The organism is Runella sp. SP2 (assembly GCF_003711225.1).
GTDB lineage: Bacteria > Bacteroidota > Bacteroidia > Cytophagales > Spirosomataceae > Runella.
Map to the genome: position 1 here is coordinate 2,129,639 of NZ_CP031030.1, position 115,343 is coordinate 2,244,981.

102 protein-coding genes and 5 tRNA genes (2 of these 107 running past the window's edge) are annotated in these 115,343 nt (G+C 43.0%); 50 read left to right on the forward strand and 57 right to left on the reverse strand.

Annotated elements, in window-relative coordinates:
* The 5 genes in view from miaB to secG are tightly spaced (at most 51 nt apart) and all read left to right on the forward strand, a layout consistent with a single transcriptional unit that may run on beyond the window.
* Positions 1 to 725 carry the 3' portion of a tRNA (N6-isopentenyl adenosine(37)-C2)-methylthiotransferase MiaB gene (gene miaB / locus DTQ70_RS08925; protein WP_122930495.1) on the forward strand. The gene continues 715 nt to the left of window position 1, outside the view, so 725 of the gene's 1,440 nt are visible here — the last part of the coding sequence; the start codon falls outside the window, past its left edge; its stop codon occupies positions 723 to 725.
* Between the two features lie 6 nt (positions 726 to 731).
* Positions 732 to 2,078 carry a sigma-54-dependent Fis family transcriptional regulator gene (locus tag DTQ70_RS08930; protein WP_122930496.1) on the forward strand — a complete coding sequence of 449 codons (1,347 nt, stop codon included), beginning with the start codon at positions 732 to 734 and terminating at the stop codon, positions 2,076 to 2,078.
* Positions 2,065 to 2,709 (forward strand): LptE family protein, encoded by a 645-nt coding sequence (locus tag DTQ70_RS08935; protein ID WP_310588028.1) that lies wholly within the window; start codon positions 2,065 to 2,067, stop codon positions 2,707 to 2,709. The genes DTQ70_RS08930 and DTQ70_RS08935 overlap by 14 nt, the downstream gene beginning before the upstream one ends.
* A gap of 24 nt (positions 2,710 to 2,733) precedes the next feature.
* Complete coding sequence (locus DTQ70_RS08940; RefSeq protein WP_122930497.1) at positions 2,734 to 3,552, forward strand: hypothetical protein; 819 nt, start codon at positions 2,734 to 2,736, stop codon at positions 3,550 to 3,552.
* A 51-nt stretch (positions 3,553 to 3,603) separates the two neighbouring features.
* A complete protein-coding gene (gene secG, locus DTQ70_RS08945; protein WP_122930498.1) occupies positions 3,604 to 3,966 on the forward strand; it encodes a preprotein translocase subunit SecG in 363 nt (120 codons plus the stop codon).
* A gap of 74 nt (positions 3,967 to 4,040) precedes the next feature.
* Here the strand turns inward: secG and DTQ70_RS08950 are convergent, their stop codons facing one another.
* Both DTQ70_RS08950 and DTQ70_RS08955 read right to left on the reverse strand, forming a co-directional pair.
* Entirely contained in the window at positions 4,041 to 4,463 is a 423-nt protein-coding gene (locus DTQ70_RS08950; protein WP_122930499.1) for a hypothetical protein, read from the reverse strand.
* A 4-nt stretch (positions 4,464 to 4,467) separates the two neighbouring features.
* Positions 4,468 to 4,878: a LytTR family DNA-binding domain-containing protein gene (locus DTQ70_RS08955; RefSeq protein ID WP_122930500.1), complete on the reverse strand. Its 411-nt coding sequence runs from the start codon at positions 4,876 to 4,878 to the stop codon at positions 4,468 to 4,470.
* Positions 4,879 to 5,044: 166 nt separating this feature from the next.
* Here DTQ70_RS08955 and DTQ70_RS08960 point away from each other — a divergent pair, with 166 nt between their 5' ends.
* The 3 genes from DTQ70_RS08960 (at position 5,045) to DTQ70_RS08970 (ending at position 10,128) form a co-directional block, all read left to right on the forward strand.
* Positions 5,045 to 8,098, forward strand: a complete 3,054-nt coding sequence (locus tag DTQ70_RS08960; RefSeq protein ID WP_164489939.1) for a two-component regulator propeller domain-containing protein — start codon at positions 5,045 to 5,047, stop codon at positions 8,096 to 8,098.
* Positions 8,092 to 8,853: a LytTR family DNA-binding domain-containing protein gene (locus DTQ70_RS08965; RefSeq protein WP_122930502.1), complete on the forward strand. Its 762-nt coding sequence runs from the start codon at positions 8,092 to 8,094 to the stop codon at positions 8,851 to 8,853. The genes DTQ70_RS08960 and DTQ70_RS08965 overlap by 7 nt, the downstream gene beginning before the upstream one ends.
* Positions 8,854 to 8,919: 66 nt before the next feature.
* On the forward strand, positions 8,920 to 10,128 hold the full coding sequence (locus DTQ70_RS08970; RefSeq protein ID WP_122930503.1) for a mechanosensitive ion channel family protein: 1,209 nt from the start codon (positions 8,920 to 8,922) through the stop codon (positions 10,126 to 10,128).
* Here DTQ70_RS08970 and DTQ70_RS08975 read toward each other — a convergent pair.
* Genes DTQ70_RS08975 through DTQ70_RS08985 form a run of 3 tightly spaced genes read right to left on the reverse strand, consistent with a single transcriptional unit; the run spans position 10,058 to position 12,511 of the window.
* Positions 10,058 to 10,996 (reverse strand): CPBP family intramembrane glutamic endopeptidase, encoded by a 939-nt coding sequence (locus DTQ70_RS08975; protein WP_122930504.1) that lies wholly within the window; start codon positions 10,994 to 10,996, stop codon positions 10,058 to 10,060. The two genes, DTQ70_RS08970 and DTQ70_RS08975, sit on opposite strands and share 71 nt — an antisense overlap.
* Positions 10,993 to 11,808 (reverse strand): N-acetylmuramic acid 6-phosphate etherase, encoded by an 816-nt coding sequence (murQ, locus tag DTQ70_RS08980; protein ID WP_122930505.1) that lies wholly within the window; start codon positions 11,806 to 11,808, stop codon positions 10,993 to 10,995. Before murQ ends, DTQ70_RS08975 begins: the two co-directional genes overlap by 4 nt.
* Positions 11,809 to 11,851: 43 nt before the next feature.
* Positions 11,852 to 12,511, reverse strand: a complete 660-nt coding sequence (locus DTQ70_RS08985; protein WP_122930506.1) for a phosphatidylserine decarboxylase family protein — start codon at positions 12,509 to 12,511, stop codon at positions 11,852 to 11,854.
* An 88-nt stretch (positions 12,512 to 12,599) separates the two neighbouring features.
* On the opposite strand from DTQ70_RS08985, the gene DTQ70_RS08990 reads away from it, so the two are divergent.
* Positions 12,600 to 13,217: a Uma2 family endonuclease gene (locus tag DTQ70_RS08990; RefSeq protein WP_122930507.1), complete on the forward strand. Its 618-nt coding sequence runs from the start codon at positions 12,600 to 12,602 to the stop codon at positions 13,215 to 13,217.
* Between the two features lie 47 nt (positions 13,218 to 13,264).
* Here the strand turns inward: DTQ70_RS08990 and DTQ70_RS08995 are convergent, their stop codons facing one another.
* A complete protein-coding gene (locus tag DTQ70_RS08995) occupies positions 13,265 to 14,539 on the reverse strand; it encodes a Glu/Leu/Phe/Val dehydrogenase (RefSeq protein WP_122930508.1) in 1,275 nt (424 codons plus the stop codon).
* Positions 14,540 to 14,914: 375 nt separating this feature from the next.
* On the opposite strand from DTQ70_RS08995, the gene DTQ70_RS09000 reads away from it, so the two are divergent.
* Positions 14,915 to 15,298: a TraR/DksA C4-type zinc finger protein gene (locus tag DTQ70_RS09000; RefSeq protein ID WP_028525477.1), complete on the forward strand. Its 384-nt coding sequence runs from the start codon at positions 14,915 to 14,917 to the stop codon at positions 15,296 to 15,298.
* An 87-nt stretch (positions 15,299 to 15,385) separates the two neighbouring features.
* On the opposite strand, the gene DTQ70_RS09005 is transcribed toward DTQ70_RS09000, so the two are convergent.
* Positions 15,386 to 16,195 (reverse strand): crotonase/enoyl-CoA hydratase family protein, encoded by an 810-nt coding sequence (locus DTQ70_RS09005; protein WP_122930509.1) that lies wholly within the window; start codon positions 16,193 to 16,195, stop codon positions 15,386 to 15,388.
* Positions 16,196 to 16,327: 132 nt separating this feature from the next.
* On the opposite strand from DTQ70_RS09005, the gene DTQ70_RS09010 reads away from it, so the two are divergent.
* Positions 16,328 to 17,446 carry a PLP-dependent aspartate aminotransferase family protein gene (locus tag DTQ70_RS09010; RefSeq protein WP_122930510.1) on the forward strand — a complete coding sequence of 373 codons (1,119 nt, stop codon included), beginning with the start codon at positions 16,328 to 16,330 and terminating at the stop codon, positions 17,444 to 17,446.
* 143 nt (positions 17,447 to 17,589) lie between these two features.
* A tRNA-Ser gene (locus DTQ70_RS09015) sits at positions 17,590 to 17,674 on the forward strand.
* Positions 17,675 to 17,714: 40 nt separating this feature from the next.
* Here DTQ70_RS09015 and DTQ70_RS09020 read toward each other — a convergent pair.
* Positions 17,715 to 18,512, reverse strand: a complete 798-nt coding sequence (locus tag DTQ70_RS09020; RefSeq protein WP_122930511.1) for a Fic family protein — start codon at positions 18,510 to 18,512, stop codon at positions 17,715 to 17,717.
* Positions 18,513 to 18,703: 191 nt separating this feature from the next.
* Here DTQ70_RS09020 and DTQ70_RS09025 point away from each other — a divergent pair.
* A tRNA-Ser gene (locus DTQ70_RS09025) sits at positions 18,704 to 18,788 on the forward strand.
* Positions 18,789 to 18,855: 67 nt separating this feature from the next.
* Here the strand turns inward: DTQ70_RS09025 and DTQ70_RS09030 are convergent.
* The 7 genes from DTQ70_RS09030 to DTQ70_RS09065 form a co-directional block, all read right to left on the reverse strand.
* The gene (locus tag DTQ70_RS09030; RefSeq protein WP_122930512.1) at positions 18,856 to 19,737 is read right to left on the reverse strand and encodes a CHC2 zinc finger domain-containing protein; all 882 of its coding nucleotides are present in this window, start codon (positions 19,735 to 19,737) and stop codon (positions 18,856 to 18,858) included.
* Between the two features lie 351 nt (positions 19,738 to 20,088).
* Positions 20,089 to 21,444 (reverse strand): primase-helicase family protein, encoded by a 1,356-nt coding sequence (locus tag DTQ70_RS09040; RefSeq protein ID WP_122930514.1) that lies wholly within the window; start codon positions 21,442 to 21,444, stop codon positions 20,089 to 20,091.
* A gap of 104 nt (positions 21,445 to 21,548) precedes the next feature.
* The gene (locus tag DTQ70_RS09045) at positions 21,549 to 21,758 is read right to left on the reverse strand and encodes a hypothetical protein (protein WP_122930515.1); all 210 of its coding nucleotides are present in this window, start codon (positions 21,756 to 21,758) and stop codon (positions 21,549 to 21,551) included.
* A 20-nt stretch (positions 21,759 to 21,778) separates the two neighbouring features.
* Positions 21,779 to 23,053 (reverse strand): site-specific integrase, encoded by a 1,275-nt coding sequence (locus tag DTQ70_RS09050; RefSeq protein WP_122930516.1) that lies wholly within the window; start codon positions 23,051 to 23,053, stop codon positions 21,779 to 21,781.
* 19 nt (positions 23,054 to 23,072) lie between these two features.
* On the reverse strand, positions 23,073 to 24,341 hold the full coding sequence (locus DTQ70_RS09055; RefSeq protein ID WP_122930517.1) for a site-specific integrase: 1,269 nt from the start codon (positions 24,339 to 24,341) through the stop codon (positions 23,073 to 23,075).
* Between the two features lie 63 nt (positions 24,342 to 24,404).
* A complete protein-coding gene (locus DTQ70_RS09060) occupies positions 24,405 to 24,920 on the reverse strand; it encodes an antA/AntB antirepressor family protein (protein ID WP_122930518.1) in 516 nt (171 codons plus the stop codon).
* A 72-nt stretch (positions 24,921 to 24,992) separates the two neighbouring features.
* Positions 24,993 to 25,193 carry a hypothetical protein gene (locus tag DTQ70_RS09065; protein ID WP_122930519.1) on the reverse strand — a complete coding sequence of 67 codons (201 nt, stop codon included), beginning with the start codon at positions 25,191 to 25,193 and terminating at the stop codon, positions 24,993 to 24,995.
* Positions 25,194 to 25,296: 103 nt separating this feature from the next.
* Here DTQ70_RS09065 and DTQ70_RS09070 point away from each other — a divergent pair, with 103 nt between their 5' ends.
* Entirely contained in the window at positions 25,297 to 25,968 is a 672-nt protein-coding gene (locus tag DTQ70_RS09070) for a helix-turn-helix domain-containing protein (protein ID WP_122930520.1), read from the forward strand.
* 96 nt (positions 25,969 to 26,064) lie between these two features.
* On the opposite strand, the gene DTQ70_RS09075 is transcribed toward DTQ70_RS09070, so the two are convergent.
* The 8 genes from DTQ70_RS09075 to DTQ70_RS09110 form a co-directional block, all read right to left on the reverse strand.
* On the reverse strand, positions 26,065 to 26,226 hold the full coding sequence (locus DTQ70_RS09075) for a hypothetical protein (protein WP_164489940.1): 162 nt from the start codon (positions 26,224 to 26,226) through the stop codon (positions 26,065 to 26,067).
* A gap of 524 nt (positions 26,227 to 26,750) precedes the next feature.
* Entirely contained in the window at positions 26,751 to 26,888 is a 138-nt protein-coding gene (locus tag DTQ70_RS30645; RefSeq protein ID WP_164489941.1) for a hypothetical protein, read from the reverse strand.
* A gap of 8 nt (positions 26,889 to 26,896) precedes the next feature.
* A complete protein-coding gene (locus tag DTQ70_RS09085; protein WP_206019663.1) occupies positions 26,897 to 27,628 on the reverse strand; it encodes a hypothetical protein in 732 nt (243 codons plus the stop codon).
* Entirely contained in the window at positions 27,585 to 28,214 is a 630-nt protein-coding gene (locus DTQ70_RS09090) for a hypothetical protein (protein WP_122930524.1), read from the reverse strand. The genes DTQ70_RS09085 and DTQ70_RS09090 overlap by 44 nt, the downstream gene beginning before the upstream one ends.
* 4 nt (positions 28,215 to 28,218) lie before the next feature.
* Positions 28,219 to 28,773, reverse strand: coding sequence for a hypothetical protein (locus DTQ70_RS09095; protein ID WP_122930525.1), 555 nt, complete (start codon positions 28,771 to 28,773; stop codon positions 28,219 to 28,221).
* 102 nt (positions 28,774 to 28,875) lie between these two features.
* Entirely contained in the window at positions 28,876 to 29,076 is a 201-nt protein-coding gene (locus DTQ70_RS09100; protein ID WP_122930526.1) for a hypothetical protein, read from the reverse strand.
* A complete protein-coding gene (locus tag DTQ70_RS09105; RefSeq protein WP_122930527.1) occupies positions 29,073 to 29,585 on the reverse strand; it encodes a hypothetical protein in 513 nt (170 codons plus the stop codon). The genes DTQ70_RS09100 and DTQ70_RS09105 overlap by 4 nt, the downstream gene beginning before the upstream one ends.
* A gap of 740 nt (positions 29,586 to 30,325) precedes the next feature.
* Entirely contained in the window at positions 30,326 to 32,035 is a 1,710-nt protein-coding gene (locus DTQ70_RS09110) for a right-handed parallel beta-helix repeat-containing protein (protein ID WP_122930528.1), read from the reverse strand.
* A 185-nt stretch (positions 32,036 to 32,220) separates the two neighbouring features.
* On the opposite strand from DTQ70_RS09110, the gene DTQ70_RS09115 reads away from it, so the two are divergent.
* Both DTQ70_RS09115 and DTQ70_RS09120 read left to right on the forward strand, forming a co-directional pair.
* The gene (locus DTQ70_RS09115) at positions 32,221 to 33,150 is read left to right on the forward strand and encodes a bile acid:sodium symporter family protein (protein ID WP_122934323.1); all 930 of its coding nucleotides are present in this window, start codon (positions 32,221 to 32,223) and stop codon (positions 33,148 to 33,150) included.
* 11 nt (positions 33,151 to 33,161) lie between these two features.
* Positions 33,162 to 34,139 carry a 3-hydroxyacyl-CoA dehydrogenase family protein gene (locus DTQ70_RS09120; RefSeq protein WP_122930529.1) on the forward strand — a complete coding sequence of 326 codons (978 nt, stop codon included), beginning with the start codon at positions 33,162 to 33,164 and terminating at the stop codon, positions 34,137 to 34,139.
* Positions 34,140 to 34,182: 43 nt separating this feature from the next.
* Here the strand turns inward: DTQ70_RS09120 and DTQ70_RS09125 are convergent, their stop codons facing one another.
* The 5 genes from DTQ70_RS09125 to dnaK all read right to left on the reverse strand — a co-directional run bounded on the left by DTQ70_RS09125 (position 34,183) and on the right by dnaK (position 40,997).
* Positions 34,183 to 35,895, reverse strand: coding sequence for a GMC oxidoreductase (locus tag DTQ70_RS09125; protein ID WP_122930530.1), 1,713 nt, complete (start codon positions 35,893 to 35,895; stop codon positions 34,183 to 34,185).
* 62 nt (positions 35,896 to 35,957) lie between these two features.
* Positions 35,958 to 36,488 carry a gluconate 2-dehydrogenase subunit 3 family protein gene (locus DTQ70_RS09130; RefSeq protein WP_122930531.1) on the reverse strand — a complete coding sequence of 177 codons (531 nt, stop codon included), beginning with the start codon at positions 36,486 to 36,488 and terminating at the stop codon, positions 35,958 to 35,960.
* An 83-nt stretch (positions 36,489 to 36,571) separates the two neighbouring features.
* Positions 36,572 to 37,471 carry a class A beta-lactamase, subclass A2 gene (gene bla / locus DTQ70_RS09135; protein ID WP_122934324.1) on the reverse strand — a complete coding sequence of 300 codons (900 nt, stop codon included), beginning with the start codon at positions 37,469 to 37,471 and terminating at the stop codon, positions 36,572 to 36,574.
* Positions 37,472 to 37,943: 472 nt separating this feature from the next.
* Complete coding sequence (locus tag DTQ70_RS09140; RefSeq protein WP_122930532.1) at positions 37,944 to 38,870, reverse strand: DUF4034 domain-containing protein; 927 nt, start codon at positions 38,868 to 38,870, stop codon at positions 37,944 to 37,946.
* 216 nt (positions 38,871 to 39,086) lie between these two features.
* Positions 39,087 to 40,997, reverse strand: a complete 1,911-nt coding sequence (gene dnaK / locus DTQ70_RS09145) for a molecular chaperone DnaK (protein WP_122930533.1) — start codon at positions 40,995 to 40,997, stop codon at positions 39,087 to 39,089.
* A 313-nt stretch (positions 40,998 to 41,310) separates the two neighbouring features.
* Between dnaK and DTQ70_RS09150 the strand changes: the two genes are divergently transcribed.
* The 3 genes from DTQ70_RS09150 to DTQ70_RS09160 all read left to right on the forward strand — a co-directional run bounded on the left by DTQ70_RS09150 (position 41,311) and on the right by DTQ70_RS09160 (position 45,460).
* Complete coding sequence (locus DTQ70_RS09150) at positions 41,311 to 42,558, forward strand: tetratricopeptide repeat protein (RefSeq protein ID WP_164489943.1); 1,248 nt, start codon at positions 41,311 to 41,313, stop codon at positions 42,556 to 42,558.
* Positions 42,559 to 42,689: 131 nt separating this feature from the next.
* A complete protein-coding gene (thrS, locus tag DTQ70_RS09155) occupies positions 42,690 to 44,645 on the forward strand; it encodes a threonine--tRNA ligase (protein WP_122930535.1) in 1,956 nt (651 codons plus the stop codon).
* 209 nt (positions 44,646 to 44,854) lie between these two features.
* Positions 44,855 to 45,460: a hypothetical protein gene (locus DTQ70_RS09160; protein WP_164489944.1), complete on the forward strand. Its 606-nt coding sequence runs from the start codon at positions 44,855 to 44,857 to the stop codon at positions 45,458 to 45,460.
* Here DTQ70_RS09160 and DTQ70_RS09165 read toward each other — a convergent pair.
* The 4 genes from DTQ70_RS09165 to DTQ70_RS09180 are packed head-to-tail and all read right to left on the reverse strand — an operon-like array spanning position 45,408 to position 48,598.
* Positions 45,408 to 46,361, reverse strand: a complete 954-nt coding sequence (locus DTQ70_RS09165; RefSeq protein WP_122930537.1) for a ribonuclease Z — start codon at positions 46,359 to 46,361, stop codon at positions 45,408 to 45,410. The genes DTQ70_RS09160 and DTQ70_RS09165 overlap by 53 nt on opposite strands.
* The gene (locus DTQ70_RS09170) at positions 46,361 to 46,789 is read right to left on the reverse strand and encodes an anti-anti-sigma factor (RefSeq protein ID WP_122930538.1); all 429 of its coding nucleotides are present in this window, start codon (positions 46,787 to 46,789) and stop codon (positions 46,361 to 46,363) included. Before DTQ70_RS09170 ends, DTQ70_RS09165 begins: the two co-directional genes overlap by 1 nt.
* Before the next feature lie 51 nt (positions 46,790 to 46,840).
* On the reverse strand, positions 46,841 to 47,782 hold the full coding sequence (locus DTQ70_RS09175; RefSeq protein WP_122930539.1) for a phosphoribosylaminoimidazolesuccinocarboxamide synthase: 942 nt from the start codon (positions 47,780 to 47,782) through the stop codon (positions 46,841 to 46,843).
* A gap of 48 nt (positions 47,783 to 47,830) precedes the next feature.
* Positions 47,831 to 48,598: a tetratricopeptide repeat protein gene (locus DTQ70_RS09180; RefSeq protein WP_122930540.1), complete on the reverse strand. Its 768-nt coding sequence runs from the start codon at positions 48,596 to 48,598 to the stop codon at positions 47,831 to 47,833.
* A gap of 39 nt (positions 48,599 to 48,637) precedes the next feature.
* Between DTQ70_RS09180 and DTQ70_RS09185 the strand changes: the two genes are divergently transcribed.
* A complete protein-coding gene (locus tag DTQ70_RS09185) occupies positions 48,638 to 50,761 on the forward strand; it encodes a tetratricopeptide repeat protein (RefSeq protein ID WP_122930541.1) in 2,124 nt (707 codons plus the stop codon).
* A gap of 177 nt (positions 50,762 to 50,938) precedes the next feature.
* Positions 50,939 to 53,338, forward strand: a complete 2,400-nt coding sequence (locus DTQ70_RS09190) for an outer membrane beta-barrel protein (protein WP_122930542.1) — start codon at positions 50,939 to 50,941, stop codon at positions 53,336 to 53,338.
* A 167-nt stretch (positions 53,339 to 53,505) separates the two neighbouring features.
* Here DTQ70_RS09190 and DTQ70_RS09195 read toward each other — a convergent pair whose 3' ends face one another.
* The 3 genes from DTQ70_RS09195 to rpsT form a co-directional block, all read right to left on the reverse strand.
* Positions 53,506 to 54,321: a purine-nucleoside phosphorylase gene (locus DTQ70_RS09195; protein ID WP_122934325.1), complete on the reverse strand. Its 816-nt coding sequence runs from the start codon at positions 54,319 to 54,321 to the stop codon at positions 53,506 to 53,508.
* Positions 54,322 to 54,427: 106 nt separating this feature from the next.
* Positions 54,428 to 55,690, reverse strand: coding sequence for a WD40 repeat domain-containing protein (locus DTQ70_RS09200; RefSeq protein WP_122930543.1), 1,263 nt, complete (start codon positions 55,688 to 55,690; stop codon positions 54,428 to 54,430).
* Positions 55,691 to 55,812: 122 nt separating this feature from the next.
* Positions 55,813 to 56,079, reverse strand: a complete 267-nt coding sequence (gene rpsT, locus DTQ70_RS09205) for a 30S ribosomal protein S20 (protein WP_122930544.1) — start codon at positions 56,077 to 56,079, stop codon at positions 55,813 to 55,815.
* 279 nt (positions 56,080 to 56,358) lie between these two features.
* Between rpsT and DTQ70_RS09210 the strand changes: the two genes are divergently transcribed.
* The 6 genes from DTQ70_RS09210 to trmB all read left to right on the forward strand — a co-directional run bounded on the left by DTQ70_RS09210 (position 56,359) and on the right by trmB (position 65,545).
* Positions 56,359 to 59,376, forward strand: a complete 3,018-nt coding sequence (locus DTQ70_RS09210) for a tetratricopeptide repeat protein (protein ID WP_122930545.1) — start codon at positions 56,359 to 56,361, stop codon at positions 59,374 to 59,376.
* An 18-nt stretch (positions 59,377 to 59,394) separates the two neighbouring features.
* Positions 59,395 to 61,062, forward strand: a complete 1,668-nt coding sequence (locus DTQ70_RS09215; RefSeq protein WP_229600099.1) for a TonB-dependent receptor — start codon at positions 59,395 to 59,397, stop codon at positions 61,060 to 61,062.
* 153 nt (positions 61,063 to 61,215) lie between these two features.
* Positions 61,216 to 62,343 (forward strand): SPOR domain-containing protein, encoded by a 1,128-nt coding sequence (locus DTQ70_RS09220; protein ID WP_122930546.1) that lies wholly within the window; start codon positions 61,216 to 61,218, stop codon positions 62,341 to 62,343.
* Positions 62,344 to 62,447: 104 nt separating this feature from the next.
* Positions 62,448 to 63,380, forward strand: a complete 933-nt coding sequence (locus DTQ70_RS09225) for an energy transducer TonB (RefSeq protein WP_229600100.1) — start codon at positions 62,448 to 62,450, stop codon at positions 63,378 to 63,380.
* Positions 63,381 to 63,449: 69 nt separating this feature from the next.
* Complete coding sequence (locus tag DTQ70_RS09230) at positions 63,450 to 64,730, forward strand: folylpolyglutamate synthase/dihydrofolate synthase family protein (protein ID WP_122930547.1); 1,281 nt, start codon at positions 63,450 to 63,452, stop codon at positions 64,728 to 64,730.
* Between the two features lie 152 nt (positions 64,731 to 64,882).
* Positions 64,883 to 65,545 carry a tRNA (guanosine(46)-N7)-methyltransferase TrmB gene (gene trmB / locus DTQ70_RS09235; RefSeq protein ID WP_122930548.1) on the forward strand — a complete coding sequence of 221 codons (663 nt, stop codon included), beginning with the start codon at positions 64,883 to 64,885 and terminating at the stop codon, positions 65,543 to 65,545.
* Positions 65,546 to 65,814: 269 nt separating this feature from the next.
* Here the strand turns inward: trmB and gap are convergent, their stop codons facing one another.
* A complete protein-coding gene (gene gap, locus DTQ70_RS09240; RefSeq protein WP_122930549.1) occupies positions 65,815 to 66,828 on the reverse strand; it encodes a type I glyceraldehyde-3-phosphate dehydrogenase in 1,014 nt (337 codons plus the stop codon).
* Positions 66,829 to 67,452: 624 nt separating this feature from the next.
* On the opposite strand from gap, the gene DTQ70_RS09245 reads away from it, so the two are divergent.
* The gene (locus tag DTQ70_RS09245; RefSeq protein ID WP_122930550.1) at positions 67,453 to 68,265 is read left to right on the forward strand and encodes a 2,3,4,5-tetrahydropyridine-2,6-dicarboxylate N-succinyltransferase; all 813 of its coding nucleotides are present in this window, start codon (positions 67,453 to 67,455) and stop codon (positions 68,263 to 68,265) included.
* Positions 68,266 to 68,721: 456 nt separating this feature from the next.
* Positions 68,722 to 69,246 (forward strand): helix-turn-helix transcriptional regulator, encoded by a 525-nt coding sequence (locus tag DTQ70_RS09250; protein ID WP_122930551.1) that lies wholly within the window; start codon positions 68,722 to 68,724, stop codon positions 69,244 to 69,246.
* Positions 69,247 to 69,723: 477 nt separating this feature from the next.
* Here the strand turns inward: DTQ70_RS09250 and DTQ70_RS09255 are convergent, their stop codons facing one another.
* A complete protein-coding gene (locus DTQ70_RS09255) occupies positions 69,724 to 70,356 on the reverse strand; it encodes a hypothetical protein (RefSeq protein WP_122930552.1) in 633 nt (210 codons plus the stop codon).
* A gap of 291 nt (positions 70,357 to 70,647) precedes the next feature.
* On the opposite strand from DTQ70_RS09255, the gene DTQ70_RS09260 reads away from it, so the two are divergent.
* Entirely contained in the window at positions 70,648 to 71,007 is a 360-nt protein-coding gene (locus DTQ70_RS09260; RefSeq protein WP_122930553.1) for a hypothetical protein, read from the forward strand.
* Positions 71,008 to 71,083: 76 nt separating this feature from the next.
* Here DTQ70_RS09260 and DTQ70_RS09265 read toward each other — a convergent pair whose 3' ends face one another.
* From DTQ70_RS09265 to DTQ70_RS09295, 6 genes are all read right to left on the reverse strand, one after another.
* The gene (locus tag DTQ70_RS09265; protein WP_122930554.1) at positions 71,084 to 72,523 is read right to left on the reverse strand and encodes a tetratricopeptide repeat protein; all 1,440 of its coding nucleotides are present in this window, start codon (positions 72,521 to 72,523) and stop codon (positions 71,084 to 71,086) included.
* Positions 72,524 to 72,593: 70 nt separating this feature from the next.
* A complete protein-coding gene (gene gyrA / locus DTQ70_RS09270) occupies positions 72,594 to 75,113 on the reverse strand; it encodes a DNA gyrase subunit A (RefSeq protein WP_122930555.1) in 2,520 nt (839 codons plus the stop codon).
* Between the two features lie 772 nt (positions 75,114 to 75,885).
* Positions 75,886 to 75,958, reverse strand: a tRNA-Thr gene (locus tag DTQ70_RS09280).
* Positions 75,959 to 76,007: 49 nt separating this feature from the next.
* Positions 76,008 to 76,080 (reverse strand) — tRNA-Thr (locus tag DTQ70_RS09285).
* Between the two features lie 60 nt (positions 76,081 to 76,140).
* Positions 76,141 to 76,213: transfer RNA gene (locus DTQ70_RS09290), tRNA-Thr, on the reverse strand.
* Positions 76,214 to 76,281: 68 nt separating this feature from the next.
* A complete protein-coding gene (locus DTQ70_RS09295) occupies positions 76,282 to 78,138 on the reverse strand; it encodes a DUF349 domain-containing protein (protein WP_229600101.1) in 1,857 nt (618 codons plus the stop codon).
* Between the two features lie 102 nt (positions 78,139 to 78,240).
* Between DTQ70_RS09295 and pdxH the strand changes: the two genes are divergently transcribed.
* Positions 78,241 to 78,885, forward strand: coding sequence for a pyridoxamine 5'-phosphate oxidase (gene pdxH, locus DTQ70_RS09300; RefSeq protein WP_122930558.1), 645 nt, complete (start codon positions 78,241 to 78,243; stop codon positions 78,883 to 78,885).
* 42 nt (positions 78,886 to 78,927) lie between these two features.
* Positions 78,928 to 79,938, forward strand: coding sequence for an NYN domain-containing protein (locus DTQ70_RS09305; protein ID WP_122930559.1), 1,011 nt, complete (start codon positions 78,928 to 78,930; stop codon positions 79,936 to 79,938).
* A 51-nt stretch (positions 79,939 to 79,989) separates the two neighbouring features.
* Here the strand turns inward: DTQ70_RS09305 and DTQ70_RS09310 are convergent, their stop codons facing one another.
* Positions 79,990 to 81,165 carry an AGE family epimerase/isomerase gene (locus DTQ70_RS09310; RefSeq protein WP_122930560.1) on the reverse strand — a complete coding sequence of 392 codons (1,176 nt, stop codon included), beginning with the start codon at positions 81,163 to 81,165 and terminating at the stop codon, positions 79,990 to 79,992.
* A gap of 95 nt (positions 81,166 to 81,260) precedes the next feature.
* Here DTQ70_RS09310 and tilS point away from each other — a divergent pair, with 95 nt between their 5' ends.
* The 3 genes from tilS to DTQ70_RS09325 all read left to right on the forward strand — a co-directional run bounded on the left by tilS (position 81,261) and on the right by DTQ70_RS09325 (position 85,782).
* Positions 81,261 to 82,595, forward strand: coding sequence for a tRNA lysidine(34) synthetase TilS (tilS, locus tag DTQ70_RS09315; protein ID WP_122930561.1), 1,335 nt, complete (start codon positions 81,261 to 81,263; stop codon positions 82,593 to 82,595).
* Between the two features lie 144 nt (positions 82,596 to 82,739).
* Complete coding sequence (locus DTQ70_RS09320) at positions 82,740 to 85,064, forward strand: OmpA family protein (protein WP_122930562.1); 2,325 nt, start codon at positions 82,740 to 82,742, stop codon at positions 85,062 to 85,064.
* Between the two features lie 223 nt (positions 85,065 to 85,287).
* Positions 85,288 to 85,782 carry a dihydrofolate reductase gene (locus DTQ70_RS09325; RefSeq protein WP_122930563.1) on the forward strand — a complete coding sequence of 165 codons (495 nt, stop codon included), beginning with the start codon at positions 85,288 to 85,290 and terminating at the stop codon, positions 85,780 to 85,782.
* On the opposite strand, the gene DTQ70_RS09330 is transcribed toward DTQ70_RS09325, so the two are convergent.
* Positions 85,779 to 87,440 (reverse strand): glycosyltransferase family 39 protein, encoded by a 1,662-nt coding sequence (locus tag DTQ70_RS09330; RefSeq protein ID WP_122930564.1) that lies wholly within the window; start codon positions 87,438 to 87,440, stop codon positions 85,779 to 85,781. The genes DTQ70_RS09325 and DTQ70_RS09330 overlap by 4 nt on opposite strands.
* Positions 87,441 to 87,546: 106 nt before the next feature.
* On the reverse strand, positions 87,547 to 88,734 hold the full coding sequence (locus DTQ70_RS09335; protein ID WP_122930565.1) for an acyl-CoA dehydrogenase family protein: 1,188 nt from the start codon (positions 88,732 to 88,734) through the stop codon (positions 87,547 to 87,549).
* Between the two features lie 244 nt (positions 88,735 to 88,978).
* Here DTQ70_RS09335 and DTQ70_RS09340 point away from each other — a divergent pair, with 244 nt between their 5' ends.
* Together DTQ70_RS09340 and DTQ70_RS09345 are read left to right on the forward strand one after the other, a co-directional pair.
* On the forward strand, positions 88,979 to 89,527 hold the full coding sequence (locus DTQ70_RS09340) for a hypothetical protein (protein WP_122930566.1): 549 nt from the start codon (positions 88,979 to 88,981) through the stop codon (positions 89,525 to 89,527).
* Positions 89,528 to 89,547: 20 nt separating this feature from the next.
* Complete coding sequence (locus DTQ70_RS09345; RefSeq protein WP_122930567.1) at positions 89,548 to 89,928, forward strand: co-chaperone GroES family protein; 381 nt, start codon at positions 89,548 to 89,550, stop codon at positions 89,926 to 89,928.
* Positions 89,929 to 89,972: 44 nt separating this feature from the next.
* Here DTQ70_RS09345 and DTQ70_RS09350 read toward each other — a convergent pair whose 3' ends face one another.
* The 3 genes from DTQ70_RS09350 to DTQ70_RS09360 all read right to left on the reverse strand — a co-directional run bounded on the left by DTQ70_RS09350 (position 89,973) and on the right by DTQ70_RS09360 (position 92,549).
* Entirely contained in the window at positions 89,973 to 90,806 is an 834-nt protein-coding gene (locus tag DTQ70_RS09350; RefSeq protein ID WP_122930568.1) for a 1-acyl-sn-glycerol-3-phosphate acyltransferase, read from the reverse strand.
* A 74-nt stretch (positions 90,807 to 90,880) separates the two neighbouring features.
* The gene (locus DTQ70_RS09355) at positions 90,881 to 91,654 is read right to left on the reverse strand and encodes an alpha/beta fold hydrolase (RefSeq protein ID WP_122930569.1); all 774 of its coding nucleotides are present in this window, start codon (positions 91,652 to 91,654) and stop codon (positions 90,881 to 90,883) included.
* 337 nt (positions 91,655 to 91,991) lie between these two features.
* A complete protein-coding gene (locus tag DTQ70_RS09360) occupies positions 91,992 to 92,549 on the reverse strand; it encodes a YcxB family protein (RefSeq protein WP_206019665.1) in 558 nt (185 codons plus the stop codon).
* A gap of 54 nt (positions 92,550 to 92,603) precedes the next feature.
* On the opposite strand from DTQ70_RS09360, the gene DTQ70_RS09365 reads away from it, so the two are divergent.
* Positions 92,604 to 93,497: a phosphodiester glycosidase family protein gene (locus tag DTQ70_RS09365; RefSeq protein ID WP_122930570.1), complete on the forward strand. Its 894-nt coding sequence runs from the start codon at positions 92,604 to 92,606 to the stop codon at positions 93,495 to 93,497.
* On the opposite strand, the gene DTQ70_RS09370 is transcribed toward DTQ70_RS09365, so the two are convergent.
* Complete coding sequence (locus DTQ70_RS09370; protein ID WP_229600102.1) at positions 93,474 to 93,971, reverse strand: DUF6265 family protein; 498 nt, start codon at positions 93,969 to 93,971, stop codon at positions 93,474 to 93,476. The genes DTQ70_RS09365 and DTQ70_RS09370 overlap by 24 nt on opposite strands.
* A gap of 80 nt (positions 93,972 to 94,051) precedes the next feature.
* On the opposite strand from DTQ70_RS09370, the gene DTQ70_RS09375 reads away from it, so the two are divergent.
* Positions 94,052 to 94,843, forward strand: coding sequence for a hypothetical protein (locus DTQ70_RS09375; protein ID WP_122930571.1), 792 nt, complete (start codon positions 94,052 to 94,054; stop codon positions 94,841 to 94,843).
* 90 nt (positions 94,844 to 94,933) lie between these two features.
* On the opposite strand, the gene DTQ70_RS09380 is transcribed toward DTQ70_RS09375, so the two are convergent.
* From DTQ70_RS09380 to DTQ70_RS09400, 5 genes are all read right to left on the reverse strand, one after another.
* Entirely contained in the window at positions 94,934 to 96,172 is a 1,239-nt protein-coding gene (locus DTQ70_RS09380) for an S-adenosylmethionine:tRNA ribosyltransferase-isomerase (RefSeq protein WP_122930572.1), read from the reverse strand.
* Positions 96,172 to 96,678: a hypothetical protein gene (locus DTQ70_RS09385; RefSeq protein WP_164489946.1), complete on the reverse strand. Its 507-nt coding sequence runs from the start codon at positions 96,676 to 96,678 to the stop codon at positions 96,172 to 96,174. The genes DTQ70_RS09380 and DTQ70_RS09385 overlap by 1 nt, the downstream gene beginning before the upstream one ends.
* 109 nt (positions 96,679 to 96,787) lie before the next feature.
* Positions 96,788 to 98,347: an Rne/Rng family ribonuclease gene (locus DTQ70_RS09390; RefSeq protein WP_028525546.1), complete on the reverse strand. Its 1,560-nt coding sequence runs from the start codon at positions 98,345 to 98,347 to the stop codon at positions 96,788 to 96,790.
* A 316-nt stretch (positions 98,348 to 98,663) separates the two neighbouring features.
* A complete protein-coding gene (locus DTQ70_RS09395; protein WP_122930574.1) occupies positions 98,664 to 99,509 on the reverse strand; it encodes a tetratricopeptide repeat protein in 846 nt (281 codons plus the stop codon).
* Between the two features lie 44 nt (positions 99,510 to 99,553).
* Complete coding sequence (locus DTQ70_RS09400; protein WP_028525548.1) at positions 99,554 to 99,838, reverse strand: HU family DNA-binding protein; 285 nt, start codon at positions 99,836 to 99,838, stop codon at positions 99,554 to 99,556.
* Positions 99,839 to 100,015: 177 nt separating this feature from the next.
* Here DTQ70_RS09400 and mutY point away from each other — a divergent pair, with 177 nt between their 5' ends.
* Positions 100,016 to 101,080, forward strand: coding sequence for an A/G-specific adenine glycosylase (gene mutY / locus DTQ70_RS09405; RefSeq protein WP_122934329.1), 1,065 nt, complete (start codon positions 100,016 to 100,018; stop codon positions 101,078 to 101,080).
* Positions 101,081 to 101,146: 66 nt separating this feature from the next.
* Entirely contained in the window at positions 101,147 to 101,620 is a 474-nt protein-coding gene (locus tag DTQ70_RS09410) for a single-stranded DNA-binding protein (protein ID WP_122930575.1), read from the forward strand.
* An 86-nt stretch (positions 101,621 to 101,706) separates the two neighbouring features.
* Here the strand turns inward: DTQ70_RS09410 and DTQ70_RS09415 are convergent, their stop codons facing one another.
* Entirely contained in the window at positions 101,707 to 102,123 is a 417-nt protein-coding gene (locus DTQ70_RS09415; RefSeq protein ID WP_164489947.1) for a hypothetical protein, read from the reverse strand.
* Positions 102,124 to 102,212: 89 nt separating this feature from the next.
* Here DTQ70_RS09415 and DTQ70_RS09420 point away from each other — a divergent pair, with 89 nt between their 5' ends.
* On the forward strand, positions 102,213 to 102,584 hold the full coding sequence (locus tag DTQ70_RS09420) for a VOC family protein (protein WP_122930577.1): 372 nt from the start codon (positions 102,213 to 102,215) through the stop codon (positions 102,582 to 102,584).
* A gap of 1 nt (position 102,585) precedes the next feature.
* Here the strand turns inward: DTQ70_RS09420 and msrB are convergent, their stop codons facing one another.
* A complete protein-coding gene (msrB, locus tag DTQ70_RS09425; RefSeq protein ID WP_122930578.1) occupies positions 102,586 to 103,062 on the reverse strand; it encodes a peptide-methionine (R)-S-oxide reductase MsrB in 477 nt (158 codons plus the stop codon).
* A 77-nt stretch (positions 103,063 to 103,139) separates the two neighbouring features.
* On the opposite strand from msrB, the gene DTQ70_RS09430 reads away from it, so the two are divergent.
* The 8 genes from DTQ70_RS09430 to DTQ70_RS09465 form a co-directional block, all read left to right on the forward strand.
* Positions 103,140 to 103,904, forward strand: coding sequence for an SDR family oxidoreductase (locus DTQ70_RS09430; RefSeq protein ID WP_122930579.1), 765 nt, complete (start codon positions 103,140 to 103,142; stop codon positions 103,902 to 103,904).
* A gap of 120 nt (positions 103,905 to 104,024) precedes the next feature.
* Entirely contained in the window at positions 104,025 to 105,245 is a 1,221-nt protein-coding gene (locus DTQ70_RS09435; protein ID WP_122930580.1) for a sugar MFS transporter, read from the forward strand.
* Positions 105,246 to 105,268: 23 nt separating this feature from the next.
* Positions 105,269 to 106,348: a galactokinase family protein gene (locus DTQ70_RS09440; protein ID WP_122930581.1), complete on the forward strand. Its 1,080-nt coding sequence runs from the start codon at positions 105,269 to 105,271 to the stop codon at positions 106,346 to 106,348.
* Between the two features lie 83 nt (positions 106,349 to 106,431).
* Complete coding sequence (locus DTQ70_RS09445; protein WP_122930582.1) at positions 106,432 to 109,278, forward strand: PVC-type heme-binding CxxCH protein; 2,847 nt, start codon at positions 106,432 to 106,434, stop codon at positions 109,276 to 109,278.
* A gap of 224 nt (positions 109,279 to 109,502) precedes the next feature.
* Positions 109,503 to 110,858, forward strand: a complete 1,356-nt coding sequence (locus DTQ70_RS09450; protein ID WP_122930583.1) for an SWIM zinc finger family protein — start codon at positions 109,503 to 109,505, stop codon at positions 110,856 to 110,858.
* Positions 110,859 to 110,888: 30 nt separating this feature from the next.
* The gene (locus DTQ70_RS09455; RefSeq protein WP_122930584.1) at positions 110,889 to 112,460 is read left to right on the forward strand and encodes a DUF5691 domain-containing protein; all 1,572 of its coding nucleotides are present in this window, start codon (positions 110,889 to 110,891) and stop codon (positions 112,458 to 112,460) included.
* On the forward strand, positions 112,457 to 113,536 hold the full coding sequence (locus tag DTQ70_RS09460; RefSeq protein WP_122930585.1) for an AAA family ATPase: 1,080 nt from the start codon (positions 112,457 to 112,459) through the stop codon (positions 113,534 to 113,536). The genes DTQ70_RS09455 and DTQ70_RS09460 overlap by 4 nt, the downstream gene beginning before the upstream one ends.
* A gap of 11 nt (positions 113,537 to 113,547) precedes the next feature.
* Positions 113,548 to 115,343 carry the 5' portion of a DUF5682 family protein gene (locus DTQ70_RS09465; protein WP_122930586.1) on the forward strand. 466 nt of this gene lie beyond the right edge of the window, so 1,796 of the gene's 2,262 nt are visible here — the first part of the coding sequence; its start codon is at positions 113,548 to 113,550; its stop codon lies off the right edge, out of view.

A 115,343-nucleotide genomic window follows, 5' to 3' on the forward strand; every position in this document is an offset into this window, starting at 1 on the left:
CCCCAACCCCCGATGGGGGAGAAGGGCAAAAGGTGAATTTTGCACAGTTGTTGGAAATGGTAGCGACCATTAGCCCAGATTTGCGCGTACGTTTTAGTACTTCACACCCTAAAGACATCACCGATGACGTACTTTGGACAATGAAAAAGTACGAAAACATCTGCAAATACATCCACTTGCCAGCGCAAAGCGGAAACAGTCGCGTGCTGAAAATTATGAACCGTACCTATGACCGCGAATGGTACATCCAAAAAATTGACCGTATTCGTGAGATTTTAGGGGTGGATTGTGGTATTTCAACGGATATGATTACGGGCTTTTGTTCGGAAACGGAAGAAGAACATCAAGATACGTTGACGCTGATGGAGTACGTAAAATACGATTATGCGTACATGTTTGCTTACTCAGAACGCCCAGGAACACCAGCTGCCAAAAAACTCAAAGATGACATTGCGGAGGACGTAAAAAAACGCCGTTTGCAAGAAGTAATTGCGATTCAATTGCAGCACTCTGGCGAGCGTAATCAGTTGGCAGTGGGTAAAATCCATAAAGTGTTGGTAGAAGGACCATCAAAGCGTTCGGACGACTTCTTGTGTGGCCGCAATGACCAAAATAAAGTGGTGGTATTCCCGAAAGAAAATTTCAAAAAAGGAGACTACGTACAAGTATTAGTAACAGAATGTTCGTCGGCTACTTTGATTGGCCATGTGGTAGAAACAGCTTAGGATACAATGACAAACCCTGAAATTCAATCCATTAAAAACCGTTTTGGCATTATCGGGAATGCACCTGCCCTCAACTACGCCCTTAACGTAGCGATGCAAGTAGCCGCCACCGATTTGACAGTGCTCATAACGGGAGAAAGTGGAAGTGGGAAAGAGTCGTTTTCTAAGATTATTCACAATCTTAGTTCACGTAAACATGGCCCATTTATTGCCATCAACTGCGGCGCAATTCCCGAGGGAACCATTGACTCTGAGTTGTTTGGCCACGTGAAAGGTTCGTTTACGGGAGCTATCGAAGACCGTAAAGGATATTTTGAAATTACCAACGGTGGTACAATTTTCTTGGACGAGATCGCAGAAATGCCTGTTGGTACTCAAGCACGTTTGTTGCGGGTATTGGAAAACAAGGAATTTATCCGTGTGGGATCATCGGCAGTACAAAAAACCGATGTTCGTGTGGTAGCGGCAACAAACGTAAATTTGATTGACGCAGTGCAGCGTGGTAAATTTCGCGAGGATTTGTATTATCGTCTCAATACAGTGCCGATTGCCGTGCCACCCCTTCGTGAACGGGGAAGCGACATAGATTTATTGTTTCGAAAATTTACTTCTGACTTTGCAGAAAGGTACCGAATCGCACCCGTAACGCTTACGAACGAAGGGAAAGAAATGCTAATTAGTTATAATTTCCCAGGAAATATTCGTCAGTTAAAAAACATTGCCGAGCAAATCCAAATCTTAGAAGCGGAAAATAAAGTGCCAATTACGCCGCAAGTGTTGGTAAAATACTTACCCAATTACGCATCAACGACGCGTTCGATGACGTTTTTAGGAGCAGGAGGAAACAATGCTGGTGCGGGGGAGTCATTTAATGAGCGAGAATTGTTGTACAAAATTTTGTTTGACATGCGGCGCGACATGAATGACCTCAAAAAGCTGGTTTTGAAGCTGTTGAGTGGCGATGCCCACCACGGAGAGATTTTGCGCGAACATGGTAGTCTATTTAGTAGTATAGAAGCCGACACGCAGCCTTTATCAGAAACCACGAAACTGTTGCCAAGTGGAACAGCCCTCAGTGCATCCGCAACGCAGCATTCATCTGGGGCAATGTCGAATAATACGCCTAATATTATTCAGATTTCCCCTTACGATAGCATGGATAATGAGGTAGTGGATATTTCTCACGAATCAGCGGAGGATGAGTCGCTCTCCTTGGAACATAAAGAGAAAGAGATGATTGTGAAGGCTTTACAACGCAGCGCTGGTAAACGCAAATACGCAGCGCAAGCCCTCGGAATTTCAGAACGAACATTGTACCGTAAGATAAAACAGTATGATATTGAAGAAGATTAGTTTTCGGTTTCCTGTTTCGGGTTTCCTGTTTCGGGTTTTGAGTTTGGGGTTTCCTGTTTTTGGATTTCGGGCTTTAACTCTAAACCCTAAACTTCAAACCGTAAACCCTAACCCCCCAACTTCAAACCGTAAACTCCAAACCGTAAACCTGGTATTCCTAACGACTCTTTGTGTTTGGTTGTCAGGCTGTTATTCTTTTAGAGGAACAACCCTTTCGCCCGATATAAAAAGTGTGACGATTACAAACTTTACGATGGGAACCGCAGGGGGGCCAGCCAACATGGCATTGCAGTTCAATGAAAAAATGAAGGAGTATTACCAGCGTAATACCAGTTTGGCGTTATTGCCGCTAAACGGCGATTTGCAGTTGGAGGGTTCTATTACTGCCTATGAAGTTACTCCTGCGGCACCTACGGCCAATGACCAAGCAGCACTCAACCGACTTACAATAACGATTCAAGTAAAGTTTACCAACAACAAAGACGAAGAAAAGAACTTCGATCAAAGTTTTTCATTCTTCAAAGATTTTCCTCAAAGTCAGACACTAAGCCAAGTAGAGAGCCGACTTGTACCCCAAATTTTGGATCAAATTGTCCAAGATATTTTTAATAAGTCGGCAGGAGATTGGTAGGTTTTGTATAAAACGACCCCATATATGAGTAATCGTTACGTAAAAGAATCATTTTCGTACTGGACGTCGCATCCAGACGATATTACGGAGGCGGACATTCCCTACCTCCAAGAAGCATCCGATTTGTACCCATATTGTCAAACACTACGGGTATTGGTTGCTAAAGCGACTGCCCTTCATCAGCCAGACGTGGCCGAAGTTCCCATTCAAAAAGCCGCAGCGTATTCAATTAGTCGAAATACCTTGCGAAAACTAATCCAAAACGAATTTCAATGGTCGCCCAATCTCAAGAGTAAAAAATTTGAAAATGTATTGTGGCCAGCTGATTATCAAAAGAAGGACGTAGAGTCATTGGCAAAACCCCGATGGAACTTGCCTGAATTACCAAAAATTAGTCTTTTTGACGAACCATTAGAATCATCACAGCAGAAAACATTAATGCCAGAATTGCCACCTATTGACGACACGACATTGCGCGAGAACGTATTGCAGAATGATTTAGAACAGATTGAGAGTTCAACAGCCGAAGAAAATGTAAAGTTGCACCGAGAACTAGAACGCCAAATTCAGATGGACATCATTGATAGCTTCATCGAAAATGAAGCTCGAATTGGACCCATCCGCGCTAACCTGAACGACGTAGTTAATGTTGAACCAGAAGACCTCGCCAAAAAACGAAATTCTACCGTCAGAGGAGAGGTGGTAAGTGAAGGGATGGCGAGAATCATGGTGCGTCAAGGAAAAATTGAACGGGCCATTGAAATATACGAGCAACTGATGTTGAAAAAACCAGAAAAAAAGGCGTACTTTGCCGAAAAGATAAAAGACTTAACCACGGAGTAGCAAGTGAAAGGTTAATCTTGAACTAGAAAACTCATAACTGAAAACAAAAAAATGTTTACCGTATTTATCGTTGTAATTGCTATTATCGCTGTATTGTTGGTTTTAATCGTACTGGTTCAAAACTCTAAAGGAGGCGGTTTAGCAGGAGAATTTGGAGGAAGCGGTGCGAGCCAAATGTTTGGTGTAAAACGTACTACTGACCTTTTGGAACAAATCACTTGGGGATTAGCAGGTGTGATGGCGATTTTGGCGTTGGTTTCGCATTTGTTCATCGGTGAGCCTCAAGCAGCAGGTGGAATCAATAGCGTAAACGTAGAGAAAGCGAACCAACGTTCGTTGCCTGCGGCTCCAGCGCCTACAACACCTGCACCAGCAACTACACCAGCTCCTGCACAACAACCAGCGCAGAAATAAGTCAGTGTTGCTGCTTCCAATTGGAAGCCTAAAAGCCACGAAGAAATCAATTCTTCGTGGCTTTTTTTATGGATTTAAGAATAAGCGCTGGTGTAGCTTTGGAGTGTACCGAGGTATTTTTGGGGGAGACAAATCTGAATGCCGTCGATGGTACAGCAAATAAAGGTTTGTAGGAAAAAACGCTTACTTTCCCAATGACGAATTTTTGTCCAAGGAAAAAGAAGTGGCGGATGCCCGAACTGGAAAAATGGCATAATGTGCAGATACATCCCTTCTTGGGTAAAGGCGAGCCGAAGCAAGCCGTTATAATTGGAGAGACCAACCCGCCCCGTCACGTTGGCATAAAAACCCTCTTTTAAGGGTTGGGTAGCGAATTTTTTAGCTAGGTTTTGCCAACCACTGACGTGTGAAAAACCATAGACAATTACCGACCACAGAATGGAAAATACGACCATAAAAGCGAAGGCGATGCCTGCAATATACAATGCCATTTCCATGAGTTTAGCTGGTTATTCGGTGGGCGAGTTGAAAAAAGTGATAGACTTGCTGAAATACCTTGCGTTTACGGCGCGCAATAGGTAGGCACACCCCATTTTGAAGATGCACTTCGTATTCAGGAAAATCACAGGAAGTAATCGAATCAAGATTGACTAAAAACGATTTATGAATGCGGGCGAAAGGATAGGTTTTTAGTTCTTGGTTGTATTCTTTTAAAGTTTTTGCCACCAGAAAACGCTGCCCGTCTTTTAGATAGATATTACTGTAGTTGACATCACTTTGGATATAAAGTATTTGATTGATTGGGATACTGACAAAGCGATTCATGTAGGGTAATGTGAGTTTGGGAATGGAAACTTTCCGCTGAGGGACTTTTACAAGCTGGGGCAAAAGCGGGTGAGTGAGCGCGTTCATAACTTCAAGGGGTTTTGTTATTTTGATGATTCAAAAATAAATTGGACAAAATCCCCGAAAAACTACCGATGAATAACTGGCGGCATCTGTAAAAAGGTGGTGGACTTGGATGTATTTTTGGTAATTTGCTATTTTGGGGATTGTTCAAAACATTGATTGGAAAAACATGCGGCTTAAAGGCGGGCTTTTGTTGTACTTGCTAGGGTGGGGTATTCCATCGCTGTTTGCGCAGGTGTTTCAAAATGCTTGGGTAGAAAATTTTGACAACCGAAACGGCCTTTCCCAAAACACAGTTTGGAGCATCAGTCAAGATAGTCGGGGTTTTCTTTGGGTAGGTACCGACGATGGGTTGCTACGGTACGACGGGTATCAGTTCAAACCCTATCGGGCGCAGATTGGCAAAGCAGCGGGGGGGCTTCCAAGCAATAGTATTCGGCAGTTATTCCACAATGGCGACGAGCACCTTTGGGTAGGGACACGGAATGGCATTGCCCAACTCAATATATTGACGGATTCTATACGTACGTATTTGCCAAACGTTAGAATACGAAAAATCCTGCCAGGCGCAAAAGGGAAGCTTTGGGTTGGTACGAACAAAGGTCTTTATTTTCTAGATACTAAAAGCAAACGTACCTACTGCAAAATTCCTAAGCTTAATATACTAAATGCCGCACAGCTTGATACCGACAGGCTATTGATTTCTACCAGCGACAACTATTGGTTGTTGGACGTCAAAAAAAATAAGTACAAGGTAGTGTCTTTTGGGCTGGCTCCCGACAATGACATTCGTCCGATGCAAGTATATAACAACTTGATTTGGATCGGGGTTGAAAATGAAGGCGTTTGGGTTTTTGATAGTCATTCCCTGAAATTGGTAAAAAAGTATTCTTTACGAGCCTTTTTTCCTGAGCTTATTACATTCCCAATTCGGTCGATGACAATTGGCAAAAATGGGAGATGTTGGTTGAGCCTACAGTCGGGGTTGGTTTGTTTGGATACCAAAACCGAAAAAATGGATTTTCTGCCGTCCGATTTGACGTACCAGCGCCTCAACAGCCTCAAAGGATCGCCGCTGAACGACATTTTTGAAGATAATTCGGGTTTAGTGTGGGTGGGAAGTAATAACAGTGGGCTGAACAAAATAAATCTTCGATTGGGTAAATTTCGGACCATAAATCAAGATAATGGGCTGAATTACAACTTTGTTTTGTCTTTTGCTGAGTCGGGCGAGAATCTGTTGGTGGGAACAGATGGTGAAGGAATCAACGTGTGGAATAAGAAGACTGGAAAAGTGAGGGTGAGCAAGCCAGAAACAGAAGGGCGAAGCCAGGTCTTTGCAATGATTGAGGTCGAACCAAGCCTTTTTTGGGGGGCAACGAGCAATGGCTTGGTGCAGTTTGATGCTAAAAAAGGAAATTTTACCGCACCTTCGCTTGCGTGTAAGGCAGCCTTCGATACGCTCCAATCAACCGCAATTCGGACGATTTATATGGATAGCCGAAAGCGGGTTTGGATGGGGACGGCCAAAGGGTTATTTACGTTTGATTATCCGACAAAAGCATATCGTTTTTGGGGCAATGCAAGCGGGTACGACGATTTGATAAACTCATTTAAAGAAGATTCAAAAGGGACAGTTTGGATTGGGAGAGGAGTAGGACTGCAAAAGTATTCGCCTATCAATGAGACGATTGAGCCTGTGCCACTGGTGATACCTTCCACCAACACTGAGGTGGGGGATGTGAGTAGTGTCAACCTAAGTAGTGATTCAGTTCTTTGGATTAGTAGTTATCGGGTAGGTTTTGGGAAATACAATCCGCTTTCTAAGCAATTTAAACTATATACCACCGACGACGGCCTGCCCAACAGCATCGTGTATGGTTCGCTGGTGGATGACAATGGTCAAGTGTGGATGAGTACCAACATGGGGTTGGCACGGTTTAATCCTAAAAATGAGACTTTTACGGCTTTTGATGTACACGATGGTATTCAAAATAATGAGTTTAATGGAGGTGCTTACATTAAGTTAGCTTCTGGCGAGATGGCGTTTGGGGGTGTCAATGGCTTTACTATTTTTCAACCTACAGGGTTACAACGTCGCGGTAGTCCTTCGCCTGTTGCCATTACAGAGGTCAAAGTGATGAACCATTCGGTGAATGTTTTTGGAAAGGGTATAATCGAAACGAGCTATACCGAAAACTTCTTGTCGTTTGAATTTGCCGCGCTAGATTTTATCTCACCCCAAAAGAATCAGTACGCTTATCAATTGGTGGGGGTTGATAAAAATTGGGTATCCAGTGGAAACCGTCATTTTGTGAGCTATTCGCAAATTCCTCCTGGCGAATATACCTTTAAAGTAAAAGCGAGCAATTCGGACGGCGTTTGGAACGAAAAACCCACAATTCTTAAAGTACGAGTGACGGCTCCTTTTTGGACTAAAGATTGGTTTCGACTTTTGGTGATTATGGCAGGTGTTGGGGCGTTGGTCGTGTTTTTTACGGGAAGAATACGCCGTATTCAGGAGAGAGAAAAAGAAAAAGCGATGCTCAATCGCCAGATTGCAGCGTTGGAAATGAAGGCGTTACGAGCGCAAATGAACCCGCATTTTATTTTTAATTGTCTCAATTCCATCAATAATTTTATTTTACACGACCAAAACCACCAAGCGTCGAAGTACCTCACCAAGTTTTCTAAATTGATTCGGCAAATTTTGGACAATACCGATACGCCACTTCAGCCTATTGAGCGAATTATGACTTTTATGAATCTATACGTTGAGTTAGAACAAATGCGTTTTGGGAAAAATAAGTTTGATTTTGAAATTAAAGTAGATCCTCGATTGGAAGCTCACGAAACCGTTTTCCCTACCATGATGATACAACCGCACGTTGAAAATGCCATTTGGCACGGACTGATGCACCGTACGGAACAAGGCAAAATTATACTCTCGTTTCAAAGAGAAACTACAACGCTGGTGTCGTGTACCATTGAAGACAACGGAGTCGGGCGTGCAAAATCGAAAGAGATAAGTAAACAATTGTCGCCCAGCCGAAAATCTAAAGGGACTCAAAACGTACTCGAAAGCATCGAAACCTTTAACCGTCAGTACAATACCGAAGGAGCCAAAATCATTATCGACGATTTGTACGACCAAACGGGTGAGCCTTTAGGAACAAAAGTAAAAATAGTTTTGCCAGACATTGCCCAATTCAAGTTATGTTAAAAGCGCTCATCGTTGACGACGAACTCATGGGGTGCCAAGCCCTTAAAAAACTTCTTGAACTGTATGCCCAAGATATTTACGTTATGCAGTTTTGCCATTCGGCCGACGAAGGTGCCCGCGCTATTCAAGTGCTGAATCCTGATTTGGTTTTTTTGGACATTCAGATGCCTGGCAAAAGCGGATTCGATATGCTCGATGGCCTCGAACGGATTGATTTTGAGGTGATTTTTACCACGGGTTTTGATCATTATGCCGTAAAAGCCTTTAAAATTGGGGCGGTCGATTATTTATTAAAACCTATTGATGGCGATGAACTTGAGGCCGCGATTCAACGGGCGACGGAACGGATTCAAACCAAAAAATCATCGGCTCAAAATGTAGAAATACTGTTGCAAAACCTTCGAGGTGGACAGTCGGAGAGTATGCAAATGGCGCTTCCGACGCAAGAAGGGATTTTTTACGTACCGATTCGAGAAATTGTTCGCTGTGAATCAGATGCGAATTATACTATTTTTCATTTCATAGGTCGAAAAAAAATAATGGTGTCCAAAAACTTAAAAGAATACGAAGAATTGCTAAGTCCTTATGGCTTTGTACGGGTTCATAATCAGTACCTTATCAATTTGCGACAAGTGAAAAAATACATCAAAGGGGAGGGAGGAACGGTGGTGATGAATGACGACGCTCAGATTGAAGTTGCCCGCCGTCGAAAAGAGGTATTTTTGGCTGAGTTGTCGAAATTGACCATTCGATAACCCGCTTTTTGTTGTGAAAACGCCAAATACGTCGTTGTTTTGTAGCTGAATCAACTAGCTAAAGACATGGACCAAGTTTCGTATTGGCTTCATTACACCATTTTAGAAAACAAACTCCGCGATTTACTTTGGTTTGTGGGCATATTGGGTTTAGGAATCATCCTTCGGCGTGGCCTTTCTTTTACGGTGAGTCGCACCATTTACCGTTTTATCAAAAGTGAGGCTGGTAACATTCCTGTGGCCGAATTTGTACGCCTCACTCGCCGCCCTTTTGAGTTTCTCATTACGCTAATAATTTTATTTTCAGCTTTTCATCACCTCAAAGTACCTTCCGAATGGAATTGGGCTTCGCCTGAAAAATTTGGCTGGCTGATGCTGTTGGAGCGAGCCTATCAAACAATGTTGTCGGTGGCTATTGGCTGGTTAGGAATTCGGCTTATAAAGTTTATCTCTTTGATATTCAAGCAGCAAGCTGCCGAAACTCCTACTGCTCTGGACGACCAACTTGTCCCATTTTTTAAAGACATTGCCATCGTTTTTTGGACCCTGACTTGTTTTTTTGTCATGCTCCACAAAGTGTATGAGGTAAACGTTTGGGCATTGATTACCAGTTTAGGGATTGGGGGAGTGGTGATAGCGTTGGCGGCCCGTGAAACGCTCGAAAACCTCCTTGCTTCGATAACCATCATGCTCGAACGCCCTTTTTTGGTGGGGCAGTCGGTAGTATTGGATAAGATTTCGGGTGAAGTTGAGCAAATTGGGTTTAGAAGCACGCGCGTTCGTTCGGACGATGGCAGTTTGATAACCGTACCCAACCGCCTGATGGTGACGCAAGCCCTCGAAAATGTTTCACAACGTACCCACCGCCGCGCCAAGTATTACGTTCGGTTGGCTTACGATACACCTGCTGAAACCATTGAAAAAATCATCGAAGAAATTCGCGAGTACTTACTTTCTCAGTACATTACAGGATCGAAGGAACCCACGGTGCGGTTAGAGCTTTTAAGTGAAAGCTCGTTGGATATTGTCGTAATTTACCACGTGGGCACCTCTGTTTGGAAAGAATTTATGCGTGTGCGGGAAGAAGTGAATTTCAAAATTTTGGAAATCGTCCGAACCCAAGGTGCCACTTTTGCCTTGCCAAGTCGAGCGCTTTTTGTGCGAGGGGTTGAAAATTTAACGCCAGCGAGTGAGGAGGAAAGTATTAGAAAATCGCAGCTTTCTGAAGCCACGCCGCTAAGTCCATCAGCCAAGCTACACCCACATGAACAATAATACCGCCCCAGATACTTCTTGTTTGTAGGGCTAACACACCAAGAATATAGCCTCCGAAAATAGAGCCGATGGTTTCGCCCAATGGTTTTCCAAAATGGAGAGAGGCATAACAAACGACCATTGGAATGATGACTCCTCTACCTAAAAATCGAGCCATTCCAATGGTCAAAAATCCTCGAAAAAGCCACTCAGTAATGCAGAAATCAAAACCATAACACACCTCATAAAATAAGGTAGTTGCCCAAGGTGCTACTCCAAAAAATTCGTCGGCATTAGAACCTTTGTAGGAAGGGTACGAGCGCAAAAAATCAGGTTGAAACGAGGCCCAACTAATAAGGGGAACCATCAAAACAACCAAAAGCAAGTAGGGCTTTACAACAAACCATTGGGGACGTAGTCCGTAAAAGTAAGAAGGTTGCTTTTCAATGAAATAATAAAAGAGTAAAAAAGGAAGTACGACGGTTAAAACCGAAAATAGGTTTGACAAACAATGGAAAGCAAAAATATAAATTTGTCCATCAAATAGCTCTCTACTCCATTGGTTGTACGCATAAAAGCCGCCGTCTAATCCCAGCACTCCCAAGATAAATAGACTATACAGCCAGAAAGTGGGCGTACGTAGTGCAGAGGTTTCTTTTTTACAAAGGGTATAAATAAAAACGCCTCCGTAATAAGCGAAGGCGTATAGTAAAAAATACCAGAAAATGCGAATCGAGTTGCCACGATAACTATCAATGATTCCCCGTTCTAAATTTATACGGTAATTGATGGCAATGATTACCACCAGAAAAACAGCCGTGAACCCATACGTTTTAGCATCAAAATCGGCTTTTACGTGCTCTTTAAGGCTGTTCCAGATTTTTTTCATGACAAATTGCGACCAGCTTCAACAGCATTGCGAACGCTTCCGTGGGCATCCAACAGCGCTTGCGCTTCTTCGGGGGTTATGTGCGGCAATTCCTCTCGTACCATTCGGATGGCGCGTTGAACGAGTTTAAAATTGGTCATTTGCATATCCACCATTTTGTTGCCTTGCACGCGTCCAAGTTGAATCATGACCGAAGTGGAAATCATATTGAGGGCTAGTTTTTGGGCCGTTCCTGATTTCATGCGGGTACTACCAGTGACAAACTCGGGACCTACGACGATTTCGACGGGATATTCGGCCGCAGCGGCTACTTTAGACCCTACATTGCATACAATACACCCCGTCAGAATGCCTGCATTGCGGGCTTGATTGAGCCCACCAATCACATACGGTGTACGACCTGAAGCAGCAATACCAATCAGTGAATCTAGTTCGTCAATGTCATAGGCTTGGAGGTCAATCCAGGCCTGATTTGGGTCATCTTCGGCATTTTCGACGGCTTTGCGAATGGCACTGTCGCCGCCCGCCATGATACCAATAACCAAATCAAAAGGTACGCCGTAGGTTGGGGGGCATTCTGAGGCATCTACCACACCTAAGCGACCACTTGTTCCTGCACCAATGTAAAAAAGGCGACCACCTTGTTTCATTCTAACGACGATTTGCTCAACCAATGCCTCTATTTGAGGAATGGCTTTTTCGACGGCGTAAGGAACTGTTTTGTCTTCGTTGTTGATGTTAGTGAGCAACTCCCGAACACTCATCTGGTCGAGGTTGTCATAATGTGAAGTAGATTCTGTCGTAGATAGCATGATTTTTAATGTCGAATGTCAAGTGCAAAGTGTCGAATAACACTTATTTTAAATGTGCTAACACTGTGATTCCGCCCGTTGTTTTTTCTTCTAGGTTCACTTTGATATCTGCATCAAGTGGTAAGTAAATATCGACGCGTGAGCCAAATTTTATAAATCCCATTTCGGATCCTTGGCTTACCTGTTGACCTTCTTTTACGTACCAAACAATGCGTTTTGCTAATGCACCCGCAATTTGACGAAAAAGTACTTCAACTCCGTTGGGTGCTTTTATGACCGTGGTTGTTCGTTCGTTTTCTGTACTAGATTTGGGATGCCACGCCACCAAGTATTTGCCTGGGTGGTATTTGAAATAGTTGACCACACCAGCAATGGGGTTCCAGTTGATATGGACATTGATGGGTGACATGAAAATAGAAACCTGCCGACGTGGGCCTTTAAAGTATTCTGTTTCAACTACTTCTTCAATGACGACCACTTTACCATCGCAAGGGGCAATTACGTGGTTGGGGTGAATGGGCGTAATCCGCGTTGGTTTACGGAAAAATTGAACAATAATAAAAAAGAAGACGAGTGATACCACAAGCCAAGTGGTTGTTAGCCATTCGATTTCGCCCATAAAGTAGCGCAAGAGCCAATTAGTAAGTAATACAAATGCGCCTGCTAAACCAATACTAGCGAAACCTTCTTTATGAATTGTCATACGTACGGGGTTTTTAGATAAACGTTGCAAAAGTAGGCAAACCGCTTCAATTTTTCTATCTTTACTTTATCATCAAAGCGACAATTGTATGACTTCCTCGGTTGATATGCCTCAAAAACGGAAGCGGAAAGTGCCCGATTATTTGATTTACGAAACCCTCAACGGAAAACCTCTTTATTACAAAGGTTACAAGGATGTGATTCGTAAAAAGAAAAAACCAGAAGAAATTATGGGAAGTAGTTCGTTGCAAGCAGCTATTGTTTCACTAATTCATGTGTATCTGTCGGTTCATCTTTCGGACGACTACCTAGTCGTTACCAACGAAGCTGGTTTGCATATTGATGTAGGAGATAACCTTGCAAACGACATTGCTGTCTATTGGCAAGATGATGTAGGCACGCTGAGTGACAACTATTTTTCAACTTCCCCTCATGTGGTTATTGAAGTAGATATCAAAGCTGACATGGCCGACTATGCCACTGATGAGGAGTATATTATTGAGAAAATACAAAAAATGTTGGATTTTGGAACACAAAAAGTTATTTGGGTATTGACCAAAAACCAAAAAATTGTGGTGGCCGAAAAGTTAAATCCAACTTGGTTAATAACAAATTGGCAGCAAGACATCGTCATTGATGAAAACTGTATCCTGAACTTGAATGAATTGGTTAAGAAAAAACGATTGACAGCATTTTTGAGCAAATAGATAAAAAAGGGCAAGTGACGATTGCCAACTTGCCCTATCTTAATTCTCTAATAACCCCCACGGTACTTATAGGTACTTGCTACTTTGTCGATAGCAACAATATAAGCTGCAAGTCGCATGTTTACTTGGTATTTCTGCGAAGTAGCATACACATTTTCAAAGGCATCTTTCATGATGCGATCCGAACGGCGGTTGATGCGTTCGAGGTTCCATTTGTAACCAATACGGTTTTGAACCCACTCAAAATAAGAAACCGTCACACCGCCCGCATTGGCTAAAATATCGGGAACGACCATAATCCCCTTTTCATTGATGATGTCATCGGCACTGGCAGAAGTAGGCCCATTGGCACCCTCCACAATCATTTTAGCTTGAATATACGCGGCATTGTCGTGGGTAATAACATCTTCTTTGGCCGCTGGTACCAATACATCTACTTGAAGCGAAAGGAGCTCTTCGTTAGTGATTTTGTCAGCCTCTTTATAACCCTCCATAATGCCACCATTGGCAGCGCGGTACTTCATCGCATCTTCAATGTCAATGCCTCGGGCATTGAAATACCCACCCGAAATATCACTGATGGCTTGGACTGTGACGCCGCGTTCGTGCATGAGCGAGGCTGCATACATCCCTACGTTTCCAAACCCTTGAACGGCGGCCGTTGCTCGGTAGGGATTGATGCGCATTTTTTCCATGGCAGCAAGCGCCGAAACCGTTACACCACGGCCTGTCGCTTCGGTACGGCCAAGTGAACCACCCAATACGAGCGGTTTGCCCGTTACCACACCGTGAACGGTCATACCCATGGCTTTGGAGTATTCATCCATCAGCCATGCCATTTCGCGGGGGCCTGTCCCCATGTCGGGGGCGGGAATGTCTTTGTCGGGTCCAAAAATGTCGAGCATGGACAAGGTGTAAGCGCGCATGAGGCGTTCGATTTCACCTGCGGACATCGTACGAGGGTTGCAAGCAATCCCTCCTTTTGCCCCACCGTACGGAATATCTACTACGGCACATTTCCAGGTCATCCAAGCTGCAAGGGCTCGTACTTCGTCAATGTTGACGGCCATGTCAAACCGAATACCTCCTTTGGCGGGGCCAAGGATAGTAGAGTGAATGACACGGTAACCTTCAAAGACTTTGATTTGGCCATTGTCCATCGTAACGGGAAGACCAACTACGACCTGTTTGCGGGGGACTTTGAGAATGTGGTACATTTCATCGCTAATACCAAGGAGTTCGGCCGCTTTGTCAAAACGCGACATCATCGACTCCAATGGATTCTCCTTATCTTTGATAGGAGCGGGCTCAATGTAAGTCATAATTTTAAAGAAATCTGATTATTTGGAATGTTCGTTTGATGATAAAATCTCTGGACACAAAAAGTGCCTGAGCTTCTTGGCGCAAACTTACTATTATTATAACAAAAAATACAAAAGGATAGTTTTTTCTTGATATAGTGCAATTTGTGGGTATAAAATGAAATAGAACTCTTTGCCAAAAGGTTAGAATAGTCTATAGGTTCTTGGGGTTTTATCCAAATATTACTTGGTATTTATTGGAAAACATAAAATCGTCAAAAAATAAGTTTTTATTAAACGGTCGTAAAAATGGTTTGACAGAACCGAATAAAACGTATTTTTGCGGCTTAATTGACTTCCGCCATTAAGTTGTACCCCAAACCAAGGAGTTTTATTATGTCAGCACAGGAAGAAAAAAAACGTTACTCTGAAGAGGAGTTGAAGGAGTTCGAGGAAATCATCAACACAAAACTTGAAGTTGCGCGTAAAGAATTGGCGTACATTAAGGACACATTAAGTCGCAAAAATGACAGTGGTACCGACAATACAGGTGCTGCGACCAAATTGATGGAAGATGTGGACACAAGCGAGCGGGAGCAAATGAGCCAATCGGCTGGGCGTTTGCAAAAATTTATTACGCAGCTTGAAAACGCGCTTATTCGCATCAAAAACGGTACGTACGGTATTTGTATTGATACTGGAAAGTTGATTCCAAAGGAGCGACTTCGCGCAGTGCCACATACGCAGCAAACGATTGAAGCAAAACTTCGTCGCGTATAATCGACGCACGAAACGTGTGAATACGCTAAGGCGACAAAGCCATTTTTCTTGCCAAAAAGCAAGAACGTGGTTTTGTCGCCCCTTTTTTTACTTATATACTGCTGGGCGCTTCTGCATTTTTGCCTGAAAAGCCTCCATTAAATCGTCCGAAAGTAGCATAGCAGCATTCCAGGTTGCCATGTAGTCGAGTCCATCGGTAACAGAATGGTCGCGGCTGTAATTCATAATAGCTTTTGTACCTCTAATAGATAAGGGTGACTTGCCTGCAATTTGTTGAGCTATTTTCATCACCTCCGTGTACATTTCTTCGGCACTGGCAAAAGTACGATTGACTAACCCGATGCGCTCTGCTTCCAAACCCGTTACATTTCGACCCGTGTAGGCCAATTCCCGCGCAATGCCCTGTGGAATTATTTTGGGTAAACGCTGTAATGTTCCTAAATCTGCCACCATTCCCATGTCAATTTCTTTGATGGTGAAGTAGGCGTCATCGATACAATAGCGCATATCACAGGCACTTATAATGTCAATCCCTCCGCCAATGCAGCCTCCTTTGATGGCTGCAATGACAGGTTTACTGCACTGCTCAATGGCGTTGATGGGAGCTTGTAGAGCTAGAATTTTTTTACGAAGCTGTTCTCTTTTTCTTCCTTCACAAGGTTGTGAAAATTGGGCTACATTCATCAAAAGCTCCAGGTCGATTCCTGCGCAAAAATGCTTACCGTGTCCACTTAATATAATCACCCGAACGTCGTTGTTTTCATCCAATTCTTCAAAAAGCGCCTTCATTTCATCCCAAGCCTTTTGATTTAGGGCATTGGCACGTTCTGGGCGGTTAAAATACACCCAGGCAATTGAATCCTCAATACGAAGGTCGAAAGTTTCTAAGGTTGTCATGAGTCCGAAAGGGTTTATTAAAATAAAGTCAATGGTATGCTTGCATACTATAATGCAAACCTACGCAACTAATTTTTGATTCAAAAAGATTTGGAGTAAAATTGTAGCGTTTTAACTCACTTACTACGTCTGATGAATTTTGAAACCTTAGTCATTAATAGTACGCAGTACCACGACGCCAATGCCAGTGCGGTGGTTCCTCCTATTTATTTGTCAACGACCTTTGAGCGTGAGCCCGATAGCAGTATTCCTCACGGACATATCTATACCCGAGCCAGTAACCCCAACCGAAATTCATTGGAAAAAGCCTATGCGATATTGGAAGGTGGAGAAGTTGGGATGGCTTTTGCGTCGGGGCAGGCGGCTACAGCGACTATTTTTCAGTGCCTTTCTCCCAACGACCACGTCATTGTTCCTGACGATGCTTACTACGGAACCCCCGCTTTGTTGCAAGAAATCATGTCCGTTTGGGGTTTAAAATACACAAAGGTGGATATGAGCGATTTAGCAGCGATTGAGGCGGCTTTTTTGCCGAATACCAAATTAGTATGGATAGAAAGCCCGTCGAACCCCCAACTTAAAATTACTGACATTGCGGAGGTGGCTACTTTGGCTCGTCAAAAAGGCGCCTATACAGTTTGTGACAATACGTGGGCAACCCCTGTTTTACAACGCCCACTTGATTTGGGGTGTGATGTGTCGATGCACTCTGCCACCAAGTACTTTGGGGGGCATAGCGATTTGTTAAGTGGGGCGTTAATATTTAAAGAAAATGGTCCGTTGGCTGAAAAAGCACGAATGATACAAGCATTAGGAGGGGCTGTACCTTCGCCATTTGATTGTTGGTTGGTTTTGCGGGGGCTTAAAACGTTGCCTTTGCGGGTGCGTCAACAAACCTCGAATGCGGCACAATTGGCAGAATTTCTGAGTACACATCCTGCATTAGAAGCCGTTCATTATCCTTTTTTACCGAGCCATAGTGGGGTAGAGGTAGCCAAAAAACAAATGAGTGCGGGGGGAGCGATGATGTCGATTCAAGTGAAAGGGGGAGAGGCGGCGGCTTTGGCCTTGAAAAGCAAAGTAAAAGTGTTTATCAGAGCCACGAGTTTGGGAGGAGTAGAAAGTTTGATTGAACACCGCGCGACGGCGGAGGGAGTTCATTCGGTGAGCCCTAAAAACCTGCTTAGAATTTCGGTAGGGCTAGAGCATATTGATGATTTAATTGCGGATTTAAAGCAGGCATTAGAATAATTTTAACAAATTGATAATCAGCAAAAAGGGCGTTTTTAGGCGCTATTGAGCTTATTTTTTAGATTTTTTTCTTAGAAAAAGCTTGACAAAGCTGCGTAATAATTCTACTTTTGCAATCCCAAACGACGAGTAAGGGAAAACAAAGAGAGATGGCAGAGTGGTCGAATGCGGCGGTCTTGAAAACCGTTGACTGTAACAGGTCCGGGGGTTCGAATCCCTCTCTCTCTGCTGAAAGGCTGCAAATCACTGATTTGCAGCCTTTTTTGCTTTAATGCGCTTTTACTCTTAGTGCCCAAGGTAACATCAACAAAAACGGCAATGAATTGCCATAATTTAATTGGTCATAGTCAGGGCCTAAGTGAATGTTTTTGTAGTAAGAAGTAAGCCGTTTTTGATAGTTATGCTCTGACTGAATATACCAAGCGATATCACCAATCATTGTTGATAAAAACCATTTTTCCAACAATCGAGCGGTTCTTCCGTTCCCATCTGCAAAAGGGTGGATTTGTGCCAAACGAAGGTGAATTTGAGCTGCGAAATAAAAAATTTCGTTGTGATTCAAGTCTTGGTCAATCAAAAAAGCAATGTCAACAAACAATTTTTCTATCTCAGTTTTGAGAATAGTTTCGGTTGCGGCTCTATATACAACTTTTCCTGTTTGTAAATTATAAACACTAGCGGGTTTGTCGCGGTATTGGCCTTGATATTGTGGATTGTTATTGAGAATTGTATTGGATAAAATCTTGTGGATTCTCAACATATTTTTTTCAGTCAAGTTGAGCTTTTGTGCCATTTTGTAGGCATTGATGAGATCCTCGACTTCACGGATGGGCTTGGTTTTTCGGAGTCCCATTTCTTGGTGGCGATAGTAGTCGTGGATACTAATGGGATTTCCTTCAATTCGGCTAGAAAAAATGGAGCTTGACACCAAATAGGAAAATGAATCCAAAGATGGTTCTACTTTTCGGAGTGTTGCAATGTGCTTATGGATGGTGAGGGGTTGCCTTTCGCGGTAATAGGGCAAGTATTCAGATTTGAGGATTTGTAATGTATTGAACTGGCTCATGTTCCAAAAGGGTGAATTGTGGCCTAAAAATAAGTCTTTTATGGGTAGATTGCCAATTAAACATCCGCTGATATTGATAACCGATTGGTAAACAAAAAATGCTTTCTCTTAAAATTTCTTAAACAAAAGCTTGACAAAGCTGAATAATAGTTCTACTTTTGCAATCCCAAACGACGAGTAAGGGAAAACAAAGAGAGATGGCAGAGTGGTCGAATGCGGCGGTCTTGAAAACCGTTGACTGTAACAGGTCCGGGGGTTCGAATCCCTCTCTCTCTGCATAAGCCTGTAAATCATGTATTTACAGGCTTTTTTTATGTCCACAAGCTACATTTTACGATTAAAATCATTGTTTCTTAGGGGTATTTATAAGGAACTCATTGAAATCGTTAAAACCTTCATAAATTCCAGAACAATCGTTGACGGGAAGCCCGTCGCGGTCGCGTAAAAGGTTGAAACATTCCATCCCTGACTTGTCGCGGTCAAAAAAACAATTCACTTCTTTGAACCCACGAAGGTATGCAACGGCTTTTTTTCGGTTGTTGGTCGTATTCAGGATAACAGTTGGAATTCGTGGAGCTTCGCGGCCAAACCAAACTAGGGCTGAAAGAAAATCGAAAAATCCCTCAAAAACGGCTACCGTATTTCGGGACTCAAAATCAAAAGTCGTTATATCTTGTTCTCCTAAACATCCTTTGAAGTATTTGTTACGTAATGCAAATCCCTTTGAATCATTGACGAAACCGACGGTAAAGTAAACCCTATCGCTGGTCGTAGTCATTACTTCGTACAGGTACTTTTTAGCCAATGAATACGGGATTCCGCGTGATTGCACATAGTTGATAAGGACGGGGTTTTGTACAGGAAACACAATTTTAGGGTCATTGGCCTTTGGCTTTGGTATTTCGGTCGCTGAAAGAAAAAGATTGGCGTAGCTTCCAAGTTCTTGGCCTTTGAATTCCAGTAATTTGGCAACCGCAACAGGGAAGTTACATTGCTCCAGCAACTGCACAAGCCGTAATACACTACCTCGGTGTTCATCGACGCCAAAGTCTTTAAAGCTATTTTTGGCAGGATTCACATAAAATGAGGGTGTAGGGTCATCCCTCAGCGGGGAATGATAAACGAGTTCTTTGCCGATGGCTTTGACTGGCTCTATGCCTTTGGCCGCGAGAAAGTCAACAATTGAAACGGCATTTGCTTTTTCGATGAATTCAGGTTTAATCATGGTTGTTAATGGTTAGGACTTTCGACGATTTCTTTTTCTTTCAGCGACAAATTGAAGTTACGTAGAAATTGTACTGCGTTTTTCGATGATTGACAAAAACCCGTGTTTCTACGGATTTAAGAAAAAAATGGAACAAAAAAGTCGAAATTGGAAAAACCACTAAAAAGTGGAACATTTGGAACATACTTGGAACAATTTTGGAACATTTCAATTCAATGAAAATCAATTCAATAAATACCTTTGTTCCATTTGTTCCAAAATTCATCTTCTATTTGAAAGTGCGACTTTTGCACTCGTTTTTTGTTCCAAATTTTGTTCCGTTTTGGTCCATTTGTTCCAAAATTGACAAAATCAAAAAGTATCATTTGTACTTTTCCAAGTTTCTGAATCAAATCTTGTGAACTTATAATGGACTTTATTTTCAGTGTTTTTAGTGGGATAGTATTGGGGGTTTTTCTCTGCTAAACGACGGCTATAAAGCGTATAATGAGTTCGATCCTGAGGCTTGAATCCTAGTTCTTTTTCAATGCTTTCTCGAACTTTCTCCCGTTCTACGTTTCGGAGTTCATTTTTCAATTCCTCAATAATATCAACAATGCCAAACTTGAGCACCTCTACATTTGGGAATAACTCAAAAGTATCTACAACTAATTTTTTTATGTATTGGGCTGTTTTACTTATGCTATTGTTGTAGTAAAGCTGTAATTGTGCTGTCTGGTACACGATGGGAGCAAAGAACATACGGCTTTCTCGTTTGTATTTGAGGCTTCTTTGAGTTAAGAAGTGTAGAAAGGCAGGGATTTCGGCCTCTAACTTTTCATCAATCAGCGGGTCGTCTTTGATTCCCCTTTCGGCAAAAGTCGGCACCTTAAAAACTGCCCATCTTGGGTCGTTTCGCTCAATAAATAGGGCTTTTCCCTCTTCATTTGAAATGAAAATAAACTTTCCGAAGAAATCAACTTCCGATTGGGCTTTGTTCTTCTCGTTGACCGTAACTTTTCCAGTTTCGGTACTGAACCTTTTAAGCATTTGAGTAATGCCCTTTTTCTCCAATGAAGTTTCATCGACAATAATTGCCAATCTTTTGACCCATACTGAATTAAAGTCGCTTTGTAGGTCATTGTTTCCTATTTTGATGGCATTATCCTGAAAAATCTTATAAACGATATTGGCAAAGGTCGATTTACCCGTGTTTTTTTCTTGTGATTCCAGTAACAGAATGGGCAACCGTTGATAGGGGTTTGTGTAGAGCAGCTGTAAGTAGTCAATGGCAAAATCAAAGTAATGTTCACCAAAAACGTGTTTTACTACTGACAAAATAGTGTCACAATTGCCCTCTTTGGGTTTGTGGGTCAGCTCCGAATATTCATTATAGAAACCGTTGATAACCTGTTTGTAGTTTGTATGGGAGGCGACCATGCAAAAGTCATCAAATTTGGAAATGTATTTGATGATTCCATGGGTATGGTCATCAATCAACGTCCCTTTGTTCAGTTTTAAATAGTCTTTGAACGGTTTTCCCTCTTTGTCTGGACGAAAGACAATTTTAAAATAATTGTCACCTACTCGAATGTAGTTTTTGGCAACTTTTTGAAGCCGTTTTCTTGTTCGCTCATCCTCTTGAGTGATGTCATTTGATGGCGTTGCTTCAGCAATGGCGCTAAACTCTTTTAGGATAAGGGCTTGACTGATTGGGTTATTCTCCATTAATTTGTTGCTGTTTGTTGTAAATAGTTGCACTTTCACAATTTGAAAGGGTCAAAAAACAAGCGGTGTTCGAGCACCGCTTATTTTTTATCCTTACCTCAAGGCTAGTTACTACGGTTCTTAAACCAGAGTAAATTTGTGGCCTGTTGTTGGAGTTGGTTATTTTGAGATTCAAGATCATCAATACGCTCATTTAGCCTGTAAAGCAATAGGTCTTTAATGCCAAGAATTTCGGCTTGATTTTTCAGCATTTGTTCGAGCATTAAAATATGCTCATGTAGCTCTCTTACGGAAAAACTTTTATTGGGATCCATCTTGATGAGTGCTTTTGAGGTTAGAAACGGTATTCAGCGGCAATGCTTTCTTCTGTGATTTTGGCGTATCTTTTAACAAACTTGGTATTTTGATGACCAAGGATGGCGGCAACGGTTTCTTCGCGCATACGCAGCGTATTCAACGCGAAATTGCTAAAGGTTTTGCGGCCTACTTTGGTTGTCAAACGTATCTTGATGCCACAGTGTACGGCAATGTGTTTTAGATGGTAGTTTCGTTTCGTATTGGCTTTTATGGGTAAATTGTTGATACCTCCGTATTTGTTAACGATACCTAAAGCAATGGGATGAAGTGGCATTGAATAAGCCATACCCGTTTTTCGCCTTTTGCCTTTTAGCCATATACGCCCATCGGTGGGGTGCTGAAAAAGTTCATAATTACCCTCCTTTAGGTCACAATGATGCTGAGCGGTAAAACATGAAAAAACGAAAATATCAGCTTCTTGTCTTAAAATTTCCGCTGTCTTTACATGGGTAGTGACGCTAGAAAAATCAAAGTTAACCAGTGCCTGAACTTCGTTAATTGATAGGTGGGTAGTGTCGTAGAAATTATTGTCAAAGAGTTTGTATCCCTTCAATGGATTTTTGTCAATCAGATGGGTATTTTCAGCCATTTGGAGTACACTTTTTAAAAGCTGGATATTATTGTTTGCGTAATCATTGGTGAACTTGGCTTTGTCAATGAGCCAATCAAGATACCGTTCGGCCCAGTCGTGGGTAATTTGGTCAGCGTACAGTTTTTTTAAGTGCAAACCCTTGATGTACTTATCCAAATTGCTTTTGTATCTCCAATAGCTTTGTCGGGTACGCTCGGTGATAGGCTTTCTCTTTTGAGTAGATTTTTTGTGGTAAAACTCTCGAAAACAGTCGTGAAAGGTTGGCCGCTTGATAACGACGGGTTTGGGTTCAATTTTTACAACGCCCTGGGCTTCGAGATAGGCGTTTTTAATGGAAGCTGCGGTAATGGGACGGCCGTCTAGTCTCAGCCTCATTTCGGCTTTTTTAATCTCACTTTTGATGAAGGCCAGGCGTTGGTTAAGCAGTGCCGATTCTTCGGAGTCGTCAAGCATTTTTTGTAGCTTTTGCGCCCAATTGACGGTACGGATGTTACGCTCGACTACAAACTCGGTGGCGTATTTACCATTGACCCCAATTTTACATTGGATGGAGCTTTCAGCGCGGTTAGGGTTCACCAACTGAAAACGTATGGAAATAATCGCCGAACGTAAACTGGTACGTTCGGCGGTTACAGATGCGTTGGTTGTATCTTGATTCATGTTGCTAAGTGATAAACGATTAGAGTAAACCGACTGATTTCATGTGCGCTTTAATTGTTGATGTCATCAAATGGGCGTAGTGAGATTCCGTGACTTTGATTGATTTGTGGCCAAGGATTTTGCTTACCGTGTGGAGCGGTATCCCTCTATTGAGTAAAAACGTTCCTGCCGTTCTCCGTGCGGTATGAGTGCCAATTCTTTGGGCTACCTCAATTTCAGCGATTTGGGCGGCTTCTTTGATGTATTCGTTCATCTTTTGATTAGTCATGACGGGCATTTGGTAGGAATATTTCACAAGCAATAGTTTCGTTTTTTCAACGACTGGAATTTGGGCAATACTCCCCGTTTTAGCCCGGTTGATAATTATCCATTCTGTGCCGTCCTTTTCCCTTTTTAGGTGCTTTTTAGCATCAAAGTTCAATAAATCGACGTAGGCCATTCCCGTATAAATCTGCATCAAAAAGCAATCAACGGTCTTTTGTAAGCGTTGGCTAAAATGTTGGTATTCTTCGAGTTTTTGAATGTCGGATTCTTCCAAAAAGAAGATGGGTTTTACTTTCGAGCGAGGAAACTTTATGGACTTCAAGGGATTACTTTCTAAAGCATTATTGACTACTGCAAAATCAAGAACTCTGGAAACCAAGGCGACGCATCGACGCGCGCGATCTAAACCCACTTTACGGACAGTTGTTAAATGCTTATGGTAGTTCATTAACCACCCAGGGTTAACGGTTGTGAGGTTAGCGGTTAACTGGTTGGTTTGAGTCAAGTAATCTTCCAAAACTTGGACTTGGGATTTTAATCCTTTGGCCGTACCCCAATCAATAGAGGATATGTGATATTCAAAGAATTTACGGGTATAGGTCAATAACCTTGCAGCTTCTGAGTCGTGAAAGCGGATGTTGGCGTACAAGTCACGGAGCATTTGGGCGGTTGGCTTGACCCCTTTACGTATCAAATCGGTATGCAGGTTCAATAAATCGGTTTCAATCTGACGGAGAAAGGTATTTTGTGCTTCAACTTTGTCGGAGTCGCCATCAATTTTCATAAATGTTGAGTTCCATTGAGTGGCCTCAATTCTAATGCCCGTCGAAAAATCTGTGCAGGTCGTGCCGTTAACCCGAAGCCGTACGTAAATGGTTTTAATCGGATTTGATTTGTATAAAGCATAACGCAGCTTGAAGCGTATGACAAGTTTGCTCTTTTGGTGGGTCAGCAATGATTTACGCTCCCGAATCGAGTAGTGTGAATTGATAAAATCTGCTAAATTTGTGGCAGTGTTTTGCATGTTTTTAAGTGGTTTACTGTGAAACAATTGCGCCCTTGCAGCCTCGGAACTGCTTGGGCTTTTTTATTGGCCTAAAACTTGGGATGTGTTATTTTCAAAAAGCCCCAACTGATTAAATGTGTCATTTTGAAGGGCTTTAAGCCGTTTTTTAATGGCAGCCATGCGTTTAAAAACATCGGCATTTTCCTGTTTGAGCCGTTCAAGTTCTTGAAGTAGGGTGTAGCCCTCTTTTTGATTGGTGAGGGCATTTTGTTGAGCGTTAGTAATTGACCAGGCTAATTGTTTGTACCCCTTTTCAGCCTCAATAAAATGGTTTCGTACTTGCTTACCTACGGTTGTGCGTTGGAGCATGGCAATTTCTTTGGCCGTGTCAATTGTGAGTAGATAATCAATTTTGTTATGGGCTTTTCGCTCCCCAATTTTGAGGAGCGAATAATCTTGTTCTTTGGTGAATCCGTATTCAAACATACGTTTACACCAGTCAGAAAAATCGGTCTGAACTCCTAAAGCTGTGTGAAGCTCACGGGCTGATACGGTGTTAACTCCTTGGTGAAGTTGGATTTGTGGAAGCGTGTCCATAAATTTGATTTGTTTTTGAGGTTGATTTACGATTTGAAGCCCTACACCGTTGGCGCGGTAGTCGGGCTTTTTTTATTGAAAAAAATTGGTTACGGGAATACCAAAATACTTTGATAGCTTCCCAACTTCGGAGGCTGTTGGCTCTAACTTGCCTGAGTAGATAAGTCCCCAACGTTTGCGGTTGATGTTAGTTGCCGCATAGAAATCGGGTGTAGGCCGAAAGACGAGTTTAGAGCCTTGCTCTATTACTGCTGCTACTTTTGATTTGTCCATATGATTGAAATATATTAAAATTGATATGCAAATATAAAGTAATTGATATATAATATCCAATATATAATATCTAATTTTTTATATTGATTGCCTTATTTTGTATATGAATATATCAAAGCGTATTGCTTCAATTAGAGAAGTCAAAGGGTTTACACAAAAACAGATTGCTGACCTTTTAGATATGGAGCAATCAAATTACTCCCGATTAGAAGGTCGTGGCAGTAAACTGACTATTGAACAACTGGAAAAAATAGCTAGCGCGTTGGGTGTAAGTGTGGTTGAGCTTCTTACAGGTGAGGGTGAGAATGAAGAAATAGAAGAGCTTAAAAGAAAACTAGGCGAATATCGAGATCACATATTCAAAATAACGATTGAAAAAGAAACAGAAAATTCGTCATTGATGTTCTGGGGGTTCTACACATTCAATGGTTATATGACACAATTCGGCTTAAAAAATAATCTTTTCACTGAGGCGCAATACTCTCAATTGATAAATGATGTGCAGGCTATTCCTCTCAATGATGATGATTTTGATACTGATTTGTTTGACATCATTCAAAAAAAAACCGATTTACATTGTGTTACTCATTTGATGAACGAAGAACAAATTGTGTCTGCAATTGATGAGCTAGATTATGTATCAAAAGAACTTTTGCATTTGTTCTTTAACAAGAATATGTTGTTAGATAAAAAACTTCATAAAACATATCATAAGTATTTAGCATTGGATACTTTAAAAAAAATAGCTAAACAAGTAAAAGATTCATCTAAATGACCCATGGCCAACAACGCCAAATAGTAGGTTGTAGTGGCGAGCTCGGGCGGCATGGAATTTGTTAAAGGCTAATAATAATGGCGTTGTTGGCCAAGGCTAAATTTTGCCAAGTGATTTGTTGATTAAGTATTCCTCGTACTCTTTCTGGACTTTCTTCACATCCCTTTTTTTAAAGAGTTTGGGAGACGCGTCACCACCAAGCAACATTTCGTTTTGGGGTAGGAGCGCTTTGGTCGGGGTAAATTCTTTGCGTTTCATAAGATAGTTTTGGCGTAGCTTCAGTAGCGTTATTTTGGGTGATATGGTACCGAAAATTCGAGCTGCGGGCAACGCCTTTTTTATGGAGCTGAAAAAGGCGGATTTTTAGCAAAACCCCGTTTCCAGCCGATTTAGGGGGTATTTTACGGGAACCGACGTATAGATAAACCAATTATAGGTCGAGATATTGGGGCTTTGCCCATTGCTCAAATTCGTAATTCAGTACGATGATTGGACAAAGAAACTCGTATTCGTCGTAGTTGAATGAAAGTCGTTTATCAAAGAGCCGGGCCATGACGGAGTTATCGTCACCATAATGAAAATTCTTATTAAATGCCTCACCAATCCTTTTCTTTGTTCTGATCCTTAATGACCGATACATTGAAATTAATTCATTGATAGGAACTGAATATTGTACGGCATTCTCCATTGAACTACGGGACGGCTTGCTACACGTAAAGATAGCTCAAAAAACAAAACGACCGTAGAACAGTCGTTTTGGAAAATACAACATGAATAGGATTTTATAAAAAGAAATTGGTGTCCGATGGGTTTTCGTTACTCCAGGCACCACCTTTGACTTTTTTCTTTTTGAGGCTCACCCAAATTGCCAAGGCGATGGTTGACGCCAAAAATGCACGTTTCAGACTGAATATTTTCATAGCGATATTTAGGCTAGTGTCTCTAACATTCCGTATTTTCCAGTACCTTTCAGAATATAATTTTTCGCTTCTATTGAAGTCGTGTTATCTATCAACTCACTTGTATTTAGTGATGGTACGCGGTAATTGATACCACGGTTGTACTTCAAAATCACTTTGTCCATTCTAACTAAATTATCTTCAGTAAACTCGTCAATAAGCTGAGAAATGTAAATGGCGCCAATACTGATATTTATTTCGGGGCTGATAAGTTGGTTTTGAGTTATCAATAGCCCTTCGTTTGAAGAGTACCATTTTTGTTGCTTTCCATTTGCATCAAGTTTTGGAGCAATACTTCGATATTTTGAAGCGTCAATACCAAATCGAGTCAAAATAGCATTTTCTTCTTTGGTGAGTTTGTTAGCCCTTTTTTCTCGAAAAACGGTGTCAGTTGCTGTATTGGGAGTGATTTGCAACAGTCCAGTAGCAAGGGTGTTTTTGTTGATGTAATTGGGGTCTAATTGCCCATTTTCGACTAAAATGATAGCTTGTAAAACAATTAAAGGGATATTTGAACTTTCAACCGCTTGTTCTACAAAACGCCCAAATCGACGCATTAATTCGGCTCTTTTAGCTCTAAACTTTGGCGGTTCTGTTGCTTCATAAAATGCCAAGTCCGTATATCTACGCTTGATTATTAGCTCTGACATGCTAGTTTTATCGTTTTGGCTTATTGGATTTTTCGTTCCTTTTGATGGCAAATTGACTAATTCCCCAAGTGAATAAGGCTAAAAAAGCTATCCCACCTACAGCAATACCGCCAATCAACCAATAATTAGGTTTTGGTAGGGTTTCATCTATGACAAAATCATCATAATATGAGGATGTTGGCTTTTGTTGTGGTGTTTCGATTGTTTTGTCATTGGTGGGGATATTGATACGAGCTGTTTCGGTTGTTGTTGGCTGTTTTGTATTCGTCGTAGGATAAGAGTAGCTTGGGTTAGCAACAACTTTGTACCATTCATTATCAAGTACATACATTGACCAGGCTTCATCGTATGGGTTGATCATTTCTACATATACGATTGAGTTGTCGGGACGTAGAACCTTCATGTAATAGATGTAGTCCTCTTTCGAATCAGTCAAATTCATCTGCACAATTTGGCCTATGAGTTCATCTTTATTAAACACAACATCAAAATCTCCATCCAATTTTGATTGATATGTTACGTAACCATTTGAGTAAACTAAGTCTCCAACTTCAGGATAGTTTGGGTTTGATTTAACTCCTTTTGGCTGAGAGGTCGGAGCAAACAATGATGGAACAAGAAAAAGGTATTCAAACATTACTTTAGAGGTTAAATTGATTTTCTAAAATTTCGTACGGGATAACCTTTGAATCAATAAAAGCAGCCTCGAAACAAGGTACTTTCATATTTTCCCACTTTTTACGTGCTTTATCAGTGAGGTCAAAGGTGATTAATTCTTGATTGACTCCAACTTTGGTCAGTCGACCTTGACCGTAGTCAATCAATTTTTGTAAGTTATGATACAACTGGAGCGTTTGGGGAACTATGTAACGGTAATTACAATAGCTTTCAACCTTCATTTTAAGCATTAAGGCCATGGAAACAAATTCTTTCAACTCATCTAGTTGCCATGTTGATTTTTGGCAACTCTCCGTAAATTCAGTAATCAATTCATTGAAACGGTTAGTAAATCGTTTTTGAAACTCAATGTCATGGCTCAAAGAGTCATTGATGATGACCAAATCAAGTCGTCTCCGTTCGTTTTCAGCCTCAATTTTACGAATGGCCAATTCTTCCATTTTACGTAAATGCTCCAACTTTATAGCGATTAATAAAAGCTGAGGGTCAAAGATTTGAAAGCCTAAAATTTTGCTCATTTTAATAATTGATTTTGGTTGGTAATGCCAAATATGACAAAAGAAAAACGGGCGGTTTCCCGTCCGTTCGTAGTAAGTCCAGTTAATTCCACATTTGTCTTTTTAATCCTCGAAAAGACTGAATGGAATCCCCAATTTTTCTACAATTTGAGCCACTTGCTTTGGGGTAAAAACGTTATCAGATGGCCACTCAAGACCATAGTACAGCATTTTCCGTTTGAGGGTTTTCATGTGCCAACCGTACAAAGCTGCAAGCTCAGACTTACCGTAGGATTTTATGACAAATTTTTCATCGGTAATCATGCCTCAGCTTCGTTTATTTCAGCGGGTTCGTTTAAGTCGGAGCTCACTAACTTTTCGTCAGTAAGCGGAACGCCTTTTTGAGTTTGAACATTCTCAATTTTCTCTTTTTGAAGAAATTCGGGTGCCAACAATAATTCGGCTTCCAATTTTTTTATCAAACGTTCTTCATTGTCGATCGAGGCGGGAATTTCTTCAAGCCTTTTCAAAATTTTGGGGTATTCAAATCCCTTTTTCTTACGCTTGTCATCGGTGACCCAAATACCAATGGCAGATACTACGACAACCAAAAGAATGACAATTGAAAGATTTGTCAAGCTGGCCTTGTCTGAATTATCGTCACTCGACCGTTTGCTTTGTGATTTTAAAATCGAAAATCCAATCACCGAAGTTAAACCGCCCCAAATTAATACGGGTTTCAAATATCTTTCCGTGTCGGTGAGGGTGTTTTCGTTTACGGTGGACTCCTTTTCATCAAGAAGCCTTTTTTCTTCTTTGCGTAACTGGACCAAGTTAGACTTCGCGTTTGCGATGGCGGCTTCCAGTTCGGTGTACTTTGGGTTTCTAACCTCAATGAGGGTTACTTTGGTTTCGGTTAATTGGGCTTGAGTTGGAGCCTGGTTATGGGCTAATCACCTCAGCCTTTTTTCGTTTACGGCATGATGCCACTCGGCAAGAAGACTGACAATATAGCGCCCTATGGTCTTTGGGCTGAAACAACTTGCCGCAATTTGCACAATTGCGTTTGGTTAAATTCTTCATTTAGTGAGCTGTTAATAGGTCGATTTTTTTACCAAAATTAACGAAAAAAGCCTCCGTTACACAGCTGTTACGTGAACGTTAACCAAATCGGTTTCTGTAACGCTCAAAGTGGCCTCTAAAGGCTTGAAAAGTGGCACTAAATAGAGGAGAAACCCTCGAAATTGGGCTAAAAATAAACTTTAGGGTGGGGGTGTGTCTTGCTTGATTGCGCTGTGTACGCTGTGTTAACACTGTGTAAACAAGTCAGTAATAAAAATGGCAAGAATTTTTTCAAGGAAGCTCCCATTTTCACCGCGTTTTCGTCGTGGTTGAAATGGATTTTTGTTACAATCTCCATTCAAAATGAGGAAAAAAACGAGGAAAATTCACTTTGTTCACTGTAAAGTATTGATACTCAAAGGTGTTGTAAGTTCCTCTCTCTCTGCTGAAAGGCTGCAAATCACTGATTTGTAGCCTTTTTTGCTTTTATTACCTTAGCTTTTCCCCCTTTTCAATTACTGCAACCCGTATTTTTTGTCTCTATTTTGGCCGTAGAAGGTAAAATAGTTCCATTTTGGAAAAGGACAGACTTCTTGGCGCTGAAAACCACTTTTACCGTTGGACTTACGGGTTTATTGACTATTATTTTACCGTTTGTTTCAAAAAGATACGTTTTGTAAGTCAGTGGAATATTGATGACAATGTCACTGGTAGGGCATTGGTATTCATAGGCACCTGCGTCGGGACGAAAATTTTTAACCCGCGTTTTTCCCGCCAAATCTTTGCTGCCTGCGGAGTCAGTGGCAACGGAAGAAAGATCGCTGAAGTCGTACGCAGGAGATGATTCTGAATTAAGTCGAAAATTAGCACCAGCTACATCCTGAAAAAGGGGATTAGAAGAGCGAGAATTTTGGTCTTTGGATTCGTTGGTTTTAAAGTTTTGTAGCCCATAACTATCACGCTTTTCAAACATAAATTGGGGCATATTGGTAAAAGTAGAGTACCAAATGTTGTAGTCAGAACTCAGCCCAATGACAAATTGAGCGGCGGGTTGCCAGCTATTCAAGAGTTTAGAGCGACCGCTGACCGACGAGTAGAAAATATTGTTTCGGATGGTGCAGTTTTCTGAGTAGTCCAAATTAAGTTCGCCATAATCTTGAGGCGATGTTTCAGAAGGCTCTAGTACTGAACTGTTATAGTTGTTGACGCAGGTATTATTGATTATCCAGCAGTCTTTGATGCGTCCATTTTTACACCATGAAGTTTCTTTACAACCGCCCAAACCAATTCCTCCTCGGGAATTGTTGTAAGCTAAGTTGTTGCGAATGATTACCTTTTCAGCGGCAGCGTTGACGACACTAAATTGATTTTCGCAATTGATTTGAAATCCCCGTTGACCGTTTCGGCAGGTATTTTGTTCAACCACAATGTTCTTTCCGCCATCGACATAAATGCCTGCGGCCAAGGCGATTGGGCTTTTGCAGTTTTCTACCAAATTGCCCCGAATGATTCCGTTGCGCGCTTGGGAGTTGGAGGCGGAATTGTTACACCAGTTATAATATCCTGCGGCTACAATTCCAATATTTCCAGTGTTATTGATATGGTTATTACTGGCAAGGAAACTATCGACATTACCGACAAAGGTTAATGCTTCACTTACTCCAGTACGGCAATCAAAAATCGAACAACTATCGACGACAATGGCATTGATTGGCGTGGTTGGGTGGCTTCCGCAAACTACGAGGGGGTTGAAGCCTGCGTTGGGCGAGGCGTAGAATTGACTGAATTTACACTTTTTTAGTTCGAGGTGGTGGGACGTGCCTTCTATTTTGATTCCCCAAGCATTACCCGTTAGGTTTTTAAAATGAAATCCCTTGATTCTGAGGTAGTTTTTGCTACTAATAAGCACAAAATAAGCTGCCGCGGCATTGCCGTTAAAAACTGGTTCTTCGTTGGCATAGTTAAGAAATTCGATGTACTGATTAGCGTTGCCTGAATTGGGGAAGTTGATGTAGGTTTCGTTATAAGTACCTCCTCTAAAATAGACTTTGTCGCCAGCGGTGGCAGTACTACACGCTTTTGCAAACGTTCGCCAAGGTGTATTGATATTAGTGGGGTTAGCGGAGGCATCGTTCCCGCTTGGGGAAACGTAAAAAATACGCTGCGCTTGAAGGCGGCTTACCAATATAAGTGCTAAAAAAATGAAAAGGAAGCGTTTCATTGGCTATTCGATGAGTAGATTTTAGTTGTAAATTGAAAATTTTATTAGTTGGAATCAACATTAGAGGAATGTTTTTGCCCAACAATTTATCAAGCGTCAATTTTTGATAGAGAGGTATCTGGTTTTAGGTTGAATCCTGTATCTTGCTTTTTTTTCAAACCAACCAATTACTTTACCTCTTTTTCATGAAAGAATCACTGGCGGCGCTGGATTACATTCGCCTCAATTTTTCTGCCGAAAGTTCGGCGGTGGTTAACATTGCCCTTGGCCTCATGATGTTTGGGGTGGCGCTTGACATTAAGCCGCATCATTTTCAAACGCTTCTCCAAAACCCACGTCAGTTACTGGCTGGTGTTCTTAGTCAGGCGGTGGTAATGCCTGCTGCAACATTTTTGTTGGTCATGGCTTTAGGAGATAATATTACGGTAGGGGTAGCGCTTGGGATGATTTTGGTGGCGGCTTGCCCAGGGGGAAATATTTCAAATTTTATTACCTCCCTTGCCAAAGGAAATGTGGCCTTGGCTGTGAGCCTGACGGCCATAAGTACGATGTTGGCGGTCGTTATGACGCCTTTCAATTTTACTTTTTGGGGAAACTTGTACGCTCAAAGTAGCTCGTTGGTACGGCCGTTGTCGCTCGATTGGCGAGAGTTGCTCAAGTCGGTATCTATGATTCTTGGCTTGCCGATGGTGCTAGGGATGTTGTGTTCGTATTATTTACCCAAAGTTGCTTCGTTTTTGCTTAAACCTTTTCAGGTTTTGTCTTTGTTATTTTTTGTGGCGTTGGTGGTCATTGCCTTTACGCAAAACTTAGATATTTTCTTGAACCATATTGGCTTTGTGTTTGTGGTGGTTTTGCTTCAAAATACGCTTGCCATGGTTACAGGCTACGGAATGGGTGCCGTCTTTGGGCTTTCAAAACAAAACCGCAGGACGCTGAGCATCGAAACGGGTATTCATAATTCGGGACTTGGACTGGCCCTTTTGTTCAATCCCGCCGTATTTCCTGTGGATTTGCCTTTGGGTGGAATGGCCATTATCGCAGGTTGGTGGAGTATTTGGCATATCTTGGCTGGAACGTCGATTGCATTTTATTGGAGTAAAAACAACGCATAATATACCTAAACATGACCACATCAGCTATTTCAGTAGGGGTAGTTGGACTAGGGCTTATGGGGTGCAGCATTACTACTTGTTTGCTAATGGCAGGACATCAAGTAGTAGCAGTAGCTCCCTTGCCTTTGGATGTCCCAACTGCCCAACCGCGTATTCATGAACACCTTCAAAAATCGCAAGCGGAAGGATTGACTACCTTTGCACCCGAGCACTTTTTTGCTCAATTAACGATTACGGAAGACTACCACTTGCTGGCTGATTGTGCGTTGGTCATTGAATGTACGCTCGAAAGTTTGCCCATAAAAAAATCGGTTTATGAGAAAATTGAGGCTGTAGTCTCAACAGATGCGATTATCACTAGCAATACTTCCGCGATTCCCATCAGTATTTTGCAAAAAGAAGTAGCTCATCCTGAGCGCTTTTTAGGGCTTCACTGGGCAGAACCTTCGCACACAACCCGTTTTTTAGAAGTAATTTGCGGGGAATTGAGCGATGTGTCAAAAGGGGAGTGGTTGTACGAAGTTTCCCAAAATTGGGGCAAAGAGCCTACCTTGGTTCGCAAGGACATTCGTGGGTTTATTACCAATCGCTTGATGTATGCGCTTTACCGTGAAGCGTTTCATTTGGTGGAAAATGGCTACGCGACTGTAGAAGATGTGGACAGAGCTTGCCGAAATAATGCAGGTTATTGGATGACGCTGGTAGGGCCGTTTCGGTGGATGGATTTGACGGGTGTACCCGCGTACCATACCGTGATGAAAGATTTATTTCCAACCCTCAGCACGACCACCGAGGTGCCGAAATTGATTGATGATATTGTAAAGGAAGGCGGGAAAGGAGTGGCCAATGCACACGGTTTTTATCCCTATTCAGAAGAGGAGGCGCTTTTGTGGAAGAAAACCTTTGAGGAGTTTAGCTACGAAATTCGAGCGTTAGCTTTGCGTTATCCAGCCGACGTTGTCAAAAAGAAAATGGATCAAAATGGATAAAAAAATACCCCGATTCATACTTGAGTCGGGGTATTTTTATTTTTTAGATATTTCCTTTTTTGCGTTCCTTCACGGCGAAGTCAACGGCGCGGGCCGTCAGTGCCATATAAGTAAGCGATGGGTTGACGCACGAAGCAGACACCATACAGGCACCGTCGGTTACAAATACGTTTTTGCAAGCGTGTACTTGGTTGTTGCCATTCAATACCGATGTTTTAGGGTCGCGACCCATACGAGCAGTACCCATTTCGTGAATCGCCATTCCTAACCAAGAACCACGGTCGTACGACTTCACGTTTTTCACACCCGCTTTTTCAAGCATTTCGGCGGCGTCATTGGCCATATCGACGCGCATTTTCTTCTCGTTTTCTTTGAGTTCAGCGTCAAATACCACCAATGGCATTCCCCACTTGTCTTTTTCTTTGGGGTCGAGGTACATGCGGTTTTCGTGGTAAGGCAAGGTTTCTCCGAAACCACCCAATCCCATGCTCCAAGGCCCTGGTTTGGTCAATTCCTCTTTGAAGTCAGCGCCAAAGCTCAATTCGGCGACGTTGCGTTGCCAACTTGCACGGCTTCCGCCACCTTGGTAGCCAAATCCGCGTAAGTAATCGCGTTTGTCGTTGCCGATGTTGCGGTAACGTGGCACGTAGATACCGTTGGCGCGGCGACCGAAATAATATTTATCGGCATCACCCTCCCACGTTCCACTCGCTCCCGTGCGGAAGTGGTGATCCATCAAGTTGTGTCCTAGTTCACCGCTGTCGTTTCCAAAACCTGTAGGGAAACGATTTGAAGTTGAGTTTAACAATACGGCCGTTGTGCCAAGTGCCGAACCGCAAACAAAAATCAAGTTGGCGTTGAAGATACGTTCTTCAAGTGTTACGGCGTCAACCACGCGTACGCCTGTTGCTTTTTTCTTGTTTTCGTCGTAAATCAAGTTGGTCACCACGGAGTCGGGACGAAGGGTCAACTTACCCGTTTTTGCGGCCAAAGGCAACGTACACGATTGGGTACTGAAATAAGCGCCAAACGGACAACCCAAAGCGCATTTGTTACGGTATTGACAAGCAGCACGTCCGTTGTCAACCATAAACTGCGAAGGCTTGGTTAAGTTGGCTACGCGCCCGATGGTCATTGTGCGGCCTGGGAATTCTTTTTCGATGCGTTTACGTACCTCTTTTTCAACGCAGTACATTTCCATTGGGGGTAAAAACTCGCTGTCAGGAAGCTGAGGAAGCCCTAATTTTTCTCCCGAAATACCCGCGATTTTTTCTACGTAACTATACCAAGGAGCAATATCTTTGTAGCGAATGGGCCAGTCAACGGCAATACCGTCTTTGAGGTTGGCCTCAAAATCAATATCACTCAAACGGTACGATTGACGCCCCCACATGATGGATTTTCCACCGACGATATTGGGACGATACCAGTCAAAGCGCTTCACTTCTTTGTATAAAGAATCAGAGTCGTTCATCCAATACTTTTCCGACATCTCGTTGTACGGATAATCGCGGCTCAATTTTGGGTGTGTTTCTTTTTGCTCTACCGTAAGGCGCCCGTTGTATTTGGTTTGCCAAGGGTCTTTCATGGCATTTTCGTAGCCCGTTACGTGGTCTAATTTGTGCCCTTTTTCAAGCATCAAAACGCGTAATCCTTTCTCGGTGAGTTCTTTGGCCGCCCAGCCACCGCTCACTCCTGAGCCCACAACGATTGCGTCGTAGGTCATTTCTTTTTGTGCATCTATGTTTAAGTACATTGGAATCTAAATTTGAAACTACTGGATAGATAAATGAGAGTATCAATTCGGGATTGTTCGAATTAAAGTGCCCAGGCTTTTTGTCCTGGTTTCAGCGGAACACATCCTTCAAAACGTCCAGGAATTGGTAAATACTCAAGTGCTTTTGTAGCGCCTATCTCTGACGTGAAATACCCTGTTACGGTCAACTCTTTCATGCGCAAGAAAAAGGCTTTGTCGCTGGTAGTGAGTGATTTAACAGCCTGAATTTTTTGGGCTGCGTCGAGTTCAACAAAACTTTTTCCAAATGAAGAACGGGTATCGGTGTTCAATTTGGTAAGTCCTGCATAGAATTTCTCTTGGTCTTCTTTTGGGAAACAATCGCGCATCACACGCACAATAAACTTCTCGACACCAGCAGCTTTGGCACCTGGCGTAGAGGTAGTTGGGATAATGACATCGGCTAATTCAGAAAGAAAAGCTTCTTGTTCTGCGCTCACGGCAACGCTTTCTCCGAAATTCGTTTTTTCTCCGAGCACTCCAGCCATTGCGGGTGCGGAGATCATGCCCCCTAAAAGGAGAGCAACCTGCTGTATAGCATCTCTACGGTTCATGTTTGTATCGGGTGGTTTTGTATTTATAAAGTATAAGGTAGGAATATCTTACTATTGGTCTGTGCCAAAACAATCAGCATGGGTTATTTTTTTGTGAAATAATCCCACGTCACTTTTCCAATATCGGCAATGATTTTTTCATTGGTAGCTTCACTTTCGGTGGAGTTGGTGACAAATATACTGATGAAGACAGGACTACCCGAGGGAAGGAAAAGTACCCCAATGTCATTGACAGCGGCGGTCAGCCCTTCGGCATTGGTGCCCGACGAACCTGTTTTGTGAGCGAGAACTGTTTCGGCGGGAAGCTGACTTCTTAGTCGATTTTTGCCCGTTTTTGTTCCTTTCATCACCGACCACAAAAAATCGTGGCTTTTGGATGAAAGCAATTTTCGTGAATTAAAATAGTAGGCCGCCAATAGGTCATTGGCTGCTTTGGGGGTAGTCCAGTTTTGGTATTGTAACTCCCAGTTTTTTTGCATCACTTGTTCGTTGATTTTGATGGATACGTTCTTAAAACCACGACTAAGCAGGTATTGTTCGACGGCTTGTGGACCACCGAGTAATTTTAGAAGCAATTCGCAGCCGACATTGTCGCTTTCAGCTACCGTGTATTCAATAATTTTGGAAAGTTCGATGTCGCCGCCGTTGGGATGAGCATCGCGGAGGGGGCTGTACAAATCAGGGATAAGGTCAGCTTTTTCGACTTTGATGGGTTGGTTTAATTTGAACTTACCCTTATCCACTTCCGACAACATCGCCAGTCCAATGTGCAATTTAAAAACGCTTTGCATCGGAAAACGGCCGTTACCGTAAAAGGACAACGTATCAGCGGGAGTAGGCCCCAAGATAGCGACGCCGACTTTTACTTTTTTGCCTGCGACGATTTGGCTGATTTTTTTCTTCAAATCGGGAAGCTGGGCCGAGGTAGTGAACGAAAAAGTGACAAAAAGAAGAAATAGGGGGCGTAAAAAGGAGGTCTGCATAGTTTGTAAGTGGGTCAACTTGAACAACGCCACGAAACTAGGCAGGAAAAATGAGATTCAAAATTAAAGGAAATTTAGTAGTTGTGTTAGTAACATTTTGTCATCTCTTGTCACTTCATAGAAGTCTAAAGCCGCCTACTGGGAAGCTACTATTTGTCAGTTGAAAGTTTGTGCTTCACAATTTAGCCTCGGTAGAGGCACAACATTTGTAGAGGCAGGAGGAGATTTTTTAATTTTTTTTCGGACGGGGCCGCATGTGCGGCCCCGTCCGAAAAAAAAGGATTCGAATTTTATGGGCGGATTTCTCCATTCTACAAACGTTACGCTTCGCCGAAGCGAAATACAGTAAAATTAGGCGCAACTACCTAAAAACTCGTTGAGGAAGGGCTGTTTGACATTTATCACCATTAAGAGACGTGTGTGGTCAGACGATAGTCAGACTGTGTTTACAAAGCGATGATTAATTTATAGATTACATTTTTAACAACTGGGAGTAATTTGTTATTCCAACGCGACTCCATGGGTGTGGGTACATTTTCCCCCGAAATGTTTCAACAACTAATTTGAATTCTTGCCGAAACCCAGCTTTGAAAAGTACTAAAGCGAGATAGTTGCTCAGGATAGGGGCTAGAAGGGAAACGTGGTTTTGTGTAAGATACCGTTCGTATAGATGTCTTACTACTTCTTTTGTTTCTTCGAGTTTAAAAAATGCCTTGTATTGCTCAATATTTTCTTCTAAATGGTAGTTTTCCCACTGGTTAATAAGAGATATAAGAGGTAAAATTAATAATTCAGGAGTGTCATACTGATATTTTTCTGAAAAATGTATCATTTCTTCTAGGCTGCCACCCCACTTTGGAGTGAGGCGACTTAATATTGCTAGATGTCCTCCCATGTGAGCTGGTTCTATTATTTTTAGTTGCTCAAACAACGAAATGGATTCTTCTATAGGTATTTCAAGCCCCATATGTACAGTTATCAGTGCAGATATGGTATTTGCATCATTTGAATCTAGTAATACAGCTTTTTGGAGATCAAAATGAGCTAATTGTAAATGCTCGAAAAAGGCATCTGCTTGGTCATCAGTTACATATTTAGCTAATTGTGACGTTCTGTAATCCCATGCAATCTTTGTATTGAGTACTCCAATACATAAATTGGCTAGTGAAGAATCTGGATTTTTTTTTAGCCATTCTTGGAGAAGACTTGGGGAAAGGGTAGAATTTTGAAATCCCGCTAAAAGAAGGCTTTTCCCATCCCATTGCTCTCCTGTATAAAGTTTTTCTACTAGGTCAAATTGCTTTTTTTCTAATAACTTAAAGAATTTTCGAGTGTTTTCATAACCTAGTGTTATATCTGGGTCATTGGTGTTGTTAAACAGGTTTTTAAAGAATGACATGGTTCTGAAAGTGAAGAATGTTAGAGGGTATAGTAATAAAGTTGCAATTTTATAAAAAAAACACCGACGAACTAAATATAATTTAACAAAAAACAGCCCCACCTCGCGGCAGGGCTGTTTTGCATTTATAATCTTTGATAGCTGTGGGCGGTCAGACGATAGTCAGACCACTCCCCAATGACACGGTCTGACTATCGTCTGACCGTTGTCTAAAAACTACTTCACTTCTTCAAAGTTGACAAACTCACCTTCTTGGTTGTTGCCAGCGTTGGCTTGTTGGCCAGCGCCTGCCGATGGGTCTTGTGGCGCACCTGCGTCAGCACCTGCGGCGTAGATTTCTTGCGAAGCGGCGTTCCAAGCTTCGGTGATTTTGGTCATAGCGGCGTCGATAGCGGCAGCGTTGCGGCTGCTGTGTGCGGTACGGAGTTCTTCCAAAGCCCCTTCGATGGCCGATTTGTTTCCTGCCGAAAGCTTATCGCCGTATTCTTTCAACTGCTTCTCCGTGCTGAAAATCATTGAGTCAGCTTGGTTCACTTTCTCGATTTCTTCGCGGGCAGCTTTATCAGCGGCTTCGTTGGCTTTGGCTTCTTCGCGCATCCGTTGGATTTCAGCGTCTGAAAGACCGCTTGATGCCTCGATGCGGATTTTTTGCTCTTTACCCGTTCCTTTATCTTTTGCCGTTACGTTCAAGATACCGTTGGCGTCCACGTCAAACGTTACTTCGATTTGTGGCACACCGCGTGGGGCTGGTGGAATACCGTCGAGGTGGAAACGACCAAGCGTACGGTTTTGAGAGGCCATTGGACGCTCACCTTGCAACACGTGCAATTCTACCGAAGGCTGGTTGTCAGACGCCGTCGAGAACGTTTCTGATTTTTTGCTTGGGATGGTTGTGTTCGCTTCAATCAATTTGGTGAAAACACCACCCAAAGTTTCGATACCCAATGACAACGGAATTACGTCAAGCAAGAGTACGTCTTTTACTTCACCCGTCAAAACCCCACCTTGTACGGCAGCTCCGATAGCTACTGCTTCGTCAGGGTTTACGTTTTTAGAAGGTTTTTTGCCAAAGAATTTCTCTACTTCTTCCTGAACGCGTGGAATACGGGTTGAACCACCCACAAGAATCACTTCATCGATGTCCGAAATACGAAGACCCGAGTTGTTCATGGCACGCTTGCAAGGTTCCATCATGCGTTGGAACAAGCTGTCGGCCAACTGCTCAAACTTCGCTTTTGTCAATGAACGTACCAAGTGTTTTGGAATTCCGTTTACTGGGAATATATAAGGTAGGTTGATTTCTGACTGCGTTGAGCTTGACAACTCAATTTTAGCTTTTTCAGCCGCTTCTTTCAAACGTTGAAGCGCCATTGCATCTTGACGGAGGTCGATGCCTTCGTCTTTCTTAAATTCGTCGGCCAACCAGTCGATGATTACTTGGTCAAAGTCATCACCCCCAAGGTGCGTATCACCGTCGGTCGATTTTACCTCAAATACACCATCGCCTAATTCAAGGATAGATACGTCGAAAGTACCACCACCTAAGTCAAAAACGGCGATTTTGATGTCTTTTCCTTGTTTGTCCAATCCGTAGGCCAAAGCCGCTGCGGTAGGTTCGTTAATGATACGTTTCACGTCCAAACCAGCGATGATACCTGCTTCTTTGGTCGCTTGGCGTTCTGCGTCGTTAAAATACGCAGGTACGGTAATCACGGCTTCGGTTACTGTTTGTCCGAGGTAATCTTCGGCAGTTTGCTTCATTTTTGTCAAAATATGCGCCGAAATTTGCTGTGGAGTAAACAAATGCTCGCCGATACGCACGCGTGGTGTGTTATTTGCGCCTTGTTCTACAGTATAGGCTACAGTTTTAATTTCGCTTCCAACTTCGCTAAAGCGCTTACCCATGAAACGCTTGATAGAAGAGATGGTATTGTGAGGATTGGTAATGGCTTGACGTTTTGCAGGAGCACCTACTTTGCGTTCGCCGTTTCCGTTGTCCATAAACGCTACCACCGAAGGGGTGGTGCGAGCACCTTCGCTGTTGGCAATTACGACGGGTTCGTTCCCTTCCATTACGGCCACACACGAGTTAGTAGTGCCTAAGTCAATTCCAATTATTTTTCCCATTAGTAGTAAATTTTAAGTGAGCTTTTTAAGCTCGTTTAACAGATTTAAAGAGGAAGGGCTTTTGGCTGTTGCACCCCTCTTACGGGGCTAATATGTACAACGAGTGTGCCAGTGAAAATTTTAAAAGCTAAAAATGACAATTTGGCAGAAAATGCGTCGCTTTGCGTCAAATCGCGGAAAAAGGCATAACGTAAGGATTAGGCTGCCCGTCACATCGTCTTGTTTTGTCAAGCTACGTCGGGAAAAATAGGCAGTTTTGACAGCCGTTATTCGGGCAAGGATGGTGGATTTACCCAAAACTTTCTCGAAATTTGTGCCACAATTATCCGAACCGAAGATTTTGAAAGGGATTCTGTCATTTTTTTGCTTGTGTGTAGCGTTTTTGAGCGTAGTTGGGTGTTCTAGCGATACCCGCCAAAGTACCCGTATCCCACCATTGCCGACGGATGATGCCACGCATCGCATCAAAGTTGGAATTGAGTACTTAACCACCGTCATCCGAAGAAGCCCCCGTTCGGCCGCTAATTATCACAAACGTGCCGAGCTTTACGTGGCGCTGCGCGATTATGACCGTGCACTCGAAGACATTGAAGAAGCTCTTGACATTAGTCCTAGTAATGGACTATTTCTGCTGACCCGAGCTAGGGTATTGCGCCAATTAAAAAAATATGATGAAGCTTTGGCCTCTGCCCGACGGGCGGAAGTTTTGCAACAAGACACGCCTGAATTATACGTGTTGTTGGGGGATTTGACCCAGCAAAAACGCCAGTTTCGACAAGCAAAATTGTATTTAGCAAAGGCACTTCAAATGGCCCCCTACGACGGAGAAGCGTATTTTTATACAGGATTATTGGATGCTCGACAAGGAGATACGTTGTCTGGAATTGCATTAATGCAAAGGGCCTTGGAGTTGAAGCCGCGCTTCTTGCCAGCTTATGTCGAGCTTACAACTATTCACACCCGCTTGAAAGAATACGACCAGGCGAAGGAAATTAACAGAATAGGGTTAAAGTACTTCCCCAAAGAATCACAGTTGCATTATGCCCGAGGTGAGATGTATTTTACCCAAAAACGGCTGGACAGCGCACTAATTAGTTATCGAAAGGCCATTGTGTTTGATTCTACCAACTACATGGCTGATTTTTATGCAGGGATTATCTATTTAAAATGGAACAGTATTCCGCAAGCCATCAAGAGTTTTCAAAAAGTGCAACGTTTCAATCCAAAATATCCGCAAATACATTTTTTACTAGGAACGGCATATGATCGAATCGGTAACTTGGATGGCTCTATCGAACAATATAGCCTTGCCGCTGAACAAGACCCAACCGACTGGCGCTCCAAGGGGCGGTTATACCGCGCCCAACAACGTAAAATGTACTTAGAAACCTACGGGACGTTGCCGCCTGCAGCTCCTGAAGCCGTGGCAGAGGCCGAGGATGAAACAACTGCTCCCGAAAAGGCATTGGATCCGTCGCGGGTACAAATTGAGGTGCTAACCCCGAACCTTCAATTGAAAACAAAGACCGATACCAGTCGAAACTTCAAAATCAAACCGTAGAGAGGTTGGCAAAATTCAGAAAAAAGCCCAATTTTGCGCCCAAGCAATCCGTGTAGTACAAGTAGTAGATGGTTGTCGTTTAATCGTTCGCCACTGAGGACGTGGATTGTATCTCCAAACAATTTAACAAAATGTCTGAACAAATTAACATTACCTTGCCTGACGGTAGCATTCGTAAGTATGCCGCAGGTGTGTCCAGTATGGACATTGCGCTGAGTATCAGCGAAGGGCTTGCACGAAATGTGTTAGCTGCCAAAGTAAATGGACAAGTTTGGGACGCAACGCGCCCCATTACGTCGGATGCCAACGTCCAATTGTTGACCTGGAACGATACCGAAGGGAAAGCTACTTTCTGGCACTCGTCGGCGCACTTGTTGGCCGAAGCCATCGAGGCGTTGTATCCTGGAACTAAGTTTGGAATTGGGCCAGCCATTGAAACGGGTTTCTACTATGACATCGATTTGGGAGGAAAAACGTTTTCTCAAGATGATTTCAAAAAAGTGGAAGACAAAATGCTGGAGTTGGCGCGGCAAAAAAATGACTATAAGCGCAGTGAAGTCAGCAAGGCCGACGCCATTACGTATTTTACCGAAAAGAACGACGAATATAAGCTGGAATTGATCGACGGATTGGAGGATGGTCAAATCACGTTCTACGAACAAGGCAACTTTACTGACTTGTGCCGTGGGCCGCACATCCCTAATACGGGCTTTATCAAAGCCGCCAAAATCATGAACGTGGCAGGTGCCTACTGGCGCGGCGATGAAAAACGTCCGATGCTGACGCGGGTATATGCCGTGACGTTCCCCAAACAAAAAGAACTGGACGAGTACATCCACTTATTGGAAGAAGCCAAAAAACGCGACCACCGTAAGTTGGGGAAAGAATTAGAACTCTTTACGTTCTCCGAAAAAGTAGGGCAAGGGTTGCCATTGTGGTTGCCGAAGGGGGCGTTGTTGCGCGAGCGTTTGGAAAGTTTCTTGCGTCGGGCGCAAGTACGGGCAGGGTATTCGCCCGTTGTTACGCCGCACATTGGGGGTAAACAATTGTACATTACGTCGGGACACTGGGAAAAATACGGCAAGGATTCGTTCCAACCGATTCATACGCCCGAAGAAGGTGAGGAGTTTATGCTGAAACCCATGAACTGCCCGCACCACTGCGAAATTTATAAATCTCGCCCGCGCTCGTACCGCGAATTGCCGTTGCGTTTGGCGGAATTTGGAACGGTTTATCGTTACGAACAAAGCGGTGAGTTGCATGGACTTACGCGCGTACGTGGCTTTACCCAAGACGATGCCCACATTTTCTGCCGGGCCGACCAAGTGAAGGACGAATTTAAGCGGGTGATTGATTTGGTTCAATACGTTTTCCGTTCGTTAGGTTTTGAAAATTACAGCGCACAAATTTCGTTGCGTGATCCCGAGAAACCAGAAAAGTATTTTGGTAGCGACGATGATTGGAACAAAGCCGAAAGCGCCATCATCGAAGCCGCCGCCGAAAAAGGGTTGAATACCGTGACCGAATTGGGCGAGGCTGCCTTCTACGGCCCTAAGCTCGACTTTATGGTAAAAGATGCGTTGGGACGTAAATGGCAGTTGGGGACTATCCAAGTAGATTATCAGTTGCCACAGCGTTTTGAGCTCGAATACATGGGTTCTGACGGTGGCAAGCACCGCCCCGTGATGATTCACCGTGCGCCGTTTGGTTCGTTGGAGCGTTTTATCGCGATTTTGATTGAAAACACCGCGGGTAACTTCCCACTTTGGCTGTCTCCTGATCAAATTGCGGTATTGCCAATTTCGGAAAAATACCAAGATTTTGCCAACGATGTGTTCTTGCAATTGCAGGAAGCTGACATTCGCGGGTACGTGGATCACCGCGATGAAAAAATTGGCCGCAAAATCCGCGACGCGGAAGTGAACAAATTGCCGTACATGTTGATTGTCGGGGAAAAAGAACAAGAAGAACGCAAAGTGTCGGTACGTCGCAAAGGCCAGGGTGACTTAGGTCAAATGCCTTTGGAAGAATTTATCGCTCACTTTAAGTCAGAGGTACAAGGAACAATCGCTACGTTTGGTTCGTAAAATTACAATTTGTAAAAATATCTTTTAAAAAGAGCCTCTTGCCCTTCTGGGTTTAGAGGCTCTTTTTTTGTGGAGAGGTTGAGGCTCACGAAAAACTAATTAAATTCTAATGATATTTGTTTCGTAAGATGAGTACCTTAGTACTGAAATGAAGGACTCTTGCGTTACTTATAAAATGTTCTAAATCGTTCCTCAATACTGAATTAGCCATGCGAAAATCAATCTACCTAATTTTACTTTTCATCGCTAGTATGGGTTATGCATTTGCCCAGCCGCAACAAACCCTTGATGCGAATGAGTTGTTTCTCAAACAAAATCCCCAATACCGTTCTACATTTACCAAAGATGGGGGGCGGTACTTGGTGTTGGATGTGTTTAAGTTTGGGAAAATTCGCCGTCATCGTTTTTTTGTGGGAGATGAACTGACATTTTCAACCAAAAATAAACGGAAAAGAAGCAAACAAACCATCGTGGCGGTTTCGGATAGTTCATTTACCTATTCCACTTACAATGAGATCTTGGGAGAGTATGAACACACGGAAGTTATGATTTCTGATGTTCATAAAATAAGACTTAGCCGAAACATTCCTTTTGTTACCCAAGGCGCGGTCATGTTGCCCCTAGCAGGGGGCGTTTTGTTATTGACTGATACTTTTATTACGAGGGGTGGGGTCGATTTTTTGGTTCAGTTTGACCCCAAAACGGCCCTAATCGCGGGAGGAATCGCCTCGCTAGGAATTTTATGTGCCAAAGCCAGTTTTCCTAAGTATCGGGTAGGAGGGAAGCATCAGCTGAAGGTACTGAAAGTATATTAAAAGTCGTGCCTTCTTCGGCAATGTGCGAATTGGGAAAAACGGCTTGTGCTTCGGTCAAAAATGAATCAACTTCCTTGTAGCGCGACGAAAAATGCCCAATCAGTAATTTGCCGACGTTGGCTTTTTTTGCGATGGTCGCGGCTTCGCTCGCGGTTGCGTGAAAACGTGCTGAGGCTTGGTGTGCCAAATCATTTTGAAAAGTAGCTTCGTGGTATAAAAGCGAAGCCCCACGAATGATGGGAATAATTGCCTCGTCGTAGCGAGTGTCCGAACAATAGGCATAGCTGCGGGGTGGTGGAGCTGGCAAGGTATATTCGGCTACACTGTAGAGGAGGTTACCACCTTCGTCGTAAATGTCTTCCCCGTTTTTGAGTTGACGTAAATAGTCAAACGGAATACCGTCCGTAATTTTCTCTTTAATCAGTTTTCGCTTCTGAGGTTTTTCTTGAAACAAAAATCCAGCACAAGGAATGCGGTGACTCAAAGGAATGGTAAAGACGGTGAAACAGGGATGTTCGTAAAGTAGCGTAGAGGTAGTTGTGTTGGTCTGGGTAAAAATAATCCGAAACTGCAACGGCGTCTGAGAGTACTTAAACTGGAGCGTGAGTACTTCGTCTAGCCCTTGGGGACCAAACAACAACAAATCGTCGGTACGCCCACCGAGGTTGAGACTCGACAATAAGCCAATCAGCCCGAAGTAATGGTCGCCGTGCAAATGACTAATAAAAATTCCTTTGAGTCGGCCAGGGCGAACTTTGTAGTCGAGCAGGCGAAATTGCGTACCTTCTCCGCAGTCAATCAGAAAGTGGTCACTTTCGTAGGTGAGTAACTGCGAAGAAGGGTGGCGGTTGAGGGTGGGGGTAGCTGAGCCAGCCCCCAAGATAAGTACAGAGAATGGCATTACGGTTTTTCGCTCTGGGTATAACCGTCTTCGTCCATGTCGTCGTCGTTGAAATCATCACTTTCGGCGCTGAACTCATTTTCCAAGTCATTCATAAATACGGCGTCGATGCCTTCTTCTACGCTTGGGAGAATGGTGACGTCGCGTATTTTGCCGTCGATGAGCAAATCCACAAAGTCGTCGTTGTCAGATACCAAGACCATCAACCCAAGTTCACGTGAACAAAGCATGTTGATTTTTTTGAGAATGCTGATTCCCGCCGAGGTTATACTCGTTGCAGTGGCAAAATTGAGAATCAAGTTATGGAACCCTTCACGAAACAGTCCACGAGCGACGGTTTCTAACTCAGCCGCCATGGCATCATCAAATGCCGACTCGTGAATATTAACTAGGGCGTATTGTTCGTGTTTTTGAATGGTATGTGTCATAAGTCTATAACGAAAAAAAACTAAAAATAGGTAAGCTCGTTGAGTGAACGATTAAGACAAAGTTAGCGAACGTGTAACATTTTCTTCAATCCGTGCCAAAATATCTTGTGATTCTGACTTTACAAAAGGTTTCCCCGTTACTTTTTCGTAAAGTTCAATGTAACGCGCCGAAATTTGAAGAATCCATTCGTCGGACATTTCGGGTACTACTTGGCCTTCTTTACCCTGAAAGCCGTTGGCAATCAGCCATTCGCGAACAAACTCTTTGGAAAGTTGCTTCTGTTGAATCCCTTTTTGTTGGTTTTCTTCATATACATCAGCGTAGAAATATCGAGACGAATCGGGCGTATGTACCTCGTCGATGAGGTAAATGGTGCCGTTGTTAGATCCAAACTCGTATTTGGTATCCACCAGAATCAACCCTTGTTGCGCGGCCATTTCGGTGCCACGAGCAAACAGCGCTAAGGCGTATTTTTCGAGCTGCGTATATTCAGCTTCCGACACAATGCCTTTGGCAAGAATATCCTCGCGCGAAATATCTTCGTCGTGGCCTTCGTGGGCTTTGGTGGTGGGCGTAATGATGGGCGTTGGAAGTTTATCGTTTTCTTTCAAGCCTTCAGGAAGCGTTACTCCGCACAGCGTACGTTTGCCTGCTTTGTACTCCCGCGCGGCATGACCCGCCAAATAACCGCGAACGACCATTTCTACTGGATAGGTTTCGCATTTTTTTCCGAGACTGGCATTTGGGTCTGGAACTTCAAGAAGCCAATTAGGGACGATGTCGGCCGTTGCCCGCAGAAAATGCTCCGCAATTTGGTTCAACACTTGCCCTTTGAACGGAATTGCGCGGGGTAAAATGACGTCAAAAGCCGAAATTCGGTCGCTGGCAATCATGACCACGCAGTTTTCAAAACTATATACATCACGGACTTTGCCGCGGTAAAATCCCGTTTGGTTGGGAAACTGAAAATTGGTTTGAGTGAGAGTTTGCACGCTATGCGTAGTTTTTGGTGGATTTTTCTACCTTATATATTATATATACTACCACTTCCCTTTGGTGTCGTCGTTGGCGGTCGTTCGGTGGCGTTGTTGTTGTAAGTACTGAATTTCGGATGCTTTCAGAGATTCCAGAATAATCATGGCTTGTTCTTCACTCATTTTTAAATTTTTGAGCTGGTTCAATAAATTTTTCTTTTCCTCCGTTTGTTTGGCCACTTGCTCTGTTTGCGGTTGGGGGGCATTGTTTTTCGGTGCTAGGTTGGGAGGCGGCTGCGTAAGCGCTTTGGCTTCTTTTTCTTTGCCATGATAGCGTTTTTTCAGTAGTTCATAGTTGTACTGCGCTTTATCATTGTCGGGATTAAGCCTTAAACTTTGCCGAAAATAAAACAGTGCCTGCGCCGTATCCTTCTGCATGGTTTCAATGACCCCCAGTTGGTTTAAGGCCCTTGATGCCAAAAATGGATTGGACACCAAGGAGAGCTTGGCGTAGTATTTTTGGGCGTTGCGAAGCTGTTTCAACTGAAAATACGTATGTGCTAAATTGAGCCGTGATTCTGGTTCGGCAAAAAGCGAAGCCGTCGAAACATTCTGATAGGCTTCCAGCGCATGTTGATAGTCTTTCTCGTTGTAGGCTTGTTGTCCCTCAATTTTTGCGCGGTTACTCCGTGAAATCGTGTCAAACGAACGATTGTCCCAAATCCAAAGCAGTAATGAAAAAAGCAACGACTCAATCATCGGTGGTTGGTCTAGTAAGGCGGTGCAAAGATAACGTTTTTTAATTTTTGGCACAGTTTTGGAGATATTGGACATATCGCCTTACATTTGATTAGTTTTCCAATTTGAGCGGTTATGTCAAAATCTAAAAAAGGAGTACCTCAACCCATAAAAACACCTCAGAAACAGCAAGTTGAATCAGATTCTTCTTCCGTTTTATCGACTGAAAGCTTCACTGGAGTAGAAGCAAAAACGCCCGTAAATCTTCCAATTAAGGACGAACTTTTTCGTAAAATTTTTTGGGGATTGGCCTTAGTTTTACTCATTGGTATGCCAATTCTCAGTACGCAGTACGGAATAACGGCCGATGAATGGGGAAACAAAGCCTATGGCGAACTGTGTTTGGACTATTTTACCAGTTTTGGTGATAAAAAAGAAGCACTTTCTTACGCGCCTCGCGGCGGGGAGGTCATGTATTGTTATGGCCCTACGCTTGACTTAATTTCGGCGGCCATTTACCGTACTACTGGTGCCGATCCCTACCTGATTCGTCACATGTTACTCTCGCTCATGGGCGTCCTTATTTTTGTGGCAACGGGCCTAACGGGGCGGTTACTCGGTGGAAATTGGCGCGCGGGTCTGTTGGCCTTGATTTTTGCGCTTTTCTCTCCGCGTTTGTTTGGCGATTCGATGAACAACCCCAAGGACATCACCTTTGCGGCTGGATATATCCTGACCATTTGTGCGTTGATTAAATTCATTCAAGAACTTCCCCAACCCTCATGGAAAACAACCCTGTTGACCATCGCGGGTATTGGTATCGGTTTGGGAAGTCGTGCGCCAGGTTTGGCGTTGGTGGCCTACGTTCCGTTTTTTGTCGGCGTCGAAGTCCTTTTCCGCAAGCAGGTTCGTCAAGCTGTGTTTGGGGACAGGGCAGTGTTAAAAAATGTGGCTCTCAAAACGGGAGTAGCTACGTTGGGGGGCTATTTACTCGGTATTTTGTTCTGGCCGTTTGCCTTGGCTAATCCCTTAAAAAATCCCTTGACGGCTTTAGAAACCTTGACCAATTTCCCAATTAGTATAAAAACCTTATTTGAAGGGACAAAAATATACTCAACGTCGCTTCCTTGGTACTACGTCCCCAAATACATGATGGTATCAACTCCTCTATATTTTTTATTGGGGGTATTGGTATTTTTGATTGCTTTTCCGCTATCGCGTCGTCACTTCAACCAACGGTATCTGTTTTTGGTGTTGTTTGTCGCCCTTTTTCCGTGGTTGTATGGGGTATCAAAACATTCGGCCTTTTACAACGGCTGGCGCCATACCACCTTTATTTACCCACCTTTGTTGGCCTTAACTGCAGTAGGCTTTGAGTATTTCTTCCGACGTTTTGGAAATGTAGGTCAAAAAGTGCTCGCGGGGGTATTGGCCGTGTTGGTGGCGTTGCCTTTGTGGTTTATGATTAAAAACCATCCCTACCAATATACCTATTACAACGAATTGACGGGTGGTACCAAAGGGGCATTTGCCAATTACGAAACGGATTATTTTGGGGTAAGTACCCGAGAAATCGCCGATTGGATGAAGACTAATATTCCAAACATCCAAAAAGATACGGTGGTCATTGCCAGCGATTATTTTGTGCCTTTGAAAGATTATTTTACCGATTACCCCAAGTTGAAAATGGCTTATCGACGTTATTATCAGCGTTCTGAATTTGATTGGGATTATGGCGTGTTTTTAACGGGACACCTTAATCCAAGCCATTTTCGAAATGCTGGGGTATTTCCACCCGCAGGGACTATTCATAAAATTGAGGTCAACGGTGCTACGATTGGTTTGGTAATAAAACGCATCAGCAAAGATGACTTTAAGGGTATCCAGTTGATTAAAGAAGGGAAAATTGCGGAGTCAATTCCATATTTGGAAAAAGCCCGTCAACTTGACCCCAACAATGAGGTGGTTCGCTTGTACTTGGCCAATGCGTACGTGAACGTAGGCAAGTTCAATGAATCATTGCAAGAATGCCAAAAAGCACTTGAGATTTTTCCTGAATATTTGGGGGCGATGACCACCATGGCGATTGCGTACATCAACCTCAATCAAAATGACAATGCGGTATTTATGTTGAACGAAGTGCTAAGTCAAGATCCTACCAACCGTGATGCGGCGCAGTACTTGGCCATCGCTTACGAACGACAAGGAAATACCGCCGCGGCCAACCAAATCAGGGCGCAGTTGCAACAACAACAGTGATAGAATCACCGTTATTTTAGAAAATATAGAAATCCCCGCCCTTGAAGGAGTGGGGATTTTTAATTAGAAATTAAGTATTGAAAATAGGCTTTGTTGCCTCGAAAGGAGTAACTATGTAGGGTCAATTTTAATCAATATACACCAATAACTCACTAACAGCCAAATCGTCAGTCATTTATGAATCGTAAACTTTTTTGTTCTCTCTTTTTTTGTATGCCCTTTTGCGGCCTAGTTGCACAAAATCTTCAAATCCGCCTGCAAGATGGCTCAAAGGCCGCGGTCATCGGGGCAACGCTCCGCCTGGCCGACCGTGCTGATTCGACAAAAAAAATGTACGCAGTGGCAGATACAGCTGGTGCGGCTCAATTTAAGGTGACTTTTGGGAAACAGTATTTGTTAGAAGCAACCTCCATTGGTTTTAAGCCCCTTAGGAAAGTACTTTCTCCTACGGAGAACCAATCTTCTTTTACATTTTTGATGGAGGCCGACAAAACTACCCTCAATGAAGTGGTGGTCACGGCGCCTAAACCGTTGATTCAACAAGAAGATGACAAAACAATCGTTGATCCCGAGCCTTTGGCCAATAGCAGCACCAGTGCAATGGAAGTCATGGAAAAAATCCCTGGCGTTTTTATTGACCCCGACGGGAATATTTATTTGAGCAGTACAACGCCCGCTACGGTCTATATCAATGGCCGTGAGCAAAAACTGAGTACGGCCGATATTGCCTCCTTGCTTAAAAACCTCCCGCCAAACAGCATTGCCAAAATCGAAATTTTACGGACTCCCTCGGCAAGGTTTGACGCCAGTGGCAGCGGAGGGGTGGTCAACGTGATTTTGAAAAAAGGGGTAAAAATTGGGGTGACGGGTAGTATGAACGCAGGGATGAACCAAGGCCGCTTTGGAAATCAGCTACTGGGCGTAACGGTGAATAATAACGACGGCAAAAAAACATCGTACGTGGTGGTGAACTACAACCGCCGTAATTCTTACGACCAAGTTGAGACCGACCGTCCTTTTACCTTAGATTCGCTTTTGAGTCAGCGTTCTTACACCACCACCCCGAGCCAGACCTTTTATACAGGTTTTGGAATGGGCTTTACACCTTCCAAAAAATGGGAGTTTAATTTTGACGACCGCATCTCGTGGAACCAATACCGTTCGTCTGCTGAAAACCACAATGAAATTACGCGACTAAGTGTCGATAAATTGGTGGTAGAAAACGTCAATCAGTTAGCAAGCAAAACCAAAGCGTTTTTATTTAACCAAGATGTATCGGCTAAGTACAAAATAGATACGCTCGGGTCGGAAGTGACTGCCGAGGCATCGTATAGTTTTTCAACGAATCAAAGTACCCAACTTTTTTCTACTGATTATTTGTTGCCCGCACGTTTTAGTACGAGTGGCGATGGAGACATTGGCAACAATCGCCACGCTTTTAGTGCCCGTACGGACTTTAAATATCTTTTTCCGCAAAAACTGGTGGTGGAAGCTGGGTTGAAAACTGCTTTTCAGTGGTTTGAGAATGATACCAAGTATTTTAATGTGATTTCGGATATTCGTCGTGCGGATGTGGTTCGTACCCGTCAGTTCGATTATCACGAAAACATCAACGCAGCGTATGTCCAAGGCTCAAAAACGTTTAGTGCTTTTACGTTGAAAGCAGGCGTACGGTTGGAAACCACTTCCATGGACGGACGCCAACGGATTCCTACCGATACTTCTTTTCGATTGAAAAGGGCGGATGTGTTTCCTTATGTGTATTTAAGTCGGCGATTGGCCAAAATTGCGGGCTATGAAATGCGCGGTTACTTGGTTTATCGGCGCTCGATTACGCGCCCTGTCTATGAATACCTCAATCCTTCGCAGCGGTATTTGGATCAGTATTTGTTTGAAACGGGTAATCCGACCCTACGCCCACAGTTTACCCAAAACATTGAAGCCAACATTAGTGTCGAAGAGCGGCCTATTTTTGCCATTGGGAAAAATTATACCAGCGATATTTTTACCAACGTGGTTTACCAAGACCCCAAAAATCCAAGTGTTGCGTTTCGTACCTACGATAATTTAGGGAAAAACGAAGAAACCTATTTTCGGTTGATGGGGGCCATTCCGCCAGGGGGTAAGTACTTTTTTGTCGTAGGAACCCAGTACAATCACAACAAATATGAGGGCTTATACGAAGGTAAACCCTTAACTTTCCAACGCGGTTCGTGGTCAATTTTTACCTTTCACCAACTCAAACTAGACAATCGTTCAACGCTAAGTCTCAACGGTTTTGTTCGACTCAATGGACAATTGCAGTTTTATGAGTTGAGTAATTTTGGCGGGTTGAATATGAACATCAACCGACGGTTTTTTAACCGAAAAATGACCGTAACGATGTCGATGAATGATATTTTTTACACCTTACGAAATGAATTTACGTTGAAGCAGGGAAGTGTAACAGCTTCGGGAATGCGTCAGGGAGATACGCGTCGTTTTGGGCTGAACCTGGTTTATAATTTTGGCATTCGTAAAAAAGAAGAGCGCACGAATATGATGAACTTCGAGTCTTTGGAAAAAAGCGTGAATTAGTTTTAAATGCGTTAGCTGTTGTACGAAACTTTGCAGGTGACTAGGGAAATGTAAACACATAGAAAACATTAGAATAAGCACATAGTAAACATAGACAGTCTTTCGTGGGCTATGTGTTTATTCTATGTGGACTATGTGTTTTAAAAAATGTTACCACACCCAAGCACTTACTTCAACAATTCTTTAATAATCAATGTCATAAGCGGCTCTGCTTGGTAAGCGGCCGCTAAAATTTTGCTCAATTCTGCCTTCTCAAGGGTTTCGGGAATGCACATATCAGTAATGACCGAAATCCCAAAAACGGGGAGATTCATGTGGCGGGCTACTATCACCTCGGGAACGGTACTCATGCCCACGGCATCTGCACCAAGTTGGCGAAGTAATCGGTACTCCGAACGGGTTTCTAGTTGTGGACCTGTGACGCTTACATAAACACCTTTGTGCGCACGAATTTGGTGTATTTTGGCAATTTTAGCCGCTTTTTCGAGCATAGAGGTGTCATAAACTTCACTCATGTCGGGGAAGCGGTCGCCTAATTCGTGGAGGTTGGTACCACGGAGCGGGTTTTCGGGCAAAAACAAACTGATGTGGTCTTGAATCAACATCAAATCGCTGGTTTGGTAGGCAGGGTTCAGACCTCCCGCGGCATTGGAAACAATCAGTTGCTCAATTCCCAACAGTTTCATCACCCGAACAGGAAACGACACCTGTTGCATCGAGTATCCTTCATAATAATGAAAACGACCTTGCATACACACGACTTTTTTGCCCGAAAGGGTTCCAAATAATAGTTTTCCCTTGTGAGACTCAACGGTAGATACAGGGAAGTGAGGGATGTTCTCGTACGAAATACTTGCTTGAATTGTAATGTCATCGACGAGGCTACCAAGGCCCGTTCCTAAAATAATACCCACTTGAGGTTGAAAATCCTGCGTTTGTTTTTTAAGAAAGTCAACAGCCTCTTGAATGTGTGAAAATTCCATGCGTAAAATGAAAAATAAGTGATGGATGAAGGTCGATAAAATTTCTGTGATTACAAAAAAAGCCGATACCTTCTCAGGCATCGGCTTTTTTGTCAAATGATTATTGTTAAGGAATCAATTTCACGGTATGACAACCTTTAGGGGCGCTAATTTTTGCCATTTGTTTGGTCAACGAAGGCGTACCACCTTTGTTAACTTTAAAAAATTCGACACCACCGTCACGGCGACCGTAGTCGAAGTATTCAAAGATAGATACGGCCACGTTATCGCCTGATTTGTCGAAGATAATGCTTTCAGGAGCAATCCCTTCAATTTCATAATCAGCTACTTTGGTTGCTTTGCCATCTTTTGCCAAAGACAAAAGTGAGACACCCGCTTTGCCTACGCTACTTTCCCAAGGTTGGGCGGAATTGGCTTTGTTAGCCGTTACAATCATAGTACCGTCTGGGCTAATGGCAAAACTCTCAACGCCAGCTGCTACGGGGGTTTGAGCTACTACTTTATGTTCAGCTGTTTTAGGATCAGCGGCAGTTGTATTAAACTGGATAGCTACGAGTTCACCCGCTGCACCGTCTTTTAAGTCCGAAACAATAAACAAACTACCATCGGGGGTAAACGAACCAGGGCCAGGTTTGCCCGTCAATTTTGCTGGCGTTCCAAAAGCCTCGAACGTAGCGATTTTTCCTTGTGGGTTGCGTTTTGCTTTATAGAGCCAAATTTCTTTGGTTTCTTCCACCGTAATGGCGATAAATTCGCCTTCTGGATGCCAAGTGACGTCAGTAGCACGGGCGTTCTGGAGGTTAAGCGCAATCGGAACGTTACGCGTTGGCAATCCGCCAGCACCAATCTCGAACATGCGCAATTCTTTGGCGGTTTCTTCCGACGTAATGAGCATATTGCTTCCTAACATATCGACGGCCAAAGGGTTTTTACCCACGGAAACCCTGCGCGTTGAAGGCTTGGCCATGTTGGAAATGTCAACAATGTACAAGTTGCTTCCCGCTGGGAAATCCGTAGCTACATTTTTAACCGTTTTTACACTGTCGGTAGTTTGGGCACGAGTCTCAATGACAAAGGCGTAACGTCCGTCAGACATTACAGCAGCAGTTCGCGACCAGCCAATGGCTGAGTTGGAAAGGGCTGTACTACCAATTTCTTGTCCCAATTTCAAAGGAAGCGGATACACGCTCAAAGCATCTTTCACTCCAACTTCTTTCATCAGCTTTCCGTCAACTACCGCCGAAGCCGCCATGTCGCCGTCTGAAAGTGCCAAGATTCCGCGGCCACTAAATTCAATGGTGGGTTTTTGGGCAATGGCAGCGCTCGCACTTAACAACGCCATTCCCAATGTCAAACGCATTCTTTTCATGAGATTTTTGTAATGGTTAACAGGTTACACAATATATTACTACTAAGTATGAAAGCGCATAATACGAAAAAAACCTTTAAAGCACGGAGCTTTAAAGGTTTTTCTTTGCAAAAAAATGCAATTTATGCAGTTGCTACCGCAAGACGGTTAACGTGTTTCGCTAATTTAGACTTGAGGTTACTCGCTTTGTTTTTGTGAATGACATTTTTCTTTGCCAATCTGTCAAGCATAGAAGATACAGTTTTGTACAATTCTGATGCAACAATTTGGTCTTTGGTGTCACGCAACTTACGTACCATGGTACGCGTAGTTTTGTGTTGGTAGCGATTTCTAAGGCGTTTTGTTTCGTTGGCCCGGATTCTCTTTAATGCTGACTTATGATTTGCCATTGGTTTTATAAAAAAAATAATGTATTTCTGTTCTACAAAAGGAGTGCAAAAATAGTCGTTATTTACTAGAGATGCAATTTTTTTAAAGGAAAATTACAGCAAATATTTGATAACGTTAGAAACGACATTAATTCGTATTTTGTAAGAAGGAAGAACAATTTACGGGCAATGAACCAAGGAATTTATACGTTTTAAAGTTTGTTTTTCGTTCTTTCGCAAAAATAAATCTTGTACGGAAATTTTATCGTACTTTTCGATTTTTACATCCTTAATTACCACATGTTTCTCAAACGCAGCCTTCTATCCCTGTCCCTTTGTGCCCTTTCGTGGGAGGCGATTCACGCCCAAAACACCCTCGGTTATACTGAGGCCGATGTTCACTACCGAAATGGGGTCGAACTTTTTGAAAAATCAAACTATTCGGCGGCCAAACAGGAGTTCCGCTATTATTTGGAAAAACGTCCAGCGTTGCTCAACACCAACGACTACACCGCAGTGAATGCCGAGTACTACACCACCCTGTGTGCGTTGTATGCCGATGCGCCCGAAGCAGAGCTGGCCGTCGATCGGTTTGTTCGCAATCACCCCGAACACCCCAAAGCAGCGCTTATCTACAGCGATTTGGGAAAGTATTATTTTGATCGGGGAGATTATGCCAACGCCATTACGTACCTCACCAAAGCGTTGGACCGCAGTTCAAACTACTACGCTGCTACCGAAACCCGCTACAAATTAGGGTTGTCGTATTACAGCACGAGGCAGTTTGCGCCCGCACTCCGTTATTTTTCGGAAGTACAACAAGATGCCACCAGCGATTATTTTGCGCCAGCAGCTTACTACGCGGGGGTCATCAATTATCAAAACGGCAAATACGACGATGCTTACCGTAATTTCAAAAACATCGAATCGCATCCACAGTACAAAATGGACGCCCCCAACTGGATTGTTTCGTCTTTGTACCAAGCCGAGCGCTACGATGATTTGATTGCCTACGCCGAGCCGTTGTTGCGACGTTCGCAAGGTGGAGGAGTCAAGCTGAATGATGTTGCCCTATACGCTGCTGAAGTATTGTATAATCGAGGCAATTACGCCGATGCGGCCAAATATTACGCCCAGTATGTTCAATTGAAGGGGCGTGAAACCCCCATGCCTGCGCCCATTCAGTTTCGTTATGGACATTCATTGTTCAAAACGGGCAATTATCCAGGAGCGGTCGATCAATTAAAAGGTGTGGCAACCCGCAAGGACACGACGGGCCAGTTTGGTTCGTATATTTTGGCCATTAGCCACCTTCAAACCAAGAATCCCCAAGCGGCCTTGACGGGATTTGACAATGCTTCTAAATTGAAATTTAACAAAGTGATTCAAGAAGAAGCGTCTTTTAATCACGCCAAAGTGCAGCTTGAACTCAACAACCAATCGGCGGCTTTTACAGAGTTTCAGGAGTTTATCAAAAACTTCCCGAACAGTGAGTACGAAGAGGAGGCCACCAAGCTATCGATATTAGCGTTGACCAAATCCAACAACAGTGCAGCTGCGGTGGCCTACATCGAAAAACTGAAGAAAATTGACGAGGCAACCAAAGCGGCGTATCAGCGACAAACGATGAACTTGGGAATTGCTGATTTTAACGCCGAACGCTACGCCCAAGCCATCGTAAATTTTGATAAGTCGCTCAAATATACCCCCGATTCGGAAATTGCGTTGGCGGCTACCTTCCAAAAAGGAGAAGCGTTCTCGGCCTTAAACCGCTACGGAGAAGCCATCCCGATGTATCAGCAGTTGATTCGGAGCAATCCTACCACTCCCTACGGTATTCGTAGTTTGTATGCATTGGGGTATGCTTATTACAACACCAAAGACTACAAATCTGCTGTTGCGAATTTTCAACAATACATTGCAAAAGGTAAAGGCGTGGGAGAGCCACAAACGATTGAGGATGCTACCATCCGCATCGCAGATTGTTATTTGACCGATAAAAACTACGCCCAAGCCACCGCCATGTACGACAAAGCCATCAACGATGGCCGTTTGGACCGTGACTATGCCTTGTATCAAAAAGGGTTGATTCTAACATACCAAGAGAAAGACACGGAGGCAAAAGCGCAGTTTGATAAGGTGATTGCCCAATTCCCTACTTCGCGCTATGCCGATGACGCCTTGTTTCAGTCGGCCAATATTGATTTAGAAAAAGGAAATTACCAAGCGGCCATTCGCGCTTATACGCGTTTGGTCAAAGACAAACCACGCAGTTATTTGATTCCACCTGCATTATTGAAACGCGCTTTGGCTTATAACAACATTCAGGTATATGAAGAAGCCATTCGCGACTATAAGCAGATTTTGTCGGAGTATTCAGATGCCCCAGCGGCCAAAGAGGCTTTGTTAGGTTTACAAGCGACGTTGGAAAACGCAGGCCGCACCGAAGAAATGTCGAATGTATTGGCCGATTATAAGAAGAAAAACCCGCAAAGTACCGAAACCGAAAAATTGGAATTTGAAACAGCCAAAGGGTTGTACGGCGATGGCAAGTATCCACAAGCCATCAAGGCACTCCAAAGCTTTATCCGCGATTATCCTAACAGCAAATTGGCGACGGAAGCACGTTATTTGGGAGGCGAAAGCTACTACCGAAGCAACGATTATGCCAATGCCCTCAAACTCTTTAGCTTGGTTATTTCGGAAGGCGATCAGCGGTTTTCACCCAAAGCAGCTTTGCGGGCGGGAGACATCGAAGTGCAGAACCAAAACTACCCGCAAGCGGTTCGCAACTTTAACTTGCTCTATGCCCAGTCAGATAGCAAAACTGATCGCGTGACGGGCTTGATGCGTTTGATGGATACGTATTTTTCGATGAAAAAATACGATTCAACGGCCTATTACGCGCGTGAAGTGATGAATGCAGGTGATGTTATTCCTGGTTCGACCAAGAAAGCGCAGATGCAAATGGCCAAGGTCTATATTGAAAAAGCAGATTACAAAACGGCGGATGCAGAATTGAAAAAAATAGTGGCTGCCAACAAAGACGAATTTGGGGCTGAGGCAAAATACTGGGCGTCAGAATCGTTGTTCCGTCAAGGCAAATTGAAAGAAGCACAGGCGTCGGTGATGGAACTCAACAAACAATACGCCGATTATGAGCGTTGGCGGGTTCGCGCCTTTATTTTATTGGCCGATGTGTATGTAGGGCTAAAAGACCCCGACCAAGCCAAAGCCACTTTGCAATCGGTCATTGAGAACGCCGAGGACCAAGACGCCATTGAGTTGGCCAAATCAAAACTAGCCGCTTTACAATAACCTTAGCACTTAAAAAGAATGAAGAAAGTCCCATCGATAAAACCGCTCCGCTTGCTGGTGGTAGCAAGTTGTTTTTCGCTGCCAGTTTTGGCACAAAAACAATCGGGAGAAATTGACAGCCAGACCTTTGAGATTGAGAAAAAGAAAAAAATTGAGCTTCCCCCCGCCAACCGTCTTTATAACAAACTGCAACCTTTTACCAGTGAGGAAGACAACCGAAAGCTAAATTATGAGTTTCGTACGCCCAAATTAACGCTCGGAACGCCCAAAATCACGCCTACGGTATTGCCAGTCAACGGTGAAAATAAAGAAGATGAAGGTGGCAACCTCAACAATTACGTCAAAGTAGGGGGTGGTAATTACGGTAAAATTTACGGTGAAACATTTATTGGTAACAATACCGAAGATTTAGCCTACGACATTCATTTCAAACATTTGTCTAACCAAACTGGACCCGTTGACACCCAAAACTCGGCCAACAGTGAAAACCGCCTAAAACTCAACGGACAGTACATCGGCAATTCGTTTAAATTGGGCGGAACGGCCTTTTACGACCGCGACAACTATTATTTTTACGCCAATCGTTCAACGCCAAACGCCGAAATTCTGAAAGGGAATATCCGCCAAACCATCAACACTTTTGGCGTACAAGTGGGGTTGGACAACATTGATAACAACAAGTTTATTGATTACTCCATCAAGACATCCTTGTACCGACTCAGCGACCGTTACAGTGCGGCTGAGACCGATTGGGGTACCAATTTTTCGGGTTCTGTTCCCATTACTGAAAACATTTTTGCGTTGTTGAATGCCGATGCCTACGTTTCTCAACGTACCGACGCTGAAACGTTCAAACGGAATTTGTTTAGTGTTAAACCAGCCTTCAAGTTTTCGTACGATGCCTTTACGGTAACGGCAGCTTTCAAAGCTGTCAACGAAACTGACGATCGCCTCAAAATCAACCGTACGGTCGGCTTCCCGCAAGTAGAAGTGGATGCCGTTCCATTGGCGGGAGTACACGTATTTGCGGGCTACGGTGGCGACCTCAACCGTAATACATTGCGCTCGTTATTGGGCGAAAATCGTTGGTTAGGCCCCAATGTTACCATCGCCAATACCGAACGTAGCCGTGACATTTACGGAGGTTTTAAAGGCGAATTAGGTCCTAGTTTTCAGTTTGAAGGAAAAGTGTCATACGCAACTTTCAAAAACTTTTACGGCTTCAACAATGATTGGTTGGATAGTACCAAATTTGCGGTGGTGTATGATGCCGACTACATCAAAGTATTGACCGTGTCGGCCCAAGTGGGGTACCAATACCAAAACATTGTTCGCTCGACGCTTCGGGGAGATTTTTATGATTACAACGTCAAACGCCTAGAAGCACCTTGGGGCCGTCCACGTTCGACGGTGACTTGGAATAACTCCTTTGTCTTTAGTAAAAAAATGTTTGCAACCATCGATGCCTATTACATTGGTGGGTTAAAAAACAAAAACTTTCAAACAGGCACAACGCACAACCTCAAGTCCATCGTCGATTTAAACCTAAAAATAGATTATTTGTTGACGCGTAATTTTTCGGCATTCGCTTCCATCAATAACCTATTAGGTAAGAACTACGAACGCTACTTGTATTATCCGCAACAGGGTCTCAACTTCTTAGCGGGATTGTCGTTTCAGTTTTAGATTATTTTTTTGGACGCCATACCGTTCTAATCTAAGCAATTAACGCACTTTATTCGACCTAATTCAAAGCAATAGCCGCCTCGGCTATTGCTTTTTTTTTATCTTCTCTGTACCTTAGTACCCAAATCCCCATAAACAGGTTACATAACAAACATGATTTCTGTCCTAGATTACACCCGTAAACTATTGTATGAACATGACTGCGTCGTGCTCCCCGATTTGGGTGGTTTTTTGGCGTATTTTAGTCATGCGTTTTACAGCGAGCAAAACGCCCTTTACCATGCACCGCAGAAGCGTGTGGCCTTCAACGAGGCGTTGAAACTAGACGACGGATTGCTGACTCACTACATGACCATCAACGAACAAATTACGCGGGAGGAAGCCCAAACGCGCATTCGTCAGTTTGTGGAGGAGATCAAAAATACCATCAAAGAAAAAGGAAACTATACCTTGGAGGGTATCGGTATCCTTGATACCAACGACGAAGGTAAACTTCAATTTGAACCAACAGTTGATACTAATTTTTATGCTGAAGGCTTTGGATTAAAGTCAGTTTCGCTGGCTCCTGCTGCTTCCATTGACGTAGCTGCAAAAACCAATGAAGATTGGACTTCTGACGACCGTCCTGCGGAAGAACTAGAACAGGAAATCCCGCGCCGCCGCCGTACCCGAATTGTGATGTACATCGGTGGGGCACTGTTGATTGGTACGGTGTTTTTTGCCAGCATTACCCAGCTTCCATCCGAAAGTTTAAAGTCAAGCCTCAATCCTTTTGAATTAGTGACGACGGTAAAGGGCTGGTTAGCAACTGATAAAAAAACTAACACTGTTAAAAAAGAGGAGGTTGTAGCGACTGAAAGTGTGGTTGCGCCGAAGGAAGAGGTTGTTAGTGAGGTAGTTGCTCAAGAGGAATCCGTTGTAGCGAACAAAAAAGAGGAGGAACCAGTAGCCGTTACAAAAGAAACTGCGAAAGTTGAAGCAAAACAAGTTGCGCCTGTTTCAAACCAAGAAACGGTGGTAACTCCCGCGCCAAGTTCGGATGTAAATGGGGAGTTTTTGGTGATTGCGGGGGGATTTTCTAAAATTGAAAATGCCCGTAACCTTACCGCCAAGCTCCAAAACAACGGTTACAGCGATGCTACGATTTTGAATCCAGAGCCAACCGATGGTAAGCTTATCATTGTATCGGCTATCGCTTGCGAGTCATCGGCAAAAGCCAAATCACAAGTTGCACAAATCAGTCGCTTGGCAGGTGCAAAAGCGTACGTGATTCATAAATAATTTAGGAAGTAAATAATTAAAAAGGGGCTTTTGCCCCTTTTTTTTGTGCTCGTATATATTTTACCCTTATTTTGCGTTAATTCAAAAATTACACACATTCACCCATGTCGATGCTTGTCAATACGAAAGAAGACAGAGAGCACCAAATGATAGGATTTGCGGGTGCGACTATCATTACCTCTGCGCTTATTACGATTACACTTTTTGTGAAAATTTATCATGCGCTTCCCAAAACAGAAGCCATAGAATACGTGGAAGTAAATTTTGGAACGGACGATGCGGGTTACGGAAAAATCCAGACTTATAACAAAGCGAGTGATTCGCCACGGGCTGAAAACGTAAAAAAATCGGATGACACGCCCAAGGTAAAAGCCACGCCAACGCCCAAAGTGACCCCACCACCCACGCCTAAAGTTGAAACGCCTAAACCAGTAAAAACGGCGCCCGTAAAACCACCCATTACGAGTAAATTGGAAAGTCCCGTTGAGACAAAGGAAGATACCAAACCTACAAAAACCGAGTCAAAATCAACGACGCCCGCCCCGCCTGCTCCTACAAAACCTGCCCCTGAGCCCAAAAAAGTGGACCAAGATGCTTTGTTTAAAAAATCATCGGGTAGCTCAAAAGGAAGCAATGGAACCAACGGAACCGCCTCGGGAACGGGTGGAAATAACAATGGTGATAAACCTGGAACGGTAGGTGACCAAGGGAATCCCAAAGGTAGCATCGACGCTGGAAGTCTCTATGGTAAGCCAGGCGGTGCTAAAACAGGCTTGGCCCTCAACGTATCAGGGTGGGGAATGGGTGCCCGTCCGCAAGTGAATGACGATTCTGACGAGTCAGGGCGAATTGTTTTTGAAATTACGGTGGATGATACGGGTGACATCATCGGGGTGCGGGTAAAAGAATCAACCGTTAGCCAGTCGGTGGTAGAAGTCTATAAACGTGCGGTTAGCCGTATGAAACTGGTACCAAAGTCGGAAAATGTACCCTCTACTTCCAAAGGAACCATTACTTTTAATATCAAGAGTAGATAATTCTTTTCATAAAAAAATCCCTAAAAAGGGAATAAGGGGGCTAAATTGCCCCTTTATTTTTGTTGTATAATGAACTACGAACAAACCATCTCTTATTTGTACAGCCGCTTGCCCGCTTTTCATCGCGTAGGAGCAGCGGCGATGAAAGCAGGATTGACCAACATTACGGCCCTGTGTGAAGCATTGGGAAACCCACATACCCAGTTTAAAAGTATTCACGTGGCGGGCACAAATGGAAAGGGGAGTACTTCACATTTGCTTTCGGCAGTGTTACAATCTGCGGGCTATACGGTTGGCTTACATACATCTCCGCACTTAAAATCGTTTACCGAACGCTTTAAAATCAATGGACAACCGTGTCCAACGCAAACGATTGTGGACTTTGTCGCCAACCACCAAGCCCTTATTGAGCGCATACAACCTTCATTTTTTGAAATAAGTGTGGCGTTGGCGTTTGATTATTTTGCTCAACAACGGGTGGATATTGCCATCATTGAAGTGGGTTTGGGTGGACGGCTGGACTCTACAAACATTATCACACCCATTTTATCGGTCATCACCAACATCAGTTTCGATCATACTGATTTGTTGGGGGATACCTTAGAAAAAATTGCGGGAGAAAAAGCAGGAATTATTAAAACCCATGTCCCAGTAGTGATTTCAGAAACTCAGCCTAAGACGGAACCCGTCTTTCGGGTCAAAGCCCATGAATGTCATGCGCCCATTGTCTTTGCTGATCAACACTTCCAAATCATGGATACTTCGCTAGCTGCTGGGTATCGAGAAGTTACTGTTAAGTCTATTAATTCAGTAATTAAAACCTACAAACTAGACTTACTTGGTATTTATCAGGCTAAAAATGTCTTGGGTGTATTGCAGGCTGTTGAAGAATTAAGAGTGCAAGGGTGGGAGATAAGCGACGTACAGCTAGAAGCAGGTTTGGCCCAGGCCACGCAGTTGAGTCAATTCAAAGGTCGTTGGCAAGTGTTACAACAAAACCCAATGGTGGTGGCTGATGTGGCTCACAATTACGGTGGGCTCAAAGAAACCCTAAATCAGCTCCATTACTACGATTACACAGGATTGCGTTTTGTACTTGGTTTTGTCAAAGACAAAGATGTAGCTGGCGTACTTGGGTTATTTCCCAAAGATGCGACTTACTATTTTTGCGCGGCTGATTTACCAAGGTCCTTGCCTTCAGTTGAACTACAAACAGTTGCGGCCACTTTAGGTTTATTGGGGGAGACGTATCACTCCGTAACGGAAGCTTTAAACGCAGCCCTTAGTGAATCCTTACCTACCGATATAATTTATATTGGCGGTAGCACTTTCGTCGTTGCTGAGGTTTGATATTAGTCTATATAATCTATTTATACTACAATGTTTGCTATATAGATAGATTTAAATGTTTTTATTCAAAATGTGGTTTTTTGTACTTTTACAGTTCAATGAGAATTGATTATACAGTACCAGATTACAGTTAACTTTTAAATATTAAAATCTTGAGCCGTCAGAAACTTATACGTTTTGCTGCAAACGCGCTGGCTACCAATGTATTAGAGGTAGGAAAGCCCCTGTATGAAACCATTAAAGGAAAATGGAACGAAACCTACTTTTTGAACAATAATCCGATTGTACTTGAATTGGCGTGTGGAAAAGGGGAATATACGGTCGGATTGGCCCAAGTTTTTCCAGAAAAGAATTTTATTGGCATTGATGTCAAAGGAGACCGCCTGGCGATAGGCAGTCAGCAGGCTCTTGACCTTGGTTTAAAAAACGTAGCCTTTTTAAGAACAAATGTTGAGTTTCTTCAAAATTTTTTTGAAGCAGGGGAGGTTGCCGAAATTTGGATAACTTTTCCTGACCCGTTCAATATTAAAAAGAGCCTGAGACGTCGATTAACGCATCCTCACTTTTTGGAAAAATACGTGGCTGTTATTAAAAAAGACGGGCTGTTGCATTTAAAAACTGATAATAGAGAGCTTTTTGACTTTACTTTAGAGGAGCTTGCGCAGTTTGGGTTTTATGATTTGGTTGCAACTTTTGACCTTTATCAGTCAGAATTACACGCCGAACACTTCGGAATTAAGACGCGTTTTGAGAAAATTTTTACCGAAAAAGGCTTTCCAGTTCACTATTTGCGGGGTCGCTTTTTAAGAAATTAAATGAATCTGAAGGTACTTTGAATGAAGAAGTACCTTTTTTATTTTCTTATAAATGAATAATAATTCAAATATGAATAAATTTTCATTTTAAAAAAATATGTAGCTTATTATCAATAAGTTATATTGATGTATTTTTGATAGAAGGAATAGGAGAGAGGCATAAAAAAGGGGCTTTCTCAATCATGAGAAAGCCCCTTTAAATGAGAAACCATTATTATAGGAGAAATCAAAAGCTATGTTTTCTCAAAGTAATAAGTGGGTTTTGCGAATTATTGAGAAATCAATTGTGCAAAAAACTTAACTGTACGAACGAGCTGGCTTACGTAGCTCATTTCGTTGTCGTACCAGCTTACAGTTTTCACCAATTGTTTATCGCCAACTGTAACAACTTTTGTTTGCGTTGCATCAAACAAGCTACCGAATGAAGTTCCGATGATGTCGCTGCTCACTATTTCGTCCTCATTATATCCGAAACTTTCGTTGCTAGCGGCTTTCATTGCAGCATTTACTTCTTCAAGCGTTACTTTCTTGTTCAAAATAACAGTCAATTCGGTTAAGCTACCAGTGATGGTTGGTACACGTTGCGCACCGCCGTCCAGTTTTCCTTTTAGTTCAGGCAATACTAAGCCTATTGCTTTAGCTGCACCTGTGCTATTAGGAACGATGTTAGAGGCAGCAGCTCTTGCACGTCTCAAATCGCCTTTAGGGTGAGGAGCATCAAGGGTATTTTGGTCGTTTGTGTAAGCGTGCACAGTGGTCATGCTACCAATTTCGATGCCAAAGTTGTCGTTTAATGCCTTTGCCATTGGAGCAAGGCAGTTGGTAGTACAGCTTGCGCAGCTAATAATTGTTTCAGAACCATCCAAAATAGAGTGGTTAACGTTGAAAACAATTGTTTTAAGGTCACCAGTAGCAGGGGCGCTGATAACAACGCGCTTTGCACCAGCAGTAATGTGAGCTTCTGCTTTGGCTTTATCAGTAAAGAAACCAGTACATTCTAATACTACGTCCACGTCGTGTGCTCCCCAAGGAATTTCTGCGGGGTTTCTTTGAGCATAGATAGTAACTTCTTCACCATTAACGATAATACTATTATCTGTAGATGTAACAGTTTCGTTGAATTTACCTTGAGCTGTGTCGTATTTTAGCAAATGGGCTAGTACAGAAGGGCTAGTAAGGTCATTAATAGCTACTACGTCAATACCTGGCATGTTGTAAATCTGACGGTATGCTAATCTTCCGATACGTCCAAAGCCGTTGATTGCTACTTTCACTTTTGTCATTTTGCTTTTTGGTGGTTTAATGGGACATCTTTATTTACTTTCATGGGCAAAGATACTTATTTCTTTTTTATTTGTTAAAGGATTATTTTTTAGCAAAATGATAGAACACTTAGTCCTCATTTAGTATTTATTAGTACATATTGCTAATGCTTAGTTGTTAATTTAGTATTTAGAATGTATTTTTGCTAAATATTTAGCATATTGGTTAGTAATTTACTAATAATATCACTAAATGTCAATTATAATAATAAATAAAATACTAATGGTTACTAATGATGCAATAAGAGTTAGTAAAAATAAACCAAAACCAATATATACAAACAAGCAATAGGGTAGGAGAGTAAAACAACAGTAAAATTGGAAAAGAGGGTATTTATTAGTAAATTACACTATAAACCCAAAAGAGGTTAAAAACATTGAAAAACAATTATCATAGAAACAACAGTAGAAGAAACGCTCAAGAAGAACATAAGAGCACCAATAGACATCTATGAGCAACAAAATAATATAATCCTATAGAAAAGTCCATTTTTGTATATTAAAGAAATAAAAAGTATTATAACCTTAAATAAACCTATATCAGAAGGTTAGATTAATTTAATTGAAGTACAACTTTAATAAGTAATGAAAGAAAAAGTACAAATTGAAGCTGCTTGGGAGAACAGAGAACTCACCAAAGACCCAGAAATCATCAAGGCAGTAGAAACAGTTATCACCGCCTTAAACGATGGTAAAATCAGAGTTGCAGAACCCACAGCAGAAGGATGGCAAGTAAACGACTGGATTAAGAAAGCAATCCTACTTTATTTCCCCATCCGTCAAATGGAGCTAAAAGAAGTTGGTATATTCGAGTACCACGACAAAATGAAACTAAAAACTGGTTACGACGCTTTAGCCGTACGGGTCGTACCACCAGCTGTAGCACGCTTTGGAGCGTATTTAGCAAAGGGGGTTATTCTCATGCCTTCTTATGTTAATATCGGCGCCTACGTTGACGAAGGCACGATGGTCGATACGTGGGCAACTGTTGGTAGTTGTGCCCAAATTGGAAAGCATGTGCACCTTAGTGGTGGTGTAGGAATAGGAGGCGTTTTAGAACCACCCCAAGCTGCACCTGTCATTATAGAAGATGGCGCTTTTATTGGTTCACGATGTATCGTAGTAGAAGGCGCTCACATTGGAAAGCGTGCTGTTCTAGGAGCGGGAGTAACCATTACTGGTAGCTCAAAAATTTTGGATGTGACTGGCGACACTGTCGTAGAATACAAAGGATACGTTCCTGACGATTGCGTGGTTATTCCAGGAAGTTATCCAAAAACCTTTCCAGCGGGCACTTATCACGTCCCATGTGCCTTAATTATAGGTAAAAGAAAGGCCAGTACCGACTTAAAAACATCGCTTAATGAAGCTCTCCGAGAAAATAACGTTGCTGTTTAGGCAGGCGAGGAGAGAGGGCTATTACCAATTATAAAAAAAGAGACACCATAAGTGTCTCTTTTTTTGTGCTATTACCCCATAAAAATTACTGTCGTGTCAGCAAACTCTTCCAATAGTGAGAATTACCTCTGCTATCTTCAGCAATTGTTGATGCAAACATAAATCGAAATTACAATGTTTACAAGTAAATTATGGTAAATTTTTTTCAATTACTCGAAATAGCAATTTTACGGTATTTATACTTGGTATTACTATCAACAAAAATCAACTATCTAGAAATGAATCAGTTACGAAAATTTACTAGTGTTTACAAAGTTGAATTAAACCTATTTTGTAAACACTTTGTAATCGCAAATAAATTAACTTTGGTAAACATTTTATTACTTATGTAAACATTAATTTGTTTATTGTTTACATATTATTACATTTGTGTAAACAATAACAGTTTACAATTCTATGGCAATCTATTCTGATTTTACCGATTCACGGTTTCTTAAAAATAATAAAATACGGGTAATACTTGACGAAAACCATTTGAACGCTTCCCAGTTTGCGGACGCTATCGAAGTGCAACGTTCTACCATTTCACATATCTTAGCCTACCGAAATCGACCAAGTCAGGACATTTTGGAAAAAATAGTGGCTTGGAACCCAAAATACAGCTTCGATTGGTTTAAAACCCAGACCCCTGAAGAAGACAAAATAATAGCCAAACTCATTGAAAATCAAGGATATGGGGGTGCAAAACTACAAGCCCAAACGGCTCCAGAATTGCGTGAAAAAGAGAAGTCGAACAAGATTACAGCTACAGTGGATTCTCGTTCTTCACAAATCAAGCAAGAACCTGTCGCAACTTCGTTTTCCAGTGAAGTTTCAAAACCTCGCAAGGCTGTGCTTATAACCATTGTTTATGACGATGGAAGTTCCCAAGTAATTCCTGTCGATCCTAACTCTAAAATAAATCAATTACTAGGTCAGTAGTTTCAGCTTCTATTTACCCCCTGTTTATCATGCAAGTGCTTTTGCTCTTAACCCTAAAAGTTCAACCAAAAGCGCTTGCGAATCTTGATTTGAAATCAGTTTTATTTAACTTTTTAAAGCCCATTTAACGCTTAAAAATATCAAGATATAAAAGGACTTCCCTTTTATGATTAAATCGATTAGGGGCTATTTATTGATTATTTTGAAAGTTATCAAACCAAATTTATTTGCTAAAGAATGATTTTGGTTTGATCCTCAATGGGGGAACATTAAATTTTTTATTAATAAAAAATATTAATATGCAGACTAAATAGACTTTTTGTTTATGAAACACAACAAAAACATCATAATACACTAATTATCAACGCATTATAAATATTAGTTCCACGTATGTTTCACAAATGTTCCACGTGAATACATAACTACCTCATTATCAATAGCTTATTTTTTTACTTCAAAAGGGTAGAAGAGAGGTGTTTAAGGCCAGGTAACACGCCCTTGAGAACGTAATTGCCGCCCTTGAAGAATTTTGAAGAGATGCGGGTATTTAAAGTTCAATTTATAAAAACCTTGCGAATCAAGTTTGATGTGCTCGGGTAATAATCCAAAAGTATCAGCTGGGAGCAAAACCTCCATTCGTGCAATCGGAACGTTATGCCCATCAATGGTTGAGCAAATGGTATAAAGGCACTCAATGTCATCGTAGCTAAACCGACCTACGTAAGCCAGTAACTGCGCGCAGAAAGATTCTGCGTCATTGATGGATACTAAATTGATGGAGAGCGTCGCATTCATAAAATACGTTCCTGTTCCTTTATAAATCCCGTTCAAAGACCGTACAATCACTTTACCGTCGGAGCCAATACTTACCAAATCTTTGATAATTAATTTGCGTTCTTCATCTAAGTAATACCGTTCGTACTTTCCGTGAAGATGTCGGATGCTCTGGTTTTGCTCAACGGGAAAATGTTCTTGGGCCTTTTCAAAAGCGCTCGCTGAATCGCTGTTAAAAAAGTAATCCTGAATATCAGTTGGCATCGGCATTTGTTGACGACGTTTTTTGACATTCTTGACCGTTTTTTTCAAGGCAGGAATCATTCCTTTATTCATAGGATGAGCGCAATTAGGTTCTAGGATATTAGAGACGCTGAAATCACAAATCATACCAAATATAAGTTTTTACACCATTATCTCTATTCTATTGTACCCATATATTGTTATTTTATCCTATAATTACTTTAATAAAGAGACAAATAAATGTATTATAATTTACATTATGTTAAATAAAACATTTACAATTCTAACCTCTTCCTTAAATACAGTGTATTTACAACCTTTTTATACAAAAACACGTCTTTCTCTTACTTTGTATAAACTAATTTTGAACCATTACATATCCCCATGAAAACCATCATAATCACCTTATTTTTAGGCATTTTGATAACGGCTTGTCAGTCTGATGTAAATCCTAACCGTGTTTTGACAAAAGCAAAACTTGTCAATGCGCTTGCAGTCGATGGCTGTGGCTGGCACTTTGAAGTCAATTTGACCGATGAAATCGGCCTCTATGTCGCCAACGATGCTTCAAATAAGAAAGTAAACGCCTTAATCTCGCAAGCAAAAGATCAATATGGCATTTACGTTTTAGAAGTCGAAATGAGCTTTGAACTCACTGGGAAGAAGAAAAAAGTTACGTGCGGCTGGGGTAAAACTCCCGAATTTGACGAGATTAATATCCAAGAAATCAAGGTTTTACGTTAGCCCCCTCCCCTCTCACGCACAAAAAAAGCAGCATCTGTACGATGCTGCTTTTTTATTTTGTTGAAGTATGTTTTGATTATTTAGCTTCCTCGCAAACAATTTTTTTCTCTTCAAATTGCTTCATAATAGTATCCAACTGCTTCATAATCTCAACTACTTGCTCTTCTTCTTTGATGGCTTTTGCCTTCACGAAGTAGGGTTGTGCTTGCTTAAATTTACCACACACTTTGGCTTCTACTTCTTTACCTTTCGTGTTGTAGTCTTTCATATCCATCGCATCTACCACGGCTTTCATTTCAACCGCTTCGTTAAAATAAAATACGCCCAAGTTATAAAGTGCGTCATAATTGTTGCCATCAATGCTCAATGCTTTGTCGTAGGCTTCTTTAGCTGCCGCACGTGATACATTTTGCTTGGCTGTCAAATCCGCTAGTTTTGCATTTACATCACCCAAGGCCGCTGCCTCTTCTTTTGCTTTTGCTAACTCTGCTTTAGCTGCTTCCCACTCGGCTTTGTTTTCCTTTTGCTTGGTTTCAGCTTCAGTTTTTTGACGCTTTAAATCAGCATTTTTTGGTTGCTTTGCGATTAAACCAGCAATACGCTTAATTTCATCCGCAAAAACCTTATCAGTATCCTCTGCATCTTTGATTTTACGTTCTACACCAGTTGTCTTTTTAGCGCTATCTTTCAATTTACGAATTTCAGCGGCAATGACTGCTCCTTCATTATCATTGATGATACCCAAGTTCAGGGGATACTGGGCATTTTTAGGGTCAAGCTCAATCAATTCTTTCAAACCAGCCTTGGCTTCCGTCATTTTGTTCATATCCAAGTACACATTTACTTGCTCTGACTTAAAAGCAGCTTTACTTGCTGGAAGCGCTGTCATTCCTTTTTCAAGGATTTTGAGTGCCTTATCGTTTTGCTTTTCTACCCGATATAGCTGTGCCAATAACGAATAGTTGCTCGGATCTTTACCACCTTTTTCGATATAGCTTTCCATCATTGTAGCTGCCACATCATTTTTTTGGCTTTGCATGGCACTGTAAGCTCCGTACAATGGCGCCAAGGTATCTTTTGGATTAACTTCTTGGGCTACCGTAAAAAATTTAATCGCACCTGCATAATTCTTCACCTGAAACTTCTCAGCACCTTGTTTAACAAGCGCTTGTCCCAAGTTCACACCAGAGTCATCAGTACCGCCTGTTAAAAATTTTTGGGCTTCTTTGGTAACTTTTCCTGGCTTTGCCGCATCGACCTCTACTGCTTTTTTGAAAGAATCATAGGCTACCATCGCAGCACTTGAGTCCATTTCTGTGTATAAGCGAGCGATTTCATCATAGAGTTTACCGCGATCTAACCAGGTTGAAGATTTTGCAGCCGCCTTTGGATCTGCAATTGCTTTATCACTTTTCTCTTTGTCTTTTTTCTTTTGCTCTAACAAAAGTTTGTCCACCTGAGCCGAGGCAGAAACGGTAAACAATCCGAAAGCAGACATTAAAAACAGCTTCTTCATTTTTGGATTCGTTGTGTTAAGTGTTAAGTTGAAAATTTGTGCAAAAAACGGATACTCGTTAGGTTTATTGTTATTCAGTTGTTTCGGTTGATTCAGGAGTTTCAGTGGTGTTGTCCGTTGTCAATCCTTCTTCTTCCTCTAATTCTTCTTTTTCAATCCGAGTAACCGACGAAATTTCGTCACTGTCGCTGAGTTTGATAAGACGCACCCCTTGGGTATTACGACCTGCCACCCGAATTTCTTGAACCGACATCCGAATCGCAATTCCAGAACGGTTAATAATCATCAAATCATCGGTTTCGCTCACTTCTTTGATAGCCACAAGGTTACCTACTTTATCCGTGATGTTGAGGGTTGTTACCCCTTTTGCTCCACGGTTGGTAACCCGATAATCTTCGATAGGCGAACGTTTTCCGTACCCATTTTCAGAAACCACCAAAAGCTGCTTATCTGTGCCGCTCACGCAAAGCATACCAATTGCCTTATTGTTTCCTTCTTCTCCCAATTCTATACCTTTTACTCCAGCTGCAGTACGGCCCATCGGGCGAACGCGGCTTTCGTGGAATCGAACCGCCTTGCCTTCTTTTGAAGCAATGACAATTTCGTTATCTCCATTCGTTAGGGCAACATCCAACAGGCGATCGCCTTCGTTGATTGAGATGGCAATAATTCCATTAACCCGTGGACGTGAATATGCTTCCAAAAGGGTTTTCTTAATGGTACCCGATTCGGTACACATAATCAAGTAATTGTTATTGATGTAATCTGCATCGCTAAGGGTGCGCACGTTGATTACAGCCCGTACTTTATCACCTGATTCTATGTTGATAAGATTTTGAATGGGTCGGCCTTTTGATACTTTTGAACCTTCGGGGATTTCATACACTTTTAGCCAATACAAGCGACCAAACTCAGTAAAAATCAAAAGGTAATTCAACATGGTTGCCGAAAACAAGTGTTCGGTGAAGTCATCGTCTTTGGTAGTAACTCCACGTGACCCCACTCCTCCCCTGCCTTGGGTACGGTACTCGCTCAATGGCGTACGCTTAACGTAACCTTGGTGCGAAATAGTAATCAACATTTCTTCATCCGCAATCATGTCCTCATCGGCAAACTCTTCGGCGGCGTACTCAATTTTTGAGCGTCTTTCGTCGCCATAACGTGCCCGAAGCTCAGCAAGCTCCTCCTTGATAACTAGAAACTTACGAGGTTCATTCGCCAAAATATCCTGTAAATCAGCAATTACCTTCATCAACTCATCGTACTCAAGAACGATTTTATCACGCTCCATACCCGTTAGACGTTGGAGGCGCATATCCAAAATAGCTCTCGCTTGAGCTTCGCTTAAGCTGAATTGTTCAATCAAGCCATTACGGGCTGTTTCTGGGTCACGGGCACTACGGATAAGGCTGATGACTGCATCTAAATTGTCAAGGGCAATCAATAGCCCTTGTAAAATATGTGCCCGTTTCTCTGCCTCTTTGAGTTCAAATTGCGTACGACGTGTCACGACCTCTAAACGGTGTTCAACGTAGTATTTGATAAGGTCTTTGAGGTTGAGCAGTGCAGGACGTCCTTTTACAAGCGCAACGTTATTGATACTGAAGGAAGACTGTAACGGGGTGTATTTATACAAGTGATTTAGAACAATATTTGGGATACTGTCTTTTTTCAACTCGAATACAATGCGAACACCTTCACGGTCAGATTCATCGCGAATGGCTGAAATTCCCTCTAATTTTTTTTCATTGACCAAATCAGCGATACGTTTAATCATATCCGCTTTATTGACCATGTATGGAATTTCAGTCACTACGATTTGCTCGCGTCCCGTTTTGGTTTGTTCAAAAGTTGCCACTGCACGCATCACTACGCGCCCACGCCCTGTTTCGTAAGCAGAACGAACCCCCTGGTATCCGTAAATAATCGCACCTGTTGGGAAATCTGGAGCTTTGACGTACTGAATTAATTCAGAAACAGTAATGTCGTTGTTATCAATGTAGGCGATAGTACCATCAAGAACCTCGGTGAGGTTGTGAGGTGCCATGTTTGTGGCCATACCTACCGCAATCCCTGATGAACCATTAAGGAGCAAGTTGGGAAGTTTGGCAGGAAGAACACTTGGCTCTTCGTCCGAATCGTCGTAGTTTGGTTGAAAATTGACGGTATCTTTGTTGATATCCACCAGCATTTCTTCTGCAATGCGCTTGAGACGTGACTCGGTATAACGCATCGCTGCGGGCGAATCTCCATCTAACGAACCAAAGTTTCCTTGACCATCAATCAATGGATAGCGTAACGACCAAGGTTGTGCCATACGAACCATGGTATCGTAAATGGAAGAATCCCCGTGTGGGTGATACTTCGCCATTACGTCCCCGACCGTACGTGCCGATTTTTTGTAGGGGCGATTGTGCAGGAAGCCCGATTCAAACATAGCATAAAGCACCCGTCGGTGGACGGGCTTGAGTCCGTCGCGGGCATCGGGAAGGGCACGCGAAATAATTACCGACATTGAATAGTCAATGTAGGCCGTCCGCATCTCCTCCTCGATGTTAATAGGGATAATGTTGCTGGTGTTTTCTGACATAAATTAAATTTAAATGCTTATATGTACAAAAATACACCAAATACTTTAGATAGGCAAAATTAGCGACGTTTACCCCGTTTTTCGGAGGCTTGGCTACGCTTTTCCGCTTTTGTCCGAGGTACACCAAACAGGTGAGGTTTGGGCAATGTACCTCTACCCCGCACCACGCGCTTTCCATGACTGTGATTGTATTTTACTTTACATCCTTTTATAGGGCACTGACGGTACCAACACCCCTCGAATGTGAGTGCTACAGCAAGCATTAAGATGACTAAAGCGGTACGTTTCATGGAATCTTGTTAATCAAGAAGACCAAGATAATGAGGAGACGAACAAAAACCAAAAAGTAAACTTCTGTTGCCCTATCAGCTGAGCTGTGGAGGCATTTATTTCATCAAATTGATTTTAAAACAAAAAAAGGCTACGAATTTCGTAGCCTTTGCGAGCCCCCAGCCGGGATCAAATCGCAGGGGCGACCCCGCAGCGACCTACTGATTACAAGCGGCAGGCGTTCCTGGCAGTTGCCCTATCAGCTGAGCTGTGGAGGCATTTATTTCATCAAATTGATTTTAGAACAAAAAAAGGCTACGAATTTCGTAGCCTTTGCGAGCCCCCAGCCAGGATCAAATCGCAGGGGCGACCCCGCAGCGACCTATTGATTACAAGCGGCAGGCGTTCCTGGCAGTTGCCCTATCAGCTGAGCTATCGAGGCAATTATTTTATCAAATTGATTTTAAAACAAAAAAAGGCTACGAAATTCGTAGCCTTTGCGAGCCCCCAGCCGGGATCAAACCAGCGACCTACTGATTACAAGTCAGTTGCTCTATCAGCTGAGCTATGGAGGCGTTGTACTATTAAATTGGAGGAAGATAGTCTCTTTGAAAATCTTCTTAGAGCCCCCAGCCGGGATCAAACCAGCGACCTACTGATTACAAGTCAGTTGCTCTATCAGCTGAGCTATGGAGGCGTTTTGCTATTAACGTTTGGTGTTACCCAAGAGAGATTATCTCGTTGAAAATCTCTTTAGAGCCCCCAGCCGGGATCAAACCAGCGACCTACTGATTACAAGTCAGTTGCTCTATCAGCTGAGCTATGGAGGCGTTCCATTTTTTTCGTGGTGCAAAAGTAGCGTTTTTAATAATACAACGCTACTTTTTTCTAAAAAATTTTAGAGTGCTTCACGAACAATTTTTAATTGTTGCTTTAAATCAGCGAGTTGCTTTTGGGCAACAATAATTTTTTTCTCAAATTCTGCACGAACTTTTTCACCGTTTTTAGAGCGGCCGAAAAATTCAATGTTATTTTGCCAAATAGTCAAATCGTTTTCAATTTGAGTCATACGGCGGCGAATATCAGATTCTTTGCGCTGAAGGCTGCGTGAGTCTCCCTCATTAGAAGTTGAGGCATCATTATCAATCATCACTTGATCACGCTCTTTTGATGAAAGTTTGCCGATAGCACTCACGTACGAATTAACAGCGTCAATGTAGCGTTTGTTAATTGACTGCATGTCTTTCTTAGGTACAAATCCGATGCTTGACCATTCTGACTTGAATGCGTTCAATTCTTTCAAATTAGCACCTTCGATTTTGGCACCTGCTTCAATCTTTTCGCACAATGCCTGTTTCAAGCTCAAGTTATCAGTAAACTCGCGCTCAATCTCCGAGTTTTTAGCACGCTTACGGTCAAAATACGCGTCACAAGCTTTCTTGAAGCGTTCAAAGATTGAATCTTTGAATTTCTCAGGAACTTGCCCTACTTGCTTCCATTGTTTTTGTAATGCAATTACTTTATCCGTATTTGCCGACGAATCTTCTGAAGTCTCTAAAATAGCCTCAACCGCTTCGCACAACTCGGTTTTTAATTTTAAGTTTTGCTCGCGCTTGGCTTCTAACTGACGGAAAAATTCGCCTTTGTTGTGGAAAAAAGTTTTGAGTGTTGCCCAGAATTTCTTACTCAACTCACGTCCTTCCTCACGAAGCATTTGCCCTTTGGTATTCACCCACTGTTCTTGCAAGGCTACCACCTCTTTGGTTTTTTCATTCCATTCGTTGATACTGCTTGACGTGAATGAAGTGTAAGGAACCAGTGTTTCGTATATTTTCGATTTTACTTCATAATTTTGGGCAAGCACGTGTTTCTGAGCATCCGCTTGGGCGCGACGGGCGTCGTGAATGGTATCTAGGGCTAACTTTAAACGTTGCCATAGTACTTCTTGCTCTGCTTTTGGCCCTGGACCAATGTGCTTGTATTCGTCAAAGTGTGCATTAGCCTCTTCCAAGATAGCTTTTGATAAAGTCGTGTTTTCGAGCGACTTCGCTAACGATTCTACTTTTTCTACGAGCTCGGTTTTTTGCTGCAGATTTTTCTTACGATCTAGCTCTTTTAACTCATAGTAAATGTTACGATTACTGTAGTACCGATCGATTAACGCGTGGAAAGTTGCCCAAAGCGTGCTGTTATGCGGTGAGGCAATGTTTCCAGCCGCTTTCCATTCGTCTTGGATTTTTTTGAACTCTTGCCAACTTGACCCAGGATTCGTTGTATTGCTCTCGTCGTTTTCTACCAATTCGCGCAAACGTTGGAGCAACTGAGTTTTTGAGGCAAAGTTTTTATCCTTTGATTTTTCGAGGTCTTGGAAGTAATGATTTTTTACGTCCTTAATTTGGCGATACAGTGCATCAAATTGCAACGTCAGTTCGTCAGGTTTGAAGTCGAAGCCATCTTCAGATTCGTTTTCAGCCAAATATTTTTTTAAGGCTTCCTCTCGCTCTGTTTTTTTACTTTGGTCAAAATGGACCTTGGCTTCTTTCAATACCTCATCGGTACGTTTAAAATCAGCAGGTTTTGCATTTTCGCCTTTGGCCAATGCAAGCTGACTTTCCAACAAACTAACAAAGTCTTTTCTGCTTAGTTGACCATAATCAACTACCTGTTCATCAGCCACTTCTAACGCTTCCATGGCCTCTACACTCGCTTGAGTGAGTTGTTCGCTTTCGCTAAGTTCTGCTCCGTCGTTAATCATCGTAAATTTGGTCGTAATCGCTTAGATTTGCAAAAATAATAATTATAGCCGTTTTTCGGTGTTTTAAAGCCTGTTTTTCATTTATAGTTATTTTTCTTCCAAATGGATAATTCAACAATTGCACATCTTCGTAAAGATTATACGCTAAACGGGTTGCGTAAAGAAGATGTTTTAAAAAATCCAATTAATCAGTTTGAGCGTTGGTTTGCCGAAGCATTGGCTTCTCAAGTCCTTGAGCCAAACGGAATGGTGTTAAGTACCATTGGTCGGGATGGGTATCCCCAAGGACGTGTTGTCTTATTAAAAGATGTGGACACACGCGGTTTTAGTTTTTATACCAACTATCTTAGCCACAAAGGCGACGATTTGGCACAGCACCCTGTCGCTTCTCTTACATTTTGGTGGCCCGAATTAGAACGTCAAGTTCGGATTGTTGGAAAGGTTGAAAAAGTAGAAGCGTCGGAGTCGGATGCGTATTTTGCCATTCGTCCCCGTGGGAGTCAAATTGGTGCTTGGGTGTCGGCACAAAGCCAAACAATCGCCGACCGTAAGGTGTTAGAAGAAAAATGGGCGGAGTTAGAAGCTCAATTTGCCGACCAAACCGTTGTTCGTCCACCACATTGGGGTGGGTACCGTGTGCTTCCTCATCAAATTGAATTTTGGCAAGGACGCCCTAGTCGTCTTCACGACCGTTTATGCTATACTTATGAATCAAACGAATGGAAACTAGAAAGACTTTCTCCTTAGCAAAAAAATGTATCAATTATACCTATTTAATCACTAAAAAGTATGCCTTACAAAACCCCTAAAGACCTCACTAGAATTGGAGTCTTTTATGACGGAAATTATTTTTTACACGTAAGTAATTATTATAACTACACGCACGAACGCCGCAGTCGTATTAGTATTAATGGCTTACACGATTTTATTCGACAAAAAGTAGCGGATTTAGAAGGAAGTACTCCAAGACTCTGCCAGATTGTTGATGCCCACTATTTTAGAGGTCGTTTGACGGCAGGGGAAGCCAGCCAACGTGGCGATTTACTCTATTATGAGCGGGTTTTTGACGATATTCTTATGTCTGAAGGGGTTACGACCCATTACTTACCCGTAAGAAGTGTACTTGGCAAAAAATACGAAAAAGGAATTGATGTTTGGTTGGCACTCGAAGCCTTTGAAATGGCTTTTTACAAACGTTTTGATATTCTAGTGCTTATTGCTGCTGATGGCGATTATGTTCCTTTAGTACGTAAATTAAATACGCTTGGTACACGTGTTTTGGTATTGGGTTGGGATTTTGAATATACCGATGAAGAAGGTAATCGCTTTTTTACGCGTACCTCACAAGACCTCCTCTCGGAAGTTACCTACCCGATTGCTATGCACGACATTATCAATGGCCGCAACGAAGCCCTTACCAATCAGCTGTTTGTGCCTAGAAACAAAATCAAGTTTTTCCCTAAACAAGAAGAAAATTCAGCCGTTGATGGCGAGCAGGGAAATGAACACGATGGCGCTTCCGATGAAGGAGTCAAAGAATCTTCTGATGCACTAGAATTTGACCCTGAGCAACGTCAAGAGAGTACCATCTTGTCACTAAAAGATGGTTTTGGGTTTATCAAATACCCTCCTAACAATGTATTTTTTCATTATACGAGTCTTCGTGAATTTGATTTTAATGACCTCACCGTCGGCGACCGCGTACAGTTTACCCTTGAAGAAAAAGAAGGTGGACGCGCTGTGGGTTATGACGTTTTTGTCTTAGAGGCATTCAAACATCTTCATCCTTTGAGTAGCTAAAGTTACTTGTCAAGCGCCCGAAACTTTTACATTTCGGGCGCTTGTTTTAGGCTATTTTTCGCTCAACCTTCTTACCATTTCATAACAAGCCCGACTGTTATGATAGGGACATTTCCAGAAATTTATTTTGTCTCCTTTGATTGATGTCAATTCAGGCGTCACCGACCCATACCATTCTCCACGCTGGCTATCAATAAAGTGTTTTTTAATAAAGGTCCAGCTTTTTTCTGCTTTCTCTTTAAAATGAGTTTCTTTTGTTAACTGGTAGGCATTATAAAAACCCACCATTTGTTCTGCCAATACCCACCAGCTGCGTTCTTGATTGAGGTGATTGGTTGCAGGGTCAAATTCGTAATGCAAAGCCCCATCCTCTCCCAGTCCAGTACAGGCTGCCGTGGCCGCTTTGATACATTCTTGTTTTACCAATTCCGTGCGAGATGGGTCATGCAATACTTCAGCGGTTTCCCACAGTAACCATGAGGCTTCAATGTCGTGGCCGTATGAAATCGTTTGCGCTTGGGGTGACCACCGTTGGTCAAAAAAAAGCCGTAATCGGTGAGTGTCAGCATCAATGAGCTTTTCGAGAAACATATCGAGCAAGTGTCCGACACGTTGTTTTAATACTACATCGGGCCAAACGCGATACAAGTTGGTAAATGCTTCGATGAGGTGCAAATGGGTATTTTGAGATTTATTCCAAGGCATCTTGCTGAGAATTAAATCATCAACAGCTTCCCATTTTGTGCCAAATGATTCAAAATACCCACCAAATTCTGCATCATACCCATGCTTGTCAACAACCTGAAAAAGCTCTTTGGCAAAATCTAGCGCTGGTTGAAATTTTGACGCAGCATAATACTCGCTGAGGCCATAAATGGCAAACGCTTGGGCATAAAGTTGTTTGCGGGTATCGAGGGGAGCCCCCGTAGCTGTAACAGACCAATAGACACCGCCGTTTTGCACATCCCGAAAATGATTGTAAAGGTAATGATACGCCCTGTCAGCCAAAACTAAATACTTTCGATGGTGAAAATAACGGTACGCAGACGAAAACGTCCACAAAATACGGCTAGTAAGAATGACTGAGCGAGCAGCGTCCAGCACAGGTTGGTTGTCATAATTGACCCTGCCATGAAACCCACCACGTTCGTAATCGGGGGCGTATTTTTCCCAATAGGCAAGAATTCGTTTCCATTCGGTCAATGCTTCACGGGCCAGTGGTTCCATTTGTATCAAGCAATAAAAATTGAGCGTTTAGGTACAAAGAAGATTCATAGCCAAATCTCATTTACCTTTGTTCCGTCATTCTAATCATTTGTTGTATGCAGCAAGCCTTTGAACAATTTATTCAAGACAAAGCACTTTTTACCTGCGAAAATCGGCTGTTATTGACAGTAAGCGGTGGCATAGACTCCGTCGTACTTGCCCAGCTTTGTCACGATGTTGGTTATTCATTCGCCATTGCTCATTGCAATTTTCAGTTACGCGGAGAAGAATCCGAGCAAGACGAACAATTTGTTAAAAACCTTGCTCAAACCTATCAAGTACCTTTTTATAATACACGCTTTCAAACCAAAAAATACGCCGATGACAACGGAATTTCAACCCAAATGGCCGCTCGTGACTTGCGTTATGGTTGGTTTGAAAAAATTAGAGCCCAACATCAATATGACTTTATTCTAACCGCGCACCACCAAGACGATGTCCTAGAAACAATTTTAGTCAACCTTACCCGTGGGACAGGTTTGGCGGGGCTTCATGGTATTCTTCCCAAAAATGGAGTCATCGTCCGACCTTTGTTGTTTGCCACTAGAAAAGAAATCAACGCTTTTTTAACTGAGAGACAACTTACCTGGCGCGAAGACAGCTCCAATCCTTCAATCGATTATGTGCGAAATCGGCTACGGCATGATGTAATTCCAGTTCTTCGTGACATTAATCCACAAGTAGCTACGGCGGTTTTTCAGATGGCCGAACGAATCCAAGAAGTAGAAAAAATTGTTTCACAAAGTATCGACGCTACCACTCGCCTGTTTGTTTCAACAAAAAACGACGCCGTGTGGCTGAAAAAAGCGATTCTTGAAAATGTAAGTAGCCCGACGGAATACTTGAATTATCATTTAACAGAATATGGCTTTTCTTACACCCAGGCTGTCCTCATTTGGCAACAAAGAAACCAGTCAGTCGGAAAACAATTTTTATCTGCTTCGCATCTATTGGTCAATGATCGCCTCCATTGGCTCATCACCCCACTGCCTACTACTGCCCCCTCTCCTATTTTGCTTACCGCTGATTCGGGTGAAATGGCGTTTCAGGAAGGAAAACTACAGTGGCATAAATTGAACTCGCTCAATACAATTTCCGCGGTTTCTGCCCAAAGCGCTTACCTTGACTTTGACAAACTAGCTTTCCCTTTACGGCTCAGACCTTGGAGAAACGGCGATTGGTTTTGTCCATCGGGAATGATGGGAAAACGAAAGAAAGTGAGTGATTTTTTGATAGATTCTAAAATTCCCCGCAGCCTAAAATCAAAGGTATGGGTACTGGAATCTGCCAATGACATTGTGTGGCTGGTGGGCCATCGCGTCGATGAGCGGTACAAAGCACAAGAAAACAGTTCAATAATTTGCGTACTTCATTTTAACACAACTACCTAACAAACAAATATTTACAAATACTATTTAAAAATATTTTTTTATTTTTTTGTAACTTAGCCCCTACACGCGCTTCTTTTGGCACAGTATTTGGAGTACCCTTTGCAAAATCCTGTTTTCCTGCTACTGTAACACTAATAACACACAATGAAAACCGTAGTTAAAATGGCGTTGGGATTTGCTCTAACCCTGCTAACGCTCAATTTATTCGCCCAAAGTGCCCGACTACGCTCGGCCAACAGAGCATTCGACGACTACAGTTATGCCGACGCGGTGCGTGGGTATGAAGAGTTTATTCGAAACGACAAAAAAGCTGATCCCGTCGAGCGAAAAGAAGCGCTCGAAAAATTAGCTTACAGTTATCGACGTCTTCAAGACACCCGAAATGCGGAACGTATTTATGCGGAATTGGTAGAAAAATTCCCCGACGCTGACAGCCGCAATTATCTCTACTACGCACAAGCCCTCGCCAGCAACAGCAAATACCGCGAGTCACAGCGTATGTACAGCAAATACGCGGAGGCACAATCGGCCGACTTACGAGGACGCAAGTTTACGGTCACTTACATGGACATGAATCGTTTTTACAAAGATTCGGCCATGTACCGGGTAGAATACCTCCCCGTAAACTCACGTCAGGCTGATTTTAGCCCCATGTATTACAAAGGTGGTTTGGTATTTGTTTCTGCCCGTGCCGAATCGGGTGTTATCAAACGCGTTTTCAACTGGAACCAAACTCCTTTCTTGGATTTGTATTTTGCACCCGACACTTCTGCCCTCAAGGGTGTTCGCGAGGTATATCGCAATTCAACGGCCTCGTTGAGTGGTGCTGCCAAAGATGGTAATTCTGGTACGCTCTCAGAAGCGGCTTCGACAAGTGAGGATTTACCTTTGCCAACAACAAAAGCGGAGAAATTTAGCCGTACGCTCAATACAAAATACCACGAAGGTCCCGCTTCTTTTTTCAAAGATTATACAAAAGTGGTATTTACGCGCAACAACTATAACAGCGGTAAAGCAAAGAAAAGTAGCGATGGCGTAAATAAATTGAAACTTTACATCGCTGACCAAAAGAACAAAGATTGGGGAAATGTAAAAGAATTGCCTTTCAACAACAACGACTTCTCATGCGGTCACCCAGCGCTTTCTCCTGACGACACCAAGTTGTATTTTGTTTCTGACATGCCAGGTGGCTACGGTGGTACCGATATTTACGTGGTAGAATACAACGGAGGTCAGTGGAGTACACCTGTCAACCTTGGAAAAGAAGTGAACACCGAAGGCAACGAAATGTTTCCGTTCATCGATAGCGGTGGTAATCTTTATTTTGCCTCTGATGGCCACGAAGGCTTGGGTGGACTTGATATTTTTTATGCCGAATTGAAAGACGGAATTGCCTACAAAGGTGTTCAAAACTTAGGTGCTCCTATCAATTCTGAAAAAGACGACTTTGGTCTTATTACCGACAAAGACCGTGGCACAGGCTACTTTAGTTCAAACCGTGCCAAAGGTGTTTCGGATGACAACCTTTACAGTTTCCGTCGCACTTGCCGCCCGCTCGACATCCTAGTGTATGATGCCAAAACGGGAGCTCCCATTGAAGGCGCTGACGTCCGTATCGTAAAAAATGGCTCGAACCAAGACATTCAACAAACGGGAATTGATGGCTCAACTAAAATCTGCTTAGAAGCCCAAACAGATTATGACTTCAAAGCCATTAAGGAAGGATACGCCACCAACAATGTGTTGTTTTCAACCATGACGCAGTCGTCAAAACCGCAGATGAGCGTTTCGATTTATCTTAACAAAAGTGAGAATACAATCCTTCGTGGTACGGTAAAACGCGAGGTAAATCAGTCACCGCAAGAAGGGGTAAAAGTGACACTCCGTGATGAGAAAACAGGCAAAGAAAAAACAGTAGTAACGGGGCCAGATGGGGGTTACGAATTTGAGGTTGACCCTAACCGTAACTACGCCCTTCGCGCTGAAGGTGATGAGTTGGCGACCAACGAACAGCCGATTAATAAAAACAAGAAAAACAAACGTAAAGTAGTAGAAAGTGATTTGAGTATGTACGGAACGGGCGACGTTTTTACGCTTGATAACATCTACTACGACCTCGACAAATTCTTCATCCGACCAGAAGCTGCCCGCGAACTTGACAAGGTAGTTGCACTGATGAAAAAGTACCCAACAATGATGATTGAATTGCGTTCGTTTACCGATAGCCGCGCAAGTGACACCTACAATTTACGCTTGTCTGAACGCCGTGCCAGAGCTGCTTTTGATTACTTAGTTCGCAAAGGAATTACTCCTTCACGTTTGGAAGCGCGCGGCTATGGAGAATCTGAACTTGTCAATGATTGTAGCAACGGAGTCGATTGTGCTGAGTCTGATCACCGCCTCAACCGCCGTACCGAATTTAAGATTCTGTCAGTGAAAGGAACGGGCGAAGAAGCCATTGGCAAATAGCCGCTCGATAGAGACACAAAGATAAAAAAGTGTTAGTTTAGTACAGGAAGCAAGCGGCGGGGCAACAATTTGCCTCGCCGTTTTGTTTATATATAGCAAACAAACGTCATTTATTTTATTATCAGCTTATTACATTACTTGATTTTACATATATTCTATTTTTTAACACTGTTAGTTTTTATATTTTTTTGAGTTTTACCAAACGATTTTAACCACATTTTCAATGCGAATTTCACTCATTGTAGCCATGTCCGAAAACCGCGCTATCGGATTAAAAGGCCGACTTCCTTGGCCCCATTTACCCAATGACTGGGCTAATTTTTTTAAGGTTACGGAAGGTTGTCGAATGATTATGGGCCGAAAAAGTTATGATACACCCGACCGACTTTGGTCAAAAGCTGGAAATTTTGTCATTACTCGCCAAGCAGATTTCCCCCTTGATGAAGGCTTTGAAAGGGCTAGCAGTTTGGAAGAAGCATTAGAGTATTGTAAAGAAGATAATGAAGTTTTTGTCATTGGCGGAGAAGAGATTTTTCGTCAAGCACTCCCAATCGCCGACTGCATCCACCTCACTTTAGTACACGGCGTTTTTGAAGGAGATGCGTTTTTTCCTGCGTTCAATGAAGCCAATTTTTATATAAAAAGTCGGCAAGAATTTCCTGCCGACTCGTCACATTTGTATTCGTATGAATTTTTAGTTTACGAACGAAAGCATTAAGATTTTACCCTAATTAAATACCTCGGGCGAGTCTCCGTAGAGCGCATCGCTGGGTTTAAAAAAGGTAAAGTTAAACCCGTCACGTGAAAATTTTGGTACCTGTTTACTATTTCAAAAACCCTACCAGAAGCCTTAATCGACGTGTATCCTTGCTCATCTGTATAGACGAGTTTAGGCTGTTTTGAGGTCTCAGTTTTAAGGGCAGATTCCGTACGAATCACGGGAGTAATTCGGCTCGTGTAGTAGTCCAGCGCACTGTGAAAAATGTTATATTCTCCCTCGGGTGCTAAGTCGTAAATGACAAAGTTGGGGAGTTCGGCTTTGTGTATTTTTGCCACTTCCTGCCCAACGACCGAGCCTGTTTGATAACGTAAAAGAGATGGATAAAAATGACCATTCATCACCAAGTTGGCGGCGATGGCAGTGAGTAGTGGCGCAAAAACGAGCTGCGAAAATGCGGGGCGTTTTTTATTATACAGCTGAACAATCAGTACTGCCAACAGCCCAAAAACGATTATCAAAAAAATATTTTCGAGCGGGAAAGCCCAGGTTGACAAAATCAAAATGGCCAACCCCATGACGCAAGTTGTTACAATCAACCCAATTTTTACCCAGCGAAATGCGCCAATGGAAGGGTGTTCAATAAGTTTGCTCAAGTACCGCGACGTGATGACGGCACCCAACGGAAATACCACAAATGTATAATGTGGCAGTTGGTACTGTGCGGTGGAAAGCGCCATAAAAGGCAACACAAAACCACCCAAAGAAATGGCTTCTTGTGAGGCGTCTAGGCGGAATTTATTGCGGATAATTTCTCGAATAAAATCAACCAGTCCTGGAATAAAAGCCAACACCCAAGGCAAAAAGCTCCAAAGGAAATTGTGCGATTGAAAAAATAACCCTGGGCTATTGTTCCATTCATTCTCGCCCGTAATCCGCCCAAAGCTTTGTTCCCAAAAGAAAAAATACAAGCCGTGTGAGCCATATTGACGTTGTAATCCTATGCAATACGGCACCAAAACTATGCCGATGATTACGATTCCGATAAGCCAACGAGGGTCAAAAATGTTTTTCCATTGACGTTTTAGCGCAAAATCAACAAAAAAACCAGCCCCAACAACAATGACACTGATGGGGCCTTTGGCCAACATTCCTAGTCCGACAAACACAAACGCTCCTATAAAATGAGACCATTTTCGGTGTTTCAGGTATTCTGCCAATTGCCAAATCGCTACTGTGACGCAGTTCGTCAACAAAGTATCGCAACGAACGTCGTGGTTCATCAAAAAAAACGCCTGACAACTCCCCATGACCAAGGCAGCAATGTAGGCCGTTTGCTCTGAGTAATATAGTTTGGCAAAGCGGTAAATGGCATAAATTCCCAACAAGGTGGACAGAATAGGCACCAAACGATACGCAAAATTGGTCGCCCCAAAGATTTTGAGAATCATCGCTGTCACCCAGAAAAGCAACGGTGGTTTATCAAGGTAATAGTCTTTTTCTCGAAATTGTACTTCTAAAAATTCGTTATTATCGGCCATTTCGCGACCAATGGAGGCATATTGGGCGGCATCAATATCCATAATATCAACACCAAATGCTCCTACTAAATACACCACCAGCAACGCCGCAAATGGCAATAAACGATTGTAATTCATAATTTAGATTTGTGGGTTATTTTTGAACCATATAAGACATATAAGAGATTATAAGTGCTTGTAGTTAAAACTTATATTTATATGTCTTATATAGTTTTTAAAACTATCACTTAAACGCCTGTATTCCAGTTATTTCATTCCCTAAAATCAACAAATGAATATCATGTGTACCTTCGTAGGTAATGACCGACTCCAAGTTCATCATGTGGCGCATCATCGGAAAATCACCCGTAATGCCCATTCCGCCAAGCATTTGCCGAGACTCCCGTGCGATATTTAAAGCCATTTCAACATTGTTACGTTTGGCCATCGAAATTTGGGCTGTCGTTGCTTTGCCTTGATTTTTTAACGTTCCCAAACGCCAGGCCACCAATTGCGCTTTGGTGATTTCGGTGAGCATTTCGGCCAATTTTTTCTGCTGTAATTGAAATCCACCGATGGGCTTCCCAAACTGCACCCGCTCAAGTGCGTAGCGACGGGCCGTTTCGTAGCAATCCATGGCTGCTCCAATTGCCCCCCACGCAATCCCATAACGGGCATTGTCCAAACAACCCAACGGCCCGCGCAGCCCATCGACGTTTGGCAAAATATTTTCTTTCGGAACTTTTACATTGTCAAACACCAATTCGCCAGTTGCACTCGCCCTTAATGACCATTTATTATGAATTTCGGGCGTGGTAAAACCTTCCATGCCGCGTTCTACAATCAACCCTTGAATACGTCCTTGATCATTTTTGGCCCAAACCACCGCAATATCCGCGACGGGAGAATTGGTAATCCACATTTTTGAGCCGTTCAAAATGACGTGGTCGCCTGCCTCCGTAATACGGGTTAACATTCCGCCAGGATTAGAACCATGGTTGGGTTCGGTCAAACCAAAACAGCCAATCATTTCACCCGAGGCTAATTTGGGCAAATATTTTGTTCGCTGTTCTTCTGAGCCATAGGCATAAATGGGCCACATTACCAACGAACTTTGTACCGAAACTGTCGAACGCATACCCGAATCGCAACGTTCAATTTCTTGGGTAATCAATCCATACGAAATATAGTCTAAACCACCACCGCCGTATTCAACAGGAATGGTTGGGCCAAACGCGCCAATTTCTGCAAAATTCTTAATCAAATGAGCGGGGAAAGCTCCTTTTTGAGCATACTCTTCAATGATAGGCTGTACATCGCGCGCCATCATTTGGCGAACCGCATCACGGACAAGAATATGTTCTTCGGTCAATAAATCATCAATTTGATAAAAATCTGTGTAGCTTGTCGATGTTGAGGAAGTAGTACTCATGATTTTTGGACAGGTGTTTAGCGTGACAAAATTAAGTTGCTTTGTTAATGAAGAATTGGCATCAAAAATACCACAAAATCAACCCAAAACCACAATGCGTTAAGGATAATCAAACAACAAACGTCATTTATAGGTATTGGGTTTGTAAGTTTTGGCGGAATTTTTCTACATTCCTTAAACCCAAATTCTAAAATACGCGTTAATAAATTGTAAATTTGATACACACTTGACACCTTGATTGCGTATGGAAACCTTACTGCTTATCTTACTTTTTATCCCGTATTTGGTGTTGCGGTACCACCTCACCGATCACGATACACCCAGTGAAAAGGATAAGAAGCGGTTTTCAGAAGGAATCGAACTCTATCAGCGTCAAGAGTATAGCAAGGCATTTGAGTTTTTTAACGAAGCATTAAAGACCCACCGAAAATCAGCCATTGCTTATGCCTACCGTGGCAAGTGTAATTTAAAGGAAGACAATTTGTATTCGGCCTTGTATGATTTTTCAGAGGCCATTAGTTTTGACAACACCCTACCTGATGTTCACCTTGATCGAGGTATAACACAGTTTAGACTGGGAGAATTTGAAAATGCTTTTTTATCATTTGACAAAGCCGTATGGTTTTCAAGGGGAGAAGAACCCGAGTCTTTAAGATGGAGAGCCCTAGCCAGACTCAAATTACACCAACATTCACAAGCAGAAAAAGACCTCCAAAAAGCAGTTAAACTTGGCGATGAAGATGCCGCATTTGTGCTTAGCAAACCACCTTTTCGGCGAACCATTGAAATTTAATAACTTTTAAAAATCGACCTATGCTCGAAATTACCTCCGATAACAAATTAAAACGTCTCATTGTAGTAGGCGACCGCGTGTTGATTCGCCCTAAAAATCCAGTCGATCAGACTCCGACAGGGTTGTATTTACCCCCAACCGTTACCGAAAAAGAACAAGTTCAAAGTGGTTATGTAATCAAAGTAGGGCCTGGCTATCCAATCCCAACGCCCACCGATGATGAGCCTTGGAAAGAAACTGAAGAAAAAGTAAAATACATGCCGCTTCAAGCCCAAGAAGGTGACGTTGCTATTTATCTTCAGAGAAATGCGATTGATGTAGTTTTTAACAATGAAAAATACGTCATTGTCCCGCAGGCATCTATTTTGATGCTCGAACGCATCGAAGATTTGTTTACTTAAAAATCGCTATCGCCTACTTTTCAATGTTTTTGGGAAGTAGGCAGTTACCCTTCCCCTTCTCCCTGCATCCATTTCATTTTATCGTAGGGAATTTCTTGCTCAATTTCCTTTCGAATTCGCTCAACAATTTCCTCTACCGACATTGATTTATCAAACTCAATCGGCGCCTTAAAACGAACAGTCAAAGTCGTGTTTCGTTTTTTAAAACGTAACCCTTTCTTATCAAACGCGCGACGGAAACCATTGATAACCACTGGAATAACAATCGGGTTGTTTTCTAAAATCAAATGTGCAGTTCCTTTTCGGATGGGCGCATACGGGCTGGTTGTCCCCTGCGGGAAACTCACCACCCAACCGTGCCCCAATGCTTGATACACCTTATCTCCCGCTTTTGAATCACGTTCTCTTTTTACGTTTTTCCCCTCTGCTCTCCACGAACGCTCCACTGTCAGCGCTCCACCTAAACCAAACAGTTTGGGAACTATACCCGCTTTCATGGTTTCACTTGCAGCCACGTAGTAACTTCTAGCACGAGGTGCCAACAAATACAAAGGGGGAACAATGGTACTTTTAAAACCCCACTTTACGCTCGAAAAAATATGGTAAAATGAAATGACATCCGCGAAATAGGTCTGGTGGTTCGACAAAAAAAGGACATTATTATCGGGAAGGTTTTCCAGGTGCTCAATGCCTTCAATCACCGTTTTATTGACGACCGTAAATCGCCAATAGGTAAACCAGCCAATTCCTGAAATCAGTAATCGTTTAATAAACAACGAATTACCGAAAGGGTCTTTTTCGAGAAACCCCAAAAAATCGAGCCACGAAAGCCATTTAGGCAAAAAACTATACCGAGAAATTGGTCGTTCGGAAGCCATATCGGATAAAAGTAAAATGTCGCCAACAGCTGTTACCCCATTGACGACTTTGTATTGTGCTAAATTAGTAAAAATTAGGCTAACTCAGCCACGGGATTTTCCACTAAGAATTGATCCAGCAATTCGTTAAAACGTTCTGGATGTTCCATCATAGGGGCATGGCAACATTTATCGATGAAGTATAATTCCGATTTTGAAATGAGTCGATTAAACTCGTGCGCTACGTGCGGCGGCGTGATGGTATCATTCAGTCCCCAAACGAGCAAGGTAGGCACCTGAATTTTGTGTAAATCTTTGGCCACATTATTTCGCTGTGCCGATTTGGCAATGCCGACAATGCTCATACACTTTGGAATGCTTGATGTCGTTTCAAACACTTCATCAATCAATTCTTTCGTTGCTACCTTAGGGTCATAGAAAGTATAAGCCACACGCTCCGAAATGTATTCATAACTTCCCCGCTTAGGATACGACCCTCCCATGCCATTCTCAAACAACCCCGAACTACCAGTCAAAACCAACCGCTTTACTTGGTCTTGGTGACTAAGTGTGTATAGGATAGCAATATGACCACCAAGTGAATTTCCAATCAGTGTCATATCTGTCAATTTTTGAGACGCTACAAATCCTTCAGTAAAAGATACCAATGCTTCCAAACCAGCTTCGCGTGGGCTCATTTCATAAATGGGGAGCATCGGAATAATAATGCGGTAGTTTTTGCTAAAATGAGTGATTACCCCATCCCAGTTACTCAATGCGCCAAAAAGACCGTGCAACAGCAATAGCACATCTCCCTGGCCTTCATCAATGTAGCGATAACCGTCGGATTCTTTAATCAAGTAGCTCATAATCAAAGGATAAGATTCGTTTTTATGGGATAAATCAAAGGAAAAATAAAAAAATTTAGGTGACTATTGGATGTCTATAACGCAAATATAGAATATTTCTTTTCAATGTTTTTATACTATTTTCAGAAACAAGGAATAGTACCACACTTTCTACCCGAAAGTCAAAATGTCCAACTGTTTGTAAATAAAGCCTTTACTACTATTTATCTTACGGTATGCAAACATAACAAAATTGCATTTTTTTGATTCACCTTTTGCATTTTTATTTTTCATTTTTTTAAACAAAAAAAGTGACTGGATTTCCTCAGTCACTTTTTTTGTTGGATGTCAACAACCTTTATTTAGTTTCTGTCAACAAATTCTTTTGTTTCAAAATACGCTCAAATAATTTTAAGTCGTGTTCAGAATTAAAGGCTGACGTTGGAAAATGCAAAAACTGTCCGCGAGACATGACCAAGATATAGGCTTCTTTGTCTTTATACGCGCTCTGAATTTGGTCCCATTGCATCACTCCACCTTCTTTGGTGTTAATTTTTACCAAAATTTGGCGACTATCAATTTCATAGAAATACTTTTCAAACAATTGTTTATATTGTTCTAACTGAGTAACCCCTGTAAATTGAACCCACCAAAAACCTACGTAAAGTGCCGCCCCAAGAACAATAACGATGTATGCCCAAATGTTGGGATACACACCCGTGATTCCCAAAATGGCATTCACTAACAAAAGACCCAACGGAAGGAGTACCCACATCTTTTGTTGTTCCCACGTTTGGCGCAATGCGATACGTACATACTCTTTTTTGTCCAGTGCAAACTTTTTCGTCTTCACCGACAATGGTGAAGTAGGCATTTGATAAATTGGCTGGTGCTTATTAACCGGAACTTTTGCCATATTTGAAGAATAATTCGATTGATATTTTAAAGACTCGCAAAATTAGAAAATAAAATGAAACGGCTAACTTTTTTGCTCTGCCTAAATGTACTGTTTGCTTCGGCGCAAACCACAAAAGATTCACTAGCACTTGCCAATGTTCCTTGGAAAACAGAATCCCTTGCCAAAGGTATCATTTGGAAATACGCTCATTTTCAGCAAAAAGAGTTGTTTGATGCCAACCAAAGTATCAATATTGTCGAAGTTTCTCGAAAGTCTCGGAAGTTTGTTTGGGAGATTATTACTGCGGATTCGTTGAACAAACGAGATAAAAAAAGAGGACAATTGCGCAAAACAAGCCAACTTGCCCAAGAAAATGACGCTTTTGTCGCCATCAACGGTGGATTTTTTGATGTTAAAAACGGCGGTTCGGTCGATTTTGTCAAAATAAATGGGCAAACACCTGATACAACCCGCGCCTTAAAAGGGTCTAAAGCTGCTTTTCATGGTCAGGCTGGAATCGCCGTTGACAAAAAAAATTTTCAAATTTTACGGGGTGAACCCTTGGTGGGTTGGGAATATCTTCTACCTTATAATAATATAATGCTGTCGGGTCCCTTGTTGCGTTGGGAAAACAAAGACGAAGTTTTACCAAAAAATGCTTTCAACGACAACCGCCACCCTCGTTCGTGTGTGTGTACCACCAAGTCGGGCAAAACACTCCTGATTACCGTCGATGGTCGGTCAGCCGAATCCTATGGCATGAATTTGTCAGAACTTACTTTTTTAGCCCGCCAGCTTGGTTGTTCATCCGCCCTCAATCTCGACGGTGGTGGTTCAACCACTTTGTGGCTCAAAGAAAAAGGGGTAGTGAACTACCCCAGCGATAACAAAAAATTTGACCATGAAGGGGAGCGTTCCGTGAGCAACGCCCTTATTTTGAAATTATTGACGCGCAAAAACAAATAAGTCAGCAAAAACCCATTTGCCACCTTCTTGTTTTCCTCGCTGAATAACCAGCTGATTAGGCGTTCTTAGTTCATAAATAATCCGAACAGCTCCATCCGACTTTTCAAACAATGCTTGGTTCTTTTTAGCCTCGATAAAACGGTAGCGATCAGAAATCTCTTTTTCTTCTATTGCTACCAAACCTGGTTTAAAATGTTTTACCAAAACGATAGGCCCTTGTTCTGTTTGCTCAAAAACCAACATTTCGTACATGGTTACTTTGTTGTCTTTCATCATCCGCATGAAGCCCGTTAGGTTGTCGCCCGCAGGTGCTGCCCAAAATGCTTCAATTGGGCCTCCGTTAAACGTCCCCAGCCAATGACCTTTCATAAAGGCAACATCCGACAAAGCGCCAGATTGCGCCTGAGCACCAAAACTCAAAAGTCCCAAAAATAAAACGTACAAAACGGTTCGCAAAGAAGTAAAAAATCGCATAAAATGTTATTTAGAATGTATGTGTATTGCCCTTATAAGGCGGCAGGTCAAAAAAAATACTTTCAGAACACCGTTTGAAAATGAAAACATACATTTTACTATTTCTTACCTTATTAGCACAGGGGCTTTGGGCACAAACGCAGAAAGCAACGGAAGTGATTCGTTTTCAGGTCAAAGAAGCCAAGCAGGGAGTCGCCGTTGATGCTGCCTTTTTCTACGTCATCAACAATACCTCTATTTCGAAACACTCAAAAACCGACGGGAAATTAATAAAAACGTGGAACGACTCAACGAGTATTCTAAAGCACCTTAATAGTGGGTTGATTATTGGCAATCGCCTGTATTGTGCACATTCCAATTACCCCAACAAACCCATGAGTAGTTCTATTGAGGTATTTGACAAAAATACGCTGGCGCACATCGACTCTCACAGTTTTGGCTTTTTCCCTGGCTCAGCTACTTGGATTGATTTTCACGAAGGGCATTGGTGGGTGGCTTTCGCCAATTATTCTGATAAAAATTCAGACGGGGGCCGCGACAATCGCTGGACGACTCTCGTTAAGTTTACTCCCCAATGGCAGCAAGTTGCGTCGTGGGGTTTTCCCGAATTTCTCTTACAATCTTTTGCTCCTAAAAGTACTTCGGGCGGAACGTGGGGGCCTGACGGAAAATTGTATTGCACTGGCCACGACAAACCAGAGCTTTATGTACTCCAACTTCCCGAAAGAGGTTCTACGCTCATCTATCTTCAAACGATTTCGACACCCAGCGAAGGACAGGGCTTCGCTATTGACCGAAGCCAGAAAAAAGAAATTGTCGTTTGGGGAATTACCCGAAACGACAATTTTGTCATTCAATCACGTATTAAGTAGCTTCTTACCTCTGGTTTTGAGAAACCAGAGGCACTTTCAGATTTTTTTAAGAGTTGCGTTTGCTCAGGTTTTGAGAAACCTGAGCCACATTTATGGCAATAGCAATGAAGAATCGCCATAGCTTAAAAAGCGATAGTCGTTCGCAAGAGCTTCGTTGTAAATTGTACGCCAGTTCGGCCCGACAAAAGCGGCAACGAGCAACATCAACGTTGACTTGGGCTGATGGTAATTCGTAATCAACCCTTTGCATAGTTTGAAGGTATAACTTGGAAATATCATAATTTCGGTTTCTCCAATTACCTCAATTAATTCATGTTGCGCCATGTACGCCAAAATTGTCCGCAAAGAATCTTCTGCCGATGGCAAAGTAGTATAATCCTGATAAGGCGTCAATTTTTCAATAAAAAATCCATTCTGAACTTCGGTCTTGTTTTGCCAAAGTTTTACCCCAAACCAATACAGACTTTCAAGTGAACGCATGGAGGTTGTACCAACTGCAACGATTCCGTCCAAATGGACGAGAAGATTTTCAATAAAGGCTCTTCGATAAACCACTTGTTCGGCGTGCATTGTGTGCTCTATCGCATTGGCTACTTTTACAGGTTGAAAAGTACCCGCTCCTACGTGTAGCGTCACAAAGTCATGCGTTATTCCTGCGTTGGCTAAATTTTCAAAAACCTGGTCAGTAAAATGCAGCCCTGCCGTGGGCGCGGCTACTGCCCCTTCAATTTTTGAATAAACCGTTTGATACGTTTCGAGGTCTTGGGCTTCCGTTTTTCGGTTCAAATACGGCGGCAGTGGAATTTCTCCCAAAGCACGAATTATTTCAACAAAAGTAAGCTCGATTGGTTCGCTCTGTGAATTGGCAACTTCCCAGCGAAAATTCACCCAGTTTTTGTCAATGTCTGCCCAATCGGCAAAGACGGTGACGGTAAGCTGATTAATCAACAAATCACACTGAAGCGTCTCATGGGCTTTCCATCGTTTTTTATTTCCCACCATACAACTCCAAACCGCATGGGTGGTTTGTTGCATGGCATCATTGATGACCCTTGTGGGGGCTTCGGGATGTAATAAAAAAACTTCAATCAACGCCCCCGTTGGTTTGGTGAAAAACACCCGTGCAGGAATTACCTTGGTATTATTAAAGACCAAAAAACTTTGAGGTGGCAAATAATTGACCACATCAGTAAACTTTTGGTGGAAGATTTCGCCTTTACGATACACCATCAGTTTGGACGAATCACGTGGCTCAACGGGATAACGTGCAATTTTTTCGTCGGGCAAATCGTACTCGTAGTCGGCAAGAAGAATTTCTGGCAAAGTCATTAATCATTCGAGCTTGGTTTCATCATAAGGCGTATCGGCAACGCCACAATAATCGCGAGAAGGAATCCAACGATTAGGTATAACAATCCATTAAAATCGCCGATTTTAAATTTGAATTCATTATTCACGGTCGCCAACGCAAAAATCGTCAGTGCAATTGACGTATTTATCATCGCCACCAAACCATAAATCCAATTCCGAATATGCTCATTCAATTCTTCTCGATTTTCAGCCCAAAGCGTTTGATTAGGAATAGGCAACACGTTTGAAGGTAATTTTAGCAACGCACGACCTACCGACAGAAGCAACACGTTGTTGGTTAAAATCAAACCTACCAAAATATAAAATATATCAGATTTGAGCATGAACTCGTCTGCTTGACCAAGGGCATTAAAATGCACCCCCACTTCTTGCCCAAACAAACTGTAACTATACATTGAAGCCACAAATACTGTTATCATTGACAGGACTCGCCATACACGAATCGCAAAAGTTGTAATTTTCATATTTCACTCAGTGAGACACCATTTAAACTATCAAGGGTCAAAAGTTATTAGTTTCGGTTCATTTCCTACACTAATAACTCTTAACCCTTTAAACATGTTTTTAAAAGAATCAAGTGGTGGCGATTTCAATTTCCTCGCCATCTTTATCATAAAACTTAAACTCGGTAATCGGTAGCGAGCTATCTTTTAAGAGTTTAACCCATGATTTATATTTAAAGAACCATTTGAGTCGGGGCGACGGGAATCCCGCCGTAAAGTACGCGTGCAAGTACGGGTGAAGGGCTACCGACACCTTTCTTTCGTTTTGTTTGGTCAACAAATATTCGAGGTTGTTTTCGATAATATCCGAAATCAAAATACTAGGCTGAATGGTTCCTGCGCCATTACAAGTTGGACAAACTTCCCGCGTGACGATGTTCAATTCTGGCCGAACCCGTTGACGCGTAATTTGCATTAATCCAAATTTCGTAAGTGGCAAGAGCGTGAACTTAGAGCGGTCAGCCTTCATTTCGGCTTTCATCACGTCATACAGTTCCTTTTTATGCTCTGGCTTACGCATATCAATAAAATCCACCACAATGATACCGCCCATATCGCGAAGGCGAAGCTGACGGGCAATTTCTTTGGCGGCTTCGGTATTGGTATGAAGCGCAGTATCTTCCTGACTTTCCTCGTTGTTGGACTTGTTACCGCTGTTGACATCAATTACATGGAGTGCTTCAGTGTGTTCTACAATGAGATAGCCTCCACCAGGAAGGCTCACTGAGCGTCCAAACAATGACTTAATCTGCTTTTCAAGACCTACTTGTTCAAATAATTTGCTTTTGCCCGAATAAAGTTTTACAATTTTTTCTTTATCGGGTGCAATCGTATGAATAAAGTCCCTGATGTCGTCGTACATCTCTTTGGTATCAACCGTGATGCTATCAAACGTATCGTTGAGCATGTCACGCATGATAGAAGACGCACGGTTCATTTCGCCAATGATACGGTCGCGTGGTTTGGCCTCACTCAAGGCTTTCATTCCTTGCTCCCATTTTCTAATGGAGTTTTGAATGTCTTTATCCAACTCCTCAACGTCTTTATTGGCGGCCACCGTTCGGACAATAATGCCGAAATTGGCAGGTTTGACCGAAGTCATTAACTTATGAAGACGTGTTCGTTCGGTCTTATCCGTAATTTTTTTGGAAATATTAACCGAATTAGAAAAGGGAACTAGCACTGCGTACCGTCCTGCGATAGAAATATCGCACGAAAGTCGGGGTCCTTTGGTAGAAATAGGCTCTTTGACAACCTGCACCAAAATGGGCTGGTTTTTTCCGAGTACTTTATCGATTTTGCCGAGTTTATCAATCTCTGGCTCCATCTTAAAGTTATTCAACTTTCCCGATGTGAGGCGTTTAGCAATCACATCTTTGGTCAGTTTATTTAAAGATTGGACGTTAGGGCCTAAGTCGTGGTAATGCAGAAAGGCATCTTTTTCGTATCCAATGTCAACAAAAGCAGCGTTCAAGCCAGTCACGAGTTTTCGGACGGTACCTAAATAAATATCACCAACCGTAAAACTACTTTCCGACTCCTCTACTTGGTACTCAACGAGTCGCTTCTCCTGCAAGAGAGCGATGCGGGTACCTTTTTGTGAGGCACTAATGACTAATTCGCTACTCAATGTATATGTAAGGATAGAGGGTGAAAAACCTAGTCCGCGGTAAATCGCGAATGGTTAAAAACTAACTACAAAGTCCGACACAGAATCGAAGAAGTACATAAAATCCCAAAACCAAGGTAAAAAAGTACCTTGGTTTTGGAGTCAGAAATTATTTCTTCTTGTGACGATTCTTTCTTAGGCGCTTTTTGCGTTTGTGCGTAGCGATCTTATGTCTTTTTCTTTTTTTTCCGCAAGGCATAATCGTAAATGTTTTAAATGTTATTAAAAAATTGAATGATTCTGTTGTTAGACTTTCATCGTAAATAGCTAAAAACCACTATTTTAACTCTTTTTCCAGTTCAGCAATTGCTGCCTGAATGGTCGGGTCTTTTTCTTTTTCCTTTACGATTAAAAGTTCTTCTAACGCTTCTTTGTTTTTGCCTGTCTGTGCCAACGAGACTCCCATGTAGAAACGTGCCTTCATATTTTCAGGACGCACTTTCAACAGTTGGCGAAAACGCTCTACTGCTTTTTCATACTGGTTTGAACGCATCGACAACAACCCCATATTAAACAACGCTACTTCGTTGGTAGGATCGGCAGCCAAAACTTCTCTTAACAACATGATTCCTTGCATCGGCGTTTCGGTCGATACGTAAGTCATGGCCAAGTTCGCTTTGACATTTAGCAAATTTGGATTTTTATCGAGCGCTTTTTGGTACCACTCGCGGGCTTTCGCTCCCAATTTTGCCAATTTTTGGTTGTCAACAGCAAACCCAAACGCATCGTAATAACGGTCTCCTGCCCGTAAAAAATTGGCTTCGGTAGGAACCAAAAGAGCCACATTTTCGGCATATTTGGCTGCACTATCAAATTTTCTAATCTGAGAATAGAAATCTGATAATTGGAGCGCCGCAGTCGATTTTGCTTTTGAATCTGCTGTTGAGGTATATTGTTGAAGTAACTTATTGACAGTGCCTTGTTGCTCAGATGTCAAAGGTACACTATGTTCTGTCGAGCTAGAAGCACGCTCTTTAGGCGCTTCAGACTCTTTTGTATTAGTGCTTTCTTTCCCCTCAACCAACTTACGCTCCTTGGTATTTACCACCACTTTTGGAAGGCTATAAAGCCCGCCAGTGAGCACAGTAGCAAACACAATTACTAATAAGATGGAGCGATTCATTGCACGTTACCTTTAAATCTTTCAACAATACTTTACTTCTTAGATTACAAATCAGAGCCTTTTACTTGCTCTACAAATACTTTAGCTGGCTTGAAGCTTGGCACATAATGCTCGTCAATAACGATAGCAGTATTTTTAGAAATGTTACGAGCTACTTTCTTTGCACGTTTTTTGTTTACAAAGCTACCAAACCCACGGACATAAATATTTTCGCCTTTTGCTAATGAATCTTTTACTACTGAGAAAAACGCTTCAACTGTTTCAGAAACGTTTGCTTTTTCGATGCCGGTTTGGTCGGCAACTGCTGCGATTAAATCTGCTTTCGTCACTTTTATTAAACTTTAAGGTTATAAAATTGTTATTCTTTGGAAATTAGTTTCAAAAATTCTACCAAGCCGATGTGTTGATAAGCGTACGGCCTAATTTGAGCGCACAAAAGTAGTACATTTTCGACTAATTTTGAAAATGTTTTCTGTCTTAATTTGAAAAAAAAACTCCCGAATTCATTGAATAACAAGTTTTTTGCTGAAACCCTCATCCGTTGGTACACTCATCAACACCGTGATTTGCCCTGGCGGCAAACACAAAATCCGTATTATATATGGTTATCCGAAATCATTCTACAGCAGACGCGCGTCGCTCAAGGATTACCTTATTATGAACGATTTGTTAGCGCCTACCCTACTGTTATTGACCTTGCCAACGCCCCCGAACAAGAGGTAATACGGCTGTGGCAGGGCTTAGGGTATTATTCACGGGCAAGGAACCTCCACCAAACTGCCAAACACATTGCATATCAACTCAATGGGGTATTCCCAAGCACTTACAATGAACTATTAAAACTCAAAGGAATTGGCCCCTACACTGCCGCTGCCATTGCTTCTTTTGCCTTTGATGAAGCCGTCGCCGTCGTGGACGGAAATGTCTATCGGGTGCTTGCGCGGGTATTTGGCGTTGACCTTGACATTGCCAGTTCCCAAGGGCAAAAAAGGTTTGCACAACTTGCCACCGAACTCATCTCTACTGAACAACCCGCCTTGTACAATCAGGCCATTATGGAATTTGGGGCTGTTCACTGTACGCCTACCTCCCCCGACTGTCTGTTGTGTCCGTTTCAGGGCGTTTGCGAGGCTAATCTCACGGGTAGAGTTACCCAATTGCCCGTTAAAATCAAGAAAACGAAGGTACGGGTACGGCACTATCATTATTTTATTTTGATAAAAGATGGACAATTGGCCATGAACCTACGTACAGAACGGGACATCTGGCAACAACTCTATGATTTTTATTTGGTCGAAACCGAGCATCCAGACGCCACCCTCGACTCACTCTCTTTGCCTTCTTTCTTACAAAAAGCTCTTTCTCAATCGGTTGTCTCCCAACCGAGCGAAACAATTACGCACATTCTCACCCATCAGCGCATACAAGCGAGGTTCTGGCAAGTAGCCCTCCCGTCGGGTTTTGATTTGGAACTTCCCCCCTCTCTTCGTTTTTTTACGCAAGAAGAAATTGACGAACTCCCCAAACCCGTCTTGGTTTCGACGTATTGGAAAGCGCGGTTTTTTGAGTAAATTTGTCATCCGCATGGCTTCAAACCTTGCAGTTTTGATTCGTAACTTACAATTTTTTTTATAACAATGGCTGGAGTAAACAAAGTAATTTTATTGGGCAATTTGGGAAGTGACCCAGAGGTTCGTCACCTCGAAAATGGCTCAGCAGTAGCACGTTTTAACATCGCAACCTCTGAAAGCTACACCAATCGCAGCGGCGAACGTGTGGAACAAACAGAATGGCATCGGATTGAACTTTGGGACAATTTGGCAAAAATTGCGGAACAGTATTTACGCAAAGGAAACACTGTTTATATTGAAGGAAAACTTCGTACCGAAACCTGGGTGGATAAAGAAGGAAAACAGCGCGAAGGAAAAACTGTACGGGGAACAACATTGACACTCGTTGGAGGTCGTAATTCAAACAATAACGACGACAATTCGTCGGGTTACAATGCACCACAACAGTCAGCGCCTGCACCTCGTCCTGCTCCTCAACCTAAACCTGCGACACCCATCGCCTCTGACTTAGGTGGTGGAGATGATGACTTGCCGTTTTAAGATTACATCAGCTTCCCGAAAGTTTTTCATCTTCCCGAAAGTTCAAAACTTTCGGGAAGATAGGTGGAAGGTAGGTAAGTAATGAATCACTTTTTCAGCACTTGCATTTGAAGCTGGTACTGGTCACTAGGGATTTTCTCCGTCTTAGATTCTGGGCTAACTTGCTTTAAAATAAGCAAATACTTCTGCTGGTTGACCGTCACCTCTAATGAATCCTGCGTCACAGACGTCTTGCGGCCTACCGCCTGACAGTCACCCAAGCACATTTTTACGTTTTGTTGGGCATTTAGTACCAAATCAACGACCACTTCCCCCGCTCGAAAACACTGCACATTTTTCGGGCAACGGCTATCTTCAACGCCAGTCAGTGCCAATTGGACATCTCCGACCTGAACTGGTTGTTTGGTCGTCAAAGGAAAATCACTTCCTAGCGTCAACGAATCTACGCTTTCCGACTTACAACCGGCCATCAGACCTAAGCACAAAATCAGTGCATTTTTCATAACTTTATTCGATTTTTGTCAACGCAAGCACCTTACTTGCTACTGAGATAAAGACGAGAAACGACAAAAAAACGTTGGAATAGACCTCCATGAATTTACGCATCAAAGAAATCAACCACGTAGCTTTGTACGTTGCAGACGTAGCGCAAAGTTGCCATTTTTATTCAAATATCCTACAAATGAACCAGTTATCCCGTCCTGACTTTGATTTCCCTGGAGCTTGGTTTCAAATTGGTTCACACCAAGAATTACACCTAATCGGAATTCGCACGGAGCAGGTTATCTCAGGCTCCCGCAGCAACCACTTTGCGCTCGAAGTTGAAGACCTTTCCGCCTGGGAACAGCATTTAAAGGCGAACCAAGCGATTTACCGCCCCCCAAAACCTCGACCAGATGGACTTCTTCAACTTTTTGTCAAAGACCCCGACGGGTATTGGATTGAATTATTTTCGCGAGCTTAGTCTATTTCTTTTCAAAGGCCAACGCCGCTCCGTTCATGCAATAACGAAGCCCCGTTGGACGAGGACCATCGTCGAAAACGTGTCCAAGATGCGCATCGCAAACAGCACAAATGACCTCGTCACGCTCCATCCCGAAGCTCTTGTCTTTTTCGTCTTTGAGGGCTTTTTTATTGATTGGGGCAAAAAAACTTGGCCAACCCGTACCTGAGTCAAATTTGGTTTCAGAATTAAATAAAGGTGTTCCGCAACAAACACATTTGTAAATTCCCTTTTCTTTGTTGTTCCAATAAGGCCCCGTAAAAGCGCGTTCTGTCCCTTTTTGACGGGTCACGTAAAACTGAATAGGGGTCAGGATTTTTTTCCACTCCGCATCCGTTTTGACTACCCGTTTGAGCTCTTGGGATTGTTGTTGCGAAAATGCTAGTGGACTAACTAACGACGTTCCAATAAGTGTGTGAATGAATGAGCGACGGTTCATAGGTGATAGGCGATTTGGTTGTTTTCTATATGTATATTAACGTACCAATTTAATCGAAAGTTTTACACAAATCAAAAATGCTTAACGACTGGCAATTAGGTGGAAAACGCGCCCTTGTTACGGGCGGAACCAAAGGCATCGGACGCGCCACCGTCCAAACGCTTCTCAAAATGGGTGCAGAGGTCTTACTCGTGGCCCGAAACGCAGAAGAAGTAGCCCAACAAGTTGGTGATTATCAAGAGCAAGGTTTTCCCGTGACGGGCTTGGCGCTGGATTTGGGAAACACAAAGGCCATCGAATCACTCGCGCAGTTTGTTCAAACCCATTGGAAAAAACTTGATATTCTAATCAACAACGTGGGTACAAACATTCGTAAACCCACCGATTCGTACTCCTACGACGAATACGACCATATCTTAAACACCAATCTCCGTTCGGCCTTTCTGCTTACCAAAGCCTTGTATCCCGCACTGCAATTGGCCAAAGGCTGTGTGGTTAACGTCACTTCAGTTGCTGGATTAACCTCCTTGCGCAGCGGTTCTATTTATGGCATGACCAAAGGAGCGTTGAACCAACTTACGAGAAATTTAGCCTGCGAATGGGCCAAAGACCATATTCGGGTCAACGCCGTAGCGCCCTGGTACATTGCCACGCCACTGACGGAGTCGGTTTTATCTAATCCAGAAGCATTAAGCGACATTTTGCGCCGAACGCCTATGCAGCGTGTGGGCCAACCCGAAGAAGTAGCCAATGCCATCGTTTTTTTATGTCTTCCTGCCGCCAGTTATATTAGTGGCCAGATAATAGCCGTTGACGGTGGTTTTTCAGTATATGGTTTTTAGCAGCATTCAAGTTTTACCATTTTTTAAAATAATTTAAAAATAACTTAACATAAATTTTTTATCCCGCGTTTTTTTTCATTTTTTCGGGACTGAATTTACCTTCTAAACCTCCTATTCCTCATGTCAAAACAAAATCAAAGCTACGTAGGGCCGCTGATTATCATTGGGTTATTGTTTTTCGTTTTCGGGTTTGTTACTTGGGTAAACGGTACACTCATCACCTTCTTCAAGAAAGCCTTTAGTCTGGACAACACCAGTTCTTACCTTGTTACCTTCGCCTTTTTCATTTCTTACACATTGATGGCGATTCCATCCTCGGAAGTATTAAAACGTACAGGTTTCAAAAATGGAATGTCATTGGGATTGGCCATCATGGCCGTTGGTACCGCTATTTTTATTCCTGCGGCACAAATCGCCTCGTACCCTTTATTTTTGGTCGGTTTATTTACCATTGGAATAGGTTTGACCTTGCTCCAAACGGCCTCAAACCCTTATGCGACGATTCTCGGCCCGCGTGAAAGTGCCGCCCAACGCATCAGTTTCTTGGGAATTGCCAACAAATTGGCGGGTATCATCAGCCAATGGACTTTTGGCGGATTGCTTTTAGCAGGGGGCGCAGCAGCAGCGCCAACCGATGAACTCCAAAAAGTAGAAGTACCGTACATGATTCTTACGGCGGTGCTTGTGGTGTTGGCGGTTGTCATCAAAATGTCAAAAGGGCTTCCAGAAGTGAGCGAAGAGCAAGAAGACGAAGGCGGAAAAACAGCGACCGCCAAGCACAACAGTGTTTTTGCGTTTCCAAACCTCGTTTTAGGGGTAATTGCCTTGTTTTGCTACGTGGGTGCCGAAGTAATTGCGGGTGATACCATCATTAGTTACGGCGTTTCACTTGGTTTTCCCGAAAGCGAAGCAAGTACCTTTGGAACTTACACCCTCTGGCTCATGCTTGCGGCATACGGCTTGGGTATAGTTTTGATTCCAAAATACGTTTCTCAAGGTACATGTTTGAAAGTATCGGCAATTTTGGGACTCATTGTAACGGTATTGGCCATCATGACCACAGGATTTACGTCTGTCATTTGCATCGCCATTTTAGGTTTTGCCAATGCCCTTGTTTGGCCTGCCATGTGGCCACTTGCGTTGGATGGCCTTGGCAAATTTACCAAAATCGGTTCAGCCTTATTGATTATGGGCATCTCAGGCGGCGCTATTTTACCACTTGTTTACGGTAAAGTAGCCGACTCTATCCACAGTACTCAACAGGCTTACTGGCTATTGTTGCCACTCTATGGCTTCATTTTATACTATTCGCTCGTTGGTTACAAAAAACGTAGCTGGTAATTTCCAATTAAACATTTACGATTTTGAAAATATCAACACCAGGCCGAATTTGCTTATTTGGGGAACACCAAGATTATCTTGGGTTGCCCGTTGTGGCAGCGGCGATTTCAAGACGAATAAGCATTGAGGGGGGCAAAAGTAGCGACGATATGGTTCGCTTACACCTACCAGATTTGAAAGAAGAAGAGGCTTTTTTATTGGAAGAGCCTCTTCCTTACGTAAAAGAACGTGATTATTTTAGAAGTACCATCAACGTACTTCGTCGCCGTGGTTTTGTCTTTGGACAAGGTTTTGAAGTAAATATTCACGGTAATATTCCCATCAATTCGGGTACGTCAAGTTCTTCGGCTTTAATTGTGACATGGGCTAACTTTTTAACCCGATTGGCCGATAATCCCAAAGAATTAAGCTCAAAAGAATTAGGCGAAATCGCCAACGAAGCCGAAGTACTCGAATTTGGCGAGCCAGGTGGAATGATGGATCATTATTCGACGGCCATCGGAAATGTGATCTATTTAGAATCTGTTCCAAAAATTCACGTTGAAGGTCTTCAGCCCAAATTAGGGGCTTTTGTTCTTGGCGATTCTTTGCAGCCCAAAGATACCCTAGGCATCCTTGCCCGTTGTCGGTACGGAATGGAAGCCATCATTGCCAAAGTAAAACAAGTTGACCCAAATTTTTCCATTTTCACGACTCCCTTTTCTCAGGCTGATGAATACAAAGCTCATTTGAGTTTGGATGAACTAGGGCTGTTAAAGGCAAACCTCGAAGACCGTGACATTTTGATTGAAGGAAAACAATTACTGATTGATTCTCAAAACGGTGCGGCAACGAATTTTGACCAGCAATTTGGTGAATTGCTTTATCGGCATTTTACCAATCTTCGTGACCACAAACGCACTTCCACCGACAAAATCAACCGCATGGTAGAAGCTTCCATGAAAGCTGGTGCATTGGGTGGTAAAATCAACGGTTCTGGCGGCGGTGGCTGCATGTTTATGTACGCTCCCGAAAACCCCGAAGCCGTTGCCGAAGCCATTAAAAGCGAGGGCGGTGTACCTTACATTATCTACATCGACGAAGGTACAAGAATAGAAGAGTAATAATTGAGTATTTTTGAGGGAACAGTTGTTTTTTATATTATTTTTAGAAAAGATAAAATAAAACCTAACTGTTTCCTCTCCTCATGTACGCCTCACGCTTCTTTCTATTTATCTACTTCGCATTTTTTTGTTTCTCGCTCCCGAGTTTTTCCCAAAATTCCGAAAAAATCGACCGTGAATTTACCCTCGAAGCGACCATGCTTGGGTACTTTGCTCCCGATGGTGCTAAAAATCCAACACTTCGTGCCAAAAAAGGCGAACGGATTCGCCTCAAAATTGTCAATGGGGAGTTAATGACCCACGACATTGCCCTTGAGAAATTGGCCCTTAAAAGTAAAACCATTCTTGAAAAAGGGTCAAGCGCTACGCTGGTTTTCACCGCCCAAGAAAACGACACCTATTACTGTTCCGTTCCTGGCCACCGCGCGGCTGGCATGGTGGGAAAGCTGGAAGTTTCGGAAAATGACGTAACGGCCAAAGTGGTTACGGGACAAATTCCCCAGAAAAACGGTCAGCCCGTCAACTTAAATTTTGAAACGGGCACTCTGCAAGATTGGACTGCCACGGGCGATGCCTTCGCCAATGGGCTTATCTCCACCGACCCTTCTCCCCTGCACGAAAAAGAAATGCGCATCGGTTTCGATGGTAAATTTTTCGTTTCCAGTGGTGGAATTACCAATGCCAAACAAATCGGCACGCTTACTTCCGTTCCATTTACAGTTACTCAGCCTTTTGCTTCCTTTAAAGTTTCGGGTGGCGCGTTGCAGGATACCCGCGTAGAAATTCGTCAAACGGGCAGCGATGTGGTTATTTTCTCCATTACGGGACAAGGACGGGCTACTCTGCAACCCGTGGTAGTGGATTTGCAGGCCTATCTCAACAAAGACATTTACATCAAACTCATTGATAACGAGACGGGTATTTCACAAATCCCGTACATTCCCCACGACAAATGGGCGCACATCAATTTTGACGAATTTCTATTTCACAGCACGCGTCCCGAGTTCCCTAATGAATTGAAACAAAGTGACATTGTGATTTTACCTCCCCTCGACCCCGTTATCAATGCTGGGTTATCGGGAGTAAAAGCAGCCGCAGCCATGACGCCACCCAAAGGTTTTAAAATTTCTTTGGCAGCTGCCGAACCCGACGTAGTTCGTCCGATTTGTTTTACGATTGATTACCGAGGGCGTTTGTGGGTAGTAGAAGGCCATACTTATCCCGTTCCTGCCCCCGAAGGACAAGGCCGCGACCGTATTTTGATTTTGGAAGACACCAACGGCGACGGAACACTCGACAGCCGCAAAGTGTTTATGGAAGGGCTCAACCTCGTCAGCGGGATTGAAGTGGGCATGGGCGGTGTTTGGCTAGGTGCTGCCCCTTATTTGTTATTTGTTCCTGCCGATTTTAAAAACGACAAACCTGCTGGGCCTATTCAGAAATTGTTAGACGGCTGGGGCACTCAAGATACCCACGAAACCCTCAACAGCCTCCGCTGGGGGCCTGATGGCTGGTTGTACGGAACACATGGTGTTTTTACGCACTCCAACGTAGGGAAACCAGGCGCTCCTGACTCAGAACGAACCAAAATCAACGCGGGCGTATGGCGGTATCATCCCACAGCGCATACATTTGAAGTGTTTGCCGAAGGTACAAGCAATCCCTGGGGTATTGACTTCAACGATTATGGCCACGCCTTTATCACGGCCTGTGTGATTCCGCACATGTACCACATCATCCATAATGCCCGTTATCAGCGCCAAGCGGGAAAACATTTTAATCCTTATACCTACGACGACATCAAAACGGCGGGCGACCACGTTCACTGGATTGGCGAACGGGGCCCACACGCGGGCAACTTTCGGTCGGGGCCAAAAGGAGGAGGACACGCCCACGCAGGAGCCATGGTTTATTTAGGACATACGTGGCCTAGCGAGTACCGCAATGATATTTTTATGAACAACATCAACGGTGCGCGCTTCAACCGTGACCATCCCGAACGCGTTGGTTCGGGCTACGTGGTGCGCCACCGCGATGACTTTATGGCCATGAACGATACGTGGTCGCAGTGGTTGAACTTCAAATACGACGCCAGTGGCTCGGTCTTTGCGATTGACTGGTACGACAAAAACCAATGCCACAGTTCTAACCCCGACGTTCACGATAAAACAATGGGGCGTATTTTCAAAATCACCCACGAAAACGACAAATGGGTGCAAGTTGACTTATCTAAAGCCTCGGATAAAGAACTGGTCAATTACCAATTACACCCTAACGAATGGTACGTACGTCAAGCTAGAACGTTGTTGCAAGAGCGCGGGCCTAACAAAAAAGTCCACAAGGCATTGAAAGAAATTCTTACTAACAACCCTGACGTTACCCGCAAACTTCGGGCGTTGTGGGCATTACACGTGACCAAGGGATTGACCCAACCAGAAATGAATGCCTTACTTAGCCACGAAAACGAGTACGTTCGCAGCTGGGCTTTACAATTGGTGACAGAGGGTAAAGCTGTTTCGGACGAAACCCTCAAACAGTTTGTAAGCATAGCCCAAAACGATAATTCGCCGTTGGTTCGCTTGTACTTGACCTCTGCTTTATTACGAATTTCTCCCGCTCAGCGTTGGGAGGCAGTGGAAGCGCTTATTCAAAAAACCAGCGACAAAGGCGACCATAATATGCCCCTTATGTTGTGGTATGCGGCTGAGCCGTTGGCTGCTCTTGACGCCAAACGCGCCCTAGCACTTGCCGAAAAATCGGTGATGGACAAGCACTTAGAGTTTATGGTGCGTCGTGTTTCGGCCTTGAATACCGACGAAAGCCGCTCGTTACTTACCAATTTGAAGAGCCGCCTCGAAAAAGAGCACAACCACCAATCCCACGAAGTAATTATGGCAATTGATGAAAGCATGAAGAGCACCAAAAAATAGGCTCTCTTTTTCCTGATTTTCCTTTAGAGGGAGTAAAACGTAGTTGTTAAAATTGCTTTTAACAACTACGTTTTTTTGTTTCACACAATTTATTCGGCTGATTTTCGTGATTTGAATGAAAGCAGAGAAACCGAATAATAAAATTTTTCCGATAGATTATCTATTTTTATTTTACATAAACCTATTTTTTCGTTAATTGCATTTCCTAAAAAATCAGGTTTTCTATGAATTTTCTAAACGAGGACCAGGTAAACCAGCTTGCGCCCGACGCTTCATCGCTCAAAGCGGGAAAAGACTTAGCCAATGAACGCAAATGGTTGAATTACCAATCCAACGAACGAGTACTGTGGGGAGAAGTGCAGGGAAGCGGAAAAGACCCCTATCGAACCCAAATCGACCTCCAAAATACTGCCTTTAAATGTTCTTGCCCCAGCCGAAAATTTCCGTGCAAACACGGGTTAGGGCTGTTGTTTTTGGTCGCACGCCGCAACGGTGACATTCCTCAGCTCGCCACCGAGCCTAGTTGGGTCAGCGAATGGATCAACAAACGTTCTGAAAAAGCCGAAGCCAAAGTCCAGCCGCCAGTAAGTGAGGAACAGGATTCCGAAAAAACAGACAAACAAGCCAAAGACAAGGAAAAGCGCCAAAACGACCGTTTGCTGAAAGTTGAAGCAGGCGTTGCTGAGCTTGACCTTTGGCTTCGAGACATGGTGAGGGCTGGGTTGTTGGCACTTCCCGAAAAAGGTAGCGCTTACTTTGAAAAAATGGCCGCCCGCATGGTGGATGCCCAGGCGACGGGTTTTGCCTCGTTGGTCAAAGAATTCACCAAACTCAACTATTATAAAGGCGATTCTTGGCAAACCCAAGCGCTCGAAATTGCGGCAAAAATACACTTACAAATCGAGGCATTTCGAAACCTCGACCAGCTCCCTCCGCTTGTACAAGAGGAAGTAAAAAGTCGGGTTGGTTGGAATGTTCAACAAAAAGAACTTATCGAAAACAAAGAATCAGAAACCATTGACGATGAATGGGTTGTGATTGGCAGACGTAGCACCCAAGAAGAGGATATTCTCCTCCAACGAAATTGGTTATACGGGTGTAACTCCAAGCGTTTTGCGTTGGTGCTCAATTTTGCTTACAGAACCGCTGCCATTGAAACCCCACTTGTGCCTGGCAATACCTCCAAAGCTCGTTTGGTGTTTTATCCAAGTCACAGTCCCTTTCGCGCCCTAGTAAAACATCATTTAGAGAGTAAATCGTTTCTTCCTACCTCACTGCAAGGACTTGAGAGTTGGCAACATTCGCAACTAGAATACACCCGTGTCATTGCCCAAAACCCCTGGGCCGATGACGTCCCTCAATTGGTCGAACACCTTCAAATCACCAAGCACCAAACCCATTGGTATCTTCAAGACGCCACAGGGGCAGTGATGCGTCTCCACGATGCGTTTGAAGAAGCCATTATTTGGAAACTGCTGGCTTTCACCGCTGGACACCCTACTACTTTTTTTCTGTTACGGCAATCCACGTCGGTTTGGCCTTTGGGTATCGTTCAAAATTTTTCGTATCAGCTATTATAAACATTAACAGCCTTTTCCATTCATTATCAGATGTTTCATTGGGAATTATTAAAAAAAACCGCCCTGTTGGGTACCGAAAGACACCCCCTAGCGACCGAAGCACTCCCTGCCTCCATTCAAGAAATTTTAGCCAAAAGCAATAAAAATGATGCTGAGGGTTATTTCCTAAAAGCGGCGGCACTCCTTTATAATTACAATCGTGCAGGACAGAATCCTTCCAAAATTACCCTCCCAAATTTGGCTTTGGAGGACGCAGAAACTTCGACATTCTGTCCGCCAAAAACGGTTGCCCTTTGGAAAAAAGTATTGGATTTATCGCCAGCCAACCCCTATTTGTTGGAATTGCTCCTTCAAAATTGCCACCAGAAAAACTGGGTTTTGACCGATGACCTGCTTGTGAACGCGTTGAGCAATACCCCCAAACAACTCCTTCCTCAGCTCCACCTCCTCCTTGGTGTACGGGGAAAATGGCTGGCACAATTCAATGAAACTTGGCAAATCACGGACGTTTCAATGAGCATAACGCAGTGGGAAGAAGGAAAACCTACCGAACGAAAGGCATTTTTGAGCGAACTTCGACGCCAAAATCCTGCCGAGGCGTTGTCACTTTTGGCTCAGGCTTGGCCCAACGAATCGGCTAAAGACCGAAAAAGTCTATTGTCCACGTTGAAAGTTGGTTTATCGGCCAACGATGAACCCTTTTTAGAACAAATTCACGAGGAACTAACCAAAAACCTGACTTCGCCCAAACCCGTTACCCTTGAGGCCATTCACCTCATCAACGAATTACGGCTTTCCATACAAGGCAGTCCATTTGGCAAAGAAGTAGCCGAGCAAATTGCCAAGTGTATCACAAAAAAGAAGGGTTTATTATCCGCAATTGGCTTTTCGTCAGCAAACTACCAACTCCAACTTCCTGATTATGAGATGGATTTTTGGAACGGAAACGAAATGAACCAACGATTTGGATTCGACAAATTAAGCTCCCAAAAAGGCGTTTCGGACGCCGAATACTGGCTTCAATCGTTGCTCAGATGGCTACATCCGAGTCATTTAATCAAGTTTTTTGAAGGAAACCTGTCACGATTGGTCGATTTTTTTGTCAACACTCAAAGCAAAAATGCAGCGGCGTATTTATACGCCTTTAGTGAAGCAATGGTGTATGCGTCGCCCGATGAAATCAAAGCGTTTTTGAAAGTAACCGCCCACCTAGAAGTAAAAAAGGCAGACTTACTTCAACGCTTGCCTTGGCCCGACCAAGAAGAACTGTTGTTACATCATTTCCAACTTTCGTTTGCGTTGGTAAAAGCCATTACGACAGAAGACCCACCGCAAAATTGGTCGTTACAGTTTTCAAAAAAGGCGTTGATTTCGTTGGTGAAAGAGCTTGATGGTTCAAACTATTACTACGTTTTTTCCGACCGAAATTTTTTAAATCAGTTGGGGCGGAAATTGCACGTCAGTGCCAAAAACCTGCTTTACTCGCTTCAAAATGAATTATCCCAAGATTGGCAACGAAATTATTGGAACACCCAATTTGCCGACATTCTCTTTAAACAATTAGAAATAAAAGAAGAAATAGAACAAATAACAGCACAATGAACGTACTAAGACAACACGCTGAACAACAGTTTGCCCTTGAATTGGAAGAAATTGGCAAACAAGATACCCACAAACGCCCTACCAACTGGAAATTGTCGCCCCAAGCCGTGGTGCAATACTTAATGGGCGGAAAATTGAAAAACGGGTTTGAAATTTCCCCCAAGTACATCGGAAGCCGACGACTGATGGAAATTGCCGTGGCTACCCTTACGACCGACCGCGCGTTGTTGCTTTATGGGCTTCCTGGTACGGCCAAGTCGTGGGTGGCAGAACACCTTGCGGCGGCTGTTTCGGGAAATTCGACCTTACTTATTCAAGGGACGGCAGGAACGAGCGAAGAAGCCATAAGATACGGCTGGAACTATGCTCGCCTGTTGGCCGAAGGCCCCACCGAAAACGCCCTCGTAACCACCCCGATGATGTATGCGATGCGGACGGGGCAAATTGCCCGCATCGAGGAGCTGACGCGTATCACCGCCGACGTCCAAGACACGCTTATCACGATTTTGTCCGAGAAAACCTTGCCCATTCCTGAACTCAATATGGAAGTGCAGGCCGTTTCGGGTTTCAACGTCATTGCGACGGCCAACAACCGCGACAAAGGAGTAAATGAGCTTTCGGGGGCGTTGAAACGACGTTTTAATACCGTCATTCTTCCCGTTCCCGATTCGATGGAAGAAGAAATTTCAATCGTTCAGCACCGTGTTTCAAGTTTACAAAAAGCCCTTGAACTTCCCGCAGAAGCACCTTCTTTGAAAGAAATTCAACGCATTGTGACCATTTTCCGCGAATTACGCGCGGGAGTGACAGCCGACGGGAAAACCAAAATCAAAGTGCCCACCAGTACCATGAGCACCGCCGAAGCCATATCGGTCGTCAACAATGGACTTGCCCTAGCTGCTCATTTTGGCGACGGTCGCCTAAACGCCCAAGACGTTGCCGCAGGTTTGGTAGGTGCGGTTGTCAAAGACCCTGTTCAGGACAAAGTAGTCTGGAACGAATACCTAGAAACCGTCGTCAAACCCCGCGCCGAATGGAAAGACGTGTATCGGGCTTGTAAGGAAATCACTTTGTAACTACCGACTCCATGCCGCTTCATATTTTAGGAATACGTCATCACGGGGTGGGTTCAGCCAAGAATGTCGTTGAGCGATTGGCACAGATACAGCCTGATATTATTTTGGTGGAAGGTCCGCCCGAACTCGACTCCATCGTTCATTGGGTGGGAAAAAGTGGCTTAAAACCACCCGTGGCCGTGCTGGGGTACAACCTCGACGACCCACAACAAGCTACGTTTTACCCTTTTGCCCAATTTTCGCCCGAATGGCAAGCTATTTCGTACGCCCACGCCCAGCAGCTTCCTGTTCGCATGGTCGATTTGCCTCTGGCCATTTCTTTTCAAGAACAAATCAACCAACGAGCGGCTCAAAAAGAGCAAACAGTGGAGCAACAAGAAGAAAAACAGGAGTTCCTGCTTCCCTTCAAAGACCCCATTTCTTACTTTGCCGACGTAGCAGGTTACGAAAATTCGGAACTTTGGTGGGAACATCACTTTGAGCAAAAATACATTCCCAACAACGCGCAAGAACATTTTGAAGCAGTATTGTTGATGATGAGTGAACTACGTGCTGCCCATATAAAATCTGCGTTGGACCAAGAAAACGTGGCACGTGAAGCGTACATGCGAGAACTGATTCGGAAAGCTCAAAACGAACTCTATACCAACATTGTCGTGGTGTGTGGCGCCTGGCACGCTCCTGCCCTCCTCGACGTCGAAGCCACGGCGAAGCAGGACGCCAAACTGTTGAAAGCGTTGCCCAAAACAAAAATTAAAGTTGGCTGTACGTGGATTCCTTGGACCAACGACCGCCTTTCGATGTTTTCGGGCTACGGGGCGGGAATTACCTCTCCAGGATGGTACGAACACCTTTGGACATACGGCCAAAAAGACGATGGCTCGCGCTGGCTAACGAAAGTAGCTCGGCTGTTTCGTCAGAAAAAAATGGACATTTCTACCGCGCACGTCATCGAAGCCTTTCGGTTGGCAGAAACGCTGGCGAGTCTGCGGGCGCTGTCGCGGGTGGGACTTCACGAACTCAACGAAGCTACCCAGACCGTCATGTGCATGGGCGACGGAATCTTACTCGAATTGGTCAAAAAAGAGTTGATTGTTGCCCAACGCATTGGAAAAGTCCCCGACGAGTTGCCTAAATTACCTCTGCAAGAAAATTTTGAAAAGCTAGCCAAAAGCTACCGATTGCCCATTACGGCCGAAAAGAAAGACTATGAACTTGACCTGCGCAAAGAGACCGATTTAAATCGCAGTAAGCTCATCTACCGACTAGCCATCTTGGACATTAAATGGGGTAAACAGTTGGCCGCTCGAACCAAAGGAACGTTCAAGGAGGCGTGGACGCTTCGTTGGCAGCCCGAAATGTTTATCCACCTGATAGAAAAAGGAATTTGGGGGAACTCGGTGGAAGATGCCTGTACCAAGTTTTTGGTGGACAAAAGTCAAAAAACAAACGTCATCAAAGACCTCGCCGACCTGATTCAGCAGGCCATCCCCGCCGAATTGTTCGGAGCCATTGAGCAATTATTACGTAAAATCAGCGAAGTAGCCACGGTCTCATCCGACATTATTGAACTGATGACGGCCCTTCCACCTTTGGTTGAAGTGAGTCGCTACGGAAACGTTCGGAAAACGGATTTGTCGGCCATCAATCAATTGGTAGAAGGTCTTCTCACCCGAATTTGCATCGGATTGCCCAATGCCTGTTACGGCCTCGACGACGAAAATTCGAGAAAGGTATTTGACTACATCAAAAGCGTTAACGAAGCCACGCGTCTCATTGAGAATGAAACACTTACCCAACAATGGCG

Bases quoted from the DNA above. Each gene is read 5' to 3' on its own strand.
- DTQ70_RS08930 (WP_122930496.1), top strand. From the start codon at position 732: ATGACAAACCCTGAAATTCAATCCATTAAAAACCGTTTTGGCATTATC.
- DTQ70_RS08940 (WP_122930497.1), top strand. From the start codon at position 2,734: ATGAGTAATCGTTACGTAAAAGAATCATTTTCGTACTGGACGTCGCAT.
- secG (WP_122930498.1), top strand. From the start codon at position 3,604: ATGTTTACCGTATTTATCGTTGTAATTGCTATTATCGCTGTATTGTTG.
- DTQ70_RS08950 (WP_122930499.1), bottom strand. From the start codon at position 4,463: ATGGAAATGGCATTGTATATTGCAGGCATCGCCTTCGCTTTTATGGTC.
- DTQ70_RS08955 (WP_122930500.1), bottom strand. From the start codon at position 4,878: ATGAACGCGCTCACTCACCCGCTTTTGCCCCAGCTTGTAAAAGTCCCT.
- DTQ70_RS08960 (WP_164489939.1), top strand. From the start codon at position 5,045: ATGCGGCTTAAAGGCGGGCTTTTGTTGTACTTGCTAGGGTGGGGTATT.
- DTQ70_RS08965 (WP_122930502.1), top strand. From the start codon at position 8,092: ATGTTAAAAGCGCTCATCGTTGACGACGAACTCATGGGGTGCCAAGCC.
- DTQ70_RS08970 (WP_122930503.1), top strand. From the start codon at position 8,920: ATGGACCAAGTTTCGTATTGGCTTCATTACACCATTTTAGAAAACAAA.
- DTQ70_RS08975 (WP_122930504.1), bottom strand. From the start codon at position 10,996: ATGAAAAAAATCTGGAACAGCCTTAAAGAGCACGTAAAAGCCGATTTT.
- murQ (WP_122930505.1), bottom strand. From the start codon at position 11,808: ATGCTATCTACGACAGAATCTACTTCACATTATGACAACCTCGACCAG.
- DTQ70_RS08985 (WP_122930506.1), bottom strand. From the start codon at position 12,511: ATGACAATTCATAAAGAAGGTTTCGCTAGTATTGGTTTAGCAGGCGCA.
- DTQ70_RS08990 (WP_122930507.1), top strand. From the start codon at position 12,600: ATGACTTCCTCGGTTGATATGCCTCAAAAACGGAAGCGGAAAGTGCCC.
- DTQ70_RS08995 (WP_122930508.1), bottom strand. From the start codon at position 14,539: ATGACTTACATTGAGCCCGCTCCTATCAAAGATAAGGAGAATCCATTG.
- DTQ70_RS09000 (WP_028525477.1), top strand. From the start codon at position 14,915: ATGTCAGCACAGGAAGAAAAAAAACGTTACTCTGAAGAGGAGTTGAAG.
- DTQ70_RS09005 (WP_122930509.1), bottom strand. From the start codon at position 16,195: ATGACAACCTTAGAAACTTTCGACCTTCGTATTGAGGATTCAATTGCC.
- DTQ70_RS09010 (WP_122930510.1), top strand. From the start codon at position 16,328: ATGAATTTTGAAACCTTAGTCATTAATAGTACGCAGTACCACGACGCC.
- DTQ70_RS09020 (WP_122930511.1), bottom strand. From the start codon at position 18,512: ATGAGCCAGTTCAATACATTACAAATCCTCAAATCTGAATACTTGCCC.
- DTQ70_RS09030 (WP_122930512.1), bottom strand. From the start codon at position 19,737: ATGATTAAACCTGAATTCATCGAAAAAGCAAATGCCGTTTCAATTGTT.
- DTQ70_RS09040 (WP_122930514.1), bottom strand. From the start codon at position 21,444: ATGGAGAATAACCCAATCAGTCAAGCCCTTATCCTAAAAGAGTTTAGC.
- DTQ70_RS09045 (WP_122930515.1), bottom strand. From the start codon at position 21,758: ATGGATCCCAATAAAAGTTTTTCCGTAAGAGAGCTACATGAGCATATT.
- DTQ70_RS09050 (WP_122930516.1), bottom strand. From the start codon at position 23,053: ATGAATCAAGATACAACCAACGCATCTGTAACCGCCGAACGTACCAGT.
- DTQ70_RS09055 (WP_122930517.1), bottom strand. From the start codon at position 24,341: ATGCAAAACACTGCCACAAATTTAGCAGATTTTATCAATTCACACTAC.
- DTQ70_RS09060 (WP_122930518.1), bottom strand. From the start codon at position 24,920: ATGGACACGCTTCCACAAATCCAACTTCACCAAGGAGTTAACACCGTA.
- DTQ70_RS09065 (WP_122930519.1), bottom strand. From the start codon at position 25,193: ATGGACAAATCAAAAGTAGCAGCAGTAATAGAGCAAGGCTCTAAACTC.
- DTQ70_RS09070 (WP_122930520.1), top strand. From the start codon at position 25,297: ATGAATATATCAAAGCGTATTGCTTCAATTAGAGAAGTCAAAGGGTTT.
- DTQ70_RS09075 (WP_164489940.1), bottom strand. From the start codon at position 26,226: ATGAAACGCAAAGAATTTACCCCGACCAAAGCGCTCCTACCCCAAAAC.
- DTQ70_RS30645 (WP_164489941.1), bottom strand. From the start codon at position 26,888: ATGAAAATATTCAGTCTGAAACGTGCATTTTTGGCGTCAACCATCGCC.
- DTQ70_RS09090 (WP_122930524.1), bottom strand. From the start codon at position 28,214: ATGTTTGAATACCTTTTTCTTGTTCCATCATTGTTTGCTCCGACCTCT.
- DTQ70_RS09095 (WP_122930525.1), bottom strand. From the start codon at position 28,773: ATGAGCAAAATTTTAGGCTTTCAAATCTTTGACCCTCAGCTTTTATTA.
- DTQ70_RS09100 (WP_122930526.1), bottom strand. From the start codon at position 29,076: ATGATTACCGATGAAAAATTTGTCATAAAATCCTACGGTAAGTCTGAG.
- DTQ70_RS09110 (WP_122930528.1), bottom strand. From the start codon at position 32,035: ATGAAACGCTTCCTTTTCATTTTTTTAGCACTTATATTGGTAAGCCGC.
- DTQ70_RS09115 (WP_122934323.1), top strand. From the start codon at position 32,221: ATGAAAGAATCACTGGCGGCGCTGGATTACATTCGCCTCAATTTTTCT.
- DTQ70_RS09120 (WP_122930529.1), top strand. From the start codon at position 33,162: ATGACCACATCAGCTATTTCAGTAGGGGTAGTTGGACTAGGGCTTATG.
- DTQ70_RS09125 (WP_122930530.1), bottom strand. From the start codon at position 35,895: ATGTACTTAAACATAGATGCACAAAAAGAAATGACCTACGACGCAATC.
- DTQ70_RS09130 (WP_122930531.1), bottom strand. From the start codon at position 36,488: ATGAACCGTAGAGATGCTATACAGCAGGTTGCTCTCCTTTTAGGGGGC.
- bla (WP_122934324.1), bottom strand. From the start codon at position 37,471: ATGCAGACCTCCTTTTTACGCCCCCTATTTCTTCTTTTTGTCACTTTT.
- DTQ70_RS09140 (WP_122930532.1), bottom strand. From the start codon at position 38,870: ATGTCATTCTTTAAAAACCTGTTTAACAACACCAATGACCCAGATATA.
- dnaK (WP_122930533.1), bottom strand. From the start codon at position 40,997: ATGGGAAAAATAATTGGAATTGACTTAGGCACTACTAACTCGTGTGTG.
- thrS (WP_122930535.1), top strand. From the start codon at position 42,690: ATGTCTGAACAAATTAACATTACCTTGCCTGACGGTAGCATTCGTAAG.
- DTQ70_RS09160 (WP_164489944.1), top strand. From the start codon at position 44,855: ATGCGAAAATCAATCTACCTAATTTTACTTTTCATCGCTAGTATGGGT.
- DTQ70_RS09165 (WP_122930537.1), bottom strand. From the start codon at position 46,361: ATGCCATTCTCTGTACTTATCTTGGGGGCTGGCTCAGCTACCCCCACC.
- DTQ70_RS09170 (WP_122930538.1), bottom strand. From the start codon at position 46,789: ATGACACATACCATTCAAAAACACGAACAATACGCCCTAGTTAATATT.
- DTQ70_RS09180 (WP_122930540.1), bottom strand. From the start codon at position 48,598: ATGTCCAATATCTCCAAAACTGTGCCAAAAATTAAAAAACGTTATCTT.
- DTQ70_RS09185 (WP_122930541.1), top strand. From the start codon at position 48,638: ATGTCAAAATCTAAAAAAGGAGTACCTCAACCCATAAAAACACCTCAG.
- DTQ70_RS09190 (WP_122930542.1), top strand. From the start codon at position 50,939: ATGAATCGTAAACTTTTTTGTTCTCTCTTTTTTTGTATGCCCTTTTGC.
- DTQ70_RS09195 (WP_122934325.1), bottom strand. From the start codon at position 54,321: ATGGAATTTTCACACATTCAAGAGGCTGTTGACTTTCTTAAAAAACAA.
- DTQ70_RS09200 (WP_122930543.1), bottom strand. From the start codon at position 55,690: ATGAAAAGAATGCGTTTGACATTGGGAATGGCGTTGTTAAGTGCGAGC.
- rpsT (WP_122930544.1), bottom strand. From the start codon at position 56,079: ATGGCAAATCATAAGTCAGCATTAAAGAGAATCCGGGCCAACGAAACA.
- DTQ70_RS09210 (WP_122930545.1), top strand. From the start codon at position 56,359: ATGTTTCTCAAACGCAGCCTTCTATCCCTGTCCCTTTGTGCCCTTTCG.
- DTQ70_RS09215 (WP_229600099.1), top strand. From the start codon at position 59,395: ATGAAGAAAGTCCCATCGATAAAACCGCTCCGCTTGCTGGTGGTAGCA.
- DTQ70_RS09220 (WP_122930546.1), top strand. From the start codon at position 61,216: ATGATTTCTGTCCTAGATTACACCCGTAAACTATTGTATGAACATGAC.
- DTQ70_RS09225 (WP_229600100.1), top strand. From the start codon at position 62,448: ATGTCGATGCTTGTCAATACGAAAGAAGACAGAGAGCACCAAATGATA.
- DTQ70_RS09230 (WP_122930547.1), top strand. From the start codon at position 63,450: ATGAACTACGAACAAACCATCTCTTATTTGTACAGCCGCTTGCCCGCT.
- gap (WP_122930549.1), bottom strand. From the start codon at position 66,828: ATGACAAAAGTGAAAGTAGCAATCAACGGCTTTGGACGTATCGGAAGA.
- DTQ70_RS09245 (WP_122930550.1), top strand. From the start codon at position 67,453: ATGAAAGAAAAAGTACAAATTGAAGCTGCTTGGGAGAACAGAGAACTC.
- DTQ70_RS09250 (WP_122930551.1), top strand. From the start codon at position 68,722: ATGGCAATCTATTCTGATTTTACCGATTCACGGTTTCTTAAAAATAAT.
- DTQ70_RS09255 (WP_122930552.1), bottom strand. From the start codon at position 70,356: ATGAATAAAGGAATGATTCCTGCCTTGAAAAAAACGGTCAAGAATGTC.
- DTQ70_RS09260 (WP_122930553.1), top strand. From the start codon at position 70,648: ATGAAAACCATCATAATCACCTTATTTTTAGGCATTTTGATAACGGCT.
- DTQ70_RS09265 (WP_122930554.1), bottom strand. From the start codon at position 72,523: ATGAAGAAGCTGTTTTTAATGTCTGCTTTCGGATTGTTTACCGTTTCT.
- gyrA (WP_122930555.1), bottom strand. From the start codon at position 75,113: ATGTCAGAAAACACCAGCAACATTATCCCTATTAACATCGAGGAGGAG.
- DTQ70_RS09295 (WP_229600101.1), bottom strand. From the start codon at position 78,138: ATGATTAACGACGGAGCAGAACTTAGCGAAAGCGAACAACTCACTCAA.
- pdxH (WP_122930558.1), top strand. From the start codon at position 78,241: ATGGATAATTCAACAATTGCACATCTTCGTAAAGATTATACGCTAAAC.
- DTQ70_RS09305 (WP_122930559.1), top strand. From the start codon at position 78,928: ATGCCTTACAAAACCCCTAAAGACCTCACTAGAATTGGAGTCTTTTAT.
- DTQ70_RS09310 (WP_122930560.1), bottom strand. From the start codon at position 81,165: ATGGAACCACTGGCCCGTGAAGCATTGACCGAATGGAAACGAATTCTT.
- tilS (WP_122930561.1), top strand. From the start codon at position 81,261: ATGCAGCAAGCCTTTGAACAATTTATTCAAGACAAAGCACTTTTTACC.
- DTQ70_RS09320 (WP_122930562.1), top strand. From the start codon at position 82,740: ATGAAAACCGTAGTTAAAATGGCGTTGGGATTTGCTCTAACCCTGCTA.
- DTQ70_RS09325 (WP_122930563.1), top strand. From the start codon at position 85,288: ATGCGAATTTCACTCATTGTAGCCATGTCCGAAAACCGCGCTATCGGA.
- DTQ70_RS09330 (WP_122930564.1), bottom strand. From the start codon at position 87,440: ATGAATTACAATCGTTTATTGCCATTTGCGGCGTTGCTGGTGGTGTAT.
- DTQ70_RS09335 (WP_122930565.1), bottom strand. From the start codon at position 88,734: ATGAGTACTACTTCCTCAACATCGACAAGCTACACAGATTTTTATCAA.
- DTQ70_RS09340 (WP_122930566.1), top strand. From the start codon at position 88,979: ATGGAAACCTTACTGCTTATCTTACTTTTTATCCCGTATTTGGTGTTG.
- DTQ70_RS09345 (WP_122930567.1), top strand. From the start codon at position 89,548: ATGCTCGAAATTACCTCCGATAACAAATTAAAACGTCTCATTGTAGTA.
- DTQ70_RS09350 (WP_122930568.1), bottom strand. From the start codon at position 90,806: ATGGCTTCCGAACGACCAATTTCTCGGTATAGTTTTTTGCCTAAATGG.
- DTQ70_RS09355 (WP_122930569.1), bottom strand. From the start codon at position 91,654: ATGAGCTACTTGATTAAAGAATCCGACGGTTATCGCTACATTGATGAA.
- DTQ70_RS09360 (WP_206019665.1), bottom strand. From the start codon at position 92,549: ATGGCAAAAGTTCCGGTTAATAAGCACCAGCCAATTTATCAAATGCCT.
- DTQ70_RS09365 (WP_122930570.1), top strand. From the start codon at position 92,604: ATGAAACGGCTAACTTTTTTGCTCTGCCTAAATGTACTGTTTGCTTCG.
- DTQ70_RS09370 (WP_229600102.1), bottom strand. From the start codon at position 93,971: ATGCGATTTTTTACTTCTTTGCGAACCGTTTTGTACGTTTTATTTTTG.
- DTQ70_RS09375 (WP_122930571.1), top strand. From the start codon at position 94,052: ATGAAAACATACATTTTACTATTTCTTACCTTATTAGCACAGGGGCTT.
- DTQ70_RS09380 (WP_122930572.1), bottom strand. From the start codon at position 96,172: ATGACTTTGCCAGAAATTCTTCTTGCCGACTACGAGTACGATTTGCCC.
- DTQ70_RS09385 (WP_164489946.1), bottom strand. From the start codon at position 96,678: ATGAAAATTACAACTTTTGCGATTCGTGTATGGCGAGTCCTGTCAATG.
- DTQ70_RS09395 (WP_122930574.1), bottom strand. From the start codon at position 99,509: ATGAATCGCTCCATCTTATTAGTAATTGTGTTTGCTACTGTGCTCACT.
- DTQ70_RS09410 (WP_122930575.1), top strand. From the start codon at position 101,147: ATGGCTGGAGTAAACAAAGTAATTTTATTGGGCAATTTGGGAAGTGAC.
- DTQ70_RS09415 (WP_164489947.1), bottom strand. From the start codon at position 102,123: ATGAAAAATGCACTGATTTTGTGCTTAGGTCTGATGGCCGGTTGTAAG.
- DTQ70_RS09420 (WP_122930577.1), top strand. From the start codon at position 102,213: ATGAATTTACGCATCAAAGAAATCAACCACGTAGCTTTGTACGTTGCA.
- msrB (WP_122930578.1), bottom strand. From the start codon at position 103,062: ATGAACCGTCGCTCATTCATTCACACACTTATTGGAACGTCGTTAGTT.
- DTQ70_RS09430 (WP_122930579.1), top strand. From the start codon at position 103,140: ATGCTTAACGACTGGCAATTAGGTGGAAAACGCGCCCTTGTTACGGGC.
- DTQ70_RS09435 (WP_122930580.1), top strand. From the start codon at position 104,025: ATGTCAAAACAAAATCAAAGCTACGTAGGGCCGCTGATTATCATTGGG.
- DTQ70_RS09445 (WP_122930582.1), top strand. From the start codon at position 106,432: ATGTACGCCTCACGCTTCTTTCTATTTATCTACTTCGCATTTTTTTGT.
- DTQ70_RS09450 (WP_122930583.1), top strand. From the start codon at position 109,503: ATGAATTTTCTAAACGAGGACCAGGTAAACCAGCTTGCGCCCGACGCT.
- DTQ70_RS09455 (WP_122930584.1), top strand. From the start codon at position 110,889: ATGTTTCATTGGGAATTATTAAAAAAAACCGCCCTGTTGGGTACCGAA.
- DTQ70_RS09460 (WP_122930585.1), top strand. From the start codon at position 112,457: ATGAACGTACTAAGACAACACGCTGAACAACAGTTTGCCCTTGAATTG.